General features: G+C 70.7%; 101 protein-coding genes, 3 pseudogenes and 1 riboswitch (2 of these 105 only partly in view). Of the genes and pseudogenes, 44 read left to right on the top strand and 60 right to left on the bottom strand.

The features are described 5' to 3' along the window. Nucleotides 1-267, top strand: the end of a protein-coding gene (locus tag OG510_RS21115; RefSeq protein WP_406138733.1) for a TetR/AcrR family transcriptional regulator. Its footprint begins 312 nt before the window's first position; 267 of the gene's 579 nt are visible here — the last part of the coding sequence; its start codon lies beyond the left edge, outside the window; its stop codon occupies nt 265-267. Between the two features lie 344 nt (nt 268-611). On the opposite strand, the gene OG510_RS21110 is transcribed toward OG510_RS21115, so the two are convergent. The 5 genes from OG510_RS21110 to OG510_RS21090 form a co-directional block, all read right to left on the bottom strand. Continuing rightward, nucleotides 612-3,701, bottom strand: coding sequence for an alpha-mannosidase (locus OG510_RS21110; protein ID WP_406138731.1), 3,090 nt, complete (start codon nt 3,699-3,701; stop codon nt 612-614). A 92-nt stretch (nt 3,702-3,793) separates the two neighbouring features. Then, nucleotides 3,794-4,972, bottom strand: coding sequence for a glycoside hydrolase family 76 protein (locus OG510_RS21105; protein ID WP_406138730.1), 1,179 nt, complete (start codon nt 4,970-4,972; stop codon nt 3,794-3,796). 72 nt (nt 4,973-5,044) lie between these two features. After that, nucleotides 5,045-5,875: a carbohydrate ABC transporter permease gene (locus tag OG510_RS21100; RefSeq protein ID WP_406138729.1), complete on the bottom strand. Its 831-nt coding sequence runs from the start codon at nt 5,873-5,875 to the stop codon at nt 5,045-5,047. A gap of 2 nt (nt 5,876-5,877) precedes the next feature. After that, the gene (locus OG510_RS21095) at nt 5,878-6,825 is read right to left on the bottom strand and encodes a carbohydrate ABC transporter permease (protein ID WP_406138727.1); all 948 of its coding nucleotides are present in this window, start codon (nt 6,823-6,825) and stop codon (nt 5,878-5,880) included. Continuing rightward, complete coding sequence (locus OG510_RS21090; RefSeq protein WP_406138725.1) at nt 6,822-8,138, bottom strand: ABC transporter substrate-binding protein; 1,317 nt, start codon at nt 8,136-8,138, stop codon at nt 6,822-6,824. Before OG510_RS21090 ends, OG510_RS21095 begins: the two co-directional genes overlap by 4 nt. Before the next feature lie 273 nt (nt 8,139-8,411). On the opposite strand from OG510_RS21090, the gene OG510_RS21085 reads away from it, so the two are divergent. From OG510_RS21085 to OG510_RS21050, 8 genes and pseudogenes are all read left to right on the top strand, one after another. Then, entirely contained in the window at nt 8,412-10,115 is a 1,704-nt protein-coding gene (locus OG510_RS21085; protein WP_406138724.1) for a class I mannose-6-phosphate isomerase, read from the top strand. After that, complete coding sequence (locus tag OG510_RS21080; RefSeq protein ID WP_406138722.1) at nt 10,112-11,038, top strand: ROK family protein; 927 nt, start codon at nt 10,112-10,114, stop codon at nt 11,036-11,038. The genes OG510_RS21085 and OG510_RS21080 overlap by 4 nt, the downstream gene beginning before the upstream one ends. Nucleotides 11,039-11,093: 55 nt before the next feature. Beyond that, nucleotides 11,094-12,110, top strand: coding sequence for a LacI family DNA-binding transcriptional regulator (locus OG510_RS21075; RefSeq protein ID WP_406138721.1), 1,017 nt, complete (start codon nt 11,094-11,096; stop codon nt 12,108-12,110). A 74-nt stretch (nt 12,111-12,184) separates the two neighbouring features. Next, entirely contained in the window at nt 12,185-15,307 is a 3,123-nt protein-coding gene (locus OG510_RS21070) for an alpha-mannosidase (RefSeq protein ID WP_406138719.1), read from the top strand. 237 nt (nt 15,308-15,544) lie between these two features. Further along, nucleotides 15,545-15,823, top strand: a complete 279-nt coding sequence (locus tag OG510_RS21065) for a hypothetical protein (protein WP_406138718.1) — start codon at nt 15,545-15,547, stop codon at nt 15,821-15,823. A gap of 454 nt (nt 15,824-16,277) precedes the next feature. Further along, nucleotides 16,278-16,778, top strand: coding sequence for a hypothetical protein (locus OG510_RS21060; RefSeq protein ID WP_406138717.1), 501 nt, complete (start codon nt 16,278-16,280; stop codon nt 16,776-16,778). Between the two features lie 584 nt (nt 16,779-17,362). Next, nucleotides 17,363-18,218: pseudogene (locus tag OG510_RS21055) on the top strand (IS5 family transposase). Next, entirely contained in the window at nt 18,215-18,613 is a 399-nt protein-coding gene (locus OG510_RS21050) for a hypothetical protein (protein WP_266644789.1), read from the top strand. Before OG510_RS21055 ends, OG510_RS21050 begins: the two are co-directional and overlap by 4 nt. Here OG510_RS21050 and OG510_RS21045 read toward each other — a convergent pair. From OG510_RS21045 to OG510_RS21030, 4 genes are all read right to left on the bottom strand, one after another. Continuing rightward, nucleotides 18,610-19,539: an NB-ARC domain-containing protein gene (locus OG510_RS21045; protein ID WP_406138716.1), complete on the bottom strand. Its 930-nt coding sequence runs from the start codon at nt 19,537-19,539 to the stop codon at nt 18,610-18,612. The two genes, OG510_RS21050 and OG510_RS21045, sit on opposite strands and share 4 nt — an antisense overlap. Continuing rightward, nucleotides 19,536-19,901: a hypothetical protein gene (locus OG510_RS21040; protein ID WP_406138714.1), complete on the bottom strand. Its 366-nt coding sequence runs from the start codon at nt 19,899-19,901 to the stop codon at nt 19,536-19,538. Before OG510_RS21040 ends, OG510_RS21045 begins: the two co-directional genes overlap by 4 nt. Nucleotides 19,902-20,272: 371 nt before the next feature. Beyond that, on the bottom strand, nt 20,273-20,710 hold the full coding sequence (locus tag OG510_RS21035) for a hypothetical protein (RefSeq protein WP_406138713.1): 438 nt from the start codon (nt 20,708-20,710) through the stop codon (nt 20,273-20,275). Nucleotides 20,711-20,769: 59 nt separating this feature from the next. Further along, on the bottom strand, nt 20,770-21,345 hold the full coding sequence (locus OG510_RS21030) for a SigE family RNA polymerase sigma factor (RefSeq protein ID WP_406138712.1): 576 nt from the start codon (nt 21,343-21,345) through the stop codon (nt 20,770-20,772). A 250-nt stretch (nt 21,346-21,595) separates the two neighbouring features. On the opposite strand from OG510_RS21030, the gene OG510_RS21025 reads away from it, so the two are divergent. Continuing rightward, nucleotides 21,596-22,021 carry an acyl-CoA thioesterase gene (locus tag OG510_RS21025; RefSeq protein ID WP_406138711.1) on the top strand — a complete coding sequence of 142 codons (426 nt, stop codon included), beginning with the start codon at nt 21,596-21,598 and terminating at the stop codon, nt 22,019-22,021. Nucleotides 22,022-22,157: 136 nt separating this feature from the next. On the opposite strand, the gene OG510_RS21020 is transcribed toward OG510_RS21025, so the two are convergent. The 11 genes and pseudogenes from OG510_RS21020 to OG510_RS20970 form a co-directional block, all read right to left on the bottom strand. Next, nucleotides 22,158-22,742, bottom strand: coding sequence for a hypothetical protein (locus tag OG510_RS21020; RefSeq protein ID WP_406142469.1), 585 nt, complete (start codon nt 22,740-22,742; stop codon nt 22,158-22,160). A gap of 2 nt (nt 22,743-22,744) precedes the next feature. Next, nucleotides 22,745-24,142: a hypothetical protein gene (locus tag OG510_RS21015; protein WP_406138710.1), complete on the bottom strand. Its 1,398-nt coding sequence runs from the start codon at nt 24,140-24,142 to the stop codon at nt 22,745-22,747. After that, nucleotides 24,139-24,972, bottom strand: a complete 834-nt coding sequence (locus OG510_RS21010) for an ABC transporter ATP-binding protein (protein ID WP_406138709.1) — start codon at nt 24,970-24,972, stop codon at nt 24,139-24,141. Before OG510_RS21010 ends, OG510_RS21015 begins: the two co-directional genes overlap by 4 nt. Further along, nucleotides 24,969-25,430 (bottom strand): annotated as a pseudogene (locus OG510_RS21005) (zf-HC2 domain-containing protein); the annotation flags it as partial. The pseudogene OG510_RS21005 and the gene OG510_RS21010, both read right to left, overlap by 4 nt. Then, a complete protein-coding gene (locus tag OG510_RS21000; protein ID WP_406138708.1) occupies nt 25,340-25,852 on the bottom strand; it encodes an RNA polymerase sigma factor in 513 nt (170 codons plus the stop codon). The gene OG510_RS21000 and the pseudogene OG510_RS21005, both read right to left, overlap by 91 nt. Before the next feature lie 77 nt (nt 25,853-25,929). Further along, nucleotides 25,930-26,376 carry a PPOX class F420-dependent oxidoreductase gene (locus OG510_RS20995; protein ID WP_406138706.1) on the bottom strand — a complete coding sequence of 149 codons (447 nt, stop codon included), beginning with the start codon at nt 26,374-26,376 and terminating at the stop codon, nt 25,930-25,932. A gap of 105 nt (nt 26,377-26,481) precedes the next feature. Next, complete coding sequence (locus OG510_RS20990) at nt 26,482-27,180, bottom strand: 2OG-Fe dioxygenase family protein (RefSeq protein ID WP_406138705.1); 699 nt, start codon at nt 27,178-27,180, stop codon at nt 26,482-26,484. A gap of 52 nt (nt 27,181-27,232) precedes the next feature. Next, a complete protein-coding gene (locus OG510_RS20985) occupies nt 27,233-28,519 on the bottom strand; it encodes an acetyl-CoA carboxylase biotin carboxylase subunit family protein (protein WP_406138703.1) in 1,287 nt (428 codons plus the stop codon). Between the two features lie 4 nt (nt 28,520-28,523). Beyond that, on the bottom strand, nt 28,524-29,783 hold the full coding sequence (locus OG510_RS20980) for an ATP-grasp domain-containing protein (protein WP_406138701.1): 1,260 nt from the start codon (nt 29,781-29,783) through the stop codon (nt 28,524-28,526). Nucleotides 29,784-29,919: 136 nt separating this feature from the next. Next, complete coding sequence (locus tag OG510_RS20975) at nt 29,920-31,143, bottom strand: MFS transporter (protein ID WP_406138699.1); 1,224 nt, start codon at nt 31,141-31,143, stop codon at nt 29,920-29,922. 1 nt (nt 31,144) lies between these two features. Continuing rightward, nucleotides 31,145-32,425, bottom strand: a complete 1,281-nt coding sequence (locus OG510_RS20970; protein ID WP_406138698.1) for an ATP-grasp domain-containing protein — start codon at nt 32,423-32,425, stop codon at nt 31,145-31,147. Nucleotides 32,426-32,600: 175 nt separating this feature from the next. On the opposite strand from OG510_RS20970, the gene OG510_RS20965 reads away from it, so the two are divergent. After that, nucleotides 32,601-33,602 carry a LuxR C-terminal-related transcriptional regulator gene (locus OG510_RS20965; protein ID WP_406138697.1) on the top strand — a complete coding sequence of 334 codons (1,002 nt, stop codon included), beginning with the start codon at nt 32,601-32,603 and terminating at the stop codon, nt 33,600-33,602. A 161-nt stretch (nt 33,603-33,763) separates the two neighbouring features. After that, a complete protein-coding gene (locus tag OG510_RS20960; RefSeq protein WP_406138696.1) occupies nt 33,764-34,792 on the top strand; it encodes a LuxR family transcriptional regulator in 1,029 nt (342 codons plus the stop codon). 33 nt (nt 34,793-34,825) lie between these two features. On the opposite strand, the gene OG510_RS20955 is transcribed toward OG510_RS20960, so the two are convergent. The 7 genes from OG510_RS20955 to OG510_RS20925 all read right to left on the bottom strand — a co-directional run bounded on the left by OG510_RS20955 (nt 34,826) and on the right by OG510_RS20925 (nt 41,251). Further along, nucleotides 34,826-36,412 (bottom strand): uracil-xanthine permease family protein, encoded by a 1,587-nt coding sequence (locus OG510_RS20955; protein WP_406138695.1) that lies wholly within the window; start codon nt 36,410-36,412, stop codon nt 34,826-34,828. A 119-nt stretch (nt 36,413-36,531) separates the two neighbouring features. Beyond that, nucleotides 36,532-37,767, bottom strand: a complete 1,236-nt coding sequence (locus OG510_RS20950; RefSeq protein ID WP_406138694.1) for an ATP-grasp domain-containing protein — start codon at nt 37,765-37,767, stop codon at nt 36,532-36,534. 59 nt (nt 37,768-37,826) lie between these two features. Then, nucleotides 37,827-38,864, bottom strand: coding sequence for an isopenicillin N synthase family dioxygenase (locus OG510_RS20945; RefSeq protein WP_406138693.1), 1,038 nt, complete (start codon nt 38,862-38,864; stop codon nt 37,827-37,829). A 40-nt stretch (nt 38,865-38,904) separates the two neighbouring features. Continuing rightward, nucleotides 38,905-39,465: a TIGR00730 family Rossman fold protein gene (locus OG510_RS20940; RefSeq protein ID WP_164262636.1), complete on the bottom strand. Its 561-nt coding sequence runs from the start codon at nt 39,463-39,465 to the stop codon at nt 38,905-38,907. A 19-nt stretch (nt 39,466-39,484) separates the two neighbouring features. Next, a complete protein-coding gene (gene thyX, locus OG510_RS20935; protein ID WP_164262634.1) occupies nt 39,485-40,255 on the bottom strand; it encodes an FAD-dependent thymidylate synthase in 771 nt (256 codons plus the stop codon). A gap of 54 nt (nt 40,256-40,309) precedes the next feature. After that, nucleotides 40,310-40,510 (bottom strand): hypothetical protein, encoded by a 201-nt coding sequence (locus OG510_RS20930; protein ID WP_406138691.1) that lies wholly within the window; start codon nt 40,508-40,510, stop codon nt 40,310-40,312. Between the two features lie 417 nt (nt 40,511-40,927). Next, nucleotides 40,928-41,251, bottom strand: coding sequence for a hypothetical protein (locus OG510_RS20925; protein ID WP_203599430.1), 324 nt, complete (start codon nt 41,249-41,251; stop codon nt 40,928-40,930). Between the two features lie 227 nt (nt 41,252-41,478). Between OG510_RS20925 and OG510_RS20920 the strand changes: the two genes are divergently transcribed. Both OG510_RS20920 and OG510_RS20915 read left to right on the top strand, forming a co-directional pair. Then, nucleotides 41,479-42,264: an alpha/beta fold hydrolase gene (locus OG510_RS20920; protein ID WP_406138689.1), complete on the top strand. Its 786-nt coding sequence runs from the start codon at nt 41,479-41,481 to the stop codon at nt 42,262-42,264. A 297-nt stretch (nt 42,265-42,561) separates the two neighbouring features. Continuing rightward, entirely contained in the window at nt 42,562-43,140 is a 579-nt protein-coding gene (locus OG510_RS20915; protein ID WP_406138687.1) for a Uma2 family endonuclease, read from the top strand. 143 nt (nt 43,141-43,283) lie between these two features. Here the strand turns inward: OG510_RS20915 and groL are convergent, their stop codons facing one another. The 4 genes from groL to thrC all read right to left on the bottom strand — a co-directional run bounded on the left by groL (nt 43,284) and on the right by thrC (nt 47,505). Beyond that, complete coding sequence (gene groL, locus OG510_RS20910) at nt 43,284-44,909, bottom strand: chaperonin GroEL (protein WP_164262624.1); 1,626 nt, start codon at nt 44,907-44,909, stop codon at nt 43,284-43,286. A gap of 305 nt (nt 44,910-45,214) precedes the next feature. Beyond that, nucleotides 45,215-45,418, bottom strand: coding sequence for a cold-shock protein (locus OG510_RS20905; protein WP_005315736.1), 204 nt, complete (start codon nt 45,416-45,418; stop codon nt 45,215-45,217). A gap of 424 nt (nt 45,419-45,842) precedes the next feature. After that, entirely contained in the window at nt 45,843-46,118 is a 276-nt protein-coding gene (locus tag OG510_RS20900) for a MoaD/ThiS family protein (RefSeq protein WP_164262622.1), read from the bottom strand. Between the two features lie 85 nt (nt 46,119-46,203). Next, nucleotides 46,204-47,505: a threonine synthase gene (gene thrC, locus OG510_RS20895; RefSeq protein WP_164262620.1), complete on the bottom strand. Its 1,302-nt coding sequence runs from the start codon at nt 47,503-47,505 to the stop codon at nt 46,204-46,206. Nucleotides 47,506-47,520: 15 nt separating this feature from the next. Then, nucleotides 47,521-47,647: riboswitch (SAM riboswitch) on the bottom strand. 156 nt (nt 47,648-47,803) lie between these two features. Here thrC and OG510_RS20890 point away from each other — a divergent pair. The 3 genes from OG510_RS20890 (at nt 47,804) to OG510_RS20880 (ending at nt 52,077) form a co-directional block, all read left to right on the top strand. Beyond that, complete coding sequence (locus OG510_RS20890) at nt 47,804-48,748, top strand: glucosyl-3-phosphoglycerate synthase (RefSeq protein WP_406138684.1); 945 nt, start codon at nt 47,804-47,806, stop codon at nt 48,746-48,748. Between the two features lie 371 nt (nt 48,749-49,119). After that, nucleotides 49,120-50,580 (top strand): APC family permease, encoded by a 1,461-nt coding sequence (locus OG510_RS20885; protein ID WP_406138683.1) that lies wholly within the window; start codon nt 49,120-49,122, stop codon nt 50,578-50,580. A 75-nt stretch (nt 50,581-50,655) separates the two neighbouring features. After that, on the top strand, nt 50,656-52,077 hold the full coding sequence (locus tag OG510_RS20880; protein ID WP_406138681.1) for a trehalose-6-phosphate synthase: 1,422 nt from the start codon (nt 50,656-50,658) through the stop codon (nt 52,075-52,077). Between the two features lie 32 nt (nt 52,078-52,109). On the opposite strand, the gene otsB is transcribed toward OG510_RS20880, so the two are convergent. The 4 genes from otsB to OG510_RS20860 all read right to left on the bottom strand — a co-directional run bounded on the left by otsB (nt 52,110) and on the right by OG510_RS20860 (nt 55,023). Beyond that, a complete protein-coding gene (gene otsB, locus OG510_RS20875; RefSeq protein ID WP_406138679.1) occupies nt 52,110-52,961 on the bottom strand; it encodes a trehalose-phosphatase in 852 nt (283 codons plus the stop codon). A 67-nt stretch (nt 52,962-53,028) separates the two neighbouring features. Then, nucleotides 53,029-53,403, bottom strand: coding sequence for a VOC family protein (locus tag OG510_RS20870; protein WP_406138677.1), 375 nt, complete (start codon nt 53,401-53,403; stop codon nt 53,029-53,031). A gap of 53 nt (nt 53,404-53,456) precedes the next feature. Beyond that, nucleotides 53,457-53,738, bottom strand: a complete 282-nt coding sequence (locus tag OG510_RS20865) for a DUF3263 domain-containing protein (protein WP_406138676.1) — start codon at nt 53,736-53,738, stop codon at nt 53,457-53,459. 34 nt (nt 53,739-53,772) lie between these two features. Further along, nucleotides 53,773-55,023, bottom strand: a complete 1,251-nt coding sequence (locus tag OG510_RS20860; RefSeq protein WP_406138675.1) for an ABC transporter substrate-binding protein — start codon at nt 55,021-55,023, stop codon at nt 53,773-53,775. 308 nt (nt 55,024-55,331) lie between these two features. Here OG510_RS20860 and OG510_RS20855 point away from each other — a divergent pair, with 308 nt between their 5' ends. The 3 genes from OG510_RS20855 (at nt 55,332) to OG510_RS20845 (ending at nt 58,486) form a co-directional block, all read left to right on the top strand. After that, the gene (locus tag OG510_RS20855; RefSeq protein WP_406138674.1) at nt 55,332-56,306 is read left to right on the top strand and encodes an ROK family protein; all 975 of its coding nucleotides are present in this window, start codon (nt 55,332-55,334) and stop codon (nt 56,304-56,306) included. After that, nucleotides 56,306-57,460 (top strand): N-acetylglucosamine-6-phosphate deacetylase, encoded by a 1,155-nt coding sequence (nagA, locus tag OG510_RS20850; protein ID WP_406138673.1) that lies wholly within the window; start codon nt 56,306-56,308, stop codon nt 57,458-57,460. Before OG510_RS20855 ends, nagA begins: the two co-directional genes overlap by 1 nt. 99 nt (nt 57,461-57,559) lie before the next feature. Then, nucleotides 57,560-58,486: a 1-phosphofructokinase family hexose kinase gene (locus OG510_RS20845; protein WP_406142468.1), complete on the top strand. Its 927-nt coding sequence runs from the start codon at nt 57,560-57,562 to the stop codon at nt 58,484-58,486. Nucleotides 58,487-58,558: 72 nt separating this feature from the next. Here the strand turns inward: OG510_RS20845 and OG510_RS20840 are convergent, their stop codons facing one another. After that, nucleotides 58,559-59,560, bottom strand: coding sequence for a carbohydrate-binding protein (locus OG510_RS20840; RefSeq protein ID WP_406138671.1), 1,002 nt, complete (start codon nt 59,558-59,560; stop codon nt 58,559-58,561). A 98-nt stretch (nt 59,561-59,658) separates the two neighbouring features. Next, a complete protein-coding gene (gene cdgB / locus OG510_RS20835) occupies nt 59,659-61,347 on the bottom strand; it encodes a diguanylate cyclase CdgB (protein ID WP_406138669.1) in 1,689 nt (562 codons plus the stop codon). 327 nt (nt 61,348-61,674) lie between these two features. On the opposite strand from cdgB, the gene OG510_RS20830 reads away from it, so the two are divergent. After that, the gene (locus OG510_RS20830) at nt 61,675-62,229 is read left to right on the top strand and encodes a flavin reductase family protein (protein ID WP_406142467.1); all 555 of its coding nucleotides are present in this window, start codon (nt 61,675-61,677) and stop codon (nt 62,227-62,229) included. Between the two features lie 57 nt (nt 62,230-62,286). On the opposite strand, the gene arfB is transcribed toward OG510_RS20830, so the two are convergent. Further along, nucleotides 62,287-62,715 (bottom strand): alternative ribosome rescue aminoacyl-tRNA hydrolase ArfB, encoded by a 429-nt coding sequence (arfB, locus tag OG510_RS20825; RefSeq protein WP_164267189.1) that lies wholly within the window; start codon nt 62,713-62,715, stop codon nt 62,287-62,289. A 190-nt stretch (nt 62,716-62,905) separates the two neighbouring features. Here arfB and OG510_RS20820 point away from each other — a divergent pair, with 190 nt between their 5' ends. From OG510_RS20820 to OG510_RS20810, 3 genes are all read left to right on the top strand, one after another. Then, nucleotides 62,906-63,481: a TerD family protein gene (locus OG510_RS20820; RefSeq protein ID WP_406138668.1), complete on the top strand. Its 576-nt coding sequence runs from the start codon at nt 62,906-62,908 to the stop codon at nt 63,479-63,481. 179 nt (nt 63,482-63,660) lie between these two features. Beyond that, on the top strand, nt 63,661-64,200 hold the full coding sequence (locus OG510_RS20815) for a hypothetical protein (protein WP_406138667.1): 540 nt from the start codon (nt 63,661-63,663) through the stop codon (nt 64,198-64,200). Nucleotides 64,201-64,362: 162 nt separating this feature from the next. After that, nucleotides 64,363-64,659 carry a DUF6917 domain-containing protein gene (locus OG510_RS20810; protein WP_406138666.1) on the top strand — a complete coding sequence of 99 codons (297 nt, stop codon included), beginning with the start codon at nt 64,363-64,365 and terminating at the stop codon, nt 64,657-64,659. Between the two features lie 55 nt (nt 64,660-64,714). Here OG510_RS20810 and OG510_RS20805 read toward each other — a convergent pair whose 3' ends face one another. Then, nucleotides 64,715-66,112 carry a M1 family metallopeptidase gene (locus OG510_RS20805; RefSeq protein ID WP_406138664.1) on the bottom strand — a complete coding sequence of 466 codons (1,398 nt, stop codon included), beginning with the start codon at nt 66,110-66,112 and terminating at the stop codon, nt 64,715-64,717. 199 nt (nt 66,113-66,311) lie between these two features. Between OG510_RS20805 and OG510_RS20800 the strand changes: the two genes are divergently transcribed. Further along, nucleotides 66,312-66,809, top strand: a complete 498-nt coding sequence (locus OG510_RS20800; protein ID WP_406138662.1) for a hypothetical protein — start codon at nt 66,312-66,314, stop codon at nt 66,807-66,809. 178 nt (nt 66,810-66,987) lie between these two features. Here OG510_RS20800 and OG510_RS20795 read toward each other — a convergent pair whose 3' ends face one another. Then, a complete protein-coding gene (locus OG510_RS20795; RefSeq protein ID WP_406138661.1) occupies nt 66,988-67,671 on the bottom strand; it encodes a pentapeptide repeat-containing protein in 684 nt (227 codons plus the stop codon). A gap of 161 nt (nt 67,672-67,832) precedes the next feature. Here OG510_RS20795 and OG510_RS20790 point away from each other — a divergent pair, with 161 nt between their 5' ends. Together OG510_RS20790 and OG510_RS20785 are read left to right on the top strand one after the other, a co-directional pair. Continuing rightward, nucleotides 67,833-68,996 carry an FAD-dependent oxidoreductase gene (locus OG510_RS20790; protein ID WP_406138659.1) on the top strand — a complete coding sequence of 388 codons (1,164 nt, stop codon included), beginning with the start codon at nt 67,833-67,835 and terminating at the stop codon, nt 68,994-68,996. A 213-nt stretch (nt 68,997-69,209) separates the two neighbouring features. Beyond that, nucleotides 69,210-70,730, top strand: a complete 1,521-nt coding sequence (locus OG510_RS20785) for a DHA2 family efflux MFS transporter permease subunit (RefSeq protein WP_406138658.1) — start codon at nt 69,210-69,212, stop codon at nt 70,728-70,730. 33 nt (nt 70,731-70,763) lie between these two features. Here OG510_RS20785 and OG510_RS20780 read toward each other — a convergent pair whose 3' ends face one another. Next, nucleotides 70,764-71,174: a MarR family winged helix-turn-helix transcriptional regulator gene (locus tag OG510_RS20780; RefSeq protein WP_406138656.1), complete on the bottom strand. Its 411-nt coding sequence runs from the start codon at nt 71,172-71,174 to the stop codon at nt 70,764-70,766. A 62-nt stretch (nt 71,175-71,236) separates the two neighbouring features. Between OG510_RS20780 and OG510_RS20775 the strand changes: the two genes are divergently transcribed. From OG510_RS20775 to OG510_RS20755, 5 genes are all read left to right on the top strand, one after another. After that, the gene (locus tag OG510_RS20775; protein ID WP_406138655.1) at nt 71,237-72,013 is read left to right on the top strand and encodes an alpha/beta fold hydrolase; all 777 of its coding nucleotides are present in this window, start codon (nt 71,237-71,239) and stop codon (nt 72,011-72,013) included. Nucleotides 72,014-72,423: 410 nt separating this feature from the next. Beyond that, nucleotides 72,424-72,948: a DUF6879 family protein gene (locus tag OG510_RS20770; protein WP_406138653.1), complete on the top strand. Its 525-nt coding sequence runs from the start codon at nt 72,424-72,426 to the stop codon at nt 72,946-72,948. Between the two features lie 18 nt (nt 72,949-72,966). Further along, a complete protein-coding gene (locus OG510_RS20765; protein WP_406138652.1) occupies nt 72,967-73,815 on the top strand; it encodes a helix-turn-helix domain-containing protein in 849 nt (282 codons plus the stop codon). Between the two features lie 180 nt (nt 73,816-73,995). Further along, the gene (locus tag OG510_RS20760; RefSeq protein WP_406138651.1) at nt 73,996-74,133 is read left to right on the top strand and encodes a hypothetical protein; all 138 of its coding nucleotides are present in this window, start codon (nt 73,996-73,998) and stop codon (nt 74,131-74,133) included. Beyond that, a complete protein-coding gene (locus tag OG510_RS20755) occupies nt 74,130-75,314 on the top strand; it encodes a protein-L-isoaspartate O-methyltransferase family protein (protein WP_406138650.1) in 1,185 nt (394 codons plus the stop codon). The genes OG510_RS20760 and OG510_RS20755 overlap by 4 nt, the downstream gene beginning before the upstream one ends. Before the next feature lie 69 nt (nt 75,315-75,383). Here the strand turns inward: OG510_RS20755 and OG510_RS20750 are convergent, their stop codons facing one another. Then, nucleotides 75,384-75,860 (bottom strand): GNAT family N-acetyltransferase, encoded by a 477-nt coding sequence (locus OG510_RS20750; RefSeq protein WP_406138649.1) that lies wholly within the window; start codon nt 75,858-75,860, stop codon nt 75,384-75,386. A gap of 221 nt (nt 75,861-76,081) precedes the next feature. Between OG510_RS20750 and OG510_RS20745 the strand changes: the two genes are divergently transcribed. Further along, a complete protein-coding gene (locus OG510_RS20745) occupies nt 76,082-76,993 on the top strand; it encodes an NAD(P)-binding domain-containing protein (RefSeq protein ID WP_406138647.1) in 912 nt (303 codons plus the stop codon). Nucleotides 76,994-77,153: 160 nt separating this feature from the next. Here the strand turns inward: OG510_RS20745 and OG510_RS20740 are convergent, their stop codons facing one another. Then, nucleotides 77,154-78,089 (bottom strand): aminoglycoside phosphotransferase family protein, encoded by a 936-nt coding sequence (locus OG510_RS20740; RefSeq protein WP_406138646.1) that lies wholly within the window; start codon nt 78,087-78,089, stop codon nt 77,154-77,156. 118 nt (nt 78,090-78,207) lie between these two features. On the opposite strand from OG510_RS20740, the gene OG510_RS20735 reads away from it, so the two are divergent. From OG510_RS20735 to OG510_RS20725, 3 genes are all read left to right on the top strand, one after another. After that, nucleotides 78,208-78,897: a rhomboid-like protein gene (locus OG510_RS20735; protein ID WP_406138644.1), complete on the top strand. Its 690-nt coding sequence runs from the start codon at nt 78,208-78,210 to the stop codon at nt 78,895-78,897. Nucleotides 78,898-78,943: 46 nt separating this feature from the next. After that, nucleotides 78,944-80,368 carry an NAD(P)/FAD-dependent oxidoreductase gene (locus OG510_RS20730; protein WP_406138643.1) on the top strand — a complete coding sequence of 475 codons (1,425 nt, stop codon included), beginning with the start codon at nt 78,944-78,946 and terminating at the stop codon, nt 80,366-80,368. A gap of 367 nt (nt 80,369-80,735) precedes the next feature. Then, entirely contained in the window at nt 80,736-82,310 is a 1,575-nt protein-coding gene (locus tag OG510_RS20725; RefSeq protein ID WP_406138641.1) for a hypothetical protein, read from the top strand. Between the two features lie 90 nt (nt 82,311-82,400). On the opposite strand, the gene OG510_RS20720 is transcribed toward OG510_RS20725, so the two are convergent. Further along, a complete protein-coding gene (locus OG510_RS20720) occupies nt 82,401-82,985 on the bottom strand; it encodes a MarR family winged helix-turn-helix transcriptional regulator (protein ID WP_406138639.1) in 585 nt (194 codons plus the stop codon). 498 nt (nt 82,986-83,483) lie between these two features. On the opposite strand from OG510_RS20720, the gene OG510_RS20715 reads away from it, so the two are divergent. Beyond that, nucleotides 83,484-85,490: a chloride channel protein gene (locus tag OG510_RS20715; RefSeq protein ID WP_406138638.1), complete on the top strand. Its 2,007-nt coding sequence runs from the start codon at nt 83,484-83,486 to the stop codon at nt 85,488-85,490. 226 nt (nt 85,491-85,716) lie between these two features. Next, entirely contained in the window at nt 85,717-87,633 is a 1,917-nt protein-coding gene (locus OG510_RS20710; RefSeq protein ID WP_406138637.1) for an alpha-L-fucosidase, read from the top strand. Nucleotides 87,634-87,654: 21 nt separating this feature from the next. On the opposite strand, the gene OG510_RS20705 is transcribed toward OG510_RS20710, so the two are convergent. After that, nucleotides 87,655-88,317, bottom strand: coding sequence for a TetR/AcrR family transcriptional regulator (locus OG510_RS20705; protein ID WP_406138635.1), 663 nt, complete (start codon nt 88,315-88,317; stop codon nt 87,655-87,657). Nucleotides 88,318-88,444: 127 nt separating this feature from the next. On the opposite strand from OG510_RS20705, the gene OG510_RS20700 reads away from it, so the two are divergent. Then, complete coding sequence (locus OG510_RS20700) at nt 88,445-89,581, top strand: FAD-dependent oxidoreductase (RefSeq protein ID WP_406138634.1); 1,137 nt, start codon at nt 88,445-88,447, stop codon at nt 89,579-89,581. Between the two features lie 49 nt (nt 89,582-89,630). Here OG510_RS20700 and OG510_RS20695 read toward each other — a convergent pair whose 3' ends face one another. Together OG510_RS20695 and OG510_RS20690 are read right to left on the bottom strand one after the other, a co-directional pair. Continuing rightward, nucleotides 89,631-90,050, bottom strand: coding sequence for a cupin domain-containing protein (locus OG510_RS20695; RefSeq protein WP_406138632.1), 420 nt, complete (start codon nt 90,048-90,050; stop codon nt 89,631-89,633). A gap of 83 nt (nt 90,051-90,133) precedes the next feature. Beyond that, nucleotides 90,134-90,982 (bottom strand): SDR family oxidoreductase, encoded by an 849-nt coding sequence (locus OG510_RS20690; RefSeq protein WP_406138631.1) that lies wholly within the window; start codon nt 90,980-90,982, stop codon nt 90,134-90,136. Between the two features lie 157 nt (nt 90,983-91,139). Between OG510_RS20690 and OG510_RS20685 the strand changes: the two genes are divergently transcribed. After that, entirely contained in the window at nt 91,140-92,009 is an 870-nt protein-coding gene (locus OG510_RS20685) for a helix-turn-helix domain-containing protein (RefSeq protein ID WP_406138630.1), read from the top strand. A gap of 123 nt (nt 92,010-92,132) precedes the next feature. Beyond that, entirely contained in the window at nt 92,133-93,104 is a 972-nt protein-coding gene (locus OG510_RS20680; RefSeq protein WP_406138629.1) for a LysR family transcriptional regulator, read from the top strand. Between the two features lie 8 nt (nt 93,105-93,112). Here the strand turns inward: OG510_RS20680 and OG510_RS20675 are convergent. The 5 genes and pseudogenes from OG510_RS20675 to OG510_RS20655 form a co-directional block, all read right to left on the bottom strand. Then, nucleotides 93,113-94,518, bottom strand: a pseudogene (locus OG510_RS20675) (MFS transporter). Further along, a complete protein-coding gene (locus OG510_RS20670; RefSeq protein WP_406138628.1) occupies nt 94,515-94,991 on the bottom strand; it encodes a nuclear transport factor 2 family protein in 477 nt (158 codons plus the stop codon). Before OG510_RS20670 ends, OG510_RS20675 begins: the two are co-directional and overlap by 4 nt. A 64-nt stretch (nt 94,992-95,055) precedes the next feature. Then, on the bottom strand, nt 95,056-95,955 hold the full coding sequence (locus tag OG510_RS20665) for an alpha/beta hydrolase (protein WP_406138627.1): 900 nt from the start codon (nt 95,953-95,955) through the stop codon (nt 95,056-95,058). Between the two features lie 266 nt (nt 95,956-96,221). Further along, the gene (locus OG510_RS20660) at nt 96,222-96,968 is read right to left on the bottom strand and encodes an SDR family NAD(P)-dependent oxidoreductase (RefSeq protein WP_406138625.1); all 747 of its coding nucleotides are present in this window, start codon (nt 96,966-96,968) and stop codon (nt 96,222-96,224) included. Further along, nucleotides 96,968-98,668 carry an FAD-dependent oxidoreductase gene (locus OG510_RS20655; protein WP_406138623.1) on the bottom strand — a complete coding sequence of 567 codons (1,701 nt, stop codon included), beginning with the start codon at nt 98,666-98,668 and terminating at the stop codon, nt 96,968-96,970. Before OG510_RS20655 ends, OG510_RS20660 begins: the two co-directional genes overlap by 1 nt. Before the next feature lie 405 nt (nt 98,669-99,073). Here OG510_RS20655 and OG510_RS20650 point away from each other — a divergent pair, with 405 nt between their 5' ends. Then, the gene (locus OG510_RS20650) at nt 99,074-102,352 is read left to right on the top strand and encodes a BTAD domain-containing putative transcriptional regulator (RefSeq protein ID WP_406138621.1); all 3,279 of its coding nucleotides are present in this window, start codon (nt 99,074-99,076) and stop codon (nt 102,350-102,352) included. Here the strand turns inward: OG510_RS20650 and OG510_RS20645 are convergent. From OG510_RS20645 to OG510_RS20635, 3 genes are all read right to left on the bottom strand, one after another. Further along, complete coding sequence (locus OG510_RS20645) at nt 102,341-103,612, bottom strand: MDR family MFS transporter (RefSeq protein WP_406138620.1); 1,272 nt, start codon at nt 103,610-103,612, stop codon at nt 102,341-102,343. The genes OG510_RS20650 and OG510_RS20645 overlap by 12 nt on opposite strands. After that, nucleotides 103,609-104,877 carry an ATP-grasp domain-containing protein gene (locus OG510_RS20640; protein ID WP_406138618.1) on the bottom strand — a complete coding sequence of 423 codons (1,269 nt, stop codon included), beginning with the start codon at nt 104,875-104,877 and terminating at the stop codon, nt 103,609-103,611. Before OG510_RS20640 ends, OG510_RS20645 begins: the two co-directional genes overlap by 4 nt. Nucleotides 104,878-105,014: 137 nt before the next feature. After that, nucleotides 105,015-106,379 (bottom strand): aspartate aminotransferase family protein, encoded by a 1,365-nt coding sequence (locus OG510_RS20635; protein WP_406138616.1) that lies wholly within the window; start codon nt 106,377-106,379, stop codon nt 105,015-105,017. A 262-nt stretch (nt 106,380-106,641) separates the two neighbouring features. On the opposite strand from OG510_RS20635, the gene OG510_RS20630 reads away from it, so the two are divergent. Beyond that, the gene (locus OG510_RS20630; protein WP_406138615.1) at nt 106,642-107,829 is read left to right on the top strand and encodes an LLM class flavin-dependent oxidoreductase; all 1,188 of its coding nucleotides are present in this window, start codon (nt 106,642-106,644) and stop codon (nt 107,827-107,829) included. A gap of 15 nt (nt 107,830-107,844) precedes the next feature. Then, on the top strand, nt 107,845-108,849 hold the full coding sequence (locus OG510_RS20625) for an alpha/beta fold hydrolase (RefSeq protein WP_406138614.1): 1,005 nt from the start codon (nt 107,845-107,847) through the stop codon (nt 108,847-108,849). 92 nt (nt 108,850-108,941) lie between these two features. On the opposite strand, the gene argJ is transcribed toward OG510_RS20625, so the two are convergent. From argJ to OG510_RS20600, 5 genes are all read right to left on the bottom strand, one after another. After that, nucleotides 108,942-110,117, bottom strand: a complete 1,176-nt coding sequence (argJ, locus tag OG510_RS20620) for a bifunctional glutamate N-acetyltransferase/amino-acid acetyltransferase ArgJ (RefSeq protein ID WP_406138612.1) — start codon at nt 110,115-110,117, stop codon at nt 108,942-108,944. A 171-nt stretch (nt 110,118-110,288) separates the two neighbouring features. Next, nucleotides 110,289-111,263 (bottom strand): clavaminate synthase Cs1, encoded by a 975-nt coding sequence (gene cs1, locus OG510_RS20615; RefSeq protein ID WP_406138610.1) that lies wholly within the window; start codon nt 111,261-111,263, stop codon nt 110,289-110,291. Then, complete coding sequence (speB, locus tag OG510_RS20610) at nt 111,260-112,210, bottom strand: agmatinase (protein WP_406138609.1); 951 nt, start codon at nt 112,208-112,210, stop codon at nt 111,260-111,262. The genes cs1 and speB overlap by 4 nt, the downstream gene beginning before the upstream one ends. A 99-nt stretch (nt 112,211-112,309) precedes the next feature. Next, nucleotides 112,310-113,830, bottom strand: coding sequence for an asparagine synthase-related protein (locus OG510_RS20605; protein WP_406138607.1), 1,521 nt, complete (start codon nt 113,828-113,830; stop codon nt 112,310-112,312). Nucleotide 113,831: 1 nt separating this feature from the next. Next, a protein-coding gene (locus OG510_RS20600; protein ID WP_406138606.1) for a thiamine pyrophosphate-binding protein crosses the window boundary here: on the bottom strand, nt 113,832-114,341 show its 3' end. 1,206 nt of this gene lie beyond the right edge of the window; 510 of the gene's 1,716 nt are visible here — the last part of the coding sequence; its start codon lies off the right edge, out of view; it ends in the stop codon at nt 113,832-113,834.

Here is a 114,341-nt window from a genome sequence, read left to right as displayed (position 1 = left end):
GCGTTCTTTCGCGCCGAGGTCGCGCCCGACGTCGACGAGCGCCACGACGGGCTACGTGAATGCCTGCGCAGGGTCAGCGAGCGCTTCCGCCCTGTCCTCGACGCGGCGCGGGAGCGCGGCGACGCGCCCCCGTCCCTGGAGCAGGTTCTGGATCGGATCGTTGCGCCGCTCTACTTCCGGGTGGTCTTCTCGATCCCCGCTACGGATGAGGCGTACGTCCGCGACCTTGTCGCGGAACTGCCCGGCAAGCCTCAACCTGAGTTGTGAACTTCGCTCGGCTCCTCGCTCCAGCGGAACCCGCCCGGAGCCGCACACACCTCGGGCCCGGGAAGAAGAGGTTACGGAACACCTGCAGGACAGCCCCATGGTCACATGCCGTTACAGAACCTCTCGTCATCTGCCTGACCCGGACGGAACCGGCAGCGGATCCCGCGGAGACAGGGCGGGCAAGCCGGCCTGAGGTTAAAACTCAAGCTAAGCGCGGGGACCGTGTTTGCGACAGCCGGCCCAACCAGCGTGGGGCAAGCCGACGCCCAGGGACGTCGGCATCAACACCGGGGGTGCCGCCGGACCGCTGCTCGGCGATCCGGCCCCCGGCCACTTGCTGGTCCTCAGAGGCGAAGCAGCACTGCCGTGGTCCCCAGTGCCGGGACGGCAACCGTCGTCGAGCCGTCAGCATCCGGCTCCAGGCGCACGCCCGGGGCGCCGAGGTAGTCGGCGGCCACCGTCTCGGCGACCGGGAAGCCCGGGGTGATCCGGCAGGCGACCGGCTCCTGGGCGTACGACTGGAGGCGGACCAGCACCCGGCCGGGGGCCGGAACCGTGAGACCCACGGTCCTGATCCGCGGATCGCCGATGCTCAGCAGCCCGTACGACGCCTCCGGCTGCTCGGCCGCCTCACCCATGGCGCGGACGGCGAGCAGCGGGCGGCTCCCCGCGGCCGCCGTTCGCATGCCCAGCTCAGGGCCCCCGCACTCCGAGGTGGGTGCTACGGCCACGCTGTACCGGAAGACGTGGTCGAAGGCCTGCTCCGAAGGGAAGTTGGTGTCCCAGATGTTGTTGTGCGCCCACGAGAAGAGGGTGCCGGGCTCCTCCTGGGCCAGCGACTGCGGGTAGGGCGCATAGGGAATCGCGATCCCGCCGACCTGCACCAGCGGGGCGTCCTGGGTGGCAACGGCGGCGGCCGTGGCCCCCTCCTCGAAGCTCACCCAGCGCCGGACCGCGCGCATGTGCCGAGCCGAGCCCGGCACGACCGGCAGGCCGGTTCCCGTCATGCCACCGGTCGCCTCCATGCGCACGACCGGGTTCCGCATGGCGAAGGGGAAGGCGAAGAACGCACTCTCCTTGGTCAGGGTCGCCCGCTTGACGATCCGGTTCTCGAGATCGATACGGGCCTGGCCGTGCGGAAGGTGGACGCGTACACACAGCTGCTCGGTGCCGGCCGGTGCGCATGCGTAGACGAGCGTCTGGCCGGTCGCGTCATCGAAGCGGTCCACCAGCGCGGCCGCCGGGGCCGAGGTGCGCGAGGCGAGGAGATGCATCGAATCGGTCGCCGTGGTCTTGCTCGACTGGTGGTTGAAGCCACCCGCTGTGGCGTACTCGTCGTACACATAGCCGTTGAGGCCGACCGTCGCGTCCTGCCGCACCAGCTCCCGGCCGGTCCGCTTGTCCGTGACCGAGCTGATCCAGGCAGAACGCAGGTCGACGGTCACCCGCAGGAACTCATTCTCCAGAACGGCCGGTCCCTCTACGGCTGTTGGGGGCGGTGGAGCGCTCTCGGCCGGGACGATGTCCACACGGACCGCACCGTGGGCGGGCACGTCCTGGAGCCGGAACAGCAGGAAACGGCCGGCGGCCCGGTGCAGCTCGTTGCTCTGAGCCTCCTCGGTGTGCTGCAGGGGCGCGCCGTCGCGCCCGTCGAGCACCCGGACCCGGTCCTCCAGCGGGGCCGTGCTCTCCGGGAGGAACAGCCGTACGGTCTCCGAACGCTGCCAGCTGCAGGTGTTGGTCACATAGAAGCCGGCCCGTGTGCCCTCGCGGGGCGAGAGCCGGGTGCCGAGTGTCGCGCCGGCGCCGTCGAGGAGTGTCTTCGCGTCGTCGTGGGCACGGAGCGCCTGCGCGTACTTCCAGTGCCACTGCCGCTCCCCGGACGCATGACCGTGGTCGCCGTGCGTCCAGGGGTCGCCGCCGCCCCAGGTGTGTTCGTTGAACAGCGATGCCGCCCGGTAGACCCCGGGGGCGGACGTGGTGATCTGCGAGCTGCCCGCTGCTCCGAGTATCTCCGCGTGCCCGGCCACCGTCTGAGCGTCGGCCAGCGCCGCCTGGCCGTCGCGCGTGGCGGCCAGCGGGACGGCGCCGGCCCCCACACCGTCCACCCACCAGTCGCTCCAGTCACCCTCGAAGGTCTCCAGCCGGTCGCCGAGACGCGCCTCTGCGTCGAGGAAGAAATCCTCGTTGCGTGAGGTGCGCAGGACGGGGAAGGCCCACTCCTCGTTCCACCGGCGTACGGTGTCCGCGATCACGCGGCGCGGCGGACCATTGTCCGCGAACTTGCCCAGCACCCGCAGGTGCAGGATGTCCCACGGGTAGGGGTCGCCCTTGAACTCCTCGTCCAGGACCGGGAACCCGGGGATGCCGCGGCCTTCGTGCGGATACTGCCGTGTGGCCAGCGCCGAGAGATAGTGCGGCAGGAGGTCGTCGACCCGGTCGAAGGACTCGTCGAACCCGAGGATCGACCCCTCCATGTACGCCAGTCCGTGCGGAGTGTCGGTGCGCCAGACCAGCACACTGCGGCCGCTCGGTGCCTTCCAGCGGAACAGCCGGGGGAGCGCCCCGCCGCCGACATGGTGCGGCACCGCACGGCCGGCCCAGTTGTGGGCCACCGAGAGATAGCGGATGCCGCTGTCCGCGAGGACGTCGGGCAGCCCGACGACCTGCCCCGGGACATCCGTCTGCATCGCGGTGGTGATGTCGATGCCGTGCTGCTCGCGGAACTCCCTTATGGGGCGCAGTAGTTCGTGCAGCTCATCGGTGGAGCACGTCTCCGTGTGCAGGTTGAACGGCATCGCGGTGAGTTCGATGCGGCCTTCGCGTACCCGCTCCAGGAACCGCGCGACCTGCTCCGGCGGACGGTTCGCCGACCAGTTCTCGAAGCTGAAGAAGCCCTCGACGGCCCAGCGGAACATGGACGCGTCGGGCCGGTCGTCCGTCGCACGGCACAGTTCGAGGAGGGAGTCGAGATACTTGCGGCCCTCGGCGAGAACGGTGCCCTGCGGGTCCGTGTAGCCGATGTCGAGGTGGGCGTGCTGCACCAGATGCAGCGTCCAGTGCCGTTGCGGGGTCAGCCGCACCTCGATCTGCTCGCCCTCCGCGATCTCGGGCAGCTCGACCAGGAGCTGGACCGGTGAGTCCACCTCCGGTACCAGAAGCCGGACGTCGCCCCCAGGGCCGGGTATCAAGTCGCATCGCACAGCGGTGCCGGACAGGGTGGTGACACGGGCCCGCGTGAGAGGGCGGTCGGTGCCCACCCGTACGGACTGGAGCAGACCGCCGTCGCCGTCATGGCGCAGCAGCGGCTCGCAGGACAACCGGACGGCGTGTTTACCGAGGACGCCGGTGGCGCTCACCCCACGGTCGCGCAGGATGTCGCGGGCGATGTCGGAGTCCCACCAGGAGGGGCGGGAGAGCTGGGGGCGGGGCATGGAGAGGGGTCTCCGCTCTGGCGTGGTGCCGGTTCGGTGCGTTTCAGCGGTCGGTGGTGGAGCGTGGGGCCCGGACGTCCGGGGGTGATTGCTCAGGAGCGGTCGGTGGCGAGGCCGGCGAAGATCTGGACCATCGCGGACTGTTCGAGGGTCTCGGCGGGCGCGGACGCGTCGTAGTCACCGCCGCCCGACGGCTGGAACCGGAAGAGTCCGTCCGACGGGTCCCGGTTCTCCTTCCAGGTACGTTCCGCGTAGGCGCTCTCCACCTGCCGGTAGGCCGGGTCGGGGCGTACGCCGTTCAGGATCCGGAGGTTGTCGAAGTAGATGGCGTTGAAGATCGCCGGCTGGTCGTGCAGCCGGTCGCCCTGCTTCCAGTACGCGAGGGACGCGTCGGCGTCCGCCACCGCGCGTTTCAGGTACGAGTGGTCGCCGGTCGCCAGGTACAGCGTGGTGGCGGTGCCGACCATGGCCCCGGAGTTGTAGGTCCACAAGGTGGTGTCGACCGTACCGTCGTCACCGCGGCTGTTCCGGTAGAGCCCCGGGCTCTGGCGCAGGCAGGTCCGGTTCCACGCATACCACTTCTGTGCGCTCTTCAGGTAGCGGCTCTCGTGCTTCACCTGGTAGAGCCTCGCGGCCAGCTCCGCTGCGAGACCTGTCACGTTCGCGGCGCGCGTGGTGTTGCTGGGAGAGTCGACCCAGTCCATGCCCCCGGGGCAGGTCTTGGACGCGTCGTCGTCCCAGCCGCGGCTGACGATGTCGAAGGTCTGCTCCGCCCGGCCGAGGTAGGTGGTGTCCCCGGTGGAACGGTACTGGTCCAGCAGCGACAGCCCGACGACGGAATTGTCGTCGTAGAAGACGTCGCCGCCCTGTCCGAGCGGCGCCGGCAGGTACGAGTCGTAGCCGGGCCGGCCGTCACGGGGTTCGAAGTAGCGCTCCAGGGTGGCGAAGCGCTCGGCCGCGTCCGCCCTGTAGGCGGTTCCGGCCTTGGGCAGGCCGGCCATGTCGACCGTGGCCGCCGCGGCTTCGCGCATCGGCCAGAGAAAGGAGTGGGCGTTGTCCGTGGTCTGTTGCGGGGTCTTCTCCTGGTAGAGGCCGTGGTTCTCCGGGCCCTGGTACAAGTGCTTCTGGAGTGAGCCGTACGTGGCCTCGGCGCGGCCGGTCCACGGGTCCGGGGCCGGTTTCGCGGCGGCGAGAGCCGGCGCGGGGCACAGAGCGGAGCAGAGGACCGGGGCGGCGGCCAGGACAAGGGCGGTGCGGACGGGGATCTTCACCGTGGGGTGCCTTTCGGGGGAGCGGCCGATGACCGCGGGGCGGGGCCGGTGGCGGGCTGTCGCCGCGGAGGGTCAGCCGAGCTTGAGGCTGCTGACGAAGAAACGCTGGGCGGAGAAGAACAGGACGACGGTCGGCAGGGAGACCAGCAGCGCGCCGCCGAGGACGACCGGGGGGCCGACACTGGAGTAGTTGCCCTGGAGCTCGGCGAGCGCGGCCATCACCGGGCGGATGTTCCGGCTGGTGGAGAGGGTGATCCCGAAGAGCAGGTCGTTCCAGACGGCGACGAACTGGAAGACGAACGCTGCGACCATCGCCGACCGGGAGAGCGGTACGTGGATCTGCCAGAAGATCCGCCACCAGGACGCGCCGTCCAGCCGTGCCGCCTCGATCACCTCGCCGGGGAGCGTCTGCGCGAAGTTGCGCATGATGAAGTACGCGAACGGGATCGCTACCGCGACGTACACGAGGAACAGCCCGATCTGCGCGTCGTAGAGGCCGGTGTTCGCGTACGCGAGGAACAGCGGCCGCAGGAAGACCTGGAGCGGCAGCAGGGTGCCCGAGTAGATCAGCCAGAACCACAGGGTCTTGCGCTTCACTGGCATGATCACGGTCGCGAAAGCGGCGGTGGTGGCCACCACGATCGCCGCGGCCGCACTGGTCACCGCGTACATCAGACTGTTGCCCATGGCGGGTCCCAGCCTGGCCCGGGTCCAGGCCTGGGACATGTTGCCGAAGAGCCCGAAGCCCCCGTGCGGCCACCAGTGCGGGCTGCCGCCGTACTCGGCGGCCGGCACCAGTGCGTTGACGAGCAGCAGCCAGGTCGGCACGGCCCAGAGGAGGGAGACGACCACCAGGACGGTGTTGCGGACGGCGGTGCCGGCGGAGATGCGGCGGGTGGACATGGTCAGGCGCCTTTCGGGGTCAGCTGGCGTCGCAGATAGAGCCAGGAGGCCAGCAGCACGATGACGGTGAGGACGACCGCGACGGCCGCGCCGGCGCCCGGACGCAGGGCGAGGAACGTCTCCTGGTACATCGAGACCGCGAGTGTCTCGGAATTGCGGCCGGGGCCGCCCTGCGTGAGCACCCAGATCAGGTCGAACGACTTCAGTCCGTTGACCAGGCTGCTGCCGACGACGATCACGGAGACCGTCCTCAGCTGGGGCAGGACGACGTACCAGAACTTGCGCCACCCGTCGGCTCCGTCCAGGGACGCGGCCTCCAGGGTTTCCGGGGGGATGGTCTGCAGACCGACCAGGAAGAGGATGACGGCCACGCCGGTCGACTGCCACGTGTTGGCGACGATCATGACCAGTGTGTTGCCCGGCCATTCGAGCAGCCAGCCCTGGGCGAACGATCCCAGGCCGAGCGCCCGGAGCGCCTGGTTGGCTGCGCCGTCCGTGGTGAGGATGAAGTTCCACACGACGGCCACCGCGGAACCGGATATGGCGTACGGCAGGACCACGAGCAGCCGCGCCACCCGGGACCACCCGGAGCCGTTGGTCATGACCGCGATGCCCAGGCCCAGAACCAGTGGCAGGGCGACCGTGCCCACCACCCACATCAGGGTGTTCTCGACGGACTTCGCGAGGACCGGGTCGGTGAGGAAGAGCCCGTAGTTGGTGAACCAGGTGAAACCGGAGATCCGTCCGTCGCTGAAGAAGCCGCGGTACAGCGTCACCGCGAACGGGGCGAGCAGCAGAGCGGCGACGAGCAGGACGGCGGGTGCCAGGAATCCTGCCCCGGCCAGCCGGTCCTTCAGCCTGCGCGGGGTTGTGCGGCCGGTGACGGACGGCGGGACGCCGGGCGCGGGGGAACCGGCCGCCGTGGGGCGCCGGTCGAGTGCCGATGTCATGACTCGTCCTTGTTCCAGGCGGCCCACTCCTTGGCCGCCCGGCTCGCCATGCTGCGCAGCGTGGCCTCGGGTGACATGCCCTGCGTCATGAAGGCTCCAAGGTCGTCAGTGTTGCCCTGAATGAGATTGGGCGGCCCGGACTGTCCGTACCGGGGGAGCTCGGTCCAGTGCTCGCGCACGGCCCGCGCCTTGAGACGGGCGAGTACCGGATTGCCGGTGACCGCCTTCGGGTTGGCCGAGCCGTCCTGGAGGAAATCGGTCCACACGCGCTGGACCGAGGGGGCCAGCCAGTGAGCGGCGTTCGCCATGGCGGCGTCGTGCGACACGGCCTTCTCCGGTACGGCGAGAACACCGGCCTCGGTGACCACGGACCGCTTGGTCGAGGCGTCGACGGGAGGCAGGACGAAGGCGTCGAACCCCTTGCCCGGTTTCATTCCGGCGGCGGCCAGCCCCTGAGACTGCCAGGAGCCGTGCAGGAACATGCCGACCTTGCCGGTCTTCAGTGCGGCGGGCCCGTTGTTCTGGTCGAAGTCGGCCGGGGTCATCCAGCCCTTCTTCATGAACTCCTGCCAGATCTGCATGGCCTTGTGCGCCTGCGGATCGGTGTAGCGGGCCCGGCCCGCGATCAGATCGGCGTAGAAGACCGGGTCCACCTTGCTGATGAGCTCCTCGAACCATTCGTACGCCGGCCAGTTGCCGTTCTGCGTGGCGACGAACGGTATGACGCCTGCCTTCTTGAGCACTTCCGCGTTGTGGAGCAGCTCGTCCCAGGTGTCCGGGGCGCGGAGTCCGTGCCTGTCGAATACCTCCGTGTTGTAGAACAGCACGTAGTACGACTGGTAGAGGGGTATCCCGTACACGGCGCCCCGGTAGGACATCGTGTCACGGAGGGTCCTGGTCACCCAGCCCTTCCGCTCGTACGCGTCCCATACGTGCGTCAGGTCACTGAGGCTGCCCGTACGTGCGAGCTGCTTGAGGTCGTATCCCGACTGCCATTTGATGAGGTCCGTCGCCTTGGTGGTCTGCAGCGAGATCTGCGTGACCTGCGTGTAGGCGGTGGGGTTGGGGTTCGAGAGCGGGCGCAGTGCGTACCCGGTCAGCTTCTTCAGCTCGCGTCCGGCAGCGACATACCCCGCGTCCCAGGTCGGGTTGTCGTTTGCCAGCGATGTCGTGCCCCGCATCGCGGCCGTGCTGTCGCCGCGTGCGCAGCCGCCTGCCAGTGCGGCCGCGGCGCCGGCCCCGAGGCCCGCCAGCACGGTGCGCCGGCGGAGCGGGTGAGACGACGGCTGTGTCGTCTCGCCGGTTGATCTCATGGGTTCACTTCCCTCTGGATCCCGGGCGGGGTCCCTGGCTCTGGGGTGCGGTGTGGGAGATCCGCCGGATGCGCGTACATCGTTCGTATGCGCTCCGGGTTGCCAGGATGTTAACGACACCATGAGGTCGAAACAAGAGGTGTGCTCCAAAATTCAGCGTAAGAGCACTGCTGGCTGCGAGTAAATCCTCCGCTGCGCTGGTCGCCCTTGTTTGAGTCGAGTGTTATCGATACCATCCAGGCGGTTGTCGGCCCACGTCTTCAGGAGCCCCCTGTGCACCAGCCCCGTCCCTACGAACGCAACCCGCGGTACGCCGCTTCCGGCGGCACCGTCGTCACCGGCTGGGCCGCCGCGGTCGCGGATGTGTCCACCGCCCCCACCGTTCTCGCACTCGACGGGCCCGCCGCGCTGGACTGGGCGGCGGTTGCCGGCGGCCTCGCCGCGGCCCTGCGCGCACGGGGCACTTCGGTGGCCGTGCTCGACGTACGTGAGCTGTGGTCCGCGTCGGCCGTCGAGAGGCTCTGTGTCCCCGCCGCGGACGCCGACCCGTTCTTCCTGCCCCTCGCCGAGTTCTCCATGAGTGACCTCTTCGGAACGCCGCCCGTCCAGCAGCGCCCGCACGAGGGTGTCCTGCTCGTCTTCGGCCCCGGCGCCGCCCTGAGCGGGCCCGACCTGCTGTGGTGGGCCGATCTGCCCAAGCGGTACGCCGAAGAGGCCGTCACCGGGGGGTTGCCGGGAGCCAACCTCGGCCGTCCGGGTGCACCTGGTGAACTGCGCAGCCTCTTCTACACCGACTGGCCCGTCGGTGACCGCCACCGGGACAGCCTGGCCCACCGGGTCGACCGCTGGGTCGACCTCCAGGGCGAGAAGGGACCCGCCTCGCTGGACGGGGCCGCGGTACGTGCCACCCTCGCCGCGCTGGCCGCCGGCCCTGTCCGCACCCGCCCGTTCTTCAACTCCACACCGTGGGGCGGCCAGTGGGCCGCGCGTGAGCTCGGTTTCGAGCCGCGCAACGGCAACACCGCCCTCGGCTACGAACTCATCGCCCCGGAAGCAGGGATTCTGGTCGGGCAGGACGAGACCGCCCAGGTCGAGCTCCCCTTCCAGCTGCTCTGCGAGCTCCATCCCGAGGAGTTCCTCGGCCCGGATGTCCACCGGCGGTTCGGGACCTCCTTCCCCATCCGCTTCGACTACCTGGACACCGTCGGCGGAGGTAATCTCTCCCTGCATCTCCACCCGCAGGAGCGGTACATGCGCGAAACGTTCGGCTGGCCCTACACCCAGCACGAGACGTACTACGTGACCGCGAGCGAGCCCGGTGCACAGGTCTACCTCGGCCTGCGGGACAGTACCGAGGCGGACGTGATGCGCGAAGAGGTCGTGGCTGCGGCGGACGGGACCCCGCTGCGCGTCGGGGACCACGTCATGACGCACCCGGCCGAGGCCGGACAGCTTTTCATGATCCCCGCAGGCACCCCGCACGCCTCCGGCGCGGGCAACCTGGTTCTCGAGGTCAGCGCGACTCCCTACCTCTACTCCCTGCGCTTCTACGACTGGCTGCGCAAGGGGACGTCCGGCGCGCCCCGGCCCCTCTCGTACGAGCACGGGTTCGCCAACCTCGACACCACGCGGCGCGGGCACGACGTGCTCAAGGACCTCGTGCAGCGGCCGCGGACCCTGCGTGAGGGGCGGGGCTGGCGCGAGGAGGTCATCGGTGAACTGCCCGAGATGTTCTACGCGGTGCACCGCTTCGTCATCGAGGGACCGGAGGCCGCCGATGACGACACCGCGGGGCGCTTCCACATCCTGAACGTTTCGTCCGGTGACGGCGTCGTGGTGGAGATGCCGGGCGGCCTCCGCCACGACCTGGCGTTCGCGGAGACCCTCACGGTGCCCGCATCCGTCGGCCGCTACCAGCTGCATCCCGTGGGCGACCGCCCGGTGCACGTGGTGAAGTCACTGGTGACGCAGGTATGAGCCGGGTGCCCGTGCTGGAGATCGGCGGCACTCATGTGACGGCTGCCGTCGTCGACACCGAGGCGGGACTGCTCGCTCCCGTCCCGGCCGTACGGCAGCCGGTCCCCGCCGACGCCCAGGCCGGTGAACTCCTCGACGCGATCGCCGACGCCTCCCGGTACCTCGATCTTCCTGAAGCGGCACACTGGGGCGTTGCGATACCGGGCCCCTTCGACTACGACGCCGGGATCGGGCGCTTCCGGGGGATCGGCAAGTTCGAGTCGCTGCACGGCATCGACGTGGGCGCGGAACTGCTGGGCCGCCTCCCGGCCGGCCCCCGCCGCATCAGCTTCGTCAACGACGCCGACGCCTTCGCCATGGGCGAGTACCGGGCCGGCGCGGCCGCCGGCCGGCAACGGGCCGTCTTCATCACGCTCGGTACCGGGGTCGGCTCCTCGTTCCTCGACGGCGGGCAGCCGGTGGGGCACGGACCCGACGTCCCGCCCGGGGGAAGGGTGCACCGGCTCACCATCGACGGCAGCCCCCTGGAGGAGGTCGTCTCCCGCAGGGCGGTCCGCAGGTTCTACGCGGACACCTCAGCAGTGCCCGGAGGGGGCCGTGTGCCGGACGTGCGCGACATCGCCGGGCTGGCTCGCGCCGGCGACCCGCACGCCACGCGGACGATCCGGCACTGCTTCGGGGCGCTGGGACGGGCCCTCGCGCCCTGGTGCGAGCGGTTCGCTCCGGAACTCATGGTCGTCGGCGGGTCGATGACCGGTTCCTGGGACCTGCTGGGGCCGGCCGTCCGAGCAGGCTTCGAGGCCTGGGCTCCCGGAACCGCGCCACCGGTCGCCACCGCCCTGCGCCCCGCCGACGCACCGCTCATCGGCGCCGCTCACTGGGCTCTGCACCGGTCCGCCGGCGCCCCGCCCGTACGGACCTAGAATGACGGCGTCCTTGACCGACCGGCCGCACGACGACTCCGCAGGAGGGATGCCCATGGCACAGCACCGAGCGGGTGACGCAGGCGCGCCGACGATGCGCGATGTAGCCGCCCGCGCCGGCGTCAGCGCCATGACCGTCTCCCGCGTGCTCAAGGACGACACCCGGGTCAGCGGGGACACCCGGGGCCGCGTCCTGGCCGCTGTCGAGGCACTCGGTTACCGGCGCAATGAAACGGCGCGCAGCCTGCGCCTGGGCGGCAGCGGAATGATCGGGCTGGTGGTCACCAACCTGGCGAACCCGTTCTACTCGCGCCTGGCGCTCGGCGTGCAGGAGGTGGCGTCCGAACACGGGCTGCGGGTACTGCTCAGCAACACCGCCGAGCAGGTCGACAAGGAGCGCGGACTCGTCGAGGACCTGGCGTCCCGTCAGGTCGACGGCATGATCGTCGTGCCGGCGGGCAGCAGCCACCACCATCTCGCACCCGCGGCCCTGCGCGGCATGCCGATCGTCCTGGCATCCCGGCCCCCGGCCGGAATGGACGCCGACTGTGTCCTGGTCGACGACTTCGGCGGAGCCGAACAGGCCACGAGGCAGCTCATCGCGGACGGCCACCGCAGGATCGGCTTCCTCGGTAACCCGCCCGCGCTCTACACGGGTGCGGAGCGGTTCCGTGGGTACTGGGCCGCCCACGAGACGGCCGGAATCGAACCGGACGAGAACCATGTACGGCGCGGACTGACCGATGTGGCCGCCGCCGAGACCGCCGCACGCGCGCTCCTGCGGGACCCTGATGCACCGACCGCGCTCTTCTGCACCAACAACCGCCTCACACAGGGCGCCATCCGCGCCGTGTCCGAGCTCGACAGACCGGTCGCGCTGGCCGGGTTCGACGACTTCGACCTGGCCGATGTCCTGGGCCTGCCGCTGACGATCGTGTCGTACGACGCCGACGAGGTCGGCCGCCGTGCCGCCCAGATGCTCATCGACCGGATCAACGGTTCGCACGCGGAGCCGATCCCGGCCCGCAGAACTGTCGTCCCCACACACGTCATCCGCTACGGGACGCGCTGACCCCAGCCCCGTGCCGACCTTTCCACGGCACCGGCTTGCCGTCTCCGCCTCCCGGCCCTCCCCACGGAGCACCCATGCATCACGACCGCACCCTCACCGAACGCCGACTCGACCGCGTTCTCAACCAGCGCCTGCGGCCCGCGGTACACCACCGCAGGACGCCCCTCGATGTCGCGATATGGAACGTCACCGGCGAACCCGTCCCGGTGCCCGAGGGGATCGCCGCCCCGTACGAACCGGTCAGCACCGGCGCGATGTGGGGGCCCGCCTGGTCCACCAGCTGGTTCCGGATCAGCGGCACGGTCCCTGCCGGATGGGCCGGGCAGCGCGTCGAGGCGGTCCTCGACCTCGGCTTCGGCACCACCCAGCCCGGCTTCTCAGCCGAAGGCCTCGTCCATCGCCCCGACGGGACCCCAGTGAAGGCACTCAACCCACGCAACACGTGGCTGCCGATCACAGAACAGGCCACCGGAGGAGAGGAGTTCGTCTACTTCATCGAGGCGGCGGCCAACCCGGTCATCTTCGACTCGGGTACCGACGGCGACCCCTTCGTCCCCACCCGGAGTGGTGCCGTCGCCCCCTGGCTGCGCGGCGACGAGACCCCGGGCGAGCCGCTCTACCGGCTGACCCGGATGGATCTCGCCGTCTTCGACGCCCCCGTCTGGGAACTCGTCCAGGACCTGGACGTCCTCTCCGGGCTGATGCACCAGCTGCCGGAGGACTCCACCAGGCGCTGGCAGCTGCTGCACGCCGTGGACCGGGCCCTGGACGCCGTCGACCTTCAGGACATCAGCGGTACGGCTTCGGGCGCGCGCGCGATCCTGGCTCCCGCACTCGCCTCTCCCGCCCATGCCGGCGCCCACCGCATCTCGGCCGTGGGGCACGCGCACATCGACACCGCCTGGCTGTGGCCGGTGCGGGAGACCGTTCGCAAGGCGGCACGAACCGTCTCCAACGTCACCGCGCTGATGGACGACCACCCGGACTTCCGTTTCGTGATGTCCCAGGCACAACAGCTCGCCTGGCTCAAGGAACAGCGGCCCGAGGTCTTCGCCCGCGTCGTCGAGAAGGTGCGGAGCGGGCAGTTCCTGCCGACCGGCAGCCTCTGGATCGAACCCGACACCAACCTCTCCGGCGGAGAGTCCCTGGTCCGGCAGTTCGTGCACGGAAAGCGCTTCTACCTGGAGGAGTTCGGGGTCGAGACCAAGGACATGTGGCTGCCCGACACCTTCGGCTACAACGCCGCCCTGCCGCAGCTCATGAAGCTGGCCGGCATCAGGTGGTTCCTCACCCAGAAGATCTCCTGGAACACCACCAACGCCTTCCCGCACCACACCTTCTGGTGGGAGGGCATCGACGGAACCCGTATCTTCAGCCACTTCCCGCCCGTCGACTCCTACAACGGGGACCTCTCCGGCGCCGACATCGGCCACACCGAGCGCAACTTCCGGGACAAGGGCGCCGCCAACCGTTCCCTCGTCCCCTTCGGTTACGGCGACGGAGGGGGCGGCCCCACCCGCGAGATGCTGGCACGCGCGGAACGGCTGGAGAACCTGGAGGGCTCGGCCCGCTTGCAGATGGAGGGACCGGCGGACTTCTTCACCAAGGCCGAGGAGGAGTACGCCGACGCGCCCGTCTGGGTCGGCGAGCTCTATCTGGAGCTGCACCGTGGCACGCTCACCAGCCAGTTGGCCACCAAGCAGGGCAACCGGCGCAGCGAACACCTGCTGCGCGAGGCCGAGCTGTGGGCGGCGACCGCGGCCCTGCGCACCGCGGAGCCCTACCCGTACGACGTGCTCGACCGGGTGTGGAAGACCGTGCTGCTCCATCAGTTCCACGACATCCTGCCCGGATCGTCCATCGCCTGGGTGCACCGCGAGGCCGAGGAGACGTACGCGGAGGTGGCCCGGGAGCTCCGCGCGCTCATCGACACCGCTCAGCGCAGTCTCGCGGCGGGCCCGGACGAGAAGGGAGCCGAGACGGTGTTCAACGCCGCGCCCCACCCCCGCGACGGCATCCCCGCGCTCGGTGGCGCACCGCGTCAGCAGGCCGCCCGGGCGGTAGCCGCCCGGACCACCGAGGACGCCGGGTTCATTCTGCACAACGGCCTCGTGCGCATCACCATCGATGCCAGGGGCCTGGTCACCTCGGCATACGACCTGACGGCCGAGCGCGAGGCGCTCGCCCCCGGAACGGTCGGGAACCTCCTCCAGCTCCACCAGGACTTCCCGAACCAATGGGACGCGTGGGACATCGACGCGTTCTACCGCAACACCGTTCGCGACCTGACCGAGGCGGACGAGGTCACCGCGGTGCCCGGCGGCGTCCGCGTCGTGCGGAGCGTCAACGCGTCCCGTATCACTCAGCTGCTCAGCCTCAGCGAGGGCAGCCGCCGTCTCGACGTCGACACGAAGGTGGACTGGCACGAGTGCGAGAAGATCCTCAAGGCCGCCTTCCCACTCGACGTGCGCGCGGCGGAGTCGAGCGCCGAGATCCCCTTCGGGCATGTCCGGCGGCCCACGCACACCAACACCACCTGGGACAGTGCCCGGTTCGAGATCTGCGCCCACCGCTACCTGCACATCGCGGAGCCCGGCTGGGGCACGGCGCTGGTCAACGACTCCAGCTACGGCCACGACGTCACACGGGACGTGCGTCCCGACGGCGGGACCACCACGACGGCTCGGATCTCCCTGCTGCGCGCCCCGCTCTTCCCCGACCCGGACGCGGACCGGGGCGAACACCGGCTGCGCTACGCGCTGGTGCTCGGCGCGGATATCGGAGACGCGGTCCGCGAGGGCTATCACTTCAACCTCCCCGAGCGTGCCGTGCCAGGCGGCGCGACCGTCGAACCACTGGTGTGCACGGACAGCGACGAGGTCGTCATCGAGGCGGTCAAGCTCGCGGACGACCGCTCGGGCGATGTGGTTGTCCGCCTCTACGAGTCCGCGGGCGGACGGGCACGGACCACGCTCTCTGCAGGCTTCCCCCTCGCTAGTGCACAGATCACCGATCTGCTGGAGCGGGCTCTCGAGGACGAGCCGGCGCTGCCCTGTACACGGTCCGAAGTGACGCTTTCCTTGCGACCGTTTCAGATCCTGACGCTCCGTCTGAAACCGGTCGATTCCGAGGCAGCAGCAGCCAAAGGTCTGTCAAACGAGCGGCACTGGGCCACAATTGGTGGCGACGAAGTGTGACGGTCTTCGTTGGCATGGCATGGCGTGATGGCAACGAGCGAGTGGACGCGGTGTTTTAGGGGCTGTCGGCCGTCGTCAAGGGCGTGACGGACCAGGGTGAGGCCATCCGGGTATCTGCGCGGGCCCGGGACGATCCGGTGCCGTCCCCGGCGTGCGGGCCGGGTGCACAGCTTTCACGGACGGGTGGTCGGGGCGCAGATGGCCCTGGCGTTCGGGGTAGCCGCAGCCAGCCGATCGGTGGCCGCACTGGTGGTGTGCACGCTGCTGCTCGGTGGCGGCTGGTCGTTCGTGCACTCCACGATCCAGTCCTGGGCCACCGGTCTGTCCCCGGCGGCCCGCGCCACCGGCGTCGCGATGTTCGGCCTGGCCCTCTACGTCGGCAGCGCTCTGGCCAGCGCCCTCGCCGCGGGGCCTGCCGAGCACCAGGCGTACGGGGGCCTGTTCCTGACGGCCGCGATCCTTACCATCCCGCTGACGATCGCAGCGGCCGTGGGCCGTGCCCGGTACCGGTGTTGACCTGCCTGCGTCCGGGGCACAGCCTGGGCGTCGGCAACGGGAGAGAGGTCCGCCCCTGGCACCGCGAGGACCGCCGCCACTGGGTCATCGCCCGCCGCAGCGGCAGCCGGCCCAGGAGATCTCGTACTACATCGATGCACTGGTCGGTCTGGCGGCGCAGACGACAACAACAAGCCCGCCTCACCACAAACGACGCGGACACAGCCCATGACACCTGGCCACCTGACGCACCAAACACCGTTGCAGCACTAACCGTTCCGGTCAGCGGCCTATGTTCGGCTGGCCCGGCACGATAAGCGGCCGCCGCAGGCCCGCACGACGGGGTGATGATCCTGGCTGCTCCTGTCCCTGACGAATCGCGCCGATGAATATGGGTTGTTGCAGCTGACTCGAATCAGTTGAATGCCTGGGCGGGCGGGACTTTGCCCTCTCGCGTCGGGACGGGAGGGGCTCCGTGGCCAAGAAGAAGTCGTCGCTGAAGAACCGGCTGGCCCGGTTTCAGGCAGCTGGGCGCCTGGAGGTCGCGGCCTTTCAGCCCGATACGGGCGGGCCGTCCCTCGCGGACATCTGCTGCCGGCTGATGCAGCAGGTGGCGCCCCTGAAGGACAAGGAGGCCGCGAGGCTCACCGAATATCTGGAAGGAGAACCGACCTTCACCCCGGACCGGGCCACCGGCTGGGTGGTCGGCATGCTGGCGGCCGACCTGGCGTACGGCACGAGCGCCGACGACGCCCTGGTGGACGACACCCGGCTGCGGGCGATCGAGGACGATGTCATCGAGGCCCTGGGCCCGGCCGCCCACTGGTACGCCACAGGCGACCACCCCCTGTCGCGGTTCCGGCCGGCCGGCTGCGGCCGGGGCTGGATGACCCTCACCCCCGCAACGTACGACCTGCTGCTTGCGGCACGTGGAAACGGCTTCGATCTGGTGCTGTTCCGGACACAGGAGGACTGACCGCGACCGGGGGGCCCTGGCCTGGCTATGGCGTACGGCCCTCGACAAAACGAATGAAGTCGACTGGACACGGTGCTCGGGCTGCTCCGAGCGCGCTGTCAGGTGTGGTTGCGGAGTCGGTGGAGGTCGCAGGGCCAGGGAGTAGACGAATACGGCCGCGAGCGTCATCACAATGGGCGGTCGGGTCGTGTTGGCGATACGAACTGAGGAAGGGGCTGGTCGTGAGTTGTGCTGCCACTCGCCGGAACGGATCAGGCCGTGGACCACCGTGACGTTCTCTGCGGGCTGGGGCACGCGGGCGGTGCTTGAGCACTGTCGGGGGAAACCCTCACCAGGGTCCCCCAAGGGGCTCGATCCTTTGTCCCGCCGTGCGAACCGGCGACGCGATGATCCCGGGTGGCGACGACTTCCGTAGCGCCGGGGCGGGTCAAGGAAGGGGTGCGTCTCTGCGGTGCGCTGGCTTCGTGGATGAGCAGGGTCTCAGAGGTCGTTAAGTCCGATCTTCCCCGGTTGGTGATCACTCGATCGTGGTACTGGTTCCCGTACGGGCCGACCGTTCGTCATGTGCATGCTGGGATGCGGGTATGGACCGAAGACCGTATCCGAGCGACTTGTCGGATGAGCATTGGGCGTTGATCGAGCCGATGATCACGGCCTGGAAGCAGGACAGGACGGCACGGTCGGCGACCGGCGATCCCGGGACCTGCGATCTGAGGGAGGTCGTGAACGCGATCTTCTACCAGAACCGGACGGGCTGTCAGTGGCGCTATCTGCCCCATGACCTGCCAGCCTGGTCGGCGGTGTTCTACTACTTCGGCCTGTGGCGCGAAGACGGTCTTGACCAGCGGATCCAGGAACTCCTGCGCTGCCAGGTACGGGAGAGAGCCCGGCGATTAGAGGACCCGTCCCTCGTAATCTTCGACACCCACGTCCGTCCGCGCGGCCGCGGGTGTCCCGAAGACCACGACGGGACTGGACGCCAACAAGAAGGTGTCGGGCCGCAAGCGGGGACTGGCCGTCGACGTGCTGGGGCTGGTCATCGGCGTCGTCGTCCTGGCCGCCTCCGCCCACGACAACACCGCCGGCACCGCCCTGCTCGACCAGACCGCCGAGCGGTGCGGGATGCGCCTGGAGAAGGTCCTGGTGGACCAGGGCTTCAAGGACGAGGTTCTCATCCACGGTGCCCTGCTGGACATCGACGCCGAGGTCGTCCGCCGCAACCCGGGCGACCAGGGCAAAGGCTTCGTCCCGCAACCGAAGAGGTGGATCGTGGAGCAGGTCAACGGCACGTTGATGCTGCACCGCCGCCTGGCCCGCGAGTACGACCACCGCCCCGACACGTCCGCCTCGCGCGTCTACTGGGCCTCGATCGCGAACATGGCCCGCCGCCTCACCACACCGAGTCCGGCCTGGCGCGACACCCTCGGGCTGGCCGCGTGAACGTCATCGAGCTCCTGGCCGACCTCCAGGCCCAGCACGACGAGACCACAGCCCGGGCCGGTGAACTGCGCGACCAGATCCAGCACTTGACCGCCTTACTGGCCGAGACCGAAGCGCGACTCACGGACCTGGCCACCACCCAGAAGGTCATCGCCGAACTCGCACCGGTTGGAGGCCAACCCGCACTGCCCGAGACGAACACCGCCTACCAGGCCATCGTGAACACCTTCAACCAGCACCCCGACCAAGAGTTCCGAGCCCGTGAGCTGCACGAACTCCTCGGCATGCCCACCGACGAGGCATCCGTCAACATCACCCGCAGCCGCCTCGGACGCCTCACCCGCCAAGGCTTCCTCACCCAACCCGGACGAGGTCGCTACCAAAAACGGACTTAACGACCTCTCAGGGCGTCGAGTGAGAGGTGCCAGGTGCGACTGAGCCGCTCCCGAGCACCGCTCTCCAGGCTCGCTCCTTGGTCCAGCAGGACGGCAGGATCCTCGCCCAGTCGTTCCAAGTACTGCTCGACTGTCCAGCTCTCGAGCAGCTGTTGGGAGAGAAAGCCACCGGCCAAGGTGAGCGCCAGCGGATGAAACCCCAGCCGCTGCGCCAACCGCATCGTCGCTTCGGGCTGGTGATCTCCCGGCGCCAGGTCGTGCAACAGCTGCGCTCCCTCAACCGCCGGCAGCACATCAACCCGGTGCATCCGCGCCCCCACGTCGGTCCAGGCGGGATCGGCGGACTGACGGCTGGTCACCAGTACAGTCCCCTGCGGACTGCCCCGCAGCCAACCATCCCGAAGGGCCCGCGGGTCATCCGCGTTGTCCAGTACCAGCAGCCAGGGCTCGGGGGACATGTCGAGCCGTTGCCACACCAGATCGGCCGCGGCCCGCCGGCCCTCCTGGGCGGCCCGCACCTCGTCCGGCGACGCTCCCCTGTCCGCCGCCACCGCCAGCATGCCGCTGCGGAGCTGTGACTCGGTTGAAGCGTCTACCCACAACGCAACCCGGGACGAGGCCGATTGGTCGAACAGCCACCGTGCCACAGCGGTCTTCCCGCAGCCCCCGAACCCGTGCAGCACGTGCACCCCACCGCCCGCGTCCAGGGCGGCCAGGAGCTCCTCGCGCAGTTCCTCCCTGTCGCGCAGCACCGCACGCAGCGGTGCCGACAGCGCCACCCGGACCGAGGCGGGGCCGGTGGCGGCCCGGGCTGCGTTGTCCGGCGGGCCATGGTGATGGTGTTCGGTGACTTGGATGTCCCGCTCGGACTGGAAGATCCGCCCTTGCCCGTAGGCCGCGGCACGCACCGAAGGGTCCTCGCTCATGCGCCCTCGGTCCCGCTGATCCGCAGGTCGCGACCCGCTTGGTAGACGCGGGCCCGGCCGGAGGCCGTGGCCTGCTGAGTTACAGCGGGTGCCACAGCATCTTCCGGGGCCAGCTCGGCAACCGTCGCCCTCAGCTCCTCGATGAGCTCGGGATGAGCGGCGATGAGACGCCAGATGCGGCCCTGCCACTCGGACCTGATCTCGGCTTCGGCCTCCCGATCGCCGGCGGCCTGCGCACCGAGCAGCTCATCGCGAGTCACGTCGAGCTCTCCGGCGACGGCCGGGGCCCGGTCGGGCTGGGCGCGCTGCCACAACGACACGATCCTGCCCCTGACGCTGTGCCAAGCATCCGTAGTCAGCATGGTGACCAGGGTTGTTCCCGCGGTACTTGCCAAGGCAGCGATCTCCGGATCCATGACCGTCCCCCTCCGTTACGCCTCATGGACAGAGCATCACCCTAGGCCAAGCGTGCCAACCGAAACACTGCTTGACCAGCCGTCTTCGGGGGGGGGCCTGGAACGGGTCAGCTCATTCGTACAGGAAGGGGGCGCGAGGGGAGGACTGTCCTTCGTCTGATCCGGGCGCCCGCCTGGTCTGCCGGCGCAGGCGTGGTGGAATTGCAGGCGGGTGGTGGCCCCGGTTCCGACGGGGCCACCACCCTCTGTTCTGCCTCTTTCCGGGACAGCCGGGATGTCCGGGACAGCCGGGACCGGTCAGGCCGGTTGTGGCGGGGTCAGCGGTAGCAGGTGGTCACGAGAACCGTGTCACCCGCGTGGACGACCGTCGGGGCGTGCGGCGAGAGCGAGACCACCGCGTCCTCCGGCTTCTGGCAGTCGGCCTTCTGGACCCGGGTGAAGTTGGGTGTGAGGCCGAAATGGACGAGCGTCGCCCTGGCCCTCGCCGCGCTCACGCCGGCCAGCCGCTCCGTGGCGGTCCCGCCGTCGCTGGTGCGGACGAGCAAGGTGGTGCTGCCGGTGGCGGTACTGGCGGTCTGGGCCGTGGTGTGCGAATCGCCGCCGACGGCGCCGACGGCCAGGGCGGTGCCCGCGCCGGCCACGACGAGGGCGGTGGCGATGCCCGCGATGGCCGTGGCCCGCTTGCGCCGGGCCCCGCGCGCGATGGCGGCCGTGTCGAAGTCCGGCGTCCGGGCGGTGTCTACGAAGTCGTTCATGGCATTCACCAGTTCCTGCTCGAAGGATGTGCAGCCGGAAGGCGGCGAATCATGCGAACTCATCGGATTCCTCCCGTGGGCTGCGGTGTTGAAGGGCCGGAGAGTGCGGGGAACTGGCCTCTGAGCTTGTCCATACCGCGGGCGAGCTGGGACCGCACGGTGCTCGGTGCGATCCTCAGGTCCGCCGCGATCTCGTCATCCGACAGGTCATGGAAGTACCGCAGTACCACGACCGTCCGCATGCGCATCGGCAGACCCTGGAGAGCCCGGACCAACTGGTCCCTCGTGTCGACCCGCCCGTACTGATCCCCGGGAGCGGCACGGTCACCGCCGTCCTGATGCGGGACCGTGCGGCGGAACCTCCGCCAGCGGTCGTTGGCCAGGTTCACCATGATCCGCCGTACGTAGGCTTCCGGAGAGTCCTTGGCGGCGATGGTGCGCCACTTGCGGCAGGCCCGCTCCAGGGTCTCCTGGACCAGGTCCTCCGCGGCCTCATGATTGCCCGTCAAGACGAGGGCACCTCGGAACAGTACGGCCGACCGGGCGACGACGAAGCCGTGGAAGTCACTCCCCGACTCCGTCGGCTCGGGCTCGGTGCGTCCGGTACGGACATCGTGCTCGGTTGCCAGGTCCACATCCCCTCCCTTCCTGTCACCCCTCCTCGACGGGAAAGCGGTCCCGTGTGCTGCACGCACTTCGTGAGACCTGGGTCACAGCACCTGGTCGCCGCCAGATCGGCCAGGGGGTTCCGTTCGGCCCAGCGGCGGCCCGTGTGAGGAGACCGGCCGCGCTCCCTGCCTTCTGGCAGGATTCCCCCATGTCGTCGGCCGGCGACCCGAGGGTGTCGTCCGGCAGACCACAGGAACCGTTCCCGAAGGAGACCCCATGGCAGCAGAGCCGTTCTCGGTGGACATCAGCGTGCGCGGATACGAGACCGACTCGCAGGGCCACCTCAACCAGAGCGTCTACCTCCAGTACGCGGAGCACGCCCGGTGGTCGCTGCTGCGGCACGGCGGTATCCAGCAGAGCGACCTGCTCGACAAGGGCGTCGGGCCCGTGACGCTGGAGACGACCATCCGTTACCGGCGTGAACTCCGTGCCGGGGACGGGGTGGAGGTGACCTGCGCCTTCGTGTTCGGCGAGCGGAAGACCTTCCGGATCGAACAGGTCATCCGCAGGACGGACGGGACCGTGGCCGCCGAAGTGACCGCCGTGGCAGGGCTGATGGACCTCACCGCGCGCAAGCTTGTGGAGAACCCACGCGAATACTTCCGGACCCTCGCCACGGACCCGTCTGCCTTCGGTCTCTGACGCCGGTCGGACCGACATCGGTCTGCCCGACGCCGGTCTGCCCGACGCCGCTCCGACGCCCGGACCGGGCCGCACACCGCAGCCCGGCCGTCACCATCACCGTCGCCTCACCATCACCGTCGCCTCGCCCCCACCCTCACCCCCTCGGTCCCGCGGCCGCGTAGGCCGCAGTCCCGGTGATCGTGAGGGCCAGGGCTGTCCAGGTGCCCGCTGCCGTGCCGGGCGGCAGCAGCATCCAGGCCGCCACCCGCATCGGCATCGGCGCACCCGCCGGGACCGGGGCGAAGAACGCGAACGAGAGCCAGGCGAACGGCAGCGTCCAGGCGTACGCGCCGCCCCAGAGTGCCGCGCCCAGGGCGGCCAGGCCCATCAGACCCGCGCTGTCCCGGACGATGAACCCGGTGGTGGCCATGGAACCGCCCATCGCCTGCACGGCCGGCAGCACCGCCCCGACGACCACCCCGCAGAGCAGTACATGTGCCGCCCTGCGCGGCGCCCAGCGGATCGCGGCCGTCCGGTCCAGCGCGGGGTCCTGGCCGCTGAGCCCGGTCGAGGCTGCCATCGCCCCCGTGGCGAGGACGAGCACGGTCAGCCGCGGGTCGCCGCCGGGCCCTCCGCCGCCGCCCCGGGCCAGTGCCCACACCGCCACCGCGCTGATCACCACCGCGGCCAGCGACGCCGGTACCTGACGCGACCGTGCGTACAGCGTCAGCCACCTCAGCCTCATCGGGACGCGGCGCGCTTCAGCGCGTCGAACGCGTCGCCCTCGCAGGAGAGCGCCGCGGCGCGCATCGCCCTGATCCGCCGGAGCTGCTCCGCCCGTGGCAGCGCCTCCAGTTCCTTCCACACCGGGCGGGCCTTCGCCTCGGCCTCGCGGCGCGAACTCGCCGGGGAGATACCGGGAAGCGGCTTCAGCTCACCGAGGACCCAGCCCACCGCGACGGTCTGCGCGAACTGGTCGCCCCCGAAGCTGCTCCAGCCGACGGGGGCGCACGCCGGCGCCATGCCCTGGGCGATCAGGGACCAGGTCAGCTCCTTGCCCTTCGCGGCGGCGACGAGAGCGCCGTCGAAGTCGAGGAGCACGGTGTCGCCCGACCACTTCGGCATGGAGCCCTCCGGCACCACGGCGGTGTTCTCCCGGACCGAGACCGGCGCCTGGCTGCCCAGCGCGCCGTGCAGCAGCCGCAGCGCCTCCTTTCCTGGACCGGCCAGGCCGTCGAGCCGGGCCTGCTGGGTCTTCGTCACGCACACCGGGCCGTCGCACACCAGCTCCGCCGCGGCCCGGTCCACGACGTAGATACGGCGCGGGTCGGACGGAAGGACGAGCAGGGCGATCACCGCGCCCGCCAGGAGCGGCGTCAGGGCGAGAAGCCGGGCGCGGCGGCCCGTGGCGACCAGCAGGGCGAAGCCGGTCGTGGTCAGGGCGAGCAGCCAGATCGTCTGCCCGATGTGCACGGCGGCGGAGAGCGTGACGAACGCCTGGCGCACGTCCTGCACCGCGGGGGACAGCAGGGAGAGCCGGTTCGGCTCCGTGCCCTGGAACTCGGACGCCGTGGCCGTCGCCGTCCGGCCCACCGCCGACTGCATGAGGGCCGTGAACACGAAGGTGCCCATGGCCAGCGCGGGCGGGGTGAGCACGGAGGGCAGGGCCCGCCCGGCCCCCATGCCCAGCACCGCGCCCGCGACGAGAGCGAGCGCCCCGATCAGCGAGACCGGCAGCCAGCCGAGGTGGGTGTATCCGGTGTGGGCGGCCACCTGGACCCCGCCCGCGACGACCAGGAGCGCGAAGGCGGCGGCCAGCGTGATCGCTGTCGCACCCGCCGGTACGGCCGCGCGGTGCCGGGCGGGCCGCGGTGTGCTCGTCAGCAGCTCGGACATCTTCGACCGGTGGTCGCGCAGCCCCTGGAGCGCCCCGAGCCCCACGGCGAGCGGCCACAGATAGAACAGCACGGAGCGGGTCCACAGGGCCATGGTCGTCCACTGCGCGGTCCACGCCGCGGTGCCCGTCCGCCACTGGCCGTGGATCAGGGACAGGAACGCCAGCGCCGTCACCAGGACCACGCCGCCCGCCCACGGTGCGACGGAGCGCCTCAACTCGGTACGCAGCACACGGGCGTTCACCAGGTCCCCCTTCCCTGCCCGGGGTTCTCCAGCAGCGCCGAGTAGCCGCGCTCCAGAGGGCTGTCGCCCGCGTGCCCGGGCCCGCCCACCGAGGCCAGCTCGTCCGGCGGCCCCTGGAAGACCAGTCGGCCGTCGGCGATGACCAGCACATCGGTGCACGCGGCGGCGACGTCCTCGACCAGATGGGTCGAGACGAGCACACAGGTGTCCGTACCCAACTCCTGGAGCAGCTGCCGGAAGCGCAGCCGCTGCGCCGGGTCCAGGCCGACGGTCGGCTCGTCGAGGAGCAGGATCACCGGGTCGTTGACGATGGCCTGGGCGATGCCGACCCTGCGCACCATGCCGCCCGACAGGGCCTTCATCCGCTCGTCGGCGCGGTCCGCGAGACCCACCCGCTCCACGGCGCGCTGCACGGCCCCGGGGATGTCCGGCCCCGGCACCTCTTTCAGCCATGCCATGTACTCGATGAACTCGCGCACCGTGAAGCGCTTGTAGTAGCCGAACTCCTGCGGCAGATAGCCGATCCTGCGGCGCAGCGCCCGGTGCTCGCCCGTGCCGCCCGTGGGTTCGCCGAGCATCTCCAGGGTGCCTTCGGTGGGGCGCAGCACGGTGGCCAGCGTTCTGATGAGGGTGGTCTTGCCCGCCCCGTTGGGGCCGAGGAGGCCGTGGACGCCGGTGCCGATGGCCAGGTCGATCCCGTTGACGGCCATCCGTTTCCGGCCCGCCCTGACCTTCAGGCCGGTGGCCCGGATCTGCCAGGCGTAGGCCGTGGGCGCCAGGTCGGCCGCGCTTGCCGCGGACATGTCGTGGTGTTCCTTCCGGAGGGTCATCGGTGGGCTCCCAGCACGGAGTACGCGCCTCTGCGTACGATCACGACGGCCGTGCCGAGCACGAGGAGGGCGCCCCACCCGGGCAGGCTGCCCGTCTGCAGGGCGACGGCCGTACGGCTGGTGACCAGGCTCGGTGCCACGACCGCGAGGGCCCAGAGGCCCGCGAGCCCGGCGGCGGCCCGGGTCACGCCGACGACACCGCCGAGCGCCAGGGTCGCCGAGGTGAAGGCCAGACAGGGCAGCAGCCACTGGGCGGCCGTCACCCCGGTCAGCCACCCGGCCACCAGCAGCGCGGGGACGACCACGGCGAGCACGGACGCGGTGCGCCGCAGCACCAGATACAGTCCCGCCCTCGGCACCGACGCCGTCAGCTCGTACGCCGGGTCGAGGCCCCGCGACCACGATGCGGCGACGCCCAGTACGGGCAGGACCGGGGCGAGCAGCAGCACCAGCGACACGGCGCGAGATGCCGCAGCGCGTCGCCGACGTCACCGCCGACGGTCGTCGCGAGCGCCTCGTCCTCCGCGGCGGGCGCCGCGTCGGGGAGCGCGGCCGCGGCAGGCGGTTCGGCGTGGTGGGCCCTGCGCCGGAAGGCGTCCACGAGGCGGCGGGCCGCGATCGTCCACAGCCATCCGGCGGCCGTCCCGCCCGCGGCTGACCCCACGAAGGCGCCCGCCGCGCGCCACACGGCGAGATACGTCTCCTGCATGACCTCGGCGACGATCTGCTCGTCGGCGCAGCGGCGGCGCAGCCGCAGCGCCATCCAGGGCGCGGTGCGCCGGTACAGCTCGTCGAACGCCGTGCGGTCGCCCTTGGCCACCAGCCGGACGAGTTGCTCCTCGTCGAGCGCGCGGGGCGGTGCCTTCCTGACTGATCTCACACCGGGTAGACGCCCGGGCCGGGCCACGGGTTTTCCCCTGGACGTGATGCGCGCCACATACGGGACGCGTACGGGAGTTACTGCTCCGCGATGCCCTCGAAGGCGATGACGTGGTCGATGGTGGCCCGGACCAGATACTCCCCCGGCACCGAGTTGCGCTCGCCGTACGCGTCGGCCAGCTCGTCGCCCATGTAGCGGGCGCCGATCCGGGTCGCCCAGGTCCGCAGCCCTGGGTCGTCCTGGTCCAGGCGGGCGGTGCACTCCAGCATCACGTATCCGTAGGGCGGCACCTGATCGTCCACACACAGCGCGACGTGCGGATCGCGCAGCAGGGCCTTGGCCTTGACCGAGGCGTGCCAGGTGGTGAAGACGACCTCCGGGCGGCCGCCGGCGGCGCTGTCGTCCAGCAGGAACCACACCGGGGTGACATGCGGCCGGCCGTTCCTGCGCTGTGTGGCCAGCTTCGCGGTGCGCGTGCCCGACAGGACGAACGCCTCCCACTGACCGTCGGACATGGGCTTCATAGGATGCGGTCTCCTTGCGCAGAGGGGCGAAGAGCGACGAAGGGGGAAACGGAACAGGCCGGCGGGAAGCGTACCCCCGCCGGCCTGCCAGGATCGGCTGCCGGATCAGCTGCTGAGCGGGAAGAAGTCGATCAGCATCATGTCGCGTACGCCGGTGGTGGCGCCCGCGGCGGGTGTCACCGCGGAGACCCCGTGGAAGACCCGGCGGTCGTCGATGACGATCGACTCGAAGGGCTCCAGCAGCAGCGTGTTGAAGACCGGCACCCGCTCACGGTCGTACAGCTGCGACTCACCGCCGGTGACATCCAGCCGGTTGATGAGGATCTGGGCGACATAGTGGTGCCCGTCCTCGTGGATGCCCTCCGGGGCGGGCGGCCACGCCTCGTCGCGGCGCGCGGTGATCCGTATCTGGTGGACGCCGATGCCGGCGGTCGCCGGGTCGAACGGCCCGGGCAGCACATCGAGGAAGGCGGACACCAGCGACTGGAGCACCGGGGAGGCGGCGGTGTCGGCGCGCATCGGCTCGAAGTGCCGCTGCACACCGCCGAACAGGGCGTTCACCTCGGCGGACTGCTCGAAGGCGGTGACCGCCGCGGGCACGATCCGGTCACCGTCGAGCCGGAACTGGCTGTAGCGCCGCCGGCGGAAGGTCGCACCGCCCTTCAGATAGGCGTCGACCGGCATATCCTCCCAGGACGCGGTGAACTCCTTCACCTGCCAGGCCGCGTGCGCGCTCAGCGCACGCGTCAGGAGTTCCGGCGAAGAGTGGCGGAACGGTGTGGTCGTGACGGTGGTTGCGGGCATGGAACTCACTCCTCTTCGATACTGACGTACGTACGGGTGCGGAACAGAGGGTTCAGACGTGCGCCGCGGCGGTCTCCAACCGTCCTGCGGGGGTGGGCTCCTGGGGACCTGACGCCGGTACGGCGGAGACCCGGAACGCCGCAGCGGTGGCGATCAGCGTCTGCTCCACCTCCCGGCTGGACCTGCCGCGGAAGCGGAACCGGCCGCCGACGTGCTCGTAGTACGCGTCCGCGAGCGGCAGGATGTCGCCGACCCGCAGCAGCGCCTCGGCATAGGGGCCGGGGGTGCGGCCGGTCATCGAGGTGACCTCGGTGATGCGGCAGGGCCGCTCCTCGGGCGCCGGGATCAGCAGATAGCCGCCGACTTCGCCGCCGTCGCGCAGCGGACCCTCCGGCACCGGCCGCCCCAGCTGGAGCTGGAACGCGGCGTCCATCAGGTCGTAGCCGTGGATCTCGCGCCAGACGAAGGGGATCTCCGCCCCGCCGACCCGGGCGCCGACTTCGAGGAAGCTGCACCGGGGCGGGCCGTCCGACGAGTCGACGAACACCTCCAGATGGAAGACCAGCGGCTCGTCGGAGAGCGCCCGCAGATACTCGGCGGCGCTCACCCCGATGGCCCGGTTGATCTCCTCGTCGTCCTCCTCGACCGAGCCCAGGAAGTCACCGGTCCTGAAGCCCAGGCAGGTGTTGACATAGCGGGAGGCCCGCCAGTGCTGGATGTCGCGGCCGGTGAAGACACCGTCGACGTGGTAGATCTGCCCGGAGTTGAAGCCCTGCACCATCATCGGTGTGTCGTTGAGCCGCACGGACGGCACATCGTCCGGGCCGTCCAGCTTCACGACGCCCTCGCTCGAACTGCCCATCACCGGCTTGACGATGACCGGCCAGCCCTGGGTGCGGCCGAACTCCAGGACGACCGAGCCGTCGACCGCCAGGGCGAACTCCGGCAGCTCAAGACCGGCGGCCGCGACGGCGGACGCCATCAGGTACTTGTCCCGGAAGTGCGCCAGCTGCTTGACCCGCTGGCCGGGGACGTCCCACTCCTCGCGCAGCTGCGCCGCGATCAGGAGATCGTCCTCCTTGAGCGCCACGATCCGGTCGGGGCGGCCGTGGCGTACGGCGAGCACCCGCAGCGCGGCGCGCACCTCCTCCAGGTCGTCCGTCGCGGTGACGACGGTGACATCGCCCGCGGCCGCGGGCACGGATGGCCGGCCCACCTCGGTCGTGATGTAGGAGACCTGGTGGGTCTCGTGGTCCAGGTAGTCCGCGTAGCGGGCGTAACTCTCCCGCCAGCGGTTGATGACGACGATGTGCGGACGCGGGGCACTGGTTCCGTTCATGGGGTCACGCCTTCCGCTCGGAGAGCTCGTACATTCCGTCGCCGTCGAGGTAGTGCAGGGTGTTGGTGTCCCTGCGTACGACTTCCTCCTCCTCGTGGAACAGCCGCACGAAGCCCACGTACGTGCTGTCGTTCGTGGTGGGGACGACCTCTCCGCCGACCGGTACGAACTGGGACAGGTCGTGGAAACTCTCCAGCTCCTGCACGGACTTGAGGTGCCGCAGCGAGCGCAGGGTGCCGGAGGTGCCGGAGACCAGCCCGACCGAGGAGAAGTACCGGTCGATGCGGTACTCGTCGTCGCACCGCTCGTGGAAACGCTCGGGCCGTACGTACGCCTCGGCGGTCCAGTCGAACGGCGACTCGCCCGTGGCCAGCTGGACGTAGTGCGGGAGGTCGCCGCCGCAGATCCGGGCGCCCATCTCGATGAGGACCGGTCCGGTGGCGGTCATCTTGATCTCGATGTGGGACGGGCCGTGCCGCACGCCGAGCGCGTCCAGTACCTCGAAGGCGTACGCGACGAGCTGGTCCTGGACATCGCCGCGGCGGGGCAGCAGGAAGACCGAGTTGCTGATGTCGTGGACGCCGTTCACGGAGATCCGGGTGGTGCCCATGACGTCGGTGACATGGTGGCGGCCGTCCCGGCTGACGGTGTTGACCATGTACTCGCCGCCGAAGAGGTGTTCCTGTGCCACCACCCCTTCGTTGCGCTCGGAGAACAGGTTCTCCGAGCCGGCCAGCTCGCGGAACGCGGCCACGCTCTCCTCGGGCGTCGCACAGAACCTGACGCCGTCGTTGCCCGCGCTCTTGAGCGGCTTGATCACCGCACGGGTGCCCAGCTCCTCGTGCCAGCGGCGGAGTTCGTCCTCGCTGCGGGCCAGCAGCTGACGGGCGCCGCGCACTCCGGCGGCCTTGACCGTCTCGATCATCGTGAACTTGTCCCGGCGGGCGGCGCTCAGGGCGGTCCCGTTGCTGGGCAGGCCCATGGCCTCGCTCAGCCGGTCGGCGAACTCGACGCCGAACTCACTGCCCGAGAAGACCGCAACGGGCTCGTAGGCACCGGCCGCCCGTACGGTTTCGGCGAGGTCTCCGGTGTGGATGATGTTGTCCGCGTAGAGCGTCAGGTCGAGCGAGCCCGCGAAGGCCGCCGGCACCTGGGGGGTGCTCTGGACCCGTACGCACTCGTACCCGGCCTTGCTGAACTCCGGTGGGAAGAACCGAGCAGGTGCGAAGGCGTCGACGATGACGACGTAACCCTTGGTGTTCACAAGTCTCTCCAACAGCTTGTCTTCGGAACGCCGGACAGGTGCAGCCGGGCGGCGTGTCATACGGGGCGTGCGGGTGTGCCGGGCGGGTGTGTCCTACGTGGGTGTGCCGGGCGTGGGTGTGCCGTACGTGGGTGTGTCAGGCGGCCGTGTCGGCCAGGGCCGGGGCGATCTCGCCGTCCCGTACGGCGTTCCTGGCCAGGTAGGTGCTGCGGGCCAGGCCGAGCAGGGCCAGTCCGGCGCTCGCGAGGCCGATGACGGTGAAGGCCCACACGGGGCTCCTGGCGTCCAGGACCGCACCGGACAGCGGGGCGCCGACGCTGTTGCCCAGCGTCATCGCCGCGCTGTACACACCCATCACGAGTCCCCGGGAGCCCGCCGGGGCAAGTGCGCTGGCGGCGGCGCCCGTCGAGGCGAACGAGGGCGAGCACAGACCGGCCGGCAGCACCATGGCCAGGCACAGGAGGCGCCAGTCGCTCGTGGCGAACCCGCCGATGAGCGTGGTGAGGCCGACGAGTGCGGCCAGACCGGCCGCCGGGATCGGCGGCTTCTTCAGCATGCCGTAGGTGAGGGCGCCGAGCAGCGAGCAGAATCCGCAGACGGTCAGGACCAGACCTGACCAGCCGACCTGCCCCGACTCGCGCAGCCCGCCCACGATCGCGGTCTCGTAGCCCGATGTGGCCAGTGTGGTGGCCGTGGTCGCGGCGAGCACGGGGATCAGCCCGCCCTTGAGCCAGTCGCGTACCGGAACCTTCGGCGGCTTGCCGTTCGCCGTCTTCGTCGCGTCGCGCACCTGGGGGTTGAGCAGCCACAGGCCCACTCCCGCGATGGCGACGACCAGGCCGAGGCCCCGCATGGAGACCGTGCTGGAGATGGACGTCGCGATGGTCACGCCCAGGGCCGGGCCCACCATGTAGGAGATGTTGGACGTCATGGCGTCCAGGGCGAAGGCGGTGTGCCTGAGCTCCTCGGGGACCGCGACCGCGAGCCTGAGGCGCACGATCGAGAAGCCCGGGAGATTCAGCAGCCCGGACACGACCGCACCGGCCATGAGCAGGCCGTACGGCAGGCTCGGCCCGAGGCCCCAGAAGAGCAGCTGCCCCACCAGACACACGGCGAGCACCGGCCGTGCGCCGTACCTGTCCATCATCCGGCCCTGGATCGGGCCGCCGACCGCGACGCCCACGGTCCACACCGCGATCACCAGCCCCGCGGCGCCGAATCCGCGGTGCAGTCCGAAGACGACAGCCAGGTTCATGACCACGGGGATCGCCACGACGGCGATCTTCGAGAAGAACCCCAGCAGCATGAGCAGGGCGATCCCCGGCTGGGCGAGAACCTGCCGATAGGTTCCGGTACGCATGTCAGGTGTCCCATTCCGTCGTATGGGCTTCCGCGGCACCGACGGCCACCGCGATCTGCTCCAGGAAGGAGCGCTCGGTGAACCGGTGCCGCTGCCAGAGCGATTCGAGCCTGGCGGGCAGGGCCGCACGGGCGTCGAGCTCGCAGGTGATGATCATGTTGGGGTGCTCGACGCCGTCGATGGTGAGCGTCTGGGTCCTGACGACGTCGAGTTCGCGCCGGGCGTCCTCGACGAACTCCGGGCTCAGTTCACGTACCGGGAACTGAAGAGCAACACGCTTGAGATCCCGGCCGTGGTCCATACCATCGGGCCAGGTACCGTCCAAAATCGACACCAGGCAGTCGTAGGTGTTGAAATCCGTGGCCGCTATGCAGGGGGTGGTCGTTCCGGTTACCCGCGGATTGATTTCGAGGATCCGGTACACGCCGTCCTCGTAAATCATGTCGAGTCCGACAGCGCCCTGGAGATTGAGGACCCGGCCGAGCCGCTGCAGCTTGACCGCGATGGGGGCGAAGGCCCGGTCGGCGGCTTCGCGCGGCGCCACCGAGCGCAGGCGGCCGAAATTGAATACGGGACCTTCTTCGGCGGGGCCCTGCCACACTACGGGGTGGACCACGTACTCCCCGTATGCGCCGACTACTTCGACGGAACAGATCTCACCGGAGACACAGCGCTCCAGGATGAAGTTTCCGTCGTGCGGCTCCGCCAGGTGGCGTTCGAGCGCCGCCTCGTCGGGGATCACCACCATGCCGGCCCCCATGCAGTCCCAGAGCGGCTTGCTCAGCACGGGAAAGCCCATGTCGGAGACCTGGAGGAGGATCGAGTCGACGTAGGCCGGGATGAGCAGCCCGCGGCCGGCCAGGACGTCGCTGTCGACGAGCACACCGTGCGGGGTGTCAAAACCCTGCTCGATGAGCATGCGTTTGGTCTCCCATTTGTTCGCCGTCAGCCCCGTGGCGAACACGCTGTGCATGACCATCGGAATTCCGAGTGGTTCGAGCCTGCGCTTCACCACCGCGTCGCGCAGGGCGTTCTCGTCGGCTATGGAAAGCGAAATGACGCCATCCGCCGACCAGTCGATGACTTTCTTGGCGAGATCGTCGGCCGATATATCGACCGGCACCTTCTCGGAGGTTCCCGGGAATTCGTCCGGGCCGCACTCGCCGTCGGTGTAGAAGAGCCTTGCCTCGATGCCGTCCCGCTCGAACCTTTCGGACAGGTTCTGCAGGAAAGGCTTTGTCTGCTGGATCTCGATGGAACGCAAGAATGCGATTCTGCGCATGCTGAGTCACCCTTCCGGGGAGCTTCGGCCGTGAACTCGGCCGTGCTGTAAGCGCGATATGAAGACCTTGACAGCCGCAACGACCGCCGTGGGGGGATACTCGGTGTCCTAAGCTGGCCAGACCGGAAGAGGTTCTCGACAAATGGGGCATTCACGGATGCAACGGGACGGCGAAATGTCCCTGCTTGAGAACAACTCGCTGTCCGTCTACGAATGGGCCCTGCGGAATGGCACGCTCCGCGCCGGCAGCACGGCGGCGGCCGATCTGGGCCTGACCGACGAGGAGTTGGCACAGGCGCGGGCCGACCTGCTGGACCTGGGGCTGCTCCTGCCGGCCGGCGACGGCACGGGGGAGATTCCGGCCGACCCGGCCATCGCCGAGATGATGGTCGGCGCCCCGCTCGAACAGGAGATAGAGCAACGGCAGCAGGCCCTGATCCGCGTCCATGAGCAACTGCGCCCGCTGTCCCCCCTCTTCGCCGAGCACACGCTCACCGGGCGGCAGGGCGAGGGGATCCGTTCCTTCGACGAACCCGCCGCTGTGCAGCGCGAGTTGTCGATGATGACCCGGCTGTGCAGCGAGGAGATGATCTCCATCCAGCCAGGTGGGGGGCGGAATCCGGACACTCTGCGGGGCATCGTGCAGGAGAGCCTGTCGATGCTGGAACGCGGGGTGCGGCTGCGCACTCTCTACCAGCACACGGCCCGGGCGAGCCTGACGACCAGGGCCTACGTACGGGAGGTTTCGGCGGCCGGCGCGCAGATACGCACCACGGCCGAGGTGTTCGACCGGATGATCATTTTCGACCGCGAAACCGCCTTCGTACCGCAGCCGCGTACCGACGGCCGCCCGCACGGTGCTTCGATCGTCACCGACCCCACCGTGGTGGGCTTCCTGTTCCGGATGTTCGAGAGCATCTGGGAATCGGGCCAGCCCTTTGATACGCAGCAGTCCGAGTACCAGCAGACCGCCGAGCAGCTGCGGATATCGATCCTGCGGCTGATGGCGGCGGGCCTCAAGGACGAGGTCATTGCGAAGCGGCTGGGCATGGCGACGCGTACGTGTCGCAGGTATGTCAAGGATATTACGGATGAACTGGGAGCGGCGAGCCGATTCCAAGCGGGCTATATGGTTTGGAAATTGGGGCTTCCGCTGGAGCCGGAACGCGGAGAGTGACCGTCCTGAGGGGCGGTGGACAGCCGCGGCCGGTCATCCCGGCAATGCGCCGGCCTCGCAAGCGAACCACCACTTCTGCACCGGACGATCGGCTAGACTCCACACGTTTCGGTGGACAGCGGTCCCTATAAATGGAGTTGGCTATGTGCTCAGCAAAGCCAGTGGCACTCGTTCCCAGTGCGAAAGCCCGCACGGCGTATGTCGAACTCCTCCGCGGCGAGACCCCCGCGCTGACGCAGCAGGAACGTTCCCCCGCACAGGCCGGGAACCACTCCCCCGACCACGAGACCATCCAGGAACTGATCCGGATGGGGATGGTGAGCGAGGACGCCTCCGCGCCCGCCCAGGTGTCCCCGGTGGACCCCGGCATCGTCGAGGCGCGGCTCGGCAGCCTGCTGCGCTCATCGGCGCTGACCATGCTGGAAGAGGCGCGCTCCCTGACGGACCTGCTGCGCCCGCTGATCGGCGAGGCCCGCAGCGCATCGGCGGGCGGCGGGGAGCCCATCGTCCGGATCGAGGGCAAGGCGGCGATCAGCGCCATCGTCGGTGAGACCGTGCAGCAGGCCGCCAAGGAGCTGCTGACGGCGCAGCCCGGGGGCGGCAGGCCCAGGGCCACGCTCGCCACCATCCGCGAGCAGACCGGCACGCTGCTCGACCGCGGCGTCGAGATACGGACGCTGTACCAGCACACCGCCTGGCACGACGGACCGACCCGGGAGTACGTCTCCGAGGTCACCGCGCTCGGGGCGCAGGTACGCACGCTGGACGAGTTCTTCGACCGGCTCATCATCGTGGACCGGAAGCTGGCGTTCATCCCGGCGGACACCGAACGCGAACGGGCCGTCATCATCCGCGAGGCGGCTGTCGTCCGCTTCCTCGTGGAGGTCTTCGAGCGCAACTGGCAGCGCGCCAAGATGTTCCAGGGCTCCCGCACCCCGAACGAGTCGGTCGACATCAGCGCCGGCCTGCGGGAGACGATCATCCGCTGCCTGATCCACGGGGACAGCGACAGCAAGATCGCCAAGCGGATCGGGCTCAGCACCCGCGCCTACTCCTCCCATCTGGCCAAGCTCAAGGCCGAGTTCAAGGCGGAGAGCAGATTCCAGCTCGGCTATCTGCTGGGCCAGCTCGCGGCGGAGGAAGCGGCATCCGGCGCGAACGAGGCGGTCCCCGGCACCGAGGGGTTCTGACCCGCCCGGTGCCGGGGCACTCCGACCGGTTCCTCAGGTCCCGGCCCCGGCCGCGACCGGACGGGCCTCGGACTCGGTGTCGGTACGGGCCTCGGACTCGGTGTCCGTACGGGCCTCGGATGCGGCGTCGGTACGGAGTTCGGACACGGCGTCGGCAGGAGCACCGGTACGGGCACCGGCCTGCTGAACGGCCCTGCGCACAGGCTCCGTCCGCGCCGCCTCCGTCAGGCCCGCCTCTGTCAGGGCCGCCTCTGTCAGGGCCGGCGCCTCCGCCGGGCGCCGCCTGCCGACGAAGGCCAGCCCGTGGTACCCGACGAGTGTCACGAGCGTACCCAGCGCGATCCCGCTGATGGAGAAGGTGTCCGTCAGCGTGACCGAGACCCCGCCGATCCCGAGCACCGTGCCGGCCGCGATGGGGACGAGGTTCTGCGGGTTGGCGAAGTCCACGGCCGCCTTGATCCAGATCTTCACGCCCAGCAGCCCGATCATCCCGTACAGCACGACGGTGATGCCGCCGAGTACGCCGCCGGGGGTGGCCGCGACGAGCGCACCGAACTTGGGGCACAGGCCGAAGACCACCGCAGCTCCGGCCGCCGCCCAGTACGCGGCCGTCGAGTAGACCCGGGTCGCGGCCATCACACCGATGTTCTCCGCGAACGTGGTCGTCGGCGCTCCGCCGACCGATGAGGACATCGCGGTGGCGAGACCGTCACCCAGGATCGCCCGGCCGAGCGTGGGGTCGAGGTCCTTGCCTGTCATCTCGGCGACCGCCTTGATGTGCCCGGTGTTCTCGGCGAGCAGCGCGATCACCCCCGGGAGTACGAGGAGGATCGCCGACCCGGAGAACGTCGGCGCTTGGAAGTGCGGCAGCCCGACCCACGGTGCCGACGCGACCCCGGACAGCTGCACCCGCAGATGGCGGCCCACCTCGCCGCTCGGGCCAGGCGATGTGATCGGTCCGGCGAGCCGGTCCAGCAGCCAGGACAGCAGAAAGCCGGAGACCAGCCCGACGAACACCGCGAGCCGTCCCCAGAATCCGCGCAGCAGCACCCCGGCGCCGACGACGACACACATCGTCACGAAGGCCACCCACTGGTCCTGCGGCCAGTAGATCTTCGCGACGACCGGCGCCAGGTTGAGCCCGATGAGGAGCACGACGGCGCCCGAAACCACGGGCGGGAACGCCTTGTTGATCAGGCCCGGGCCCGCGTAGTGGACGACAAGGCCGACCAGGGCGAGCACCAGACCCGCGACGAGGATCGCGCCGGTGACGGTGCCGGTGCTGCCGCCCGCGGCCCTGATGGCCGCGACCGCGCCCACGAAGGACGCGCTGGTCCCCAGATAGCTGGGAATCCGCCCCTGTACGACGAGCAGGAACAGGACGGTCGAGAGCCCGGACATCATGATCGCCAGGTTCGGGTCGAGGCCCATGACCACCGGGAACACGAAGGTCGCGCCGAACATCGCCACGACGTGCTGCGCGCCGAGCCCCACCGTGCGGGGCCAGGACAGCCGTTCGTCCGGCATCACCACGGCTCCCGGCAGCGGACGGCTGCCGTCGCCGTGCAGACTCCAGCCGATGCCGAGCAGATGGCGCGGCGAGCGGTACGTGCCTTTCATCTTTCCCTCCGGTCCATGGCGGGGCCGCCGCGCGCAGTGCCCGGCGGCCCCACAGCGTTCGATGGTCGATGGACGGTGCCCGACGGATGACGGATGACGGCAGGCGGCCGACAGCTCCGTCAGGGCTCCACCCGGCTTGAGATGCCCGCGATCGCCGCGTCGGCGCGCTGGTCCGCCAGGTCGGGACTGGGCGCCTGGACGATCACATGGCCGAGCCGGGTGTACTTGCGGTGGGCACTGCCGATGAGGTCTCCCGGCTGCACATAGGAGCGCACGAGTGCCACATGCGGACTCTGCGCCAGCCCCTCGAGACCGCGGAAGACACCGTGGCGCACCGTGCTGATGAACCTGATCGCGGCGGCGTCGGTGCGCCGCGGCCGGGTGCCGGGACGTTCGCCCAGGACCGTCTGGAGGTACACCGCGGCCGTGTTGACCCCGGTCGCGAGCTCGATCGCCTGCATGGTGGGGACGTCGGGCGGCCCGACGTCCACCGCGATCACCGTCGGCCCGGCCTCCGTCACCCGGAGATCGCTGTGGGCGACTCCGTCGCGCAGGCCGAGCGCGGCCAGCCCGCTCTCCACCGTCGACAGGATCAGGGCCTCGGTCGGCAGCCCGAAACCGGCCGGCATCGTACGGCCGGTGTCCTCACGGAACCGGCCGGTCGTGGTGTAGTTCCGCAGGATCGCCAGGTGCGTGAAACGCCCCTGGTGCACGGCCGTCACCACACCGCACGACGCGCCCTCCACATGCTGCTGGACGAGGACGGTCGTATCGACGGGCGCACCGTACGGCAGGCTCTTCCGGCGCCGTTGTGCCATCCGCACCATCCCCGCCAGGTCGTCCGGGGAGTCCACCGGGATCACCCCCACCGAGCCGTCGCTCTCGGCCGGTTTCACGACGAGCGGGTAGCCGAGCCCGGCCGCGCTCGCGGCCGGAATCCCGTCGTCGAGCGCCGGTACGGCCAGGGTACGCGGGTGCGGAACTCCCCGTTCGCGGAACGCCTCCGCCATCAGCCACTTGTTACGGGTCGCGGGGGCGACGGCGGGGTCGTGCCCAGGCAGTCCGAGCCGGGAGGCCAGCAGGGCGCCCAGCGGGGAGAGGAACTTCCAGCTGACCCCGACGCCCCCGACCCCGCCCTGGACGCAGTGCTCGCTGAGCTGCTCCAGGGCGTGCAGCGGGATGCGGAAGTCGGTGAACACGACGCCTGCCAGCCGGTTGCGCAGCGCGTCCCCGTAGTTCCGGTAGAGCGCCCGGTGGGTCGCCACATGGAGCCTGATGTCCAGCTCATCGGCGGCCTGTGCGAGGCGTTCGGCGACTTCGCTCTCCGCTCCGAGGAGCAGCACTGTTCTGGCCACGGCTGGTCAACTCGCCTTCCGCGGAGTGCCCCAGGGCAGCCCGTCGTGCTTCCGGGCCGTCACGTGCCGTAGGCCCTGCTGAACTTCCCGATGATGTAGTCGCCCGAGCGCACCGGCTGGTGCCTGGGCGGGTTGTCCGGCCCGGTACAGGTCGGAATGCACTCGATGAGCGCGTCGTAGGAGGGCTGGTGGAAGAAGGGCACCGAGTACCGCTCCCGGCCGGCCAGCTCCCGCGGCGGGTTGACGACCCGGTGCACGGTGCTCACCCACCTGTTGTTGGTCCAGATGGCCATCAGATCGCCGATGTTGACCACGAACGAGCCCTCGATCACCGGGACATCGAGCCATCGGCCCTCCTTGTCGAGGACCTGCAGCCCGCCGGGCCCGTCGTCCTGGTAGAGGATGGTGAGGCTGCCCCAGTCGCTGTGCATGCCCTTGCGCAGCTGGCCGGGCGCCGGCGGCACGGGCTGCTTGGGGTAGAAGTTCGCGGTCAGATTCGTCATGTGGTGCCGGATCTTCTCCTCGAACCAGTCCTCCGGGAGGTCGAGGGCGAGGGCGAAGAGCCGCATGATGTCCGCGGCCAGCGTCTCCATGGCCGCGTAGTAGCTCCGGTACGCCTCGGCGAAGCCGGGCAGTTCGGGCCACCGGTTGGGCGTGCGCAGCGCCGGGTCGGCGTCCGGCGGAAGGGCCGGGTCGCCGGGCTCGCCGAGGCGGTTGACGGTGTACGTCTCCGACACATCCGGCAGGGCACGCTCCTGCTCGACCAGGGCTTCCTCGTTGGACGCGGCGAGGCTGCCCTCGCGGCCGAAGCCGCGCATCAGCGGGTCGGACGCGTCCGCCCGCAGCGCCGCCTTCCGGGCGGCGGGCAGCGCGAAGAACTCCCGGGTGGCCCGGTACATCTCGGAGATCGTGTGCTCCTGGACGCCGTGTCCGACGACGACGAGGAAGCCGCTGGTCCGGCAGACCTCGTCGATCACCGCGGCGAGTCTGCGGTCCGCGCTCTCCCCCGTACGGGCGGAGCTGAGGTCGATCACGGGGACGTAGCCGTCCACCACCGTGACCGGGTCGGCCTCGCGCGGCTTGCTCTCCAACTTCACTACCGACATCATTCCCACTTCCGACTTCCGACTTCCGATTTCAGCCCCAGCGCGGAGGCGGAGGCTCCCACGATCCGAGCAACTCGATGAACTCGTCGGCGTCCGCGACCGCCGGGAGCGTCCCGGCCTCGCCGGGCCGGAGGAAACCACTGGCGGACATCCGGCAGTTCATCCGCAGCAGCCGGTCCCAGTACCCGTCGACATTCAGCAGCGCCACCGGCTTGTGATGGCGGCCGAGGATCAGCCAGGCCCACACCTCGAGGATTTCCTCGACGGTGCCGACACCGCCGGGGAGCGCCACGAAGGCGTCCGCCAGGTCGGCCATGAGCTGCTTGCGCTGGTGCATGGTGTCGACGACATGCAGTTCGGTGAGGCCCTGATGGGCCACCTCGGCGTCGACCAGATGGCGGGGAATGACCCCCGTGACCCGGCCGCCGGCGGCCAGGGCCGTGTCGGCGACGACACCCATGAGGCCCGCCGCACCCCCGCCGTAGACAATCTCGTGTCCCGCCGCGACCATCTCCTTCGCGAAGACGGCCGCCTCGTCCCGATAGGCCGCCCTGTTGCCCAGGGCAGATCCCGCGTAGACCGTGATGCGCATGGCAGAGATCTCCGTCCGGTCAGGGGCTCACACGCCCGCACTTCTCGAAGGACGCGTGGGTCAGCGGCATCAGCCGCGCGAACTCGTTCTCCATCTGCTCGGCGACCAGCTCGATCTCACGCTGGGGGTGCGACACATAGGTGGCGTCCGAGCGGTTGGTGCGCAGGGCGAGGAAGTGCATCAGTGAGCGGGCGTTGCAGGTCGCGTAGACCGTCGAGTACGTGGCCACCGGGAGTACGATCCGGGCCAGTTCACGGGCGATCCCGGCATCGAGCAGCCGCTGGTACTCGCGGAACGCCGCCCGGTACGCCTCGCTGGTGGACGTGGACAGCAGCTCGTAGTCCTGCTCGGTGCCCTCCACGTACTGGTAGTGGCCCGGCTTGCCCTCCTGGCGGAGCATGCGGTCGCGGTCGGGCACGTAGAAGACGTTCTTGAGGTCCTTGTAGCGGGCGCTCTCCTCGTTGAACGACCACATGCGGTGGCGCATCATGTGCCGGATCGTGAAGATCGGCGCGTGCACCAGGAAGGTGAGCGAATTGTGCTCGAAGGGGCTGCCGTGACGGCTGCGCATCAGATAGTTGATGAGCCCCGCTATATACGCGTCACCGCGTTCCTCGCGATGTGCTTCCTCACCGGCGGTGGATACCCGGGCCGCGCGTACGACCGCGAGATCGGACGCGGTGTGGTCGACGAGTTCGGCGGTGATCGTGGAGCGGAGCTCGATCTCGGGGCCGAAGACCGCGGATTCGGCAGTTCCGGTCCCGGTTTCCAGGGCTGTGGTGATCGTCATTCGTTCTCTCCTCGGCTGAGGTGGCGGGATTGCGTCGGCCGGAAATACAACAGATCAGTCCCAGCCGTGGTCGCCTGCGGGGGAGGCGTCGGCCGCCACGCGGGTGGTGGAGGCGTGCTGACCGGCCGCGAGCTGGGTGACCGCACCGGCGCCGACGGCCGATACGAACGCCGCGCCGGCCACGGTGGCGACCAGCGCCGCCTTGACTCCACGGCGAGCGGCGACGGTCTTGATCTGGTCGTTGTACTTCCGCATGGCTTCTTTTCCTTTTCGCTGAGTCTGCGAGTCTTCGAGTCCGCTTGTGCGTTCTCCGTGCGACCCCTTCGCACATTTCTATTCTTCGAGAAGAGGACGCCCGCTATAAGGTCAGACTTGCGCAGTGCGTAAGTAGGAACCATGGGACCGGGCGTCCGACCAGCAGAAACGGTGAGGCTCCGGTGCCGCGGCCGACTGGGGAGCCGACTGCGGCAACGGAGCCTCACCGTCGCGATGCTGGTCTTTGTACGGGAACGGAAAACCGCTTCCGATTCTTTTGGAGGATCCTCCCTGCCGGAATGTTTCCTACCGGAATACTTACTACCGGAATGCGGGCTACCGGCTATCCGGAATCTTCACTTCCCGAATATGCCCAGCGGGAATGCGGGCCTGTGGGCCTGCGGGCCTGCGGGCCTGCTAGCGGTCGAGGCCGCAGACGGCCCGTCCCGGCCGCTGGACGCTGCCGGACTCCTGCACCAGGCCGGTGCCGGCCTCGTCGTGGATCTGCCGTACGGCGAACGTCGCCGTCACCACGGCGGCGCGGGCGTGCCCGAGCGCCTCCCGGGCGGAGTCCACATCACGGCCGGCCCTGGGGAGCCCTTCGACCACGTCGGCCGCGCACTCGATGAGATGCAGCGCGGCCCGCGCCAGCCGGTCGTCGCACGGAAAACCCTGAGCCACCGCCTTGTGGGCCGTCTCCAGCAGCGCTGTCGCGGTCAGCTGGGTGTCTGTTTCGGTCACGGCTGAGGTCCCCTCGATAGGTCGGTCCACGTCGATAGGTCGGTCCGCGCCGGCGCCGGTCGAGCACGATTCTGTTGCCGCGCCCGGGATCCCGGAAGGGTCACATCCATGCAGGTGCAGAGAACTGCACCGCGACCAGGGCGAGTTCACGGCCCGGCGGCCCGCACGGCGGCACGCCGGGCCTTTAGACTCGGCGGTCAGCCATCTTGACCGCAGGGGAGCATGCTGTGCGCAGTACCGCAGTGACAGGCAACGGCGACCGCATCAGGTGGGTCGAACTCCCGGGCGCCGAGCCCTCACGTGTCTATCTGCACGGCCTCGGCGCGACCTCACCCGCCTACTTCGCCGAAGTCGCGGTCCACCCGCTGCTGGCGGGCCGCAGGTCGCTCCTGATGGACATGCTCGGCCACGGCATCAGCGACCGCCCCACCGACTTCGGCTACACCCTGGAGGCGCACGCCGACGCCCTCGCGGCGGCCCTCACCGCGGCGGGCGTCTCCGGCGCCGAGGTCGTCGCGCACAGCATGGGCGGCTCGGCGGCGATCGTCCTCGCCGCGCGCCACCCGGAGCTGGTCTCCCGCCTCGTCCTGATCGACGCCAACCTCGACCCCCTGGTGCCCACGCTGGGAACGCTCGGCAGCAGCGGCATCGCCGCCTACTCCGAGGAGGAGTTCCTCGCGTACGGCTGGGCCGAGGTACGCGACCAGGCCGGGGCCCACTGGTGGTCCACCATGCGGCTGGCGGGCCGGGAGGCCCTGCACCGGAGCGCCACCCACCTGGCCCACGGCAGCACACCACCGATGCGCGAGCTGCTGCTCGGCCTGAAGATCCCGCGCGCCTTCCTGTACCCGGAGGCCGACGGCGCCCTCCCCGGCGCCGACGGCCTGACCGCGGCGGGCGTATCAGTGACCGCGATCCCGGACTGCGGGCACAACATCATGCTGGACAACCCGGACGCGTTCGTCAGGGCCACGGCAACAGCACTCGGGGCCGCCTCGGAGCCGGGAGCCTGAGCCTGACGTTCCGAGCGCTCTTCACAGTGCCGGGACGGAGCGCCTGATCTTCCACCCAACCACCCTCGCCGCGCACCCTGTTGACCAACCGTGACCGACTTGCCACGGGCAGTTGCCAGGCTCTAGCGTGCTCGCAGACGTGCCCCCTTACACGCGACGGCAGGCCCCTGCCCACGGCTGTGCCCGCGCCGCCGAAGCCCGGGCGGCCGCGATCCGGTCGCCCGAGAGGACCCGCACATGACCGTTCAGCTCATTCGTGCCGGAAGCGGGGCAGGATGGAGGCGAGGAGGCGACGCCATGACCCCCAGCCCCGCTGACCACGCCCAGATGTCCGTCGAGGACTTCGAGGAGCTCGCCCGCCATGCTCCCGAGACGGTGCGGCTCGAATTCATCAACGGAAAGCTCGGAGTCAAAGCCATGCCCGATGGCAATCACGGCGAGATCTTCATGTGGCTGATGCGTCAGTGCATGCAGCAGCGCCCTGATCTGAACCTCATGCCCGAGCGTGGACTTCAGGTCGAGAAATACCGCAAGGGCCGGGCCCGCACGGACGGGACGCTGGTCCCCCGCGGGCACTTCAAGGGGCATGGCGAGTGGTCCGTCACCGATGGCGCTCTCCTCGTGGTCGAGATCACCTCCCATGACCGGGACACCAACCGCCGTGACCGCGTCGAGAAGCCCGTGGCGTACGCCGAGGCGGAGATTCCCGTCTATCTCCTCATCGACCGCGAGGACAACGCCGTGACGGTGTTCAGCAGCCCGAAGGGCGGCACCTATCAGGAGAATGTCTCGTACCCCTACGGGAAAGCCGTCGAGCTGCCCTCTCCGCTCGGTATCACCCTGGAGACCGAGGAACTCAAGGAGTACGCAGACTGACGCTCGCGGAGCCCGGTGAGTGCACCGCCGAAGCAACCGCGAACGCCCGAGGGCGGTACCCCTTCGAGAAGGGGTACCGCCCTCGGTCCGTACTGCTTGCCGTACTGCTGCTGGAGCAGCCGATCCTCGTTGCGAGCCGAGGATCAGAAGTCCATGTCACCGCCCGGCATGCCGCCCGGGGCGCCGCCGGGGGCGGCCTTCTCCGGCTTGTCGGCGATGACGGCCTCGGTGGTGAGGAACAGCGCGGCGATCGACGCGGCGTTCTGCAGCGCGGAGCGCGTGACCTTCGCCGGGTCGATGATGCCCTCGGCGATCATGTCGACGTACTCGCCGGTCGCGGCGTTCAGACCGTGGCCGACCGTCAGGTTGCGGACCTTCTCGACGACGACTCCGCCTTCGAGACCACCGTTGACGGCGATCTGCTTCAGCGGGGCCTCCAGGGCGAGCTTCACGGCGTTGGCGCCGGTCGACTCGTCACCCTCGAGCTCAAGCTTCTCGAACACCGCGGAAGCCTGGAGCAGGGCCACGCCACCACCGGCGACGATGCCCTCCTCGACGGCCGCCTTCGCGTTGCGAACGGCGTCCTCGATGCGGTGCTTGCGCTCCTTGAGCTCGACCTCGGTCGCGGCACCGGCCTTGATGACCGCAACACCGCCGGCGAGCTTCGCCAGGCGCTCCTGCAGCTTCTCGCGGTCGTAGTCGCTGTCCGAGTTCTCGATCTCGGCACGGATCTGGTTGACGCGGCCCTGGACCTGGTCGCTGTCACCGGCACCGTCGACGATCGTGGTCTCGTCCTTGGTGATGACGACCTTGCGGGCGCGGCCGAGCAGGTCGAGACCGGCGCTCTCCAGCTTGAGGCCGACCTCCTCGGAGATGACCGTGCCACCGGTGAGGATGGCGATGTCGCCGAGCATGGCCTTGCGGCGGTCGCCGAAGCCCGGGGCCTTGACGGCGACGGACTTGAAGGTGCCGCGGATCTTGTTGACGACCAGGGTCGACAGCGCCTCGCCCTCGACGTCCTCCGCGATGATCAGCAGCGCCTTGCCGGACTGCATGACCTTCTCGAGCAGCGGAAGGAGGTCCTTCACGTTGCCGATCTTGGAGTTGACGATCAGGATGTACGGGTCGTCGAGCGACGCCTCCATACGCTCCATGTCGGTGGCGAAGTACGCCGAGATGTAGCCCTTGTCGAAGCGCATGCCCTCGGTGAGCTCAAGCTCGAGACCGAAGGTCTGCGACTCCTCGACGGTGATGACGCCTTCCTTGCCGACCTTGTCCATCGCCTCGGCGATGAGCTCGCCGATCTGGGTGTCAGCGGCGGAGATGGAGGCGGTCGAAGCGATCTGCTCCTTGGTCTCCACGTCCTTGGCCTGCTCCAGGAGAGCGGCGGAGACGGCCTCGACGGCCTTCTCGATGCCACGCTTCAGGGCCATCGGGTTGGCACCGGCGGCGACGTTGCGGAGGCCCTCACGAACCAGCGCCTGCGCGAGGACGGTCGCGGTGGTCGTACCGTCACCGGCGACGTCGTCCGTCTTCTTGGCGACCTCCTTGACCAGCTCGGCGCCGATCTTCTCGTACGGGTCCTCGAGCTCGATCTCCTTGGCGATGGAAACACCATCGTTGGTGATCGTGGGGGCGCCCCACTTCTTCTCAAGGACGACGTTGCGGCCCTTGGGGCCGAGGGTGACCTTGACGGCGTCGGCGAGCTGGTTCATCCCGCGCTCGAGACCGCGCCGTGCCTCCTCGTCGAACGCGATGATCTTGGCCATGTGAAGTGGTCCTCCCGGACAGGGGGTGGAAAGCGTCAGACCTGGCGGTGCCCGCGACGGACGGCCTGCTTGCCCGGTGGTTCCTTGCCCCACCCGGCCCGCGAGCCTCACCAACCCGGCCCTTCTGTCACTCTCACTGGGAGAGTGCTAACGCCAATGATTAGCACTCGACCCCTGCGAGTGCAAGCGCCTTCGATGGATGCGACCCCTGGCCCGGGACAGCCCGGACGCGCGAGAGGCCCGCTCCCCTCTGTGGGGTGCGGGCCTCTCGTGCGTGAGTGGGCCGGTGGCCGATCGCGCCGAGATCAGACGGCGAGTTTGACCATGTCCGCCTGCGGACCCTTCTGGCCCTGCGAGATCTCGAACTCGACTCGCTGACCTTCTTCAAGGGTGCGGTAGCCGTCCATCTGAATCGCGCTGTAGTGGACGAAAACATCCGCACCACCGTCGACCGCGATGAAGCCGTACCCCTTCTCCGCGTTGAACCACTTGACGGTGCCCTGAGCCATGCCTAACTCCCCTATTACTGGCCCTTGCACAGAGCCCGCACTTCGCGGGATCCGGGTCAGACCTTGCGCCGGAACGCGTCGACCGCGGCTGAATGTATCTGCCCAACTGCCCTCTGCAACAGGTCAATCGGACGAGAATTCTGAGCGAGACCGACCGCACCATTGGGCGGATTCCCGAGGATCCCCGGGCAAGTCGGGCCGGGCAAAGGGCACTTAGGCCGCAAAGAGATCGAGCACATTGCCCACACATTGGCGCCGGCTCAGCAGCTCACGGCGCGGACGATCAAGGGGGCTGCCCCAACTCTACCGTGTTCAACCATGCAGAATTGCCCCCTCCGCCTGGGGTGCGGAGAGGGCAATAGGCATAGCGGACAGCAGAGCGGCGAGTGCCCCGGAGGGCACGCCGCGGCGCCGGAGAGGGCGCTCAGCCGCCGGCGACGGCCGGGATGATGGAAATGCCCGCGCCGTCGGGCGTGGCCGTCTCCAGGCCCTGCTCGAAGCGCACGTCGTCGTCGTTCACGTACACGTTCACGAAGCGGCGCAGCTTGCCCTGGTCGTCCAGGACGCGGGCCGCGATGCCGGTGTGGTTCTTCTCCAGGTCGGCGATGACCTCGGAGAGGGTGCCGCCGTCGGCGGCGACCTCGGCCTGGCCGCCCGTGTAGGTGCGGAGGATGGTGGGGATACGGACCTTGACGCTCATGCGGATTGCCTTCCGGGGATGGGCAGCGGTGTCAGACGGTGGACGGCGGGCCGGCCGGTGGACGGGGCGGCCGGTGGACGGCGGGTCAGGCGCCCGTGGCCAGACCCGCCTCGCGGAACGCGTCCAGGGTCGGACGGATCGTCGCGGTCGGGCCGGACGTCGGGGCGACCGCGTCCAGGGTCTTGAGGCCGTCGCCCGTGTTCAGTACGACGGTGGTGAGGGACGGGTCGAGCAGACCGGCCTCGATGAGCTTCTTCGTGACGCCGACGGTCACACCGCCCGCGGTCTCGGCGAAGATGCCCTCGGTGCGGGCCAGCAGCTTGATCGCGTCGACGATCTGCGCGTCGTTGACGTCCTCGACGGCGCCGCCGGTGCGGCGGGCGATGTCCAGGACGTACGGGCCGTCCGCCGGGTTGCCGATCGCCAGGGACTTGGCGATCGTGTCCGGCTTCTGCGGCCGTACGACGTCGTGCCCGGCCTTGAACGCGGTGGAGACCGGCGAACAGCCCTCGGCCTGCGCGCCGAAGATCTTGTACGGCTTGTCCTCGACCAGGCCGAGCTTGATCAGCTCCTGGAGCCCCTTGTCGATCTTCGTGAGCTGGGAGCCGGAAGCGATCGGGATGACGATCTGGTCCGGCAGCTGCCAGCCGAGCTGCTCGCAGATCTCGTACGCCAGGGTCTTGGAGCCCTCGCCGTAGTACGGGCGGAGGTTGACGTTGACGAAGCCCCAGCCCTCACCGATCGGGTCGCCGATGAGCTCGGAGCAGAAGCGGTTGACGTCGTCGTAGTTGCCCTCGATGCCGACCAGTTCGCCGCCGTACACCGCGGCCATCACGACCTTGCCCTGCTCCAGGTCGTGCGGGATGAACACGCAGGAGCGGAAGCCGGCGCGGGCAGCGGCGGCGCCGACGGCACCGGCCAGGTTGCCCGTGGAGGAGCAGGAGAGCGTGGTGAAGCCGAAGGCGCGGGCGGCCTCGACGGCGATGGCGACGACACGGTCCTTGAAGGAGTGCGTCGGATTGCCGGAGTCGTCCTTGATGTGCAGCGCGCCGGTGACACCCAGCTCACGGGCGAGGTTGTCGGCCTTGACGAGCTTGGTGAAGCCCGGGTTCAGGTTGGGCTGGTCGGCCACACCGGCGGGGACGGGCAGCAGCGGGGCGTAGCGCCAGATGCTGTTCGGGCCGGCCTCGATGCGCTTCTTCAGCTCGTCGGGGGAGCCGCTCGGCAGGTCGTACGCCACTTCGAGCGGCCCGAAACAGGACGCGCAGGCGAAGAGGGGGCCGAGCGGGAAACGCTCGCCGCACTCACGGCACGAGAGGGCCGCCGCGGGGCCGAGATCGACGGTCCCGGTGGAGTCGTTGGTGCTGGTGATGGTCTGCACAGCCATGGTGGCGAGGTCCTCTCCTCATCTTCCTCGCGACGTACTTCGCCACGAGACGGAATTGGCACCTTCCCCACCATGACCTCGCGGTCGGCGGAAGGTTGCCGGGACTTCTACGGGCCGTTCCCTCAGTCCCTCTGGATGAGCGCTTATGACGCGGGCCTCGAGGCCCGGCGTGTTTGTCCGCGAGTGCTGACCCCGGCATGCCGTGGCCATTCGCGTTGTTCAAGACTGTAACCGAAGGCCGGGACGGTTGAGATAGTCGTCCGAACCGCGAGATGGCTCACAGTCAAGGAGACGCGCCGTGCTGGAAGAGGTGGACCGCTGGCTGACCAGGCGTTCCTGGTCGGCGGCCGACCGTCCGCTGGACCGGCTGACCGCCGCCAAGCGCGGCACGACCGTGAGTGTCGTCCTGCCGGCGCTCAACGAGGAGGCGACGGTCGGGGCGATCGTCGAGACCATCCGGCGGGAGCTGATGGACACCCTGCCGGTGCCGCTCGTCGACGAGCTGGTGGTGATCGACTCCGGCTCCGCCGACCGTACGGCCGAGGCAGCGGCGGCCGCCGGGGCGCGGGTCGTGCACCGGGACGAGATCCTGCCGCGGATCCCGGCCGTGCCGGGCAAGGGCGAAGTGCTGTGGCGTTCGCTGCTGGTGACCGGCGGCGACATCGTCTGCTTCGTGGACGCGGACCTGCGGGAGTTCTCCGCGGACTTCGTCTCCGGGATCGTCGGACCGCTGCTGACCGACCCCGACGTGCAGTTCGTGAAGGCCATGTACGACCGGCCGCTCGGCGAGGCGGCCGGCCAGGGCGGGCGGGTGACCGAGCTGGTGGCGCGGCCGCTGCTCAATCTGCACTGGCCGCAGCTGGCCGGATTCGTCCAGCCGCTGGGCGGCGAGTACGCGGTGCGGCGCTCGCTGCTCGAACAGCTGCCGTTCCCGGTCGGTTACGGCGTCGAGCTGGGCCTGCTCGTCGACGCGCTGCACACGGTGGGGCTCGACGCGCTGGCGCAGGTCGACGTGGGCTCGCGCAAACACCGCCACCAGGACGGGCTGGCGCTGGGGCGGATGGCGGCGGCGATCTACCGCACGGCGCAGCTGCGGCTTTCGCGGGGGCAGCTGGTGCGGCCCGCGCTGACGCAGTTCGAGCGCGGGGCCGGCGGGTTCGTACCGAGGACGTACGCGGTGGACACCGAGGAGCGGCCCCCGATGCGGAGCGTCGGCGAGTACGCGGCACGGCGGGCGGCCTGACCGGAATCCGTACGCGCAAGCCGTCCATGGATGCCGCCATGGATGCCGCCCATGTGTGCCGTCCATGGAAAGGTTTTGGCCATCGCCGGCGCGAGAATCCGAACCTGGCTTTGATCCGCGATATCCGTGCAGTCACCGCACTCTGAACGGTAATGAGCACCGCAATGCCGTAAACAAACGACGGATTTCGTTGCGGTGATGCTTTAACGAACCCTTGACGGAAATCCCCGTCGGGAGTTGTATTCGGTCACCGGAGCGGCGTGGACGTCCTCGCGGTCCACCCCGCATGTGCGGCACCCGTCGGTGAATCCCCGAAGGTGCCTCCCCCTCATGCCGCCAGCCTCATGCCGCCAGCACCGATGGGACAACGGATGACCCATACGCCCGACACGACCGTTGCCGCGCCCCCCGGGGAGCCGGAAGCCGACACCCGTGCCGTGACGGCGGGGGAAGCCCCCACGCTCACCCGGTCCATCGGGGTGGTGGGAGGCACGCTGCTCACGCTCTCCTGTCTGACCCCGGCATCGTCGCTCTTCGTGATCGTGCCGGACTCGTTCGCCACCCTGGGCACCGGGACGGCCCTCACCATCGCCATCGCGGGTGTGCTCTGTATCGGTGTCGCGTTCACCTACTCCGAGCTGGGCACGCTCATCCCCAGCTCCGGTGGCGAGTACGCCATGGTCGGCACCCTCATGGGGCGGCTCGCCGGATGGCTGGTCTTCATCCTCTCGCTGATCGTCGTCATGATCGTGCCGCCCATCATCGCGCTGGGCACCGCCGACTATCTGGCGCCGATCGTGCATCTGAACCCGCAGTACACGGCGGCCGGCGTGATGCTGCTCGCCACCGCGATGGGCCTGCTCGACCTGCGGGCCAACGCCTGGATCACCGGCATCTTCCTGGTCCTGGAGGTGGTGGCCTGCGCGGTCGTCGCCTTCCTCGGCTTCACCCACACCAGCCGGTCCGCCTCCGTGCTCGTGCACCCCGTGATGGACGCGGGGCACGGCCACAGCTCGGCCGTCACCGCCGGTCTGATCGTCACCGGTCTCGCCACCGCGCTCTTCATCCTCCAGGGCTTCTCGACGGCCGTGTATCTGGCCGAGGAGATGGACAACCCGCGCCGCAACGTCTCCCGCACCGTGCTGTGGACGCTCGGCATCGGCGCGGCCGTCGTACTGATCCCGGTGGTCGCGATCACGCTCGGCGCCCCGGACCTCAGGACGCTCGCCGCCGGTGATGTGGCGGGCATGGTGCAGACCTGGAGCAACTCGGGCGTCGGCACGTTCGTCAGCCTCTGCATCGCCCTCGCGATCATCAACGCGGCGATCGTGATGGTCATCCAGAACTCCCGCGTCGTCTACTCGTCGGCGCGCGACGCGGCCTGGCCGACCGCCGCCAACCGCGTCCTGTCCCACATCGGCAAGCGCTACAACTCCCCCTGGGCGGCGACGCTGGCCGTCGGCGTGCCCGGAGCGGTCCTGTGCTTCGTCAATCTGGACACGCTGAGCGATGTCACCGGTGTCGCGGTGGCCGCGATGTACGTCTTCGTCGCGCTCGGCGCGCTGGTGTCGCGGCGCGGAGAGCACAAGCACCGGCTGGCCTGGCGCATGCCGCTGTGGCCCGCGGTGCCCGCGCTGCTGGTCGTCGTGCTGGCCTGGGTGCTGTACCAGCAGAGCGCCAAGAGCCTGGTCATCACCGGCATCATCGTGATCGCGGCCGCCGCGTACTGGGCGCTCTACCTCAGGCCCCGGCAGGACACGCACTGGGTGATCTCCGTGCCCGAGGACGAGCGCGCCCCGACGGTGGACGAGATCCCCGCGCCGCTGCGCTGACTGCCGCCGCTCCCCCCGTCCCCCGCCGCGTCGCCCGCACGTTTGAGCGTCCGCGGCACGGGCTAAGTTCGCGTCATGGCCTCTCCGCACGCCGCCCGCGTCCTCGTCGCCTCCAACCGGGGCCCCGTCTCGTACACCCTCCGCGACGACGGTGAACTCACCTCGAAGCGCGGCGGCGGCGGTCTCGTCTCCGGGCTCTCCGCCGTCGAGGGCAACGCCGAGTCGCTCTGGGTCTGTGCCGCGCTCGGCGACGGCGACCGGGCCGCCGTGCGGCGCGGGGTCGCCGAGGACGGGGTACGGATGCTCGACATCGACCCCGAGGTGCACGCCGACGCGTACAACGGCATCGCGAACTCCGTGCTGTGGTTCGTCCACCACATGCTCTACCAGACCCCGCTGGAGCCGGTCTTCGACGCGGAGTTCCGGCGCCGCTGGGACGCGTTCCGCACGTACAACCGGGCCTTCGCCGACGCCCTGGCCGCGGAGGCAGCCGACGGGGCCGCCGTGCTGGTCCAGGACTACCACCTGGCCCTGGTGCCGGGGATGCTGCGCGAACTCCGCCCCGACCTGCGGATCGCGCACTTCTCGCACACCCCGTGGGCGCCCCCCGAGTACTTCCGGCTGCTGCCCGACGACGTCGGCGCCGAGCTGCTGCGCGGCATCCTGGGCGCCGACCGGGCCGGATTCCTGACCCGGCGCTGGGCCGACGCCTTCACCGCCTGCTGTACGGAGGTCATCGGCGGCACCGGGGACAGCACTGTGATCTCGGTGCACGGCCTCGGCGCCGACGCGGACTTCCTCCGGAAGCGGTCCCACGAGCCCGATGTGGACGAGCGGATGGCCGCGCTGCGCGAACGGATCGGCGGCGGCACGGGCGAGGGGCCCGACGGCCGCCGGAAAACGATCGTCCGGGTGGACAGGACCGAGCTCTCCAAGAACATCGTGCGCGGGCTGCTCGCCTACCGGGAGCTGCTCGACACCCGGCCCGAGTGGCGCGGCCGGGTGGTGCACATGGCGTTCGCCTACCCCTCGCGGCAGGACCTCGCGGTCTACCGCGACTACATGGCCGAGGTGAGCCGGGTCGCCGACGAGATCAACTCCCGTTACGCCACCGCGGACTGGACCCCGGTCGCGCTCTACCTCAAGGACGACTTCGCCCGCTCGCTCGGCGCGTACCGGCTCGCGGACGTCGCCCTGGTCAATCCGATCCGCGACGGTATGAACCTGGTCGCCAAGGAGGTCCCGGTGGTGACCGACCGCGGCTGCGCGCTGGTGCTCTCGCGGGAGGCCGGGGCGTACGAGGAGCTGGGCGGGGACGCGATCGCCGTGAACCCGTACGACGTGAGCGCCACCGCCGCCGCGCTGCACGAGGCACTGACCATGCCGGACGCCGAACGCGCGGAGCGCAGCGAGCGACTGGCCGCCGCGGCGACGGCGCTCCCGCCGCAGCAGTGGTTCCTGGACCAGCTGAACGCGCTGGGGCCGGCAGCCGGGTAGCCGTTACGCCCTGGCCACGTCGGCGGAAGCCGTTACGCCGTGACCGCGTCGGCGAGCGCCGCGAGCAGGGCGACCACCGCGCCAGGACCCGGCACCACCAGGTCGGCGCGGGCGGCCAGTTCGGGCACCTCGTCGCCGCCGCTGCACACCAGAAGCCCCGGCACACCCTGTGCGCGGAGTGCGTCGACGGCGTCGTAGGCGGGCAGGTCCCCGAGGTCGTCCCCGGCGTAGAGGACGGCCCCGGCGCCCGACTCCCGTACGTACGCGGTCAGCGCCACGCCCTTGTCGACGCCGGGCGGGCGCAGTTCGAGGACCATCCGGCCCGGCTCCACGATCAGTCCGTGCCGGGCGGCCAGCGCGGCCAGCGGGGCGCGCAGGGCATCGAAGGCGGCTTCGGGGTCGGCGGCGCGGCGGGTGTGGACCGCGACGGCCCGGCCGCCCTTCTCCTCGATCCAGGTGCCGTGTCCTGCGCTCTCCGCGTCCAGCAGCGCGGGGAGTTCGGCGCGGGCGGCCGCGACGCCGGGGTGCGGGGCGGGGGCGTCGACCGTACCGGTGGCGGCGTCCCAGCGCTCCGCGCCGTAGTGGCCGAGCACGACCAGATGTTCGAGCCCCGCGACGCCGGCGAAGCCCCCGTACCGCACGGCCACATCGGCCGGACGCCCGGTGACGACCGCGACGGAGGCGATCACCGGCGCGAGCGCGACGAGTGCGGGGACGGTGCCCGGGTGGGCGCGGGCCTGTTCCGGGTCGGGGACGATATCGGCGAGGGTGCCGTCGAAGTCGAGGGCCACGACGGCTTTCCGCGGCCGGGCCAGAAAGGCCGCGAGGCCGTCACGGCCCGCGGCGGTGGCGGGGGTCGGCAGGGTGTTCGGTGAGCTGCCCATGGGGCGACCCTAGCGCCGCGGCACCAGCATGCCGGCAGCCCCTGCGGGAACGGACCGCCACACTCTGTCAGGCACCCGGAAGGAAGAGGCAGAACGGGTGGCCGTGCGGGTCCCGCAGAACCCGGACGTCCTGCTCGGGCTGGTGCTCCTCCAGCGTCGCACCCAGGGCGAGGGCACGCTCGGTCTCCGCCTCCAGGTCGTCGACCTGCACGTCCAAGTGCCCCTGCATCTGCTGCGTTCCGGGGCGCTGGGGCCACACCGGTGGCGTGTGGTCGGTTTCCAGCTGGAAGCTGAGCGACGGACGTTCCCGTTCCGGAGCCCGCAGCCGGACCCACTCCGGCCGGCGATCGACTTCCTGCCACCCCAGCAGGGCCCGGTAGAAGTCGGCCAGGGCAGGAGGATCGGGCGTACCGAGCACAAAGGCACCGAGCGTCGTCGTCATCCCTCCAGCTTGCCCACGGCCACCGCCCCACGCATCCGCGGGGACAGGACCCGTCAGCGCCGTTCGCGGCGGGCCGCGCGGACCCGGCGCAGGCGGTTGACCGTCACCGGGTCGTGGGCCAGGGCGGCCTCGTCGTCCAGCAGGGCGTTGAGGAGCTGGTAGTAGCGGACCGGTGAGATGCCGAGCTGTTCTCTGATCGCCCGCTCCTTGGCGCCGGTGCCCGGCCAGGAGCGGCGCTCCAGCGCGAGCACGGCACGGTCACGCTCGGGGAGCGCGGGGCCGGGGTCCCCGGGGGGCGTGTCATCGTGCGCGTCGTCGCCAGTCACGCCAGTCATATGAGCCAACGTACTGGGGAGCCCGGCGGCCGGGCTACTCCGCGCTCTGCGCGGACGCCGCCTCGCTCTGGATCTGGTTCAGGACGCTCGCCGGGTTGCCGCCCGGCTCCACCGCCTTGCCGATCCCCTTCTTCATGTCGTCGCTCACCATCGACCAGGACGTGTTGCCGACCGGCGGCAGCTGCGAGTTGGGCAGCTCGTCCAGGAAGGTCTTGAGCGACTTGTGGTGCGGGTCGTCCGCCAGCGTGCCGGAGGCCGATGTGGTGGTGGGCAGCAGGTTGTACTGGCGGGTGAGGTCGAGGACGTTCTTGTCGCTGAAGACGTCGTCGAGGAACGCGCCGATCTGGGTGCGGTGGCCGTTCTGCTTGAAGCCCATGATCCAGTCGGCCACGCCCATGGTCGCCTTGGTCGGGCCGCTGATACCCGGCATCGGGACCATGCCGACCTTGATGCCCTTCTCGGCGGCCTGCTGCACCAGCTGCGGATGGCCGTTGAGCATGCCGACCTGCCCCTTGGTGAAGGCCGCGTACGCCTGCCTGCGGTCGAACCTGGCCGGCGCGACAGGACCGGTGAGCCCCGCGCCGACCAGATCGTTCTTCAGCCAGTTGAAGGTCTTGACGTTCTGCGCCGAGTCGATCGTGTACGTACCGACGCCGTCGGTGAGCCCGCCGTCGCCGCTGAGCAGCCACTGTGTCGCCTCGACCTGCGCCTCCTCGGTGCCGAGCGGGAGGGCGTACGGGTACTTCACGCCCTGCGCCTTGAGCGCCTCGGCGTCGGACTTGAGGTCCGCCCAGGTCTTGGGCGCCTTGAGGCCGGCGTTCGAGAACATCTTCTCGTTGTAGAAGAGCAGCCGGGTGGAGGCGACGAACGGCATCCCGTACTGCACCCGGTCCTGCTCGCCCGCGTCCGAGAGCGAGGTGAGGAAATTGGACTGGACCCCGATGGAGAGCAGGTCGTCCGCGCTGTAGAGCTTGCCCTGGTCCGCGTAGTCGGCGTACGAGTCGAGCTGGGCTATGTCGGGCGCGTGGCCCGACTTGACCAGCTCGGCGACCTTCGCGTCGATGACCTTCCAGGAGTAGACGGAGACGTCGACCTTGATGTGCGGGTTCTTCGCCTCGAACGCGGCGGCGAGCTTGTCCCAGTACTGCTGGTTGCTCGGGCCGTCGTTCGGGTCGTAGTTGGCAGCGACGACTTTCAGGGTGACGTCACCTGATCCGCCGTCCGATCCGCAACCGGAGAGCACCGCCGTCATACCGAGCGCGGCAACCGCCGCAGTAAGCCCCAAGAAGCGCCGCCGCACAGCCCTTTTCCCACCCTCTGTTGCACTATGTTCCAGCCGGTCCCCCGTGCCGTACCGTCGCACGTGGCTGCGATTTTCCCTTACGGCCATCCGGCGGTCCACAGCAATCCGGTCTCGCTTCGGCAACACGGGCCACTGAGGCACCGGGTGGAGCACCGGCCGGGGCGGCGGGTGGCGCACCGCGGCGCCGGGCCCGTTCCTTGCCCGGATCTTTGCCCGGACTTTGTATGGATGCGCAACAATCCAACAGAGTGGACTAGACCTTTTTCGGTTATCCGAGCCACACTGTCCGGGTGACTGCATTCTCCCGGGGAACCACCCCCGGTCTCCCGGCCGAAAACCATGTCATCGCCCTCGACGTGGGCGGCACCGGCATGAAAGCCGCCCTGGTCGGGGCGGACGGCACCCTGCTCCACGAGGCGCGCAGGGCCACCGGCCGGGAGCGCGGCCCCGAGGCGGTCGTCGCCTCGATCCTCGACTTCGCCGCCGAGCTGCGCGCCTACGGCGAGGAGCACTTCGGCCGGACCGCGTCGGCCGCGGGAGTGGCCGTCCCCGGCATCATCGACGCCGAGAACGGCGTCGCGGTCTACGCCTCCAACCTCGGCTGGCGCGACGTCCCGATGCGCAAGCTGCTCAGCGCCCGGCTGCACGGCATCCCGGTGGCGCTCGGCCACGACGTCCGCACGGGCGGGCTCGCCGAAGGCCGGATCGGGGCGGGCAAGGGCGCCGACCGCTTCCTCTTCATGCCGCTCGGCACCGGCATCGCGGGCGCCATCGGCATCGAGGGCTCCATCGAGGCGGGCGCCCACGGCTACGCCGGGGAGATCGGCCACATCGTCGTACGCCCCGGCGGCGTCGACTGCGGCTGCGGGCAGCGCGGCTGCCTCGAACGGTACGCGTCCGCCTCCGCCGTATCGCTGGCCTGGGCCGAGGCCGCGGGCGACCCGGAAGCCGACGCGGCCGACTGCGCCAAGGCCGTCGAGTCCGGCGACCCGAGAGCCGTCGCCGTCTGGCAGAACGCCGTGGACGCGCTCGCCGACGGTCTTGTCACCGCGCTCACCCTGCTCGACCCGCGCACCCTGATCATCGGTGGCGGGCTCGCCGAGGCCGGGGAAACGTTGTTCGTACCACTCAAGGCAGCGGTGGAGGAACGCGTGACGTTCCAGAAGCTGCCCCTCATCGTCCCGGCGGCCCTCGGGGACACCGCTGGATGCCTGGGCGCAGGGCTGCTCGCCTGGGATCTTCTCTCCACGGAGGTATCCGCCTGATGGCCGGAAGCGAAGCAAGCACAGTCCTCTCCGGCGCCCGCGTGGTGCTGCCGACCGGGACCGTCGACGGCGGCCGGGTCATCGTGGAGGGCTCGCGCATCGCGGGGAGCGCTCCCGAGGACGCCCGGGTCGTCGACCTCACGGGCCACTGGGTGGTCCCCGGGTTCGTCGACATGCATGTGCACGGCGGCGGCGGTGCGTCCTTCACCTCCGGCACCCCCGACGAGGTGCTCAAGGGCATCGACACCCACCGGCGGCACGGCACGACGACGATGGTCGCGTCGACCGTCACCGGCGAGATGGACTTCCTGGCCGGACGGGCCGCGGTCCTGTCCGAGCTGGTCGAGCAGGGCGACCTGGCCGGCCTCCACTTCGAGGGTCCGTTCATCTCGCCGTGCCGCAAGGGCGCGCACAGCGCGTCGCTGCTGCGCGACCCCGACCCGTCCGACGTCCGCAAGCTGATGGACGCGGCGCGCGGTACGGCGAAGATGTTCACCCTGGCCACCGAGATGAAGGGCGGCATCGACTCCGTACGTCTGCTGGCGGAGAACGGTGTCATCGCGGCCGTCGGCCACACCGACGCCACCTACGAGCAGACCGTCGAGGCCATCGAGGCCGGCGCGAGCGTCGCCACCCACCTCTACAACGCGATGCCGCCGTTCGGCCACCGCGACCCCGGGCCCATCGCCGCGCTCCTGGAGGACGAGCGGGTCACCGTCGAGCTGATCAACGACGGCACACATCTGCACCCGGCCGCGCTGGAGCTGGCGTACCGCTCGGCGGGCCCTGCGCGCGTCGCCTTCATCACCGACGCGATGGACGCCGCCGGCTTCGGCGACGGCGTCTATCTGCTCGGCCCGCTGGAGGTCGAGGTCAAGGAGGGCGTCGCCCGGCTGGTCGAAGGCGGCTCGATCGCGGGCTCCACGCTCACCCTGGACACGGCCTTCCGGCGTGCGGTGACGGTCGACAAGCTGCCGGTCGACGACGTCGTACGGTCCATCTCGGCCAACCCCGCGCGGCTGCTCGGCCTGTACGACAGGATCGGCTCCCTGGAGCCGGGCAAGGACGCGGACCTGGTGGTCCTGGACGCCGACTTCGCCCTCACCGGAGTGATGCGCAAGGGCGCCTGGGTGATCGAACCGACGCGAAACTAAGCAGTTTCGAGCAGAACTGAGCAGAATTTCTGCTTTTACTGACGGAGAGTGGTGGTCCAGGGGTGGGCCTGCCGCTCTCCGTTTGGCATGATCAATCAAGTGCTGCTGACCGTCACCCTGAACACCGCCCTGGACATCACCTACCACGTCCCCGCGCTGATCCCGCACGCCAGTCACCGAGTCGAGTCGGTCACCGAGCGCGCGGGCGGCAAGGGCCTGAACGTGGCCCGGGTGCTCGCGGCACTCGGCCACGAGACCGTCGTCACCGGCTTCGCCGGCGGGACGACCGGCGGGGTGCTCCGCGAGCTGCTCGCCGGGCTGCCGCCCACCGACGCGCTCGTCCCGGTCGCCGGGACCACCCGGCGCACCATCGCCGTGGTCGACGCCTCGTCCGGTGACACCACCCAGCTCAACGAGCCGGGCCCGACCGTCTCGGCCGACGAGTGGGACACCTTCCTCACCTCGTACGGGAGACTGCTGGCCGACGCCGAAGCGGTGGCCCTCTGCGGCAGCCTGCCGCCCGGCGTCCCGGTCGGCGCCTACGCCCAGCTGGTGAAGCAGGCACGCGGCGCCGGCGTCCCGGTCCTCCTGGACACCAGCGGCGAACCGCTGCGCCGGGGCATCGCGGCCCGCCCCGACCTGGTCAAGCCGAACGCCGACGAACTGGCCCAGCTCACCGGCTCCCGCGAGCCGCTGCGCGCCACCCACGACGCCCGCCGCCGCGGCGCGCACACGGTGGTCGCCTCACTGGGCGCCGATGGCATGCTCGCCGCGTCCCCCGAAGGCAGCTGGCAGGCCCTGCCGCCGGCCCGCTTCCAGGGCAACCCCACGGGCGCGGGCGACTCGGCGGTGGCCGGACTGCTCTCCGGCCTGGTGGAGCGGCTCCCGTGGCCCGACCGGCTGGCCAGGGCGGTGGCGCTCTCGGCGGCCACGGTGCTGGCGCCCGCCGCGGGCGAGTTCGACCGGAAAGCGTACGAGGACCTGCTTCCGCAGGTCCTCGTCACCGAGCGGATACCGTCGGTGTAACGCGCGAGGCCGGCCGGCCCTCCCGGACAGGCCCTGGTCGCGGGGGCCGGTCGGCACTCCGGCGGCGGGCCCTCAGGAGGACTTGCCGTCGCGGGTCTGCAGGAAGACCTGGTCCAGATTGACCCCACACTGATCACCGTTCTCACAGGAGATCTTGATCGTGTTGGAGCCCTTCTTGAGGTTCACCAGGTTCCAGGTGTTGGTCCACCCCTTCGAGGCGTCACCGTCCGGGGCACCGGCGTAGTTCTTCATGTTGACCGAACCGGGCTTGGCATCGCCGTTGACCGTGAGCGTGGTCTTGGCGTCCTTGCCCGGCACGCCGTAGTTGACCGACAGCCGGTAGGTGCCGGCGGACGGCGCGTCGACCGTCCAGGTCGCCGAGTCACCCGGCTGGTTGAGGACGACATACGTACCGTCGGAGCCCTTGGCCCCCGGTACGTCCTTCGCCGTCGTCGCCGCGCCGCCGAGCTGCAGCGTCGCCGCGTCCTGCTTCGGCAGGTCGGCCTTCGGGGGCGCCGACGCACCGTGGCTCGGCTGAGCCGACTCGGACGAGGAGGTCCGGCCGCCGCCCGCGTTGTCCGCCGCGGAGTCCTGGCCCTTCGAGTCGCCGCCGCTGGTCGCCAGCGCCACACCGATGCCGATGACGACGACCGCGACCACCGCGACCGCGCCGATCAGCAGGCCCTTGTGGTTCGGGCCGCCGCGGCCGCCGCCGTTGCCCTGCTGGTACGGGGGCTGCTGGACGGGAGGACCGCCGGGGTACGTCTCGGGCGCCGCGTACTGCGCGGTGGGCCTGCCGTACGCCTGCTGCTGGCCGTACTGCTGGGGCGGCTGCCCGTAAGGCTGCTGGGGGGCCTGCGGTGCCTGCTGCCCGTACTGGCGCTCGCCGACGGTCCGCACCTGGTTGTACGACGTCCGGGGCACCCCGGGCTGCCCGCCGGACGTCGGACCCGGGTACCCGTATCCGCCGCCGCCGGGCGGGGGAACGGCACCTGCTGCGCGGCCGTCCTCGTACAGATAGCCGAACGGATCGTCGTCCTCGGGCGTGCTCGCGCCGTTGTTGCCGGCCGTCATCCCTTGCACTCCTCACACATCGCTGACCCGGGCGAGCCTACCCCGTACGGATGAACAGTCCGGCCAGTCCGCACTGCGCCTGCCCCCGCCGGGAGGCCCTATCCGGCCCGCCGGTGCAGCTTCGACCTGGAGCGTTTCTCCACGTACATCCGCTGGTCGGCGGAGCGCAACACCTCTTCGACGGTCATGCCGCAGCTGGCCCAGCCGATCCCGAAACTGGCCCCGACGCGGACCGCCCTGCCGTCCACCCTGATGGGCGGAATGATCGCGTTGCGCAGCCGGACGGCCAGGTCGGCCGCGTCCGCCGAGCCGAGGCCGTCCGCCAGGACGACGAACTCGTCGCCGCCGAGCCTGGCGACCGTGTCGCCGTCGCGCACCCCGGACGTGAGCCTGCGCGCCACCTCGATGAGGACCGCGTCCCCGGTGTGGTGGCCGAATCTGTCGTTGATCGACTTGAAGCCGTCGAGGTCGCAGAAGAGCACCGCGAGGCCCTTCGTCCCGTCGTCGGCCTCAGCGCCGGGCCCTGTCCCGCTCCCGTCGTCGGTCTCGCCCGACGGGGCGGCCGTGTGCACATGCTCGTAGAGGCCGCCCGCCCCGCCGCCGAAGGCGAACGGGCTGGTCCCGTACGAGTGCTCCACCCCCGTCGGCCCCTGCTCGTACGCCGCGTCGAGCGCCTCGATGGCCGTCTCGCCCACCGCGTCGGGCCACTCGCAGAGCCGGGAGCTGAGCCGGGCGCGCAGCTCGGCGCTGTTGGGCAGCCCGGTCAGTGAGTCGTGCGACGCGCGGTGCGCGAGCGCCAGCTCGTGGCGCTTGCGCTCCTCGACGTCCTCGACGTGGGTGAGCAGGAACCGGGGACCGTCGGTGGTGTCGGCCACCACCGAGTTACGGAGCGAGACCCAGACGTACGAGGTGTCGCGGCGCCGCAGCCGCAGCTCGGCGCGGCCGCCCTCGGCCGAGGTCCGCAGCAGGGTGCCGACGTCCTCGGGGTGGACCAGATCGGCGAAGGAGTACCGGCGCATCGCGGACGCGGGCCGGCCCAGGAGGCGGCAGAGCGCGTCATTGGTCCGCAGCAGCCGGCCGTGCTGGTCGCCGCCCATCTCCGCGATGGCCATCCCGCTCGGCGCGTACTCGAAAGCCTGCCGGAAGGACTCCTCGCTGGCGCGCAGGGCCTGCTGCTCGCGTTCGAGACGGACCAGGGCGCGCTGCATATTGGCGCGCAGCCGGGCGTTGGTGATCGCGATGGCGGCCTGGAAGGCGTACATCTGGAGCGCTTCCTGGCCCCAGGCGCCGGGGCGCCTGCCATTGCGCGGGCGGTCGACGGATATGACGCCGATCAGCTCGCCGCCCGAGGCGTCGGTCGCGTACATCGGCGCGAAGAGCCGGTCGGAGGGGTGCCACTCGTCCTCGAAGCGCGGCTCGGGGCCTGGATTGTGCACCTGCGGCACGTCGTCGTGGTCGAGGACCCAGCCCTCGGTGTACGGGATGAACCGGAGGTCGCCCCAGGCCACGCCCATGGAGAGCCTGCGCTCCCAGGACGTACGGGGGCCGACACGGCCGGACATCAGGGCGGCGGCGGAATCGTCCCCGGCGAGGGCCGCGACCATGAGGTCGCCGTCCGGGCGCACCAGATTGACGCAGGCCAGCTCATAGCCGAGACCGGCCACGATGCCGTCGGCCACGGTCTGCAGCGTGTCCGCCAGACTGCGGGCCTGATTGAGATTGGCGACCGCTTGATGCAACTGCCGCAGGGTCGCAAGACGGACGTACGGCTCCGACTCGCTCTCCATCGTTCGCTCTCCCCGAGACCTCGACAGCAACTCCAGGGTTCTTTGTCGGCGCTCTTGGTGCAGTGTCTCCGCCACTGAATCACAGCGAGCTGTGCGTCAGGTACGCAGGGTCAACAATTTATGCCGGTCGTGACTCAAGTCACAACAGTTCCAGAAGGGTTGAATGAGAAGCAACGGGTGTGGCAGGGCGGGCCGCGGGACCGGTGGCAGGTCCGTCGGCAGGGCCGGCAGCGCTTCCGGCGGCGGTCCTAGGACCCGTCTGGTCCTGTGGCCCGATGCGGGTCCGCGGCGGGCGCGGCTAGCGTTCCCGGTGTGTTCCAGCTCGATGTGTCCCAGACGGTCCCCGCCCCGCGCTCCGCGCCCATCCCCCATCCTGAGGGGGTGAGCAACGACGATTTCCGTGCCGCCATGTCCCGGCTGACCGCAGGCGTGGTGCTGGTGACGGCCCATGACGCGGACGGCGGCCCCCGGGGCGCCGACGTCGGGATGACGGCGACCGCGTTCATGTCCGTGTCGCTGGAGCCGCCGCTGGCGATGGTGAGCGTACGGAACGGCTCCCGGATGGACGACCTGCTCGCGGAGCAGCCGTACTGGGCGGCCTCGCTGCTGGCGGACGGCCAGCGGCAGATCGCGGGCCGGTTCTCGATGAAGGGCCGCATCAGCGACGATCTGCTGTTCGCCGACGTCCCGTTCACGCGCGGGGAGGTGTCGGGGGCCCCGCTGGTCGGTGGCGCGCTGGCGACGCTGGAGTGTGTGACGGAGCAGCGGGTGGAGGCGGGGGACCACACGCTGGTGATCGGCCGCGTCCTGACGGCGGACCTGCCGGTCACCGAGGGCAGCCCGCTGGCGTACTTCAGGGGGCAGTACCGGCACCTGGGGTGAGGGGCCTGAGGCGGCCCCGGCAGCCGGGGCGAGAGAGGCGATCGGGGCGGCGGACGGTCAGTCCCAGCCGCGGCCCGCGCGGCCCCGCTTGGTGTCGCTGCGCTGCTTCTTGTTCCGCAGGCGCCGCTCGTTGATGCCGCGGGGGATCTTCGTGGCCCGCCGCGGCTTGGGCGGCGGCGCCGTGGCCTCCGCGAGCAGCGAGGCGAGCCGGACCGCGGCCATCTCCCTGTTGCGCCACTGCGACCGGTGCTCCGACGCCCGTACGGTGACCACCCCGCCGACGAGCCGCGGGGCCAGCCGCTCCAGGGCGCGCTCCTTCCAGACCGGTGGCAGCGCCTCCGTGTTCGCGAGGTCGAAGCGGAGCTCGACCTGCGTGTCACTGGTGTTGACGTGCTGACCGCCGGGTCCTGACGAGCGCGAGAAGCGCCACATGAGTTCGGCCTCCGGCAGGGAGACCGCACCACGGACGACATAGGGACCGGACATGTCTCCATGGTCGCTGGTCCCGGCCGGTGCGTCATCCGCTTTTCACGGCCGGCCGGGCCACGCGCCGGGTAAAGAAAGCAAAGAGGGCAAAGAGAGTTGGAACCTCTCGGTCCCCTGCCGACGTTATGGCGGGTGACGGTAGCGTCGTGACCACACGAAGCCCGCGCACAGAACGGAAAGGGACATCCCCATGGCTGTAAGCCTGTCCAAGGGCGGCAACGTCTCCCTCACCAAGGAGGCCCCGGGCCTGACCGCCGTCACGGTGGGCCTCGGCTGGGACGTCCGCACCACCACCGGAACCGACTTCGACCTCGACGCCTCCGCCATCGCGGTGAACACCGAGGGCAAGGTCTACTCCGACGGCCACTTCGTCTTCTTCAACAACAAGGCGACGCCCGACCAGACCATCGTGCACACCGGTGACAACGTCACGGGCCAGGGCGAGGGCGACGACGAGCAGATCAAGGTCAACCTGGCCGGTCTGCCCGCCGACATCGAGAAGATCGTCTTCCCGGTCTCGATCTACGACGCGGAGAACCGCTCGCAGAACTTCGGCCAGGTGCGGAACGCCTTCATCCGCATCATCAACCAGGCAGGCGAGGCCGAGATCGCCCGCTACGACCTGAGCGAGGACGCCGCCACCGAGACCGCCATGGTCTTCGGCGAGCTCTACCGCAACGGCGCGGAGTGGAAGTTCCGCGCGGTCGGCCAGGGCTACGCGTCGGGCCTGGTCGGTATCGCCCAGGACTTCGGCGTCTCGGTCTGACACCACGGTGCCCCGGTGACCCGGTGACGTCACGGGCCGGGCTCACGGCAACTGCCGGGGGCCCGGCCCGTTCGACGGTCGTTCGGCGGTCATTCGGCGGTCGTTCGGCGGTCGTTCGGCGGTCGGGACCGTACGGCGGTCCTGCCCGCTCGTCGGTGCGGTCGTGCTCCAATGGCCGGGTGAGTGACATCAACGTGTCCCTTGGGCCGCTGGAGCGGGTCAACGACCGCTGGATCGTGGGGAATTGCCTGCGGCCGGACGGCGCATGGCTGGAGTTCCGCGCCGACGGGCTGTACCAGCACGCGGGGCGCGAGGGCCGCACGGGGAAGACCGAGGAGCGGGTGATCCCCTGGTCCAGGGTGATGCTGATCGGTTTCACCCTGGGCGGCAAGTACCCCCCGAAGGGCTCGTACGGGGTGCGGGCGCTCCTCGGCGGGCTGCCGGGGCCATGGCGGGGGCACGGGCGCGGCTATCTGCACCTGACGCTGCGGCACCCGTACGAGAACGGGCTGGTCGCCTTCGACCGCCACCCCCGCTGGTACGACCTCACGCACCTGTCGTGGTTCCAGGAGTTGCTCCGCCAGACAGCCGGCGAGGGCGAGGCACACCGGTTCGGCGACGCGGAGTGGCTGGGCCGCGCGGTCGGAGCGCTGGCGGGCCGGCGGATCCGGTCGGCCCGCGGGATGCGGGAGGCGGTGGCCGCGGCCCGGCAGCTGTGACACAGGACGCGCGGGCCGGGACCGATACCGCCCTGGGCCCGGCCCGCCCGCTTCCCTCCCGCTTCTATCTGGCGGCTCTGGAGCGCGACCCGGACACGGAGCTGACAGCCGTGTGCGATCCGGACACGACCCGGCTCGCCTCCGCTCCGAGGCTGTCCGCTCATGACCGCCGGGGAGGACGGGGCCAAGCGCACGGTGCACGGGCCGCTCGTCAAAGTGCTCACCCACCGGCGGGAGGGCCGGGGCATGGCACTGGAGCCGTTCGCCGCCCGGTGCGTCCGCCGGGGCGAAGTGCACGAACTCGTCACCACCGACCACACGGAGACGGCCGCCGGAGCCCGGATCGACCGTGTGGGGTTCCTGGGCTTCGTGGAGATCGGCTGTGCCGGGGAGACGCGGGTCAGGTTCGAGCAGCAGGCCCGGGCGGGGCGCACACCCGGTGGCGGTACGACGGCCTGACCGGGTACGCCCCGGCGGCGGTACGACGCCCTCACCGGGTACATCCCGGCGGCGGCTACGACGGCCTGGCCGGCTTGTCCTTGCCGTACAGCCAGGTCTTCCAGATCGCGCTCAGGTCCTTGCCGGTCTTCTTCTCCGCGTACCGCGTGAAGTCCGCCGTACTGGCGTTGCCGTATCTGTGGTCCCTGGCCCAGCCCCGTACCAGGGCGAAGAACGCGGTGTCACCGGCCTTCCTGCGGATCATCTGGAGCACCATCGCGCCCCGCCCGTACACCGGTGAGGCCGAGATCTCCTTCGGGCCCGGCGGGTCGGCCGGCGGGAAGTCCCAGTTGCCCTCGGAGTCGTACGCGTCGTCGAAGTGGTCCTGGACGCTCTCGCCGCCGTGGTCGGCGTCCCACAGCCAGGTCGCGTACGTCGCGAAGCCCTCGTTCAGCCACATGTCGCGCCAGGACTCGGGGGTCACCGAGTCGCCGAACCACTGGTGGGACAGCTCGTGGACCAGCGTCGACAGGCTCGCCTGGTCGCCGGGGAGCACCGGCCTGGTCTGTGTCTCCAGCGAGTAGCCCGCGGCCCCGGCCGGGGCGATGACCGCGCCCGTCGAGTCGAAGGGGTACGGGCCGAACTGCTTGCTCTCCCACGCGATGATCTCGGGGATCCTGGCCACCGCGGAAGCGCTGCTCTCCGCCTCCGACGGGGCGACCGCCGTGAAGACCGGCAGTCCGGACGGGGCCGTGAAGGAGTGCGTCCGGTAGTGGCCGATCGCCAGCATCGCGAGATAGCTCGCCATCGGCCGGCCGGTGTGCCAGTGGAAGGTGGTGCGGCCCGCGCTGGTCCGCTGTGAGGTCAGCCGGCCGTTGGAGACGGCCTGGAGCCCGGCCGGGACGGTCACCGTGATGTCGTACGTCGCCTTGTCGGACGGGTGGTTGTTGCCGGGGAACCACGCCATGGAGCCGGTCGGCTCGCCGAGGGCGAGTGCGCCGTCCTCGTCGTCCGGCAGCCAGCCCTCCTCGGACGCGTCCGGGTCGGTGATGGTCTTCGGCTCGCCCCCGTACCGGACGACGGTACGGAAGGTGGCGCCCCGCGTGAGGTCGTGGTGCGGGCGGAGGGTCAGTTCGCTGCCGGCCCGGTTGACCGGGGCGTACCGGCCGTCGACGGTCGCGCCCCGCACGGTCATGCCCGTGAAGTCCAGGCTGAACGCGGAGAGGTCCTGGGTGGCGCGGGCGGTGATGTCGGCGGTGCCGGTGAGCCGGCCGGAGTCCGGATCGTAGGCGAGGGTCAGGCTGTAGTGGCTGACGTCGTAGCCGCCGTTGCCCAGCCGGGGAAAGTACGGGTCGGGGTCGTGCAGCCGGTCACCGCCCGGCTTCCCGTGCACGCCACCGCCGCACGCCGCGAGGAGCAGCAGGGCGGCACCCACCGCTGCGGGGACGGCTGTACGGCGTCGGCGCTGGTCCACGTCTCGATCCTATGAGCGAGCAGCGGAGACGTGCACCGCGGGGCGCGCGGGGTGTGCGGGGTGCACGGGGTGCGCGGGGTGTCTGGGCATCGTGAGGCGCGCGGGGTGTCTGGGTGTCGCGGGGCGGGGCGGAACCGGGCGGGCGGGGCCCGGGGGCCGGGCGGCGCCCCGGTGCGCCCGCCCGTGACACCATCGGGCTGTGCTCGACATCGGCTACTCCCTCTCCCGGCGCTTCCCGGATCCCCCGCAGACCGACTACCGCCGTGCGGACGTCCAAGCGCTGCGGCACGACCTCTTCTGCGGCGACGTCTACCTCGCCGACACCAAGGCGGACCGCGAGGTGTCCACAGCCTGGGGATGGGTTCCGGTGCTGGACTTCGCGTGGGCGCTCTGCGACATCGTCGAACAGATCGACCGGGACCCGCGCGGCAACCGCGCCTCGCGGCCGCAGCACGCGGAGCTGGACTTCACCGAGTCGACGGACCGGATGCTTTTCGAGCGGCGGTTCGGCTGGGTGGATGTCGCCGCCGACTGGATGCCGGTGGAGGAGGACCCGCTGACCTTCGGGCACAAGCTGCTCAGGCGGGAGGCCAGGGACTTCCTGCACGACCTGATCGCGGACCTGGCGGACATGCATGAGGGGCTTGCGGACAACCCGGTGATCTGGGACCTGCAGGGGCGGTTCCCCCGGGTCTAGGGCGGACCGCCGTGCGGTGCAGCGGGGCCCCAGCGCCGTAGGGGTCGAGGCCCGGGTGCCGCAGGGCCCAGAGCCGTAGGCCCCAGCAGCGTAGGCCCCAGCGCCGCAGGGCCCAGAGCCGTAGGCCCCAGCGCCGCAGGGCCCGGTGGCGGCCGTCCGGGGACCGGGCCCGCCGGGGCTACTCGCCCGGCACCGCCACCCGTACCCCGATCTGGGCCGCGAACGCCGGTGCCAGCGACAGCAGTTGCGCCGGGCTGATGACCGCGCCCGCCAGCCGCTCCACCCCACGGGCGATGTCCAGCTCGGCCACCGTCCGCAGATCGACGTCCTTCATCCGCACTCCGCTGAAGTCCGCCCCGCGCACCGTGCACCCGGTGAACTCCACCCGCTCCAGCCGCGCCGACCCGAAGTCCGGTTCCGCCAGGACGCAGTTCTCGAAGACGACGTCCTTGAGGCGCGCCTCCCGAAGGTTCAGATAGTCGATCTTCCCGCCGCGCACCACCACCCGCTCCAGCACCGCTCCGTGCAGCTGCACACCGCCGAGCCGTGCGTCCAGCACCTCGACATCGCGCAGGGACGCCTCCGCGAGATTCGTACCCACGCCCCTCGCCCCGGTCAGTACGGAGTCGATGAAGCGCGCCCGCACCAGCTCCGTCGTCTCCAGCACACACTCGCGCAGCGAGCAGTCCATGAAGCGGGCCCCGCGGCCCGACTGTCCGGTGAAGTCCTCGCCGGTGAACTCCAGTCCGTCATAATCCCCATCGGGCTCAAGGCCCCGCCCGGCATAGGGACTCAGGGGTGGAAGCCGCACTTCCGGTCGCCGTACCTGTGGGGTTCTCTTCGTGCCGTTCCGTGCTGCCATGTCTTCATGGTGACCCACACCACTGACATCGAACCTTCCCGGATGTCACATCTGCGTCCGCTCCATCCGTCCTGATGACAGGAGAGCGTCCGAAAAAGAGCGGGCACCCTCCGGAACAGACACAGGACAGGACAGCAGGACAGGACAAGAGGAGACGGATCATGCGCCGCATCACCGTGGTCGGCGGAGGTTTCGCCGGGCTCACCGCCGCCATCACAGCCGCCGAATCGGGTGCGCGGGTCACCCTGCTGGAGGCGCACCAGGCCCTGGGCGGCCGGGCCCGTACGGCCGAGGGCCCGTACCGCGTCAACGAGGGACCGCACGCGATCTACCGCGGCGGGCCGCACTGGAGCTGGCTCAAGACGCGGGGGCTGCTCGGCCCGGTCGTGGCCGTACCGCCCCTGGAGGCCGCCCGGCTGCGGGTGCACCGCGGCGGGGCGCTGCGCAGGACACCGCCGCTCGCGCTGCTCAGGCTGGCACGGCGGCCCGCCGGGCAGGCCCCCGTCGACCAGGATTTCCTCACCTGGGCCACCTCCCAGGTCGGCGAGGCGGGCGCCCGCGCGGCCGCCCACTTCACGGGGGTCGCCCTCTTCCACCACGACCCGGGCTCGCTCTCCGCCGCGTTCGTCCAGGCCCGGCTGCGCCGCGCCGCGTCACTGCCGCCCGAGGCGCACTTCGTACGGGGCGGCTGGGGCGCCCTGGTCGACCGGATGGCCGGCCGGGCCCGGGAACTGGGCGTACGGATCGAGACCGGCGCCCGCGTCGCCGAACTCCCCACCGCTGAGGGCCCGGTGATCGTCGCGACCTCACTGGAAGCGGCGGGACACCTGCTCGGCGACTCCGCCGGTCTCAACTGGCCCAGCGGCCGTACGACGCTGGTCGACATCGCGCTCAGGACCCGGCGCGGCGACGCCTGGGTGATCTCCGACCTCGACGCCCCCGGCTGGCTCGAACGCTTCACCGCCCAGGACCCGACCCTGGCCCCGGCCGGCGAGCAGCTGATCCAGGGGCAGCTGCCCATCGCGCCGGACGAGGCGAAGGCGGACGGTCTCGCCCACGCCGAGCGCCTGCTCGACCTGGGCTTCCCCGGCTGGCGCGAGCGCACCACCTGGCGCGGCTCGTCCGTCGCGGCCGGGCGCACCGGGGCGGTCGACCCGCCCGGCACCACCTGGCGCGACCGGCCGGCCGTCCGGCGCGGCGACGGGGTGTTCCTCGCGGGCGACCGGACCGCGGCGCCGGGCATGCTCGCTGAGGTCTCCTTCAACAGCGCGCTGGAGGCGGCCACCCTGGCGCTGACCTCAAGCGGGATCGAGGTTGCACCGTAGTACGGGAACGGGCGCGGGTGCCGGGGGAAACGGTGTGGGCGCGGGGCACGGGTGCACGGAGGCACGGGCCCGGGTGCGCGTCAGCCAAGAACCACCACTCACCCGGCCCGACCCCCACCACCAGGAGCGCACCACCAGGACCGCACCCGCGCCACCAGGCCCACACCACCTGGACAAGAAGCGAACCGCCCCATTCTGTGATCCTCTGGACAAATGAGCGACGCGGCGACCTCCACCCCGGGGCCCACCAGTCCCGACCAGCCCGACCCCCACCGCTGGTGGGGGCTGGGCATCATCGCGCTGGCGCAGCTGATGGTGGTGCTCGACGCGACCATCGTGAACATCGCCCTGCCGTCCGCGCAGCACGACCTCCACCTCAGCAACGGCAACCGCCAGTGGGTCATCACGGCGTACACCCTGGCGTTCGGCGGGCTGCTGCTGCTCGGCGGCCGCGTGGCCGACCTCGTCGGCCGTAAACGCACGTTCATCATCGGCCTCATCGGCTTCGCCGCCGCCTCCGCCCTCGGCGGCGGGGCGGTCAACGGCTCCATGCTCTTCGCCTCCCGCGCGCTCCAGGGCGCGTTCGCCGCCCTGCTCGCGCCGTCCGCGCTCTCCCTGCTCACCACGACCTTCTCGCTGGGCAGGGAGCGCGCCAAGGCGTTCGGGATCTACGGCGCCATCGCGGGCGCGGGCGCCGCCATCGGATTGCTTCTCGGCGGCATCCTCACCGAGTACCTGGACTGGCGCTGGTGTCTGTACGTGAACGTGCCCATCGCGGCCCTCACCGTCTTCGGCGCGTTCATGCTGCTCAGCGACCGGCAGGGGCAGAAGGAGAGCCATCTCGACATCCCGGGCGCGATCCTCGGCTGCGGGGGTCTCGTCGCGATCGTCTACGCCGTGAGCGAGGCCGAATCGCACGGCTGGTCGTCGACCCTGGTGATCGCCCTGCTCATCGTGGGCGCCGCACTGCTCTGCGTCTTCGCCTGGTGGCAGACGCGCGCCGCCCACCCCATGCTGCCGCTGCACATCATCAAGGACCGCAGCCGCGGCGGCTCGATGATCACCATGGCGATGGCGACGCTGGCCATGTTCGGCCTCTTCCTCTTCCTGACGTACTACCTCCAGAACGTCCTCGGCTACAGCCCCATGCGCGCGGGCATCGCCTACCTCCCGATGTCCGCGATGATCATCATCGTCTCGACCCAGGTCTCGGCCCGGCTCCTCCACTACGTACCGCCGCGCCTGCTGATGGCACCCGGCATGCTGATCGGGGCCGGCGGCCTCTTCGCGCTGACCTACATCGGGCCGCACTCCAACTACGTCGAACACATCCTGCCGGGCACCATGCTGCTCGGCCTCGGTATGGGCCTCGTCTTCATGCCGGTGATGGCGACAGCCACGTCGGGGGTGGCCGCCCAGGACTCGGGCGTCACATCGGCGACCGTCAACACGGCCCAGCAGGTGGGCGGGTCGATCGGTACGTCCCTGCTGAACACGATCGCGACGACGACCACGGCGAGCTACCTCGCCAGCCATATGCGGCCCGGCATCAACAAGATGCAGCAGGCCCAGCTCTCGAAGACAGCCGTGGTGCACGGCTTCAACATCGCGACGGCGTGGGCGGCCGGCATCATGGTGGTGGGCGCGGCACTCGCCTTCTTCATGGTGACCGCCCACTCACCCAGCCGCCGCGAGGCGGCCGAGGCGGAGGCCAACGGGGAGACGGCGGGCTGATAGGGCGGCCTCAGAGGGCGGGCCGACCGAGGTCTAGCCGGCCAGCAATCGCTCGAGCATTCCGCCGAGCGCCGCGAGTTCGTCGGCCCCGAGTGCGCTGAACGTCGTGCGCGCGACCCGCTCCGTGATCTCACGCCCCTCGGCGAAGACGCGCTCCCCCTCGGAGGTCAGCTCCGGACGGATCGCGCGTCCGGCTCCGGCGACGCGCCGGATCAGCCCGCGCGCTTCGAGCCGCGCGGCGAGCGTGCCGAACGCCTGATCGGTCTGAAACGTCAGGACAGCGAGGTCATGCAGGGACGCACCGGGGTGGGCCCGCAGGTGGCGCAGAGCGTCCCACTGCACGAGCGTGACGTTGAGCGGGCGCAACGCCTCGCTCGCTGCGCGGTGTTGCCTGACCTGAAGGCGCTTCACCGCGTGGGCCATCTCCGGGATCGACATTGCCATGTGCAGAGCTTAGCCGGGCAAGCCATCTTGTTTATATAAACATGTTGATACATGATGGCCGCATGAGTACACCGGCCTCCATCAACATCCCCACGCCCTCAGGCGATGTCCCGCTCACCGTGGACCAGCGCGGCAGCGGCCGCCCGGTCGTCATCCTTCACGGTGGGGCAGGACCGGCATCCGTCACCGGCTTCGCCGACCTCCTGGCCGACGCCACGGGCACGCGCGTCATCACCCCGACCCATCCCGGCTTCGGCGGCACCCCGCGCCCGGAGGCCCTGACCACGATCGGCGGCCTCGCGGAGGTCTACGCGGGCCTGCTCGACGCGCTCGAACTCAACGACGCCACCGTGATCGGCAACTCGATCGGCGGATGGATCACCGCGGAGCTGGCACTGCGCCACCCCGCCCGCCTGGGACGCATCGCGCTCGTGAACGCGGTCGGCGTCGAGATAGCCGGGCACCCTGTCGCCGGCGCGCTCCCGCCCTCCCAGCTGGCCGAGTACAGCTGGTACGACCCGTCGAAGGCCCCAAGCCTGGACCCTGCGACGCTCCCGCCCTCGGCTCTCGAAGTCCTCGCCGGCAACCGCGCGGCACTCACTCTGTACGGCGGCCCGATGACCGACGCGGGTCTCCTTGCGCGGCTCATCGGCATCGATGTGCCCGCACTCGTGCTGTGGGGCGAGGCGGACCGCATCGCGGATACCGACTACGGCCGCGCCTTCGCAGCGGCGATTCCCGGAGCACGGTTCGAACTCCTGCCCCGGACCGGACACGTGCCACAGCTGGAGACGCCCCACCTGCTGGTGGAAGCACTCCGAGCGTTCGTCACGGGCTAGATTCGCAGCGGGTCTTCTTCATCTCTGCCAGTCTTCCGAACCCCCGGCAAGGCCGCCCGGGCCCTTGGCCCTTCCCAGAGCCTGCACACAGGGCGTGAATACTCTCAGCCAACGCTCCAATGCGCCCTTGGCCCAAGGCGGACTCGGGACAATAGTCATGGAACGTCATAGAACCTGCACGACAGTGGAGGCTGCCATGCCCCTAAAGTTCGTAGCCAAAGACCCGGACACCGACGGGGCGAACTGCCCCACGGTTTGGGTGGACGAGGGCAGGCAAGAGCTTGTGTTCCAAGGCTGGAAAGCGGATGACTCGATGCGCGCCGACTGCCTGGCGGCCGGTCCGATCCCTGACAGCGAAGAGGTAGTACGGCTGCCCCTGCGTATGGTGGCCGCCATTCGGGAGGCTTGTGATGTGGCGGAACGCTCCTCCGTTCAGTGAACTGCTGGCCGACTGCCGGGAGTCGGCCGTGCACCTGGAGATGCGGGACCACTACGACGACCCGGACGAGGCCCCACGCGTCACGGCCTGGAGGGCGGGCCACAGGCCGGATCCGGGTAACCGAGCATCGTGGTGGCGGCCATGGCTCGACATGGTGGCGGAGGCAGTGGGGCGTGGCGTGGCGATCCGCCGCTCCCGCATCGTGTCGGAGCCGGTCAGCGAATACACCCGGTACCTGTATGACGGGACTTTCACGAACATCTCGGCCGGTGAACAAATCCGCTGGTTGCCCCGACAGCAGGCATCAGACATCGCTTTGCCCGGCAACGACTTTTGGTTGTTCGACGGCCATCTCGTCAGGTTCGGATATTTCTCAGGTGAGGGCATCTACCTGGGGGATGAGGTAACCGATGAGCCGGCGGTGGCAAAGCTCTGCGGTGAGGCATTCGAGAGCGTGTGGGCAAGAGCGACACCGCACGAGGACTACCGGATCTGACGGATAAGACCAGCACGCATGCCCGGATCGCCCTCATCAAGTGTTCAGGCTGCCCGCAAAGCCGTTGCTGAGCGGTTGCGGGAGATTCGCAGGGATGCAGGCTTGAGCTCCAAGGCAGTTGCGGACGCCTCAGGTTGGTACAAGTCGAAGGTGTCACGGCTCGAAAATGCCGTGACATCCCCTTCTGACGAGGACATTCGGGCCTGGTGCCGGGCCTGCGGGGCGGACGGGATGGCCGGCGACCTCATCGCTGCCTCCCGCACGGCAGACAGCATGTACGTGGAATGGCGTCGATTGCAGCGCACCGGTCTGCGTCGACTGCAGGAGTCGTACGTGCCCCTGTTCGAGCGCACGCGGGTATTCCGGATCTACTGCTCCAACGTGGTCCCCGGGCTGCTGCAGACGGACGGCTACGCCCGTGCACTTCTTGGCTCTATCGCTGCGTTCCGCGAGGCTCCCGACGATGTCTCGGACGCCGTAACCGCCCGCTTGGAGCGTTCCCGTGTCATCCGTGAGGGGAACCACCGTTTCGCCCTCCTGGTGGAGGAGTCCGTGTTGCGCCACCGCGTGGGCGACGCAGCGGCCATGGCAGGCCAGCTCGGATACTTGCTCTCGGTCATGGCCCTGCCGTCCGTCTCACTCGGCGTGATCCCGTTCGCGAGTGAACGCCGCATGTGGATGATCGAGACCTTCAGTATCTACGACCAGACACAAGCACAAATCGAACTACTGACTGCTCAAGTCAATGTCACCGCGCCATCCGAGGTTTCCCAGTACTTGAAGGCGTTCGGGGAACTCTCGAAGGTGGCCGTCCACGGGGCTGCTGCGCGTGCCTTGATCACGAATGCCATCGACTCCCTCCAGTGATTCGCGTGGAACCCTGTGGAACTTCCTTGGTATGAGTCCGCCGGTGTCCCTAACGTTTCTGGACATGGCAACTGCCGAGAGAGCCGCTCCGGAGCGTAGACCGGTCCTCCTGGCCGGTAAACACAACAACCCCTTCCAGGCGGGCCTTTCAGGCACCATCAACCACATGAGGAGTACGTCATGAACGCAAGCAACGCACTGCCCTGGTCCATGGCCCCTACCGAGGACGACAGCAGCTCCGGCAACAAGCACGGAGGCGGCGGCCAGGGTGAAGGCGACGACTCGGGCCACAGTGACTCCCATGGCGGCGGCAAGTGACCGAGCACGAAGTGGGGGAGGCCGGACCGAAGGGGCTGGCCTCCCGGCTCGTGGAGGCGGGCGCCCTCACTGCCGATTGGCTCCCGGCCTACGAGGCCGTACCCCGGGAGGGGTTCGTCCCTGACGTGATGTGGCCCGGTCAGGTGGAGGGTGTGGGCCAGGGAGAAGCCGTGAACCGCCGGGCAGACCCGGGCCGCTGGCTCCGCGCCGTGTACTCCGACGTGTCGCTCACGACACAGTGGGACGACGGCAAGCACTCTGACCCCACCGTCAAAGGCAAGTCCCCGACCTGCTCCAACTCCCAGCCCTCCATGGTGTTTTCCATGCTGGCCGCCCTGGACGTGCAGGAGGGCTCCCGCGTCCTGGAGGTGGGCACGGGGACCGGCTGGAATGCCGCCCTTCTGTCCGAACGCGTCGGGTCCCACAATGTCGTCACGGTGGAACTCGACCCGGAGAACGCCATGAGCGCGCGCACGCGCATCGAGGCGGCCGGGTATCACCCCAGCACCATCGTGGGAGACGGAGCGGCCGGGCACCCGGACGCAGCCCCGTACGACCGCGTACTGATCACGGCGTCCATGACGAAGATCCCCCGGGAACTGGTCAGTCAGGTCCGGACGGGCGGCGTGATCGTCGCACCGTTCACCACGACGTACGGAAGCGGAGCTGTGGTCCGGCTCACGGTCCAGGAGGACGGGGACGCCTCCGGTCCGTTCGTGGCGTCCTCCGCCTTCATGCGCATCCGGCAGCAGCGCACAGTCCGCAAACACACGCGGGAGTATTTGCGCGGGCTGCCGTGGCCCGCCGACGGCGTGCAGAGCACCACCCGTCTGTCCCCCGATGACGTGGGCGGATGGCTGGAGATGTTCGCCATCGGCCTCACGACCACGGAGGTGTTCCCGTGGATGGAGGAGTACGCGGACGGGTCGTACACCCTTTGGTTGCGGGACATGGCGGTGACCTCCTGGGCCACGGTCGATTACGTCCCGGGCCAGGAAACGTTCGAGGTGTACCAGTCGGGCCCGCGCGTTCTGTGGGACGAGGTGAGCGCCGCGTATGCGTGGTGGGATCAGGAGGGTCGGCCCGGGTTCGCACGGTTGGGACTGACTGTGGACGCCCGGACGGGTGCCCACACTCCGTGGCTGGACTCACCGGACCACAGAGTCCCGGTCATGGGGTGACTTCCCGGGACTGGTCCCCGCTGTCCGCTCACCCGTGGCGGATGGCCGGGACCTTCGCGCGCGGCCCGTCTACTCCGGCGCGCCCAGCCCGGCCAGTGCGTCGTCCGTCAGCCGGTAGACCGTCCACTCGTCCTGCGGGCGGGCGCCCAGGGACTCGTAGAACTTGATCGACGGCTCGTTCCAGTTCAGGACCGACCACTCCAGCCGCTCGTAGCCGCGCTCCACACAGGTCCGCGCCAGTTCGGTCAGCAGGGCCTTGCCGTAGCCGCCGCCTCGCAGCTCCGGGCGTACGTAGAGGTCCTCCAGGTAGATTCCGTGGACCCCGCGCCACGTCGAGAAGTTGAGGAACCACAGGGCGAATCCGGCGGGCTCCCCCTCCGGGGTCTGCGCGATGAACGCGAACGCCGCCGGGCGCTCGCCGAACAGTGCCTCGTGCAGCTGGGCCTCACTGGCGCGGGCCTCGTCCAGGGCCTTCTCGTACTCGGCGAGCTCAAGGATCATCGCGTGGATGACGGGGACGTCGGCGGCTGTGGCATTGCGAATCATGCGGGCAGACTAGCCAACCGCCCGGCGCTCAATGACCTCGGAGCTGCCCGTTCACCGTGCTCCCGGCGGGTCTCCGGGCTCGGGCGTCAGTCATCAGTCGTCGGTCACGGGGCCGATCTGTTCTGCGGCCGCAGACGGATGTCCCGGCCGCGCCTCCTTGGCAGCATGGTCTCTTCTTCCGTTCTTCCGTACGCGATGATCCGAGATGAAGGGGCGTGCCTGTGTCTCCGCAGCTCTTCGACGATGACGATGTCCGCGACCGGCTCGATGCCAGGACGGCTGTCCTGACCGTCCGATCGGCGATTCTGGCCGGGTACGAAGGCACCCTGTTGGCGCCGCCGCGTGTGCGTGCCGACCTCGGTGACGGGCATCTGGTCTTCACCGCCGGGCGGCTGCGCGCGCAGGAACTGTTCGGCTTCCGCGCGTACGACACCGTTGCCGGTGCGGAGCAGTTGGTGGCCGTCTGGGGTTCCCGGGACGGCCGGTTGTCGGCGCTGGTGCACGGTTCGGAGCTCGGCGCGCGACGGACCGGCGCCATCGGCGCGGTCGCCGTCGACGCGGCGGCCAAGCCCGGCGCTGTCCGGGTGGGCCTGGTGGGTGCGGGGCCACAGGCATGGGCGCAGCTGTGGGCCATGCGCGCGGTCCGGGAGGTCGAGGAGGTCGTGGTCGCGTCCCGTCGTCCCGAACGTGCCGAAGCCTTCGCCCGCAGGGCCACCGATGAGCTGGGGGTCACCACACGCGCGACACGGTCGGTCGAGAACGCTGTACGGGACCGGGATGTGGTGATCGTCGCCACCAACAGCGCGGTGCCGGTCCTGGACGCCGACTGGATCGCCCCGGGAACGCATGTGACCACCCTCGGCCCCAAGACGGCCTCGCGGCATGAAGTGCCTGCCGCCCTGGCCCACCGCGCCGCCGTGGTCCTCACCGACTCACCGGCCCAGGCCGCCGGTTATCCGGAGCCGCACGTCTTCTCCACCGACTCGATGGTTGACCTCGGGGCCGTCCTGGCCGGGGCAGCGGCTGCCCGCACCGATCCCGGTCAGATCACGGTGTTCTGCTCGGTCGGTCTGGCCGGCACCGAAGTCGCCCTCGCTGCCGTGCTGGTGGGGCAACCGGCCGACCGGCCATGACAAGACATCGGCTACGTCAGTCACGTCGCCTCGGACACCGCCGCACCGCCGCACCGCCGCACCGCCGCACCGCCGCACCGGCTGAAACGGCTGAACCGGCCGTCCCGACTGAACCGGCCGTCCCGGCTGAACCGCCCGGCCCGCCCGCCACACCCCGACCTCAGTCATGGGCGAGTCCCGGAGGGGCCGCCCCCGGCGCCAGCAGCGCCCGGCCGATCTCCGTCATCTCGGGGTCCAGCCGCCGGCCGCCCTCCACCACGGTCCAGAGGCTGTTCTGCAGGACCCGCCCCAGCGTCCAGGCCCGAGCCCGTTCCCGGTCCGCCGCCATCCCCAGCGCATCCGTCATCAGATCGAACCGCCGCAGCAGCCCGCCCTCCCCGAAGCGGTTCCACAGTGCGGGCAGCAGCTCGAACCCCGGGTCGCCCGCGAGCGGTTTCGGGTCGATGGCGAGCCAGGGCTCACGGCCGGCTGCCAGGACGTTGTCGAAGTGCAGGTCCCAGTGGAGCAGCCGGTCCCCCGGCTCGTCCGCCACCTCCCGTACGGCCGCAGCGCAGCTCTTCAGCAGCCGCCGCTCGGCCGCGTCGGCCAGCGCGTCGACGGCGTCCGGTACGCGGTCGAGCATCCGGGCCGCGATGTCCGCCAGCCGGCGCGTGCCGTCCGGTGCGGGCACGGACGTCAGCCGGGCCAGCAGCTCCGCGATCACCTCGGTCGCCGCCAGGACGTCCGGCACCGCCGCCAGCGGCCGTGCCTCGTCCAGACGCTCCAGCAGCATGGTCCCCGTCGCCGGGTCGTGGTCGAGCAGCCGGACGGCTCCCCGGCCGTCCCAGACCCGCAGCGCGACCGGCTCCCCCACGGTCTCCTCGTCCACCTCCTGGAGCTTCAGCGCCGCCCGCGCTCCGTCGGCCTCGCGCACCACGGGCAGCACGACCGCGATCCGGCCACGCATCGGCGGGCCGTCCTGCCGCAGCCCCCACCGGTCCAGGAACTCCCGGGCCTGGTCCTGGGCCTGGGCCGGCGCAGGGTGGTGCGGAGCGACGTCGGCCGCGCCGCCGTTCCCCGTTCCGCCTTCACCCGACAGTTCACTCATGTCCGCCATGTCCACTATGTTCGCGTTCCCCTCCTGCCGCCACGCCGGCTCCCACTCTCACACTCCCCGGCCCCGCCACGGCGCGGTGTCCCCCGCGCCACCGGGGCCCAAGCAGCAGAATCGGCGCATGAACCGCGCCCGCCACGCCGTCGCCTCCTACCTCCGCAGCGCTCCGGGCACCTATGTCTGGCTGGCCATTCTCTTCGTCACCACCATCGCGCTGCACCAGATGTCACCAGGTTTCGAGCGGCACTACCTCGGCAGGCGCTCCACCAACATCCATGAACTGTCCACGCACCCCGTCCGGGTGCTGATCCAGAGCGCGATGTACATCGACGGCGGCGGCTGGATCTCGTACGCCGTCCTCTACACCGTCTTCCACGCACAGGCCGAGCGCTGGCTCGGCACCCTCCGCTGGCTGACCGTCGCCGTCCTCGCGCACGTCCTCGCCTCATTCATCAGCGAGGGAGCCCTGCTCTGGGCGATCCGCCACCACCGGGCCCCCGAGTCGGCCGTCAACACCCTCGATGTGGGGGTGAGTTATGCGCTGGCCGGGGTGATCGCCGTACTGACCTACCGGATCGCGCGGCCCTGGCGGTGGGTGTATCTGGCCGGTGTCATCGCCGTGTTCGGCCTGCCGCTGTTCACCGACCGCACCTTCACCGACCTCGGCCACTTCACCTCGGTACTCATCGGCCTCGCCTGCTACCCGCTGACCCGGGACATCGGCGGAACACCATGGAACCCCCTGAGTCTCCTGGCCCCCCTGCGGCGCTACGCTCCCGGCAACCGCCGGCGGAACACCGAACGGCCCTGATCAAGCGGCCCGAACCGGCGGACCGGTCCAGAAGGCAGAGGTCCCCATGAGCTCCACCGTCAGTGGCACAGGCAACGGCACCGTCAACGGCGGCATATCGTTCTGGTACGCGGACCGGGGCACCCCCCTCGCCCGCGAGCCCCTGCCGGGCGACGCGAGCACCGACGTGGTGATCGTCGGCGGCGGGTACACCGGGCTGTGGACGGCGTACTACCTCAAGAAGGCCGTCCCGTTCCTCAACATCACCGTGCTCGAAGCCCGGTTCTGCGGCTACGGCGCGTCCGGCCGCAACGGCGGCTGGCTCTACAACGGCATCGCGGGCCGCGACCGGTACGCGAAGCTGCACGGGCACGAAGCGGCCGTCCGCCTCCAGCAGGCCATGAACGACACGGTGGCCGAGGTCGTGAAGACGGCGGCCGACGAGTCGATCGACGCCGACATCCAGCAGGGCGGCGTCCTCGAAGTCGCCCACACCCCAGCCCAGTTGCAGCGGCTGAAGGACTTCCACTCGGTGGAGGTCGCCTTCGGCGAGACGGACCGCACCCTGCACGGCGCCCGCGAGACCGCCGAGCGGATCCGGGTCACCGGGGCCGTCGGCTCGACCTGGACCCCGCACGGCGCACGGCTGCACCCGGCGAAGCTGGTCCAGGGCCTGGCCGAGACCGTCGAGGCGCTCGGCGTCACGCTGCACGAGTCGACCCCGGTCACCGAGATCAGGCCCAAGCACGCGGTCACCCCGTACGGAACGGTCCGCGCGCCCTACATCCTGCGCTGCACCGAGGGATACACGGCCGGCCTCAAGGGCGCCCGGCGCAGCTGGCTCCCGATGAACTCCTCGATGATCGCAACCGAACCGCTGCCGGAGTCCGTCTGGGACACCATCGGCTGGGAGGGCGGCGAGACGCTCGGCGACATGGCGCACGCGTACATGTACGCGCAGCGCACCGCCGACGGCCGGATCGCGCTCGGCGGGCGCGGTGTCCCGTACCGCTACGGCTCGCGCGCCGCCCGCGCCGACCGGGCCGGACGCACCGAGCCCGCCACCATCGACGCGCTGCGCGAGATCCTGGTCCGCTTCTTCCCGGCCACGGCGGGCGTACGGATCGACCACGCCTGGTCCGGGGTGCTGGGCGTCCCGCGCGACTGGTGCGCCACGGTCACCCTGGACCGGTCGACGGGCCTGGGCTGGGCGGGCGGTTACGTCGGCTCGGGTGTGGCCACCGCCAACCTCGCCGCCCGTACGCTGCGCGACCTGATCCAGCAGGACTCGGGCCAGGCGGGCCCGACCGACCTCACCACGCTTCCCTGGGTGAACCACAAGGTCCGCAACTGGGAGCCGGAGCCGCTGCGCTGGCTGGGTGTGCACGGGATGTACCGGGCGTACCGGGCGGCGGACGCCCGCGAGCTCTCCGCCCGCAGCACGGCCACCGACCGCATCGCGACGATCGCGGACCGGATCGCGGGGCGCTGAGCCCCGGGCCTGATCCTGGGGCCTGTTCCTGTGGGGCGCCAAGTCCGGGCGTACGGGCGGTAATCGGGAGTTCACGGTGGGCTCGTCCGTGGTAGATAGAGGGCACAGCAGACACACAGGACAGTCGGCACACAGCACAGTCGGCACAGTCGGAGTGACGGCCGCCCGGCGCCTTGTGCGCCGGGCGGCCGGCTGCGGGGCTATGGGCTACGGGCTACGGGCTACGGGGGGATGCGGGATGTCCGGAGATGAGGGGCAGGACGGAGCCGGAGGCGCCGGAGGCGGCGTCGGTGAAGCCGGCAGCGTCGGGGGTGTGGCCGAAGTCGGGCCCGGTGGATTCGGTCCGCCACCGCCGCCCCCTCCCCCGATGCCCAGTGTCCCGCCCACGCCTGCCGCACCTCCCACCCCGCCCGCGCCCGCGGACCCGCTGCGGGCCGCCGCCGTGGCGCTGCTGAACCTCAGCGGCCTGGGCCTCGGTTATCTGCTGCTCGGGCGGTGGCTCGCGCTCGCCGTGTGCTGGGCGGCGACCGGTGCGCTGCTGGCGGTCGCGCTGCCCGCCGACCCGGACGGTGTGCCCGTCGGCGTACGCGTCGGATACCTAGCCGTCCTCGCCCTGGCCGCCGTCCACGGCGCGTACCGGGGGCTCCGGCACACCCTGGCCTGGCCGCCGCGTTCGCCGGTCGCGCTCGTGCTCGGCCTGGTGCTGCTGGCCGCGCCCGTCGGGGGTGCCGTGCTGTACGACGGAGCGCGCGACGAGGCCACCCAGCGGATGCTCCTCGACCGGCTCGCCGACGCGGACCGGCTGGTGACACAGGCGAAGGGCCAGAAGTTCACCGATGCGCGGGCGTCCTACAGCAAGGCCCTGACCGCGTACCACGACCTCCGCACCCACCACCCGGACTCCCGGGCCGCCCGCCGCCTCCCGGCCTCGCTGCACACGTACTACGAGACGGTCGCCGCACCGTTCGGCGAGAAGAAGTACTGCGACGCGGTCGAACCGCTCACGTATCTGCGGACGGTGCCCGGGACCTACGGCAGACAGCAGCTCGGCACACTGGCCGGGTGGCCCGACGACAGACTCGCCACCTCGCTGTACGAGTGCGGGGTGACCGGCCTCGGCACCAGCGACGACATCACGCCACCGGGCGGGAATCTGGGGCAGCTGCTCACGACGTTCCCCTCGTCCGCACAGGCCGCGAAGGTGGAACCGGCCGTCAGCTCCGAGATCGACAAGGCGGCGGGCGAGCTGAACGGGCCCGCGCCGTGCGCGGCCAACGAACGGCTGAAGATCCTCCAGGGCCAGGCCGTGGGCCTGCCGGGCAAGGAGGCGGGGGTGGACGGCACCCTCACCGACGCCCTGCGCAAGGACGCGGCGGCCGCGGGCAGGAAGGTGCGGTCGGGTACGTACGTCTGCGGTGTCGACGAGTACAAGAAGGGTGACTTCGACGGGGCGTTGAAGACGCTGACCGACTTCGCGAGCGCCTACCGGAGCGACAAGAACCGCGCCCGCGCCCAGAAGATCGCCATCGCCGCGGAGATCGCGCAGAGCGAGGCGGCGGCGGGCAGGCATCTGCCGTCGATGGCGTCCGGCGGCAGCATCCCGGTCACCCTCAGCAACGACAGCCCGGACGAGGTCGAGATCCTCTACACCGGGCCGGTCACCGGAAGCTTCAAACTCCCCGCGTGCAAGGGCTGTTCGGCGTACTCCAGCGACGTGGCGGCGCAGAACGGCGCCTGCAAGGGCGGCAGGAGCTATCCGAAGCGGACGATCTCGCTGCCGCCCGGCACCACGTACTTCCTGCACAAGTCCGTGAACACCTCGGGCACGGGCCCGGCCACCACCGCGGGCAGCAGCACGGCCAGGATCCAGCCGGGTTACACGTACACGGAGTGCGCGTACGTGGTGGAGGAGACCGGTACGGGGTCGGGCTACTCGTCCTGACCTGTGCCGTACGGCCGCCCACGGCCACCCACGGGCACCCACGGCCCCCCACGGGCGGCCACCCGCGGGCGGCGCCGGATCAGGGCCGGGTCAGAACGCCGTGCCGCCCGGGAGCATGTCACGGGCGGCGTCCGGTGCGCCGTGCGGGTCGGGTGCCGGGCTCTCGGCGGCGAGCGTCAGCGCCCTGAGCCCCACCACCAGTCCGGCCCTGACGTCCACCGGCAGCCGGCCCACCAGTGCGGCGACCTCCCGGTGCCGGTGTTCGAGGACCGTGCCGACCAGGGCCGCGCCGTCGTCGGTGGTGCGCAGGACCACCTCGCGCCGGTTGTCCGGATTGACCTTGCGGTCGACCAGACCGCCTGCCTCCAGCCGGTCCACCATCCGCATCGCGGTGGACGCGTTGACCTCCATCGTGGCCGCCAGCGCCGCCAGCTTCACCGGGCCGCTGGAGTCCAGCACCACCAGCGTCCGCAGCTGGGGAAGGGTCAGCGCGCTGCCGACCTCGGCGAGCGCGCGCGCCGAGAGTCCCACCAGCAGCCGCGCTGCGGCCATCACCGCGGCGGTGACCTCATCGGTCTCGTCCGTGGGGCCGGTCTCGTCCGCGGGGCTGATCTCGTCCGCGGGGCCGGCCGCGTCCCCGGTGCGGCTGCCCGCTGTCGCCTGCTCGCCCGTCATGCGGTCCGTCCACCGTTTCCGACCGCCGGGCTGTCCACCCGGGCGGTCCTGTCCGCCGGGTTCACCCGGCTGCTCATCAGGCCGTACATCAGGCTGTTCACAAGACCGCAACCATCATTGCAGTCTGCAATGATAGTCTCGGTCTCGCTCCATCGCACTGCTCGAAAGTGACCGCTCGAAACAAACCGCTCGAAACGCTCCACTCGCACCACACCGCTCGCCACACCGCTCATCCGTACCGCACCCAGTATCCGGGCATCCGCACCTGGCGCCTCCCGCGCCACGGGCCGCCCGTCCCCGTACTGCCACCCTCCGCACAGGGCACCGGCAGCCCCCAGGGCAATGACGCCCTTCACCGCCCTCGCGCGAACCTCTCGGACGCAGGACGCCGGCACCGCACCACTCGCGGTCACCGCCTCACCCGCGGTCATGCCGACGCCCCCTTTCCGTGCGCCCGCGGCGGCCTTGCCCCTGCCTGCTCCACCAACGGAGGAACCTGTGATCCCGCCCGCCCCTGCCCCGCATCCGGACCGCGCCGCCGACCGGCTCACAGCCCCGCGGAAGGTCAAGAGCCTGGGCGACTTCGGCGTCCAGCCCCGGGTCGCGCTGATCGCCCTGCTCGCCCTGCCGGTCGGTGTGGCCGCCGCGCTCGTCGCCGTGGCGCTGCTCAAGCTGATCAACCTGTTCACCAACATCTGCTTCCACGGGCAGTTCACCTTCGGCACCACCACACCGGGCTCCACCTCGCACTGGTGGCTGATCCTGTTCATGCCCATCGTGGGCGGGCTGGTCATCGGCGTGATGGCGCGGTACGGGTCGGAGAAGATCCGCGGCCACGGCATGCCGGAGGCCATCGAGTCGATCCTCTTCGGCGGCAGCAAGGTGCAGCCACGGCTGGCCGTGCTCAAGCCCGTCTCGTCGGCCATCGGCATCGGCACCGGCGGGCCCTTCGGCGCCGAGGGGCCGATCATCATGACCGGCGGCGCGGTCGGTTCGATCCTCGCCCAGTTCCTCCATGTCACCACCGACGAACGCAAGACGCTGCTGGTCGCCGGTTCCGCCGCGGGCATGGCGGCCACCTTCAACTCCCCGCTGGCCGCGATCCTGCTCGCCGTCGAGCTGCTGCTCTTCGAGTGGCGCCCGCGCTCGTACATCCCCGTCGCGGTCGCCGCCGTCACCGCGACCCTGGTCCGCGAACCGATCCTGGGCAGCGCCCCGCTCTTCGGCGGCGCCCATGTCCCGGCCCAGCTGCCTCTCTCCGCGTACGGCCTGTGCCTGGTCTCCGGGCTGGGCGCCGGGCTGCTCGCCCTCGGCGCGACCGCGCTCGTGTACTTCTCGGAGGACATGTTCGCCAAGCTGCCGCTGCACTGGATGTGGTGGCCCGCCATCGGCGGCCTGATCATCGGCGCCGGCGGGCTCGTCGAGCCCCGCGCGCTGGGTGTCGGGTACGACGTCATCGACCAGCTCCTCACCGGCCGGGCCACCGTGGGCCTGATCGTCGGCATCCTCGTGGTGAAGACCCTGATCTGGGGGCTGTCGCTCGGGTCCGGCACCTCGGGCGGCGTCCTGGCCCCGATGTTCATGATCGGCGGTGCGCTGGGCGCGGCCGAGGGGCTGGTCTTCCCGGCCGTGAGCCCCGGCTTCTGGGCCCTGGTCTCGCTGGCCGGGGTGCTCGGCGGAGTCATGCGCTCCCCGCTGACCGGCATCGTCTTCTGCCTCGAACTGACCCATGAGATGAACGCGATGCTCCCCATGGTGATCACCGCGTCCTCCGCCTATCTCCTCTCGGTGATCATCCTGAAGCGGTCGGTCCTCACCGAGAAGCTGGCCCGCCGTGGGCTGCATCTCAGCCGGGAGTACTCGGTGGACCCGCTGGAGGTCCATCTCGTACGGCAGCTGGAATCCCCCATCACCGCCACGTTCCGCACCGATGAGACCGTGGCCGACATCAAGCGGGAGCTGACCGCCCCGCACGGCAGCCATGACGTCGACGGGTTCCTGGCCCAGCGGCTCTACCCCGTGATGGACCCGGCCGGGCATCTGGCCGGTGTCGTCACCCGCTCCGACTTCCTGTTCAGCTCCCTCGACGGCCCGACCCCGCTCGGCGAACTCGCCAGGCCGGCGGTCACCGCGTACCCCGACGAGACCCTGCGGACCATCGCGAACCGGATGGCGACGCACCAGGTCACCCGGGTCGTGATCGTCGACCGGGACGACCCGGACCGGCTCGAAGGGCTGCTCAGCCTGCGCCAGTTGCTGGAAGCGCGCCGGATAGACCTGCACGAGGAGCACCACGCGGAGCGCTTCCTCAGCCTCGTCCCCCGCCGCTTCCGGCGCCCGGCGGGCGCGCCGGTACCCAGCGCGGTGGTGGCCGGTTCGGCCATCTCCGGTTCGGCCATCTCCGGTTCGGCGGCCTCCGGTTCGGCGGTGACCGGCTCGGGTGCCCCCGCGTACGGATCCGGGCCGCGCGCCGAAGTGGCGAAGGACGTACAGCAGGACCGGTAGTCCAGCAGCCCAGTGGCCAGCGGCCCAGCGGCCCAGCGGCTCCGTGAGGGGCGGCCGATGCGTAAATCGGCCGCCCCTCACGGCTGTTCACGCACGGCCCCTTGTCGCCCCTCTTGTCACGGCACCCGGACGCGCAGCAGACTGCTGCCCGACAGACAGACATTGGATGTCTAGACCATTCTGGGTCATTCGTTCCACTCTGCGTCCACGGACCGAAGGAGTACTCATGGGAACGCCTGTCGGGCGACGATCCGTACTGGCCATAGGCGTAGGCGTCGCATCCTTGCCACTCCTGCCCGCCGCACCCGCAGCCGCAGCCACCGGAAAGGGCAGCCCCGGCACCGCACCGCTCGGCAAAGATCGGATTACTCCCGCACCGCAGATCGCGATCGACGGGTCCGACACCCCGGACACCATCGTGCGCAAGGCCGCCCATGTCGTCCCCCGGCCCTCCCAAGTCGCCTGGCAGCAGCGGGAGGTGACCGCCTTCACGCACTTCGGTATGAACACCTTCACCGACCGCGAATGGGGCTCGGGCGCCGAGGACGAGGCCACCTTCGACCCGTCGGGGATGGACGCCGACCAGTGGATGCGCGCCTACAAGGCGGCCGGCGCCCGCCAGGTGATGTTCACGGCCAAGCACCACGACGGCTTCGTCCTCTTCCCGACCCGCTACACCAACCACTCGGTCATCGCGAGCCCTTGGTGGATCCGCACCGACGGCTGCTCCGACGCCGAGCGGGACGCCACCGCCAAGGCCCGCGCACAGGCCGAGGCCCACCGCTCCGACGACCCGGCCGCCTACTGGCGGGCCCGCAACGCCGGCTGCCGCAACCCCCAGGGCGACATCCTCGGCACCTACCTCAAGGCCGCCCGCAGGGCCGGCCTCCGGGTGGGTGTCTATCTCTCACCCGCCGACGGCTCCGAGCAACCGCACGCCTGGCACGCCCAGTACGTCGAGAAGATCCGCGCGAAACAGGCGTCGGGCCGGCAGCTCAGCATCGAGGAGCAGGCCACGGTCGACGACGGCGACCGCGCCCCGGGCGGCCAGGGCCGCTACGGCAGCGACAGCCCGGTCGTCCGCCGTACGATCCCGACCCTGGTCCCGGACGACGACCGGGCCGCCGCGCTCGCCGCGCACCGGATCCCGTCGTTCACCGTGCGGGCCGACGACTACAACGCGTACTACCTGAACCAGCTCTACGAGCTCTTCACGCAGTACGGCCCCATCGACGAGCTGTGGCTCGACGGCGCCAACCCCTGGACCGACGCGGGGATCACCGAGAAGTACGACTTCACCGCCTGGTTCCGGCTCATCCACGCGCTCTCCCCCGACACGGTCACCTTCGCGGGCCCCCAGGGCACCCGCTGGATCGGCAACGAGAACGGGGTGGGCCGCACCACCGAGTGGAGCGTCACCCCCGCCACCGCCGACCCGCACACCGCGCACGGCGAAGGGCTGCTCCCGGACGGCGCCAGTGCCGCCGACATCGGCTCCCGCGACAAGATCACCGCACCGGGGGTCGAGTACCTCCAGTGGTTCCCCGCCGAGGCGGACGTCTCGCTGCGCCCCGGCTGGTTCTTCCACGCCGACGAGAAGCCGAAGACACCGCAGCAACTGCTCACGATCTACGAGGAGTCGGTGGGCCGCAACGCCGTGCTCCTGCTGAACGTCCCGCCGGGCAGGGACGGCCGCATCGCCGCTCAGGACGTGGCATCGCTCACCGCGTTCGGGGACTCGGTCTCCGCGACGTACGGCCGCAACCTGCTCACGGCGGGACGCGGCCGCCGCGACCCCGCCCTGCGTACCCTCACCGATGGGCGCCTCACCACGGCCTGGTCACCGTCGGGCGCGGCCACCACGGGCGCCGTCACGGTGCGGCTGTCCGGGGCCCGCGCCTTCGACCGGATCCGGCTGGGCGAGGACATCACCCGCGGCCAGCAGGTGGAGGGGTTCGCGGTCGACGTCTGGACCGGCACCGCCTGGCAGCAGACCGCGACCGGCACCACCATCGGTTACGCCCGGATCCTGACGCTGCCCGAACCGGTCACCGCGGACCGCGTCCGGGTCAGGATCCTCCAGGCCCGCACCACCCCGCGCCTCGCTTCGGTGTCACTCCACCTCAACGTGCCTCCGGCGTAAGGCGGTTGGCGCCCGCGGACATCACCCGGCCGCGACCGCGTGCCAGCCGTTCTCCAGCAGGTCGAAGGCGCGGGTGATGGCCTGGCGCGGGTCGTCGTGGCCGCGGGCGGCGCGGGGGGCTTCGAGCGCGAAGTGGGCCAGGGCGGCGCAGGCGGGGTCGTCCGCCGGCAGCCCGCTCTCCTCGGCGATGACCCGGGCCAGGGCCCGGGAGTGGCGCAGCCACATGCCCTGGACGTAATCACGCAGCGCCGGGGTGCTGTCGACCAGGTCGAAGAACGGGGTGAAGCGGTCGTCGCCGCCCGCGGCCGCCATCCGGTCGCGCAGCGCGTGCTCGCGCAGCGCCGCCGGGATCGACCTGCCCCGGGGGCGTTCGCGTACGGCGGCGAGCAGGCGGGCCTCCTGGTCAGCGTCCTCGTCGAGGACGAGGGCCTCCTTGACCGGGAAGTGCTTGAAGAGGGTGGTGGTGGACACGTCGGCGGCGTCCGCGATCTCGCGGATGCCGACGTCGTCGTACCCGCGCTCCAGGAACAGCCGCAGGGCGGCGTCGGCGATGGCCCGGCGGGTGGCGGCCTTCTTGCGCTCGCGGCGCCCCGGCGGCGCGACGGCGGGACCGGGGGTGGATCCGGGGGTGGATCCGGGGGCGGCAGAGGCAGCGGTGGGGGCGGTGGTGTCAGGGTCCGGCATGGCCACGAGTCTACCCCTTGGGTTGCACGACTAAAAAAGTGCAACTGTTGCACTTAGTGAGTCGGTGTGCTCTTCTGGGACGGCGGCGGGCTCGGCGCCGCCCGACCCGAACGGAGCACGCACCGCCATGAACACCACCCCCAGCCCCCGCATCGCGATCATCGGCGCCGGTCCCGGTGGCCTGACCTGCGCCCGCATCCTTCAGCAGCACGGCGTCACCGCCACCGTCCACGACCGCGACACCGGCCCCGACGCCCGGGACCAGGGCGGCACCCTCGACCTGCGCCAGGACGACGGCCAGCTCGCCCTGCGCGAAGCCGGACTCATCGACGAGTTCTTCCGGCTGTCCCGCCCCGAGGGCCAGGAGATGCGCAAGCTGGACACGGCGGGCACGCTCCTCTTCCGTCACACCCCCGCGGACGGCGACCGCTTCAAGCCGGAGATCGACCGCGGTCTGCTGCGCGGCCTGCTCCTCGACTCGCTCCTCCCCGGCACCGTGCACTGGGGACACACCCTGCGGGCCGTCGCAGGACCGGCGGACGGCCCCCGGCAGCTGCACTTCGCCGACGGCACCACGGCCGAGGCCGACCTCGTCATCGGCGCCGACGGCGCCTGGTCCACGGTCCGCCGCGCGCTCTCCCCGGCCACCCCGCAGTACACCGGCATCAGCTTCACCGAAGCCTGGTTCGACGACGTCGAGAACCGGCACCCCGACATCGCCGCCCTCGTCGGGCAGGGCACCACGGCCGCGTCCGACGGCGACCGGGCCCTGTTCGCCCAGCGCAGCGGCGGCGACCACATCCGCGTCTACGCCATCCAGCGCGTCCCCGCCGACTGGCTGGCCGCCCACGGCCTGACCACCCAGGACACCGACGGCATCCGCGCACGGCTGCTCGGCCAGTACCGCGACTGGTCACCCCGGATGCACCGGCTGATCACCGACAACGACGGCCGCTACGTCGACCGCCCCATCCACGCCCTGCCGGTCCCCCACACCTGGGAGCACAACCCCACGGTCACGCTGCTCGGCGACGCGGCCCACCTCATGCCGCCGCTCGGCGTCGGCGTCAACCTCGCCATGCTCGACGCCTGCGAACTCGCCCTGGCCGTCGTGGGCGGCAACACCGTCGCCGACGCCGTCCGCACGTACGAGAAGAGCATGCTGCCCCGCTCCGGCGACATGCAGCGCGCCCTCGACCACGCCACCGACGGGCTGCTCTCCACGGACCTGCCGCCCGAGTTCGCCACCGACGCGAGCCGTTGAGCCGTTAAGTCGCAGGCGGAGGGGGACGGACGGGCCAAGGGGAACGGGGTCAGCCGCTGCGGGTGCGCGGGGCTGCGTACTGCTCGTCGGTGACGTGTTCCAGCCAGGTGGTCTCGGGCCGGTCGTCGCCGGGTGCGGTGCCGTCCCACAGGGCGAGGTGCTGCATGAACCGGTCATCGGCCGCGCCGTGCCAGTGCTCCTCACCGGGCGGACAGGTCACCGTCTCGCCGGGGCGTGCCTCGTACACAGCGCCGTCGCGGGTGCCGACAAGCGCGGTACCTGCCACGACGTGGAGGGTCTGGCCGACGGCGTGGTGGTGCCAGGCGGTACGGGCGCCGGGGGCGAAGCGGACCATGTTGGCGCGGATCCGGGAGGGCTCGGCGCCGGCGTGGATGACGTCGAACCAGACGTCGCCGTTGAACCACTCCGCGGGTCCCTTGCCGGTGGGCCGGGGCTGGACGAATTCCATGGGGTGCTCTCTTTCTGCCGGGGTTCCGGCTGTTCTTCTCTGCCGGGGTTCCGGCTGTTCTTTCCTGCCGGGGTCCGGCTGTCTCAGGCCGCGTCGTCGTACGAGAGGCCGGTGCCCCACGCACGGGACGCGCGGGCCTGTCCGGTGATCTCCGCGCCCTTGGCCTCGGCGGTGGGGATGGAGTCGTCGCCGGCGACGAACCGCAGCGGCGGCTCCTGCATGCCGATGACGTTCAGCAAGGCGTCGGCGAGCCTGGCCGGGTCTCCCGCCTGCCGGCCGTTCATCGACTGCCACATCGTCTTCATCCCGGCGGTGCGCTCGGCGTAGTCGTCCAGCGACAGCTCCGCCCAGCTGGTGGAGGCGTCCACCAGCAGTTCGGTACGGAAGAAGCCGGGCTCGACGATCGTGGTGCGGATCCCGTAGGGCTCCAGGTCGTAGCGCAGGGACTCCATCCAGCCCTCGGCGCCGAACTTCGACGCCGCGTAGGCGACACAGAACTCCTGGCCGACCAGACCGGCGATCGAGGAGACCGTGACGATGTGCCCGGACCGCTGGGCCCGCATGACGGGCAGGACGGCCCGGGTGACGTTCATCGGGCCGAACAGGTTCGTCTCGATCTGTGCCCGCATCTGGGCGTCCGAGATCTCCTCGAAATAGCCGGCTTGGAAGGCGGCCGCGTTGTTGATCAGTACGTCGATCCGGCCGAACCGCCGCACGGCGGCCCCGACCGCGGCGCGGGCGGCGTCCGGAGAGGTGATGTCCAGGGAGACGGCCAGCAGATCGTCGTTGTCCTGCTCGCCGCCCAGGGCCTCGATGACCTTCCGCGGGTCGCGGGCGGTGGCCACGACCCGGTGACCGGCTTCCAGCGCCTGCCGGACGATGTCGGTGCCGAGACCGCGTCCGGCACCGGTGACGAAGATGACCTTGCTCATGAGAACTGCTCCTTGCTTTCCTGCTCCAGTGGCAGGTCGGCTCAGTACGACGCCATCCACACTGGCGCCTGTTCCCTTGCCCGAAAAGAGGAGAGATTCTTCCTGGGAGGAAATTGTCCCTCCCAGGATCCGTGAATCCGGTGCGATAGTGGAGGGCATGAGCAGCAATCCCGGGCGCGACGAACTGGGCGAGTTCCTGAAGGCCCGGCGCGGCGAGCTGACCCCGCGTGCCGTGGGCCTCCCCGACAGCTCCGCCCCTCGCCGGGTGAGCGGACTGCGCAGGGAGGAGGTCGCGCAGCTCGCGTCGATCTCCACCGATTACTACACCCGTCTTGAGCAGGGACGCATGCCCGCATCGGCGCCGGTCCTCCAGGCCCTCGCGGAGGCGCTGCATCTGGACGACGACCAGCGCCGCTATCTGTTCGGCCTGGCCGGGAAGGAGTCCGCCAAGCCACGCCGGCGCACGCTCCAGAAGGTGCAGCCGCAGCTGCGCAGGGTGCTGGACGATCTCGCCTGCACCCCCGCCGTCGTGATGGGCCGCCGGATGGACGTCATCGCGTGGAATCCGCTCGCGGCAGCACTGGTCACCGATTTCTCACTGGTCCCCGAAAAGCACCGGAATTACGTACGGATCCTTTTCACCGACCCCTCGATGCGCACCCTCTACGCGGACTGGAAAAGCGTCGCCCGTACCGCGGTCGCGCAATTGCGTATGGAGGCGGCGAAGTACCCGGACGATCCGCGGCTGACCGCGCTGGTCGGGGAACTGTCCGTGCGGGACCCCGATTTCCGCACCTGGTGGGCCGCCCACCACGTCGCCACCCTGAGCGTGGGCACCAAGATCCTCCACCACGCGGTCACCGGTGAACTCTCCCTGGACTGGGACACGCTGACCGCCAGCACCGACCCCGACCAGCAACTGGTCGTGTGGACCGCCGAGGTCGGCTCACCCACCCATGACGGACTGCGGATCCTCGCCTCCTGGGCCGCCGCCCAGCACCGGACCACCACGCACCCGGCCGGCTGACCGGCTCGGCCTCCACGCACCCGCGCACGCACCCGCACCGAATCGGGCCCGGCCTGGACCCGTCCCGGCGCCGCCCCCTAATGTTCGACGGGTTCGACGGGTTCGACGTGCTCGACGTGGGCCATGGCCTCCGACGACGGCGGAGGGCCGGGGTACGTCCACCGCGGCGCCGGTGGGGTGAGGCGGGGCCTGGTGGAGCGGTACGAGATCGAGACGTTCCTGGCGTTGGCCGAAGAGCTCCACTTCGCGCGGACCGCTGAACGGCTGCGTGTCACTCCCGGCCGGGTCAGCCAGACGGTCAAGGCGCTGGAGCGGCGTATCGGCGGTGCCCTGTTCGAACGTAACAGCCGTCGTGTGGCCCTCACCCCGGTCGGCCGGCAGCTGCGCGACGAGCTGCTCCCCGCGTACCGGCAGATCCAGCGGGCCATCAGCAGGGCGACGGCGGCCTGTGCGGATTTCAGCGGTGTGCTGCGCGTCGGATTCACCGCACCCTGGAGCGGTGACCTCATCGTGCGGGCCGCTGAGGTGTTCCACGCCCGCCATCCCCGCTGCGCCGTCGAGCTGCAGGAGGTGACGTTCCACGCCGCCATCGAGGCGCTGCGCGACGAAGACGTCGACCTGGCGATCGCCGAGCCCCCCGTGGTGGAGCCGGGCATCGTCGTCGGCCCCGTCGTGCTCTCCGAACGCCGCGCCCTCGTGGTGCCCGCCGGCCACTTCCTGGCCTCGCAGGAAACGGTGTCGCAGGAAGACCTCGCCCTCCTGCCGCTGGTCACGGCCGCCGGGGTCTCCGAAGCCTGGCGCGACGCCTTCTATCCCCGGCACACCCCGCAGGGCCGCCCCATCACCTACGGCCCGGCCGCCGTGGGCTGGCAGGAGCTGCTTTCGCTGGTCGGGGCGGGCAAGGGCGCCACGGTGGCCACCGTCCGGGCGGGCGACTACCACGGCCGCCCCGACGTCATCTACGTACCGTTCGACAGCGCACCGGCGGTCGACTACGCCCTGATATGGCGGGACACCGGCGGTCCCCCCGGAGTCCGGGCCCTCATCGACACCGTCCTCGAACTCACCTCACGACGCCCGGACGCCCCTGCCTGAGGGGGCAGTTACGCTCCCGCCACCCGGCGCCCGTCACCGCGCGGCAGCGTCAGCGTCGCGGCCGTCGTCAGTACGAGCCCGGCCGCCGCCAGCAGCATGCTCCACCGCATGCCGGTCAGGAACGTGCCCGCCCCCGCGAGCAGCGCCCCGAAGACCGCCACCGCGATCGCACCGCCCACCTGACGGCCCGTGTTGAGTACGGCGCCCGCGGTCCCCGCCCGCTCCGCCGGTACCGCGTCGAGCAGCAGCGCGGTCAGCGCGGGGACGGTGAGCGCCCCGCCGAGGCCGACCGGCACCATCAGCGCCGCCACCACCCACACATTGGTGTGCGCGCCGACCGTGGTCAGCGCCACCAGCCCGGCCGCTCCGACCAGTTGCCCCGACACCATCGGCATCCGCGGCCCGAACCGTGCGGCCAGCTTCGCCGATGCCAGGTTCACCACGGCGACCAGCGCCGTCATCGGAATGAACATCACGCCCGCGTGCAGCGCGGTCTGCCCGCGCTGCTGCTGGAGGTACAGGCTGAAGATGAACACCCCTCCGTAGTAGGCGGCGTTGAGCATGAAGCCGACCACCAGGGACACCGCCACCACCCGCGAGCGGAACAACGGCAGCGGCAGCATCGGATGCGCGCCTCTGGCCTGTGCGGCGAGGAAGGCGGCCGCCGCGACCACAGCCACCAGCAGCGCCACCACCACGAGCGGCCGGCCGAAGCCCTTGTCCCCACCGTCGATCACGCCGTACGTCAGCGCGCCCATCGCGACCACCGCCGTCACCTGCCCGACCGCGTCCAGGCGCGCGGGCAGCCGCGGGGAGGCCGGCACCCGGGCGAGCAGGGCGAGGGCCAGCAGGCCGGCCGGCAGGTTCACGAAGAAGATCCAGCGCCACCCACGGATGCGGTGAGCGCCCCGCCGACCACCGGGCCCGCCGCCACCGCGACCGCGCCGCCCACGGTCCAGACGGCGATCGCCCGCGCCCGCTTCGCCTGGTCAGGAAAGCCCTGCCTGACCAGCGCGAGCGACGCGGGCATCATCACCGCCGCCGCACCTCCCTGCACCAGCCGCGCGGCCACCAGCACACCGATCCCGGGCGCCAGCCCGCAGGCGGCGGAGGCCAGCGCGAAGAGCACAAGCCCGCCGCCGTACGCCCGCCGGGCCCCGATCCGGTCGGACAGCGCGCCCGCGGAGAGCATCAGCGCGGCGAAGATCAGCGTGTAGCCGTCGACCACCCACTGCAGACCTGACATGCCGACACCGAGGCTGCGCCCGATGTCGGGCAGCGCGACGGTGACGATCAACGCGTCCAGCGAGATGAGGAAGAAGCCCAGCAGAGCGGCGCCGAGCACCACCGGAGGCCCGCCCCGGGCGGCGGACGGCGACGACGCGGCGACTGAGGCGGGAGCTGAGGTGGTCATCGCCGGGCGGCCGCCTGTACGGGAAGGTCCTGGTTGCCCTCGCCCCAGGTCGCGGTCATCACCACGGTGTGGATCAGCCAGCGGCCGCCGGTCCTGGTCAGCTCCCAGCGGTAGTCGCCGCCGAGCGTCCACAGCGGCGCCCCATGGGCGGTGGCCAGCCGGTGCGTGGCCTGGAAGGAGGCAGTGCAGACGGCGCGGTCCCCGTCGGTCTCGACGAGCTGGTTGGTGATCAGATGCTGGGTGGCGTCGTAGCCGCCGAGCGTCGCCGACCAGGCGTCGGCGATCTCCTGCGGGGTGAGCTGGGCGGGCGCGCCGCCGGTCAGGCTCGTGTAGTCGAGCAGCACCTTCTCGGCGAACAGCCCGCGCAGCAGGTCCCACTCACGGCGGTCCGCGTGCACGGCCATCCGCGTGCAGGTCTCGGCAACCGCGTACTTGGACCCGACGGACTCAGCGGACTCAGCGGACTCGGACATGACGGGTGATCTCCTGTCGGCAGTACGGGTGTTCAGAGCGTGCGGTGTTCAGGGCCTGCGGTGTTCACAGCGTGCGGGCGAAGTGCTCGGCCGCCGCGTCCGCGGCGAGGCCGACCTGCGGCGCCTGGTCGTAGAAGTCGAACTGGGTTCCCTCGGTCCACAGGAACTTCCGGTCTCCCGTGAGGCCGTCGTAGAAGAGCCGCGCGCCGTCCGGGATGGCGGCGTCCTCGCTGTGTACGAGCAGCACGGGCGCGGAGACCTTCGGAGCGAGCGCGACGGCGTCGAGGTCCAGCCACTCGGACCAGGCCATGACGGCGTACCTGTTGGGCCACTCGGCGATCCCGCCGCGCTCCGGGTTGAGGTAGAAGTCGATGTCGAACGGCATGGCCGCGTCCGGGTCGCTGCCGCTGACCACCGGCACATAGGCGACCTCCCCGGTCTCCTCGTACCGCCGCCGGGCCGCGGCCGCCGCCGTCCTCTTCGCCTCGATGCCCTCCGGGCCGCCGTAGTTCTGCTCGCAGATACGGCGGTCGTGCAGCCAGGGCGCCACCAGTGCCAGCGACCCCACCCGTGTGTCGTCGGCGGCGAAGGCGCTCGCGTACATCGCGCCCGCGCACACCCCCAGCGCGCCCAGTGGTCCGTCGCTCACCGCCGGGTGCGCGGTCAGGAAGTCCGCGGCCGCGCGGAGATCGCGGAGCTTCAGTTCCGCCGACTCGTAGTCGCGGGGCTCGCCTCCGGACTCGCCGTAGCCGGTGAAGTCGAATGCCAGCGCCGCATAGCCGCGCCGCGCCAGCTCTTCGGCGTACCGGTCGGCCATCTGCTCCTTGACGCTGGTCCATGTCCCGGCCACCACGACGCCCGCCACCGGGCGGGCCGTGCCGTCCCCGTCGGTGGCGGGGAGAAAGAGATGACCGGTGAGCTCGGCCGTACCGCTGACGAACCGCACCTGTTCACGCAGGGGCATAGCAGGGCTCCTCGGGAGAAGGGGACACGCGGACGCACGACCGTCCGGTAGCCCCTTCACGTTGGCATCGGCCAACCCCTCGAACAACGCCCCATCCGTAAGCCCTGGTTGAGCAGAACTAAACTCAGCCGTCGAGTTCGATGTCCACCCGCGCGACGGTCCCGCCCCGGTCGTCGAACAGCACGACGACGTTCGGGCGGCGGCTCATGCCGCGCCTCCGGCGGCGCGCGCCTCCAGCACCTCGTCGTCACAGGTACGGGCGTCCGTCAGATGTGGGAGCCGCCGTCGACCCTGATCTCCGCTCCCGTGAGGTAACTCCCGTCCCGCGAGGCCGCGAAGGCGATGACACCGGCGATCTGCTCCGGCTCAGCCGCGCCCAGCAGCGACCGGATCCGGCCGTAGTAACTGGCGTCCAGCTCCGGCGGCAGGACATGCGGCCCCACCAGCGGGGTGGCGACCGTGCCGGGTGAGACGGGCACGACGCGGATGCCCCGGTGCACCACTTCGGCGGCCAGCGACAAGGAGAACGCCAGCACCGCGCCCTTCGAGGCCGAGTACGCGCTCATGTACGGGTTCCCGTGCGCGGCCGACGACGAGGCCACATTGACGATGACGCCCGTCCCGTCGGGCAGATGCCGCAGCGCCTCCCGGCAGAACAGCGCCGTGCCGACGGCGTTGACGGTGAACAGCTGCTGCATGTCGGCGACGGTCAGCCGGTCGATGGGCGTCGTCCGGTGGATGCCCGCCACGTTGACCAGGGCGTCGATGCCGCCCAGCTCCGCCGCGGCCGCCCGTACCGCGTCCACGACGGCGCTCTCGTCGGAGACATCGGCGACACGGGTCGCGATCCGCCCCGGCCCGGTGACCGCCGCGGCGGTCTCCCGCAGGCCGTCACCCGAGAGGTCGACGGCGAACACCGCCGCCCCCTCGGCCACCAGACGTACCGCCGTGGCCCGGCCGATGCCGGACCCCGCCCCGGTGAGCAGGACATCGACACCCTCGAAGCGGTTCATCACGGCCCTTCCGCCGGCGGGGCGGTGAGCGGCCCTTCCGCCGGCGGGGCGGTGAGCGGCCCTGAGACCGGTCCGCCGGCCGCGGCCACCCCGGCCCTGCGGCCGAAGAACGTGCCGTCACCCAGCGACGTACCGCTGATGTACCCCTCGCCGTGGATTCCGGACGCCGCCCGGCCGGCCGCGAACAGCCCGGCGACGGGGGTGCCGGACACATCGAGGACCGCGCCGTCGACGGTCGTACGGAGCCCGCCGAGGGTGAATCCGGAGGCACCCGTCCCCGCACCCGTCTTCCCGCCCTCGCCGTTGAAGCCGAGGCGCGGGTCGATCGCGGCGAAGGGCGCCTTCAGCGGCCGCAGCCACCGGGCGTCCTTGTGGAAGTGCGGGTCCCGGCCCTCCTCGGCGTACCTGTTGTACGTGGCCACCGACGACTCCAGCGCGCCCGCCGGCATCCCGAGCTCCGCCTCCAGCTCGGCCAGGGTCTCCCCGGCGAACCGCGGGAGCACACCCCAGCGGTCCGCTTCGGGCACGTCCTCGTAGCCCTCCTCGTCGACGATCACCCAGTACGGACCCGGCTGGGTCAGCACCGCGGCCACGCTGTACAGGCCCGGGTAGACGTCCTCGTTGATGAAGCGCTGCCCGTGGCCGTTGACCAGCATGCCGCGGACGGCCATCGCGGGGAGAGCGGTCAGCGCGACCTCGGTGACCGACATGCGCCGGGTGGCCGCTCCGATCGCGGTCGCCATCCGGATGCCGCTGCCGTCGTCAAGACCGTCACTGACCTTGCCGTGGCCGATGAGGTGCGGCGCGTGGTCGGCCAGCATCTCCTCGTTGTCGACGAAGCCGCCGGTGGTGAGCACCACCCCCTTGCGGGCGCGGTAGGCACGCTCCTCGCCGTACTGCCGTGCGGTGACGCCGACGACCCGGCCGTCGTCGTCCACGATCAGCGCCGTGGCCAGGGTGTCGGTGTGGGTGAGCGCCCCGGCGGCCCCGGCGGCCGCGACGAGCTTCTCCATGATCAGCCAGCCGCCGTACGACTCGGTGGCGCAGCGGTGGCCGCGCGGCGCGGGGCGGGCGACGGTGTTGTACGGCCAGGCGTTCTCGCCCAGCCACATCAGACCGTCCTTCGACAGCGGCATCCAGGTGGGGGCGTCCCACATGCTCTCCTGGAAGGTGAGACCGCGGTCGACGAACCACTGGAAGTGCCCGGCGCTGCCGTCGCAGTAGACCCGCAGCTTCTCCTCGTCGGCGTGCGGGCCCAGTGCCGCCTTCAGATAGGCGAACATGTCGTCCGCGGTGTCCTGGAAGCCGCACGCCGTCTGCACCGGTGTGCCGCCGCCGAGGTAGAGCTCGCCGCCGGACAGGGCCGACGAACCGCCCGGCCCGCCGGCCCGCTCCAGTACGAGGACATCGGCGCCGGCCGAGGCCGCTTCGAAGGCCGCGGCCGCGCCCGCGCACCCGAAGCCGACGACGAGTACGTCGGTCTCGGCGTCGTACCGCGCGACGGACGAGGCGGGGACCGGTGTCACCGGCCGGGAGAGGGACGCGGTCCCCGCCTTACCGGCGGCAGGTGCCGGGACACCCTGCCCGGGCGTGGGCGGGGCGGCCCGCTCCGCCGTCGGCGGGACGCCCTGCCCGGTTGCGGGCAAGTCCCCTGGTCCGGCGGTGACTTCACGCGCGGTCGAGTCGTGGCTCAGCGCCATCTTCCCTGCCTTCCACGTCCCTGTGGGCAACGGTCCTTGGCACCGTAACCGGGGCCCCGCGGGGGCGCGCCTCGATTGTCCCGGTCAGCGGGAAGGGGCGTTCCGTGCGCCCTCTCGTACAGCCCGCGTCAGGCGTGGAGGAGGTGGGCGGATACCTCCCGTGGTACGTACCGGCTTCGACAGCGGTAGCGGTCGGGGACCGCGCCGGAACTCGCATCCTGCATATTCAACGGCGGGAGCAGGTCCGGGTGACCGGGCCCCCGAGGTGGCACCAAGGGTTGTGGTGCCTGCACGGTCGTGAATTCATGCAGGGTTCCAGCGGAGGGTCCGACTCGTTTGAGCCAGGGTAACGCGATGACCGACGACGTTCTTGAATCCGAACTCCGATTCGAAATTCTTGGCCCGATGAACATCAGATCCGGTGGCAACCACGTCGACCTCGGCCCGCCCCGCCAGCGCGCACTGCTCGCCGTCCTCCTCATCAACGTCGGCCGGGTGGTCCCCCTCACCTCCATCATCCAGGCCGTCTGGGGACAGAACCCCCCACGTCAGGTCACCGGAACGCTCCAGGCGTACGTCTCCCGGCTGCGCAAGGTACTGCGGCACCACGACCGGTCCGTGCGGCTCACCCACCACCTCCACGGCTATCTGCTGGAGGCCGACGCCCAGTCCGTCGACGCCGTGGTGTTCGAGGCGAAGGCCAGGGACTGCCGGAAATTCCTCGAAGGCGGTGACCCCGGAGCCGCCCGTTCCGGAGCCTGGTCGGCCCTTGAGCTGTGGAAGGGCACACCCCTTGAGGAGCTCTGCGACTACGAGTTCGCCGTGATGGAGGCCGACCGCCTCGGCCAGGTCCGCCTCCGCGCCCTCGATGTGTGGGCCCAGGCATGCCTCCAGCTGGGCGCGTACGACGAGGTGACGATCCAGCTCGGCGAGGAACTGCGCCGGGACCCGGCTCTGGAGCGGCTGGGCGGGCAGTTGATGCTGGCTCAATACCACTCGGGGCAGCCGGCGGAGGCACTCCAGACGTACGAACGGATCCGGATCGCGGTGGCGAAGGACCTGGGGGCCGATCTCAGCCGGGAACTGCAGGCCCTGCACGGGAAGATACTCCGGCAGGACCTCGCGGACCTACCGGTGCCCGGCTCACCCTCCCACCCGGCCCCACCCTCGCAAGCCCCCTCCGCGCAATCGCCGAACTCGCAGGCCCTGCCCGCGCAGGCCCCGTCCGCTCAAGCGCCGTCCTCTCAAGCGCCCTCCGCGCAGGCCCCGTCCGCTCAAGCGCCCTCCGCGCAGGCCCCGTTCTCGCAGGCCACTCCGGCGCACGCCACTCCGGCGCCCGGCTCTCCCACACCCGCCCCTCCGACGCCCGGCCCGCCGGTGCCGCCGGCACCGCAGGCGGCCACACCGGCCACCCCGGCTCCGCAGCCCGGCCGTCGGCTCGCGGGCCGCCGTACCGAGGTGGCGCGGCTGCGGGAACTCCTGGAGGGCGTCCGCCGCGGGCGGGGCCACGCCCTCCTGGTACTGGGCGAACAGGGCATCGGCAAGACCGAGTTGCTGCAGGAGATGACGCAGCTCGTCAACCCCGACGTACGCGTGGTGCGCTCGTCCTGCAGCGCGATCCCCTCGTCGCCCGTCTACTGGATCTGGGAACAGGCCGTACAGCAGCTGGGAGCCGAGGACGCGCACAGCGCGGATCTCCCGCCCCAGGCCGACTGGACACCCGCCCAGCACTTCGCCCACCAGATGCGGATCTGCCGGGCCGTGCTCACCGCAGCCGAACGCGGCCCGCTCGTCGTGCTGCTGGAGGACCTGCACTTCGCCGACGCGCGGGTACTCGACCTGCTTCACCTTCTGACCAGGCAGATCGGCCATGCCCGGGTGATGGTGCTCGCCTCGCTGCGCGACCACGATCTCGCCAAGGACCAGACACTGCGGCGGGCCGTGGGGCGCATTCTCCAGGAGAGCAACACCAGCACGGTCTGGCTGAAGGGCCTCACCGACGCACAGAGCCGCGACCTCATCACCGCGGTCCGGGGCACGGCACCCCCGGAGGACGAGGTGCGCAGGCTCCAGGAGGCCACCGGCGGCAACCCGTTCCTGCTGCACAGCCTGCTGTCGGCGCGGACGGCGGCGACGCCGCCGCAGGGGCAGGGGCAGCAGGTGCCCTTCGAGGTGCGTGAGGTGCTGTACGAGCGCCTCAGCGAGTGCTCGGCCGACACCCGCGACGTCCTCACCCTGTGCGCCGTGATCGGCGTCCGCATCTGGCGGCCCCTGCTCGCCGGGCCGCTGTCCTCGCGCGGTCTGCCGCCGTCCCTCGTCGACGACGTACTGCGCACCGGTCTGCTGCGCCCCGACGCCACCGACGAGAGCCATCTCTCCTTCACCCACGGGCTCGTACGCGACTTCCTCCTGGAGGGCGCGCAGCCCCTGACCCGCGCCCGGTGGCACCAGGAGGTCGCCGCCGTACTGGCCAAGCGGCACCAGCCGGGCGACGACACCGCGGAGATCCGCCGGCACTGTCTCCAGGCGGCCCGGATCCTGGGCGCCGACGAAGGCGTACACCCCCTCCTCGCCCTGGCCGACCAGGCGCAGGCGCGGTTCTTCCACCACGAGGCGCAGCGCCATCTGGAGGACGTGGCCGCTGTCATAGCGGCGCTGCCCGGGGACGAGAGGACATCGGCGGTCGAGCTGTATCTGCACAAGCGGATGATGTGGCTGCACGCCCTGCTCGAAGGCTACGGCTCCCCGCGGGTCAAGCACGCCTACGACCAGGCACGGCAGCTGGAACGGACCCTGGACAACACACGGCCCACGGAACTGCTCCATACCCGGGCCATCGTGGCCATCGCCGAAGGCCAGTACACCGCGGCGGCGGAGACCGCCGGTCTGCTCCATGAACTGGCCGAACACGGCGGGGGCCAGGCGGCCAGATCAGCGGCCTGTTACGCGGACGGCGTCACGCTGCATGTGCGGGGCCGTCTCGACCAGGCACTCGACGCACTCGGCCAGGGCGTCGCCATCATCGACCGTCTCCTGGACGCGTCCGGCGGCCGGCCCAGCGCGGACAACGGCCTCCTGCACGACCAGCGGATCGACTACCGGGCCTACCTGGCACTCACCCACTGGCTGAACGGCGACCAGCGGCAGGCCCGCCACTACCGCTCCGAGCTGCTGCAGCTGACCCAGTCGGACCGCTACGAACGGCCCTGGGACCGCGCCTTCGCCCGCTATGTGGACGCCCTGCTCGCCATCGCGGACGGCGACGTCCAGGGCGCCTGGAAGGCAGGAAAGGCCGGGGTGGACCTGACCACCAGGTGCCAACTCGTCTACTGGCACGACATGCTGGCCGTTCCGCTCGGCTGGGCCGAGGTGCGCCAGGGCATGCACGAGAGAGGACTGGCGCGGATACGGGCAGCGCTGCGGGCAGCGGCCGGACACCGGACCCTGCTGCGCCGCACCCTGCATCTGGGGCTGCTCGCCGACGCGCTGCGGCACGCGGGCTGCGAGGGCGAGGCGCGGCGGACCATCGCCCGCGCCGCCCAGGAGATCGAGGAGCGGGGCGAGTACGTCTATCTGCAGCCGCAGTGGCCCTTCGCCGACCTCCTCCAGGACCATCTCGTCGAAGGGGCGTCCGGGGTGACGCCCGGGTACCGCACCGTGTCCACGCAGGGGTCAGCCGACTGACAGGTCCGTGTCGACCGATGCCGTCGCCAGCGGCGTCGGTCGCCGCAGCCGGGCCAGCACCAGATGCGCCGAGGCGGCCGACAGCGCCAGGACCACGCAGGCGGCCCAGACGACGGCGGAGCCGAACGCCTGGATGAGCTGCCCGCTGAGCAGCGGCGCCAGGGCCACGGACGCACTCCACACGGACAGGAACCACCCCTGGTACGTGCCGTGACCGTGCGCCGGTGCCAGGGCGGCGACCAGTGCCATACAGGTCGGCCAGACCACGATCTCCCCCAGGCTCCACAGCACGACCGTCGCCGCGTACCCCGGTACGGAGTGGACGACCGCGGTCAGTCCCAGACCGGTCCCGGTGACGAGGGTGGCGGCGGCCAGCGCGATCTCGGGGCGCATCCGCCCGGCCAGCCTGGTCAACGGCAGCTGGAGCACCGCGATGACCAGACCGTTCATCATCATGACGAGGCCGTAGTCCGCGGGGGAGAGATGGTCGGCCGTCATGGTCAACGGCAGGGCCACCAAAGGCTGCTGGAACAGCAGGCCCAGCAGCAGCACCGAGCCGAGCAGCACCAGGAACGGCCGGTCGCGGTGGACGCCACGGGTCCGCGCGGCCGAGGTCTCCTCACTGGTCGCGGCCTTCTCGGGGCGCGTCTCCGGCACCCACCGGTAGACCATGGCCCCGGCCGCCACATTGGCCAGCGCGTTGACCACGAACAAGGTGAGGAAGCCGTGCTCGGCCGCCGCCCCCGCGGTCACGGCGGCGGCGGAGAACCCCAGATTGGTGGCCCAGTACAGCAGCGAGTAGGCGCGCGGCCGGTCGTCCTCGCCCACCAGGTCGGCGACGGCCGCCGCCCGGGCGGGGCGGGACGCGTTGAGTCCCAGGCCCACCACCAGGGTGCCCAGGAGGACCAGGGCCGGGGAGCGGGCCGTGCCGAGCAGCACCATGCCGGTGACGGCGAACGCCTCACTGGCCAGCAGCACGGCCCGGCGGCCGATACGGTCCGCGAGTACGCCGCCGAGCAGCGAGGCGATCCCGCTGCCGACGCCGAACACGGCGAGTGTCAGACCGGTGAACGACGCCGAGTAACCGCGCTGGGTGGTCAGGTAGATCGCCAGGAACGGCACCACGAACCCGCCGGCGGAGGTGATGAGCATGCCACCCCAGAGCCACCAGTAGGAACGCGGCAGTCCGCCCACGGTGGGCCGGAGCGAGGTCACCAGGCGCCGGGCGCCCCGGCGTACCGCACGGTCGCTCTTGCTCAACCCTGTTCCTCGTATTCGACGTGCAGCGTCCTGGCCAGGTAGTCGCGGTAGGTCACGGCCGCGGCGTCGGAATCGTGCCGGGACAGCACGATCGCCGGGTATCCGGACCAGTCCGGGTAGCAGCGCACCTGCGCGCCGGGGCCGACGGTCTGCACCACGTAGTCGACCTGCGGGTCGGTGCGCACGACGTCCAGTCCGCGTACCCGGTTGATCCGTCCGCCCTTGCCGACCGGTACGAGGTAGGCCGCCGCATGACCGGTCGGCACCGGCTCCTCGCTCCAGCAGAGCGGTTGCCGGCCGAGATGGATGCGCAGCGCCTCGGCGGCCAGGTCGATGCCGCTGCTGACGTGGACGAGGTGGTGCATGAAGCCCCCGCCGCCGATGCGCGCGCCCATCTCCAGCAGCACCGGCCGCACCCCGCCGACCAGCCTCAGCTCGGTGTGGGTGGTGCCTTCGGTGACGCCGAAGGCGTGGTGGGCGCCGATCACCTCCGCCTCGATCGCGGCCAGTATCTCGGCGGGCAGCTGGGCGGGGGCCCGCAGCGTGGTCTCCTCGAAGTAGGGGCCGGTCAGCTCCCCCTTCCAGCTGATGGCGCAGACCCGCACCTCGCCGTGGAACACCAGGGACTCGGCGGAGATCTCCGGCCCGTCCAGATACTCCTCGACCAGCACACCGGCCTGCTCGGCCGTCCCCTCGCCGGGCGCCAGATGGGTGTCGACGAGCTCCCGGGTGCGGGCGACGGCCTGCTCCAGACCGTCCTTGTCGTCGGCGCGGATCACCCCGAGGCTGGAGAAACCGCTCGCCGGTTTGACCACAACGGGGAACCGCAGGTCCAGTGCCTCGATCCAGCTGTCCGGATCGCCGACGACCCGGAAGCCGGGCGCCCCCAGGCCCGCCTTCCGCAGCCGCTGCCGCATGCTGCGCTTGTCGCGCACCACCGCGGCCGCCTCGTCGGACAGGCCGGGGAGCCCCAGCTCGCGCGCGGCGCGTGCCACGAACGGCACGACCTTCTCGTTGCCCGCCATGATTCCGGCGAAGGGCTCCCGCCGGTAGCGGTCGGCGAGCGCGGACAGGGCTCCTTCCGGGTTCCCGTCGATGTCCAGCGGCAGGACCTCGACGACCGCGTTGGCCCGCGCGGCGGACTCCGCCGTGTCGTCCCCCCTGGGCACGAGGACCAGGTCGATGCCGGCACGCGCTGCGGCGTCGAACACCCAGGGATGCGTGGACAGTTGTCCGACGAGGACGAGTTTCGGGCGCTGTGGCATGACGGCTCTCCGAAGGTTCGGCTGCATGGGCGGGTCGGGGGTGCGCGGCGCCGGCCGGTACGGTCCTGCCGCAGATTACCCGGGTGATCTTGACGTCGGCTTGCAATCCCTTTGATGTGCGGGGCTCAGCGGCGGTCTCAGCGCACGTGGCCCTCGGCATCCGTCCTGCTCAGGACCGATCGCAGACCGTCGGCCAGTTCGTCGGCGTCCTCACGGGTGAAGATCAACGGCGGGTTGATGACCAGGGCGTAGGGGTTGGTACGCAGGATGATGCCCGCCTGTACGCGAAGGGCGTCCGCCACCTCCGACGTACCGTGCGGCAGCGGCCTGCGGGTCGCCCGGTCCGCTGTCAGCTCCACGGCCATCAGCAGGCCGAGCCGCCGGACCTCGCCCACGACCGGCAGGTCGGTCAGTCCGGCCAGCCGCCGGCCCAGATAATCACCGACCGCCGTGGCGTTGCCGAGCAGCCCCTCACGCTCGATGATGTCGATGTTCGCCAGCCCCACCGCGCAGGCCGTGGGGTGGCCGGAGTAGGTGTAGCCGACCGGGAAGCCGAGGTCGCCGGTCACGGTGGCCGCGACCTCGTCGGTCGTGAGGACAGCGCCGTGCGGGAGGTACCCGGAGGTGATCCCCTTGGCCGTGACCATGATGTCGGGGGTCACACCGAAGTGCTCGGCGGCGAACCAGTGCCCGGTACGCCCGTACGCCGTGACCACTTCGTCGGAGATCAGCAGGATGCCGTAGGAGCGCAGCAGTTCGGCCACGCGCGGCCAGTAGTCGGCCGGCGGTACGACCGCGCCGCCGCCGCCCATGACCGGCTCACCGATCATCGCGGCGATCCGCTCCGGGCCGATCCGCTCGATGGTCCCGCGCAGTTCGGCCAGGCAGAAATCGGTCACGTCGGCGCCGTCGAACAGCTCCTGGCGGTAGGGGTGCGGCGGGGTCAGGAATTCGACGTCCGGGAGTGAGGGCCCGAATCCCTCGTGGTAGACCGGGAAGCCCGAGACGCCGCCGCTGCCGTAGCCGATGCCGTGGTAGGCCATCCGCCGGGACAGCACCCAGGTCCGCCCGCTCTCGCCACGCCTGTGGTGGTAGAGGCGCGCCATGCGCAGCGCGATCTCGTTCCCCTCGGCCCCGCCGCTGGTGTAGTAGACCCGGTTCAGCCCGTCCGGGGCCAACCCGGTGATCCGCGTGGCCAGTTCGACCGCACGGTCGTTGCTGAGGGGCCCCCAGGTGTGGAAGTACTCCAGCCGGGTCATCTGCTCGGCCGCGGCCTGTGCGAGTTCCTCGCGGCCGTGACCGACCTGGCACACCCCGAGCACGGCCGAAGCGTCCAGGTACTCCCGGCCGGCGGCGTCGCGCACCCGGCTGCCCGAGCCGGACACCAGCATCGTCCGGTCGGTGCGGTGCGCGGGAAGTGTGGGGTGGATGAGCGTGGCACGGTCCGCGGCAACGAGCCCTGCGGCGAGCGCTTCGGGCACGGCGGAGGTTACAGAGGTCACGGTGGACTCCTTCGTCACGGCTGGGGCTCCTGTCCACCCTCACCGCAGCCGCTTGCCGGACGCTGGACGTTCCGCTGCGCCCGCAAGGGCCGCCGTACGCCGGGCACGGGCCCCGCCCCGCCGCCCGGCAGGCGCCGCGTCAAACGGACGCCAAGAGCGCGGTGCGACAGTCGAGCCTCCTCCCCCGCCTTCCTGTCCCGCCTTCCTGTCCCGCGCTTGCTGTCCTGCGCTTGTTGTCCCGGCGCCGCGACCCGAAAGGACCATGGTGAAGTCAATCCTCTTCTACCTGCCCACAGTTGGCAGCCACGATCAGATCCTGCGCGGCATGTCCGGCGTCAACCCGCAGAACTACCAGAACATGCTCTGGCAGCTCACCCGGCAGGCCCAGGCCGCCGATGAACTCGGCTACTGGGGCCTGTCCTTCACCGAGCACCACTTCCACGTCGAGGGGTTCGAGGTCTCCAACAACCCCATCATGCTGGGGCTGTACCTGGCCATGCAGACCAAGCACATCCGGGTCGGCCAGATGGCCAACGTGCTGCCCTTCCACAATCCCGTACGGCTCGCCGAGGATCTGGCGATGCTCGACCACATGACCCGCGGCCGTACGTTCGTCGGGATCGCGCGGGGCTTCCAGAAGCGGTGGGCCGAGATCTTCGGCCAGGTGTACGGCGTGGGCGGAACGCTCTCCGACGCCGGCGACAAGGACCGGCGCAACCGCGCGCTCTTCGAGGAGCACTGGGAGATCCTCAAGAAGGCGTGGACCACCGAGACCTTCTCGCACTCGGGCGACCAGTGGACGATCCCCGTCAAGGACCTGGAATTCCCCTACGACGCGGTCCGCCGGTACGGCCGGGGCGTCGACGAGAACGGCATCGTCCAGGAAGTCGGCATCGCGCCCAAGCCGTACCAGCGCCCCCACCCGCCGGTCTTCCAGCCGTTCAGCTTCAGCGAGGACACCTTCCGCTTCTGCGCCCGGGAGGGCGTGGTGCCCATCCTGATGAACACCGACGACCGGATCGTCCAACGCCTGATGGACCTCTACCAGGAGGAGGCCGAGGCGGCGGGGCACGGCACACTGCGCCGCGGCGAGCGGGTGGGCGTGATGAAGGACGTCCTGGTGTCACGGGATGCCGACGAGGCGCACCACTGGGCGGCCCGCGGCGGCGGCTTCATCTTCGAGAACTGGTTCGGCCCCATGGGCTTCACCGAGGCACTGCGCAACGTCGGTGAGACGGGGCCGATCGGCTCGGACTACGGAACGCTGGTCGAGCGGGGTCTCGAATGGGTCGGCACCCCGGACGACATCAACCGCAAGATCGAGAAACTGGTGGAGAAGCACGACCCCGAGTACCTGCTCCAGTGCCAGTACTCCGGTCTGATCCCGCACGAGGTGCAGATGCGCAGCCTGGAGCTGTGGGCCACCGAGATCGCACCCAACTGGCTGTGAACAGGAGTGGTGACGGTGGACCACCAGGTATTCGAGATCGACGCACTCCCCCTGCTCGGCGGCGGGACCCTCACCGGCGCCCGGATCGGGTACGCCGTGCAGGGCAGCCTCGACCCGGACGGCAGGAACGCCGTGCTGTGCCCGTCCTTCTTCGGCGGTGACCACACCGGCTACGACTGGCTGATCGGCGAGGGCCTGCCGCTGGACACCTCCCGGTACTGCGTGATCACGGCGGGCCTGTTCGGCAACGGTGTCTCCAGCTCTCCCAGCAACCACCCGTCGGGGGCGGACTTCCCGCTGATCACCCCGCAGGACAACGTCGCCGCACAGCACCGGCTGCTGACCGAGCACCTGGGCGTACGGGAACTGGCCCTGGTCACCGGGTGGTCGATGGGCGCGGCCCACTCCTACCAGTGGGCGGTCTCCCATCCCGGGATGGTGCGCCGCATCGCCCCGGTCTGCGGCTCCGCGGTGACCAGCGAGCACAACCGGGTCTTCCTGACCGGTCTGGCCGCCGCGCTGGCCGCCGACGGCGGCGCCGAGCGGGGACAGCGGGCCGCGGGCCGGGTCTTCGCGGGCTGGGCGGCCTCCCACCCCTTCTGGGCCGGGCGGTCCTACCGGGACATGGGCTTCACGGACCGGGAGGGCTATCTCGCCGGGTTCTGGGAGCAGTTCTTCCTGGCAGGGCCGGCCGCGACGGATCTCCTGGCCATGGTCCGCACCTGGGAACACGCGGACGTGGGGGCGACCCCCGGCCACGACGGCAGCGCCGATGCGGCCCTGTCGTCGGTCACGGCCGAGGCCGTGCTGCTTCCCGCCGCCCTCGACCAGTGCTTCGCGGTCGCGGACGAGGAGCGGGCCGCCGGCCTCATGCCGCACACGGCCCTTGAGGTGATCCCCGGGGTGTGGGGGCATCTGGCCGGGGCCGGCGCGAACCCCGCCGACCGGGAGTTCGTCGGCGGAGCACTGCGCAGGCTGCTGGCACGTCAGCCGGCGGCGGACGCGGTACCGGCCGGGTGACGGCCGGTTGACGTACGCGGCCCCAAGGGAATCGGACGGTGCCTGGTGCACCGTCCGATTCGCTTGGGGCCGCGTACGTCTCAAGCGCACGATCAGGTCGAATAGTCGGCGTTCAGCCGTACGTAGCCCTCGGTCAGGTCGCAGCCGTACACCGTGAACGCGCCGTCGGCGATGCCCAGTTCGATGCCGATGATGACCTCGGTGCCACCCATCTCGGCGGCCACGGCGTCCCGTACCTCGTCCTCGTCGCGTGTGCCCGGCAGGCCGGGCGGATAGACCGCCACGTCACCGAAACGGATGACCACGCGGTCCTGCTCGATGTCGGTGTCGTCGGAGCATTTGCCGATCGCCATGGCGACCCGGCCCCAGTTGGGGTCGCCGCCGTGCACCGCGGTCTTGACCAGCGGGGAGTTGACCACGGCCTTGCCCACGCGCTTGGCCTGGGCGTCGTCCCTGGCCCCGGTCACCTGGACCTCGATCAGCTTGCCGGCGCCCTCGCCGTCACTGGCGATGTCCTTCACCAGGTCCAACGCCACGCCGTACAGGGCCTCTTCGAAGGCGTCCGGGCTCACGTCGCCCGCCAGGCCGTTGGCGAAGAGCGCCGCCGTGTCGCTGGTGGAGGTGTCGGTGTCGATGCTGACGGCGTTGAAGGTGCGGTCCATCACCCGGCGGAAGATGCGGTCCTGCTCCCCGGGGTCCAGCCGGGCGTCGGTGGCGAAGAAGGTGAGCAGGGTGGCCATGTCGGGTTCCATCATCCCGACGCCCTTGGCGATGCCGACCAGAGTCGCCTCGCCGATACGCCGGCGGACCAGCTTGGGCCGGGTGTCGGTGGTCATGATGGCGCGGGCGGCCCGCTCGAAGCCGCCATCCGGGAGTGCGGCGGTCAGGGTCTTCAGATGGTCGCGGATGGCGGGCATCGGATACTGACGGCCGATCACCCCGGTGGAGGCGATGAGGAGTTCGTCCTCGGGCACCCCCGTGGCGCGGGCGGTCAGCGCGCGTACCTCGCGGGCATTGCACTCCCCCTCGTCCCCGGTGGCGACGTTCGCGTTGCGGGCCAGCACCACCACGCCACGGGCGTTGTGGTCCGCGCAGGCGGCGCGGCTGATCACGACGCTGGGGCCCGCGAAACGGGACCGGGTGAAGACCGCGCTCACCGTGCTCGGCACGGTGGACATCAGGACGGTGAAGTCGTCACGCCCGTCGTCCAGGAGACCGACCGGCGCGGTGTGCACCGCGAATCCCAGCGGTGCCTCGTTCTCTGTCATGCTCACTCGTCTCCCGGAGCAGATAGGGGACAGTCCATGATTATCTATACCATGCCATGCATACACATGCGAGTGGTCGGGCGCTGACACTCCGCGCACACACACGGGGAGCCGGTCGGCGGGGGCGCGTACGAGCCCCCGCCGACCGGCTCCCCGGACCGTGCCCGCGGTTCAGCTGCGCGGGGTGAAGCTCACCACGTCACCCGCCCGCTCCCCGCCGGAGAGCTGCCCGTTGCGGTCGGTACGGATGTAGACCCGGTGCAGCCAGCGGTCCCGGCCGTCCCAGCGGGGGGTGAACGGCGTACGGGCGTGTGTCGTACGGAAGTTGTCGACGATCAGCACATCTCCCGGCGTGAGATGGACCGCCTCGGTGACCTCGTCGAGCGCCTTCGACAGCGCGTCGACCGCCTTCGTGTCCTCGGGCCCGGCCGGTTCGAGCAGCTCCCTGTCGTACCCGAGGTAGGGGTCATCCGGGTCGCCGTACAACGGCTTGACCTGCGCGATCGCACCTGGATCCGGTACGCCGCCACGGAAGGCCACGTCCACGGAGCACGGCATCCTGCGGTCGTAGAGCCGGGCGCGCTGCTCGGCGGTGAGCAGCGGCAGCGCCTTGCGGACCGAGGCGACCAGGGTGGCCGCCGTACGCTCGTGGTCCGCCCGGGAGCAGCCCAGCATCACGTAGTTCGGCTGGAGGGTGTGGTACGTCATCTCCGTGTGGAACTCCAGCAGCACCTCGGAGGTCTCGGACGACAGGTAGTGGGCGTTCGGGGAGGGGTAGACGTCGTGGTAGACGCTGCCGGCGCGCAGCTCCTGGTACCCCGTGTGCAGGCCGAGACGGCGGCCGACGGCGCCGAGCATGGCCTCCATGACCAGCAGTGGACGGTCCACCGGTGCCGGGGTGCTGTTCGGGGTCGTCGGCAGCGCCTCGTCCTCCTCCACGGGCAGGCCCCGCAGCAGCAGGTAACCGTCCTGGTTCCCATGGGCGTTGAACGAGTCCAGCTCGGCCACCAGGCCGGCGGGCAGGCCGGCGGCCGCGGCCTTCGCGGATTCCAGGAAGGCGTACAGGTCGGCGCGGGGGACCCGCGGCAGCGACGCGGCGAGGGCGCGCAGGTCCCCGGCGAATGCGGTGCAGTCGACGACTGTCACTGGGATTTCCCTTCGTGAGTGTGGGCGCGGGCGTACTGGTAGAGGAGCTCCGCGCCGATTTCGGTGGCGAGGATCGAGGTGATGCCGCCGTGGTCGTAGAGCGGCGAGACCTCCATGACGTCGAATCCGACCGGCCGCAGGTCACCCACCCCGCGCAGCAGGGCCAGCACCTCACGGGACGACGGGCCGCCGGGGGCCGGTGTGCCGGTCCCGGGGGCGAACGCCGGGTCCACGACATCGACGTCCACCGACACATAGAGCGGGGCATCGCCGGCGATGTCCCTGGCCAGGCGTGCGGTGGCCTCGACGCCGAGCGAGGCGAACTCGTCGGAGGTGACGATGCGTACGCCGTGCCCGCGGGCGTAGTCGAGCGAGTCGGGCCGCGGGTTGTGCCCCCGGATCCCGATCTGCACCATCCGCTGCGGATCCACCAGCTTCTCGTCGATGGCGTGGCGGAACGGCGTGCCGTGGTGGTATTCGCCGCCGTAGAAGGCGGGGTTGGTGTCGCTGTGCGCGTCCAGATGGAGCACGGCCAGCGGCCCGTGCTTGGCGGATGCGGCCCGCAGCGCGGCGAGCGTCAGCGAGTGGTCACCGCCGAGCATGAGGAACGCGGCGTTGTCGGCGAGCAGTTCGGTCAGCCGCTGCTGGGCGGTGTCCATCGCGATGTGCATGTTGAACGGGGTGAGATCGATGTCCCCCGCGTCGGCGCACCGGATCAGATCGAAGGTGCCCGGCCCGCGGTCGATGCCCACGCCGTGGATGAGTCCTGACTCGTTACGGATGGCCCGGGGGCCGAACCGCGCGCCAGGCCGGTAGCTGGTGCCGCCGTCGTACGGGGCGCCGATGACCACGACGTCCAGGCCCTTGGGGTCCGGGTCGTGCGGCAGGCGCATGAACGTGGGGAGCTGTGCGTAGCGGGGGGAGACGTTGGTGTCGATGCGTTCCACGCCGTCATGACTCCTTCGGTGTCGACGGAATGACGGGGCACGGGAAGACGGAGCACGGGATGACCGGGCGGGGGATGACCGGCGCGGGGTGGCCGGCCGTCATGCGATCGCCGGTGAGGTGCGCGCCAGCCGGTCGGCGACCAGCTGCACGGTCCGCGCGGTGTCCACCTCGTCCGGGTGCCGCCCGGCCACCACCACCTCGTCGAACAGTTCCTGTACGACCATTCGCTTGGCGTGGTGCACACCGGCATCGCCGACACCCGCCCCGGTGAGCAGCCGGCTGAACGACGAGGTGGTGCCGGAACCCTCGTGCACGCCGAGCTTGGGGCGCAGCACGGTCTGCGCGGGCAGCAGGTCGCCCATCGCGGCGCGCAGCACCCACTTGTCCTGCCCGTAGCGGCGCTTGAGCCCCGCCTCCAGGGAGACCAGGAGGTCGAGAACCTCGCGGTCCCAGTAGGGGTGAGTGGACCAGTGGCCGCCGACGCCGGAGAGCACGGGAGACATCTCGTTGAGGCCGTCGAAGGTCGCCATGTCGTGGGACAGGGCGGTGTCCAGGGCCGGCAGCCGGTCCTCGCGGTGCATACCGCCCAGCGGGATGTCGGCCCCGTATCCGGTCAGGATGCGCCGGCCCGCACCGTCCATCCGCAAGTAGAGAGCGGTGAGCGGGAGCAGGTACTCGATGATGTCCGGGTCGAGGGACTCCGCGGCCCGGACGGCGTGCGGCAGTCTGCGCAGCAGTTCCGCGGTGGTGATGGTGATCTCGCTGTGCGTGCTGCCGATGTGGTCGGCGACGACGCGGGCCTCGGGGAACTCGTCGGCGTCGTCGGTGCCCATCGACACGGTGTCGATGGGGCCGCCCCTTCCGTGGGCGGCCAGCGCGGCCACACTGGAGGAGTCGATGCCGCCCGAGAGGACCACCAGCGGAGTCTCCGGGCCCGTACGAGCGCGGACCGCGCGCTCCAGACTCCGGCGTACCGCTTCCACGGCCTCCTTCTCCGGCAGGATCCGGCGGGACAGCTGCGGCGTCCAGGTCCGGTGGGCGGTGCAGCCGCCGGTGCCGAGCGCGACCTCGACGACTGTTCCGGCCGGGACCTGGTGCACCCCGGGGAGCCGGCGGACCGGCCGGGCCGCGGCCAGCGGCCGGCCCTCGGGGGCGCCGCGCAGGGCCTTGGCCTCGGTGGCGGCCAGCACCCGTCCCGGCGCCGCGGTCAGATAGAGCGGCACCGAGCCCGCGTGGTCGGTGGCGAGCACGACCCGGCCCGCGGTGTGCACCAGCGCCGCGAAGCGTCCGTTGAGGAGCCGGAACGCGTGCAGGTCGTAGTGGTCGAAGAGCGCGAGGACGAGCCCGGCGTCATCGGCCGGGTCGGTGCCGCGGGGCAGCACCGACCGGAGTTCGCCCTGGTTGTAGAGCTCCCCGGCGAACACCAGCGCCGAACCCCGCCCCCGCGCCGTGGCTCCCTCCGGAGCCCCGGTGTGCAGAAGACTGGTGTAGAGGGTGTGGCCGTCCAGTACGTCTCGCGAATCGGCGCGGAGCCCCAGCGATGCGAAGGTCCCCTGCGGGACCTGACCCGCACCGCGGTGGACGGCGGTCAGAAAGCCGATGGCGGCAGGCAGTGTCATCTCAGATGCTCAGGGCGCCGAAGCCGCCGGACGTGAAGTCGTAGTTCACCGGCACCTCGATGAGGAACGGCCGGCCGAGAGCGGCGCCCTTGCGCAGCGCGGCGAGCAGCTCGTCGCGGGTGCCGGCCCGCACCGCGTCCACGCCGTTGGCCTGGGCCAGCTTGGTGAAGTCGACGCCGGTGAACTTCACCGCGGGGTCGTGGGAGCGCTGGTGGCCGAGGTTCTGGTACAGCTCGATCAGCCCGTTGGTGTCGTTGTTGACGACCACCGTGACGATGGGCAGGTTGAGCCGTGCGATGGTCTCCAGGTCGGCGCTGTTGGAGTGGAAGCCGCCATCGCCCGCGATGAGGAAGGTGGGCTGTCCCGGCCGGGCCATCTGCGCGCCCATCGCCGCGGGTATGCCGTAGCCGAAGCTGGAGCAGCCGGCCGAGGTCAGGAAGCCGAACGGCTGGTCGGCGCGGGCGAAGAGCACCCCGTAGTGCCGGAAGAAGCCGATGTCGGACACGATGGT

This window comes from Streptomyces sp. NBC_01089, assembly GCF_045162975.1.
Taxonomy (GTDB): domain Bacteria; phylum Actinomycetota; class Actinomycetes; order Streptomycetales; family Streptomycetaceae; genus Streptomyces.
The sequence above is the reverse complement of the archived record's forward strand: the minus strand, read 5'-3'. Positions and strand labels throughout refer to the sequence as shown.

What these genes read in the sequence shown, in the direction of transcription:
- OG510_RS20700 (WP_406138634.1), top strand. Translation starts at nt 88,445, where the DNA reads ATGAACACCACCCCCAGCCCCCGCATCGCGATCATCGGCGCCGGTCCC.
- OG510_RS20775 (WP_406138655.1), top strand. Translation starts at nt 71,237, where the DNA reads ATGAGTACACCGGCCTCCATCAACATCCCCACGCCCTCAGGCGATGTC.
- OG510_RS21010 (WP_406138709.1), bottom strand. Translation starts at nt 24,972, where the DNA reads ATGACCCTCCGGAAGGAACACCACGACATGTCCGCGGCAAGCGCGGCC.
- OG510_RS20865 (WP_406138676.1), bottom strand. Translation starts at nt 53,738, where the DNA reads ATGACTGGCGTGACTGGCGACGACGCGCACGATGACACGCCCCCCGGG.
- groL (WP_164262624.1), bottom strand. Translation starts at nt 44,909, where the DNA reads ATGGCCAAGATCATCGCGTTCGACGAGGAGGCACGGCGCGGTCTCGAG.
- OG510_RS20975 (WP_406138699.1), bottom strand. Translation starts at nt 31,143, where the DNA reads ATGCGTACCGGAACCTATCGGCAGGTTCTCGCCCAGCCGGGGATCGCC.
- OG510_RS20965 (WP_406138697.1), top strand. Translation starts at nt 32,601, where the DNA reads ATGTCCCTGCTTGAGAACAACTCGCTGTCCGTCTACGAATGGGCCCTG.
- OG510_RS20885 (WP_406138683.1), top strand. Translation starts at nt 49,120, where the DNA reads ATGACCCATACGCCCGACACGACCGTTGCCGCGCCCCCCGGGGAGCCG.
- OG510_RS20665 (WP_406138627.1), bottom strand. Translation starts at nt 95,955, where the DNA reads ATGCCCCTGCGTGAACAGGTGCGGTTCGTCAGCGGTACGGCCGAGCTC.
- nagA (WP_406138673.1), top strand. Translation starts at nt 56,306, where the DNA reads ATGGCCGGAAGCGAAGCAAGCACAGTCCTCTCCGGCGCCCGCGTGGTG.
- OG510_RS21070 (WP_406138719.1), top strand. Translation starts at nt 12,185, where the DNA reads ATGCATCACGACCGCACCCTCACCGAACGCCGACTCGACCGCGTTCTC.
- OG510_RS20605 (WP_406138607.1), bottom strand. Translation starts at nt 113,830, where the DNA reads ATGACACTGCCTGCCGCCATCGGCTTTCTGACCGCCGTCCACCGCGGT.
- OG510_RS20770 (WP_406138653.1), top strand. Translation starts at nt 72,424, where the DNA reads ATGTGGCGGAACGCTCCTCCGTTCAGTGAACTGCTGGCCGACTGCCGG.
- OG510_RS20820 (WP_406138668.1), top strand. Translation starts at nt 62,906, where the DNA reads ATGGCTGTAAGCCTGTCCAAGGGCGGCAACGTCTCCCTCACCAAGGAG.
- cdgB (WP_406138669.1), bottom strand. Translation starts at nt 61,347, where the DNA reads ATGGAGAGCGAGTCGGAGCCGTACGTCCGTCTTGCGACCCTGCGGCAG.
- OG510_RS21095 (WP_406138727.1), bottom strand. Translation starts at nt 6,825, where the DNA reads ATGACATCGGCACTCGACCGGCGCCCCACGGCGGCCGGTTCCCCCGCG.
- OG510_RS20985 (WP_406138703.1), bottom strand. Translation starts at nt 28,519, where the DNA reads ATGAACGGAACCAGTGCCCCGCGTCCGCACATCGTCGTCATCAACCGC.
- OG510_RS20630 (WP_406138615.1), top strand. Translation starts at nt 106,642, where the DNA reads ATGGTGAAGTCAATCCTCTTCTACCTGCCCACAGTTGGCAGCCACGAT.
- OG510_RS20750 (WP_406138649.1), bottom strand. Translation starts at nt 75,860, where the DNA reads ATGATTCGCAATGCCACAGCCGCCGACGTCCCCGTCATCCACGCGATG.
- OG510_RS20905 (WP_005315736.1), bottom strand. Translation starts at nt 45,418, where the DNA reads ATGGCTCAGGGCACCGTCAAGTGGTTCAACGCGGAGAAGGGGTACGGC.
- OG510_RS20720 (WP_406138639.1), bottom strand. Translation starts at nt 82,985, where the DNA reads ATGACGGGCGAGCAGGCGACAGCGGGCAGCCGCACCGGGGACGCGGCC.
- OG510_RS21100 (WP_406138729.1), bottom strand. Translation starts at nt 5,875, where the DNA reads ATGTCCACCCGCCGCATCTCCGCCGGCACCGCCGTCCGCAACACCGTC.
- OG510_RS20680 (WP_406138629.1), top strand. Translation starts at nt 92,133, where the DNA reads ATGGCCTCCGACGACGGCGGAGGGCCGGGGTACGTCCACCGCGGCGCC.
- OG510_RS20900 (WP_164262622.1), bottom strand. Translation starts at nt 46,118, where the DNA reads ATGAGCGTCAAGGTCCGTATCCCCACCATCCTCCGCACCTACACGGGC.
- OG510_RS21110 (WP_406138731.1), bottom strand. Translation starts at nt 3,701, where the DNA reads ATGCCCCGCCCCCAGCTCTCCCGCCCCTCCTGGTGGGACTCCGACATC.
- argJ (WP_406138612.1), bottom strand. Translation starts at nt 110,117, where the DNA reads ATGACAGAGAACGAGGCACCGCTGGGATTCGCGGTGCACACCGCGCCG.
- OG510_RS20725 (WP_406138641.1), top strand. Translation starts at nt 80,736, where the DNA reads ATGCCCAGTGTCCCGCCCACGCCTGCCGCACCTCCCACCCCGCCCGCG.
- OG510_RS21090 (WP_406138725.1), bottom strand. Translation starts at nt 8,138, where the DNA reads ATGAGATCAACCGGCGAGACGACACAGCCGTCGTCTCACCCGCTCCGC.
- OG510_RS20685 (WP_406138630.1), top strand. Translation starts at nt 91,140, where the DNA reads ATGAGCAGCAATCCCGGGCGCGACGAACTGGGCGAGTTCCTGAAGGCC.
- OG510_RS20785 (WP_406138658.1), top strand. Translation starts at nt 69,210, where the DNA reads ATGAGCGACGCGGCGACCTCCACCCCGGGGCCCACCAGTCCCGACCAG.
- OG510_RS20765 (WP_406138652.1), top strand. Translation starts at nt 72,967, where the DNA reads ATGCCCGGATCGCCCTCATCAAGTGTTCAGGCTGCCCGCAAAGCCGTT.
- OG510_RS20970 (WP_406138698.1), bottom strand. Translation starts at nt 32,425, where the DNA reads ATGCGCAGAATCGCATTCTTGCGTTCCATCGAGATCCAGCAGACAAAG.
- thrC (WP_164262620.1), bottom strand. Translation starts at nt 47,505, where the DNA reads ATGGCTGTGCAGACCATCACCAGCACCAACGACTCCACCGGGACCGTC.
- OG510_RS20710 (WP_406138637.1), top strand. Translation starts at nt 85,717, where the DNA reads ATGGGAACGCCTGTCGGGCGACGATCCGTACTGGCCATAGGCGTAGGC.
- OG510_RS21080 (WP_406138722.1), top strand. Translation starts at nt 10,112, where the DNA reads ATGAGCCGGGTGCCCGTGCTGGAGATCGGCGGCACTCATGTGACGGCT.
- OG510_RS20690 (WP_406138631.1), bottom strand. Translation starts at nt 90,982, where the DNA reads ATGAGCAAGGTCATCTTCGTCACCGGTGCCGGACGCGGTCTCGGCACC.
- otsB (WP_406138679.1), bottom strand. Translation starts at nt 52,961, where the DNA reads ATGGGCAGCTCACCGAACACCCTGCCGACCCCCGCCACCGCCGCGGGC.
- OG510_RS20880 (WP_406138681.1), top strand. Translation starts at nt 50,656, where the DNA reads ATGGCCTCTCCGCACGCCGCCCGCGTCCTCGTCGCCTCCAACCGGGGC.
- OG510_RS20760 (WP_406138651.1), top strand. Translation starts at nt 73,996, where the DNA reads ATGAACGCAAGCAACGCACTGCCCTGGTCCATGGCCCCTACCGAGGAC.
- OG510_RS20655 (WP_406138623.1), bottom strand. Translation starts at nt 98,668, where the DNA reads ATGGCGCTGAGCCACGACTCGACCGCGCGTGAAGTCACCGCCGGACCA.
- OG510_RS20730 (WP_406138643.1), top strand. Translation starts at nt 78,944, where the DNA reads ATGAGCTCCACCGTCAGTGGCACAGGCAACGGCACCGTCAACGGCGGC.
- OG510_RS21040 (WP_406138714.1), bottom strand. Translation starts at nt 19,901, where the DNA reads ATGCTGACTACGGATGCTTGGCACAGCGTCAGGGGCAGGATCGTGTCG.
- OG510_RS21025 (WP_406138711.1), top strand. Translation starts at nt 21,596, where the DNA reads ATGGCAGCAGAGCCGTTCTCGGTGGACATCAGCGTGCGCGGATACGAG.
- arfB (WP_164267189.1), bottom strand. Translation starts at nt 62,715, where the DNA reads ATGTCCGGTCCCTATGTCGTCCGTGGTGCGGTCTCCCTGCCGGAGGCC.
- OG510_RS20795 (WP_406138661.1), bottom strand. Translation starts at nt 67,671, where the DNA reads ATGGCAGCACGGAACGGCACGAAGAGAACCCCACAGGTACGGCGACCG.
- OG510_RS20790 (WP_406138659.1), top strand. Translation starts at nt 67,833, where the DNA reads ATGCGCCGCATCACCGTGGTCGGCGGAGGTTTCGCCGGGCTCACCGCC.
- OG510_RS20695 (WP_406138632.1), bottom strand. Translation starts at nt 90,050, where the DNA reads ATGGAATTCGTCCAGCCCCGGCCCACCGGCAAGGGACCCGCGGAGTGG.
- OG510_RS20940 (WP_164262636.1), bottom strand. Translation starts at nt 39,465, where the DNA reads ATGCGCATCACGGTCTACGCGGGATCTGCCCTGGGCAACAGGGCGGCC.
- OG510_RS20930 (WP_406138691.1), bottom strand. Translation starts at nt 40,510, where the DNA reads ATGCGGAAGTACAACGACCAGATCAAGACCGTCGCCGCTCGCCGTGGA.
- OG510_RS20640 (WP_406138618.1), bottom strand. Translation starts at nt 104,877, where the DNA reads ATGCCACAGCGCCCGAAACTCGTCCTCGTCGGACAACTGTCCACGCAT.
- OG510_RS20990 (WP_406138705.1), bottom strand. Translation starts at nt 27,180, where the DNA reads ATGCCCGCAACCACCGTCACGACCACACCGTTCCGCCACTCTTCGCCG.
- OG510_RS20995 (WP_406138706.1), bottom strand. Translation starts at nt 26,376, where the DNA reads ATGAAGCCCATGTCCGACGGTCAGTGGGAGGCGTTCGTCCTGTCGGGC.
- OG510_RS20705 (WP_406138635.1), bottom strand. Translation starts at nt 88,317, where the DNA reads ATGCCGGACCCTGACACCACCGCCCCCACCGCTGCCTCTGCCGCCCCC.
- OG510_RS20670 (WP_406138628.1), bottom strand. Translation starts at nt 94,991, where the DNA reads ATGTCCGAGTCCGCTGAGTCCGCTGAGTCCGTCGGGTCCAAGTACGCG.
- OG510_RS20915 (WP_406138687.1), top strand. Translation starts at nt 42,562, where the DNA reads ATGACCCCCAGCCCCGCTGACCACGCCCAGATGTCCGTCGAGGACTTC.
- OG510_RS21035 (WP_406138713.1), bottom strand. Translation starts at nt 20,710, where the DNA reads ATGAACGACTTCGTAGACACCGCCCGGACGCCGGACTTCGACACGGCC.
- OG510_RS21075 (WP_406138721.1), top strand. Translation starts at nt 11,094, where the DNA reads ATGGCACAGCACCGAGCGGGTGACGCAGGCGCGCCGACGATGCGCGAT.
- OG510_RS20660 (WP_406138625.1), bottom strand. Translation starts at nt 96,968, where the DNA reads ATGAACCGCTTCGAGGGTGTCGATGTCCTGCTCACCGGGGCGGGGTCC.
- OG510_RS20780 (WP_406138656.1), bottom strand. Translation starts at nt 71,174, where the DNA reads ATGGCAATGTCGATCCCGGAGATGGCCCACGCGGTGAAGCGCCTTCAG.
- OG510_RS20955 (WP_406138695.1), bottom strand. Translation starts at nt 36,412, where the DNA reads ATGAAAGGCACGTACCGCTCGCCGCGCCATCTGCTCGGCATCGGCTGG.
- OG510_RS20870 (WP_406138677.1), bottom strand. Translation starts at nt 53,403, where the DNA reads ATGACGACGACGCTCGGTGCCTTTGTGCTCGGTACGCCCGATCCTCCT.
- OG510_RS20735 (WP_406138644.1), top strand. Translation starts at nt 78,208, where the DNA reads ATGAACCGCGCCCGCCACGCCGTCGCCTCCTACCTCCGCAGCGCTCCG.
- OG510_RS20810 (WP_406138666.1), top strand. Translation starts at nt 64,363, where the DNA reads ATGACCGCCGGGGAGGACGGGGCCAAGCGCACGGTGCACGGGCCGCTC.
- thyX (WP_164262634.1), bottom strand. Translation starts at nt 40,255, where the DNA reads ATGACGATCACCACAGCCCTGGAAACCGGGACCGGAACTGCCGAATCC.
- OG510_RS21045 (WP_406138716.1), bottom strand. Translation starts at nt 19,539, where the DNA reads ATGAGCGAGGACCCTTCGGTGCGTGCCGCGGCCTACGGGCAAGGGCGG.
- OG510_RS20740 (WP_406138646.1), bottom strand. Translation starts at nt 78,089, where the DNA reads ATGGCGGACATGAGTGAACTGTCGGGTGAAGGCGGAACGGGGAACGGC.
- OG510_RS20840 (WP_406138671.1), bottom strand. Translation starts at nt 59,560, where the DNA reads ATGACGGCCGGCAACAACGGCGCGAGCACGCCCGAGGACGACGATCCG.
- OG510_RS20650 (WP_406138621.1), top strand. Translation starts at nt 99,074, where the DNA reads ATGAACATCAGATCCGGTGGCAACCACGTCGACCTCGGCCCGCCCCGC.